At 38.5% G+C, this 115,343-nt stretch carries 107 protein-coding genes, 1 other RNA gene, 1 pseudogene and 2 riboswitches (1 of these 111 running past the window's edge); of the genes and pseudogenes, 16 read left to right on the top strand and 93 right to left on the bottom strand.

What is annotated here, in order from left to right; all coding sequences use genetic code 11:
* Window positions 1–1,904 carry the 5' portion of a DNA topoisomerase IV subunit B gene (parE, locus tag FC84_RS02730; RefSeq protein WP_057755026.1) on the bottom strand. It extends 118 nt beyond the left edge of the window, so the window shows 1,904 of its 2,022 coding nt (coding positions 1–1,904); the start codon lies at window positions 1,902–1,904; the stop codon falls past the left edge of the window.
* A gap of 170 nt (window positions 1,905–2,074) precedes the next feature.
* Here parE and plsY point away from each other — a divergent pair, with 170 nt between their 5' ends.
* Window positions 2,075–2,728: a glycerol-3-phosphate 1-O-acyltransferase PlsY gene (plsY, locus tag FC84_RS02725; RefSeq protein WP_057755019.1), complete on the top strand. Its 654-nt coding sequence runs from the start codon at window positions 2,075–2,077 to the stop codon at window positions 2,726–2,728.
* 85 nt (window positions 2,729–2,813) lie between these two features.
* On the opposite strand, the gene FC84_RS02720 is transcribed toward plsY, so the two are convergent.
* From FC84_RS02720 to FC84_RS08945, 11 genes and pseudogenes are all read right to left on the bottom strand, one after another.
* A complete protein-coding gene (locus tag FC84_RS02720) occupies window positions 2,814–3,695 on the bottom strand; it encodes an aldose 1-epimerase family protein (RefSeq protein WP_057755016.1) in 882 nt (293 codons plus the stop codon).
* A gap of 14 nt (window positions 3,696–3,709) precedes the next feature.
* Complete coding sequence (gene hslU, locus FC84_RS02715; protein WP_057755014.1) at window positions 3,710–5,119, bottom strand: ATP-dependent protease ATPase subunit HslU; 1,410 nt, start codon at window positions 5,117–5,119, stop codon at window positions 3,710–3,712.
* A 13-nt stretch (window positions 5,120–5,132) separates the two neighbouring features.
* Entirely contained in the window at window positions 5,133–5,657 is a 525-nt protein-coding gene (gene hslV / locus FC84_RS02710) for an ATP-dependent protease subunit HslV (protein ID WP_057755012.1), read from the bottom strand.
* A gap of 13 nt (window positions 5,658–5,670) precedes the next feature.
* On the bottom strand, window positions 5,671–6,597 hold the full coding sequence (xerC, locus tag FC84_RS02705; protein WP_057755010.1) for a tyrosine recombinase XerC: 927 nt from the start codon (window positions 6,595–6,597) through the stop codon (window positions 5,671–5,673).
* 63 nt (window positions 6,598–6,660) lie between these two features.
* The gene (gene trmFO, locus FC84_RS02700) at window positions 6,661–7,968 is read right to left on the bottom strand and encodes a methylenetetrahydrofolate--tRNA-(uracil(54)-C(5))-methyltransferase (FADH(2)-oxidizing) TrmFO (protein ID WP_192496390.1); all 1,308 of its coding nucleotides are present in this window, start codon (window positions 7,966–7,968) and stop codon (window positions 6,661–6,663) included.
* A gap of 193 nt (window positions 7,969–8,161) precedes the next feature.
* Window positions 8,162–10,240, bottom strand: a complete 2,079-nt coding sequence (gene topA / locus FC84_RS02695; RefSeq protein WP_057755004.1) for a type I DNA topoisomerase — start codon at window positions 10,238–10,240, stop codon at window positions 8,162–8,164.
* A 177-nt stretch (window positions 10,241–10,417) separates the two neighbouring features.
* Window positions 10,418–11,257: a DNA-processing protein DprA gene (gene dprA, locus FC84_RS02690; protein ID WP_057755002.1), complete on the bottom strand. Its 840-nt coding sequence runs from the start codon at window positions 11,255–11,257 to the stop codon at window positions 10,418–10,420.
* 52 nt (window positions 11,258–11,309) lie between these two features.
* The gene (locus FC84_RS02685; RefSeq protein ID WP_057754998.1) at window positions 11,310–12,068 is read right to left on the bottom strand and encodes a ribonuclease HII; all 759 of its coding nucleotides are present in this window, start codon (window positions 12,066–12,068) and stop codon (window positions 11,310–11,312) included.
* A gap of 3 nt (window positions 12,069–12,071) precedes the next feature.
* Complete coding sequence (gene ylqF / locus FC84_RS02680; protein ID WP_057754995.1) at window positions 12,072–12,929, bottom strand: ribosome biogenesis GTPase YlqF; 858 nt, start codon at window positions 12,927–12,929, stop codon at window positions 12,072–12,074.
* 257 nt (window positions 12,930–13,186) lie between these two features.
* Window positions 13,187–13,297, bottom strand: a pseudogene (locus tag FC84_RS09185) (glycosyltransferase); the annotation flags it as partial.
* Between the two features lie 549 nt (window positions 13,298–13,846).
* Window positions 13,847–14,020 (bottom strand): hypothetical protein, encoded by a 174-nt coding sequence (locus FC84_RS08945; RefSeq protein ID WP_157051847.1) that lies wholly within the window; start codon window positions 14,018–14,020, stop codon window positions 13,847–13,849.
* Window positions 14,021–14,267: 247 nt separating this feature from the next.
* On the opposite strand from FC84_RS08945, the gene FC84_RS02670 reads away from it, so the two are divergent.
* The 3 genes from FC84_RS02670 to FC84_RS02660 all read left to right on the top strand — a co-directional run bounded on the left by FC84_RS02670 (window position 14,268) and on the right by FC84_RS02660 (window position 15,769).
* Window positions 14,268–14,855: a hypothetical protein gene (locus FC84_RS02670; RefSeq protein WP_057754989.1), complete on the top strand. Its 588-nt coding sequence runs from the start codon at window positions 14,268–14,270 to the stop codon at window positions 14,853–14,855.
* 35 nt (window positions 14,856–14,890) lie between these two features.
* Window positions 14,891–15,181, top strand: coding sequence for a hypothetical protein (locus FC84_RS02665; RefSeq protein WP_057754986.1), 291 nt, complete (start codon window positions 14,891–14,893; stop codon window positions 15,179–15,181).
* Window positions 15,182–15,313: 132 nt separating this feature from the next.
* Window positions 15,314–15,769: a hypothetical protein gene (locus tag FC84_RS02660; protein ID WP_057754984.1), complete on the top strand. Its 456-nt coding sequence runs from the start codon at window positions 15,314–15,316 to the stop codon at window positions 15,767–15,769.
* A gap of 566 nt (window positions 15,770–16,335) precedes the next feature.
* On the opposite strand, the gene FC84_RS02650 is transcribed toward FC84_RS02660, so the two are convergent.
* From FC84_RS02650 to FC84_RS02620, 8 genes are all read right to left on the bottom strand, one after another.
* A complete protein-coding gene (locus FC84_RS02650; protein ID WP_057754978.1) occupies window positions 16,336–17,205 on the bottom strand; it encodes a GNAT family N-acetyltransferase in 870 nt (289 codons plus the stop codon).
* A 179-nt stretch (window positions 17,206–17,384) separates the two neighbouring features.
* A complete protein-coding gene (locus tag FC84_RS02645) occupies window positions 17,385–18,176 on the bottom strand; it encodes a hypothetical protein (RefSeq protein WP_057754975.1) in 792 nt (263 codons plus the stop codon).
* Entirely contained in the window at window positions 18,177–18,908 is a 732-nt protein-coding gene (locus tag FC84_RS02640) for an ATP-binding cassette domain-containing protein (protein WP_057754972.1), read from the bottom strand.
* Between the two features lie 406 nt (window positions 18,909–19,314).
* Window positions 19,315–19,626: an ATP-binding cassette domain-containing protein gene (locus FC84_RS09180; protein WP_420864700.1), complete on the bottom strand. Its 312-nt coding sequence runs from the start codon at window positions 19,624–19,626 to the stop codon at window positions 19,315–19,317.
* A gap of 5 nt (window positions 19,627–19,631) precedes the next feature.
* On the bottom strand, window positions 19,632–20,810 hold the full coding sequence (locus FC84_RS02635) for an ATP-binding cassette domain-containing protein (RefSeq protein WP_057754969.1): 1,179 nt from the start codon (window positions 20,808–20,810) through the stop codon (window positions 19,632–19,634).
* A gap of 224 nt (window positions 20,811–21,034) precedes the next feature.
* The gene (locus FC84_RS02630; RefSeq protein WP_057754966.1) at window positions 21,035–21,304 is read right to left on the bottom strand and encodes a hypothetical protein; all 270 of its coding nucleotides are present in this window, start codon (window positions 21,302–21,304) and stop codon (window positions 21,035–21,037) included.
* Between the two features lie 83 nt (window positions 21,305–21,387).
* Window positions 21,388–21,684, bottom strand: coding sequence for a bacteriocin immunity protein (locus FC84_RS02625; protein WP_057754964.1), 297 nt, complete (start codon window positions 21,682–21,684; stop codon window positions 21,388–21,390).
* Window positions 21,685–22,130: 446 nt separating this feature from the next.
* Complete coding sequence (locus FC84_RS02620; protein WP_057754961.1) at window positions 22,131–23,354, bottom strand: MFS transporter; 1,224 nt, start codon at window positions 23,352–23,354, stop codon at window positions 22,131–22,133.
* A gap of 224 nt (window positions 23,355–23,578) precedes the next feature.
* Between FC84_RS02620 and FC84_RS02615 the strand changes: the two genes are divergently transcribed.
* Complete coding sequence (locus FC84_RS02615) at window positions 23,579–24,277, top strand: SGNH/GDSL hydrolase family protein (protein WP_057754958.1); 699 nt, start codon at window positions 23,579–23,581, stop codon at window positions 24,275–24,277.
* 470 nt (window positions 24,278–24,747) lie between these two features.
* Here FC84_RS02615 and FC84_RS02610 read toward each other — a convergent pair whose 3' ends face one another.
* The 11 genes from FC84_RS02610 to FC84_RS02560 form a co-directional block, all read right to left on the bottom strand.
* Window positions 24,748–27,267 carry an ATP-binding cassette domain-containing protein gene (locus tag FC84_RS02610; RefSeq protein ID WP_057754955.1) on the bottom strand — a complete coding sequence of 840 codons (2,520 nt, stop codon included), beginning with the start codon at window positions 27,265–27,267 and terminating at the stop codon, window positions 24,748–24,750.
* 401 nt (window positions 27,268–27,668) lie between these two features.
* On the bottom strand, window positions 27,669–28,553 hold the full coding sequence (gene pepI, locus FC84_RS02605; RefSeq protein WP_057754952.1) for a proline iminopeptidase: 885 nt from the start codon (window positions 28,551–28,553) through the stop codon (window positions 27,669–27,671).
* A 168-nt stretch (window positions 28,554–28,721) separates the two neighbouring features.
* Window positions 28,722–29,441 (bottom strand): hypothetical protein, encoded by a 720-nt coding sequence (locus FC84_RS02600; RefSeq protein WP_057754948.1) that lies wholly within the window; start codon window positions 29,439–29,441, stop codon window positions 28,722–28,724.
* A gap of 21 nt (window positions 29,442–29,462) precedes the next feature.
* Window positions 29,463–31,001: a S41 family peptidase gene (locus FC84_RS09060; protein ID WP_057754945.1), complete on the bottom strand. Its 1,539-nt coding sequence runs from the start codon at window positions 30,999–31,001 to the stop codon at window positions 29,463–29,465.
* A gap of 12 nt (window positions 31,002–31,013) precedes the next feature.
* Entirely contained in the window at window positions 31,014–31,241 is a 228-nt protein-coding gene (locus FC84_RS02590) for a YozE family protein (RefSeq protein WP_057754942.1), read from the bottom strand.
* Window positions 31,242–31,252: 11 nt separating this feature from the next.
* On the bottom strand, window positions 31,253–31,864 hold the full coding sequence (locus FC84_RS02585; protein WP_057754939.1) for a YpmS family protein: 612 nt from the start codon (window positions 31,862–31,864) through the stop codon (window positions 31,253–31,255).
* Between the two features lie 12 nt (window positions 31,865–31,876).
* Window positions 31,877–32,650: an SGNH/GDSL hydrolase family protein gene (locus FC84_RS02580; protein WP_162257963.1), complete on the bottom strand. Its 774-nt coding sequence runs from the start codon at window positions 32,648–32,650 to the stop codon at window positions 31,877–31,879.
* 172 nt (window positions 32,651–32,822) lie between these two features.
* Window positions 32,823–33,671 carry a DegV family protein gene (locus FC84_RS02575; RefSeq protein WP_057754933.1) on the bottom strand — a complete coding sequence of 283 codons (849 nt, stop codon included), beginning with the start codon at window positions 33,669–33,671 and terminating at the stop codon, window positions 32,823–32,825.
* A 256-nt stretch (window positions 33,672–33,927) separates the two neighbouring features.
* A complete protein-coding gene (locus FC84_RS02570) occupies window positions 33,928–34,419 on the bottom strand; it encodes a dihydrofolate reductase (protein WP_057754930.1) in 492 nt (163 codons plus the stop codon).
* Between the two features lie 10 nt (window positions 34,420–34,429).
* Window positions 34,430–35,389: a thymidylate synthase gene (locus FC84_RS02565; protein WP_057754927.1), complete on the bottom strand. Its 960-nt coding sequence runs from the start codon at window positions 35,387–35,389 to the stop codon at window positions 34,430–34,432.
* Window positions 35,390–35,405: 16 nt separating this feature from the next.
* A complete protein-coding gene (locus FC84_RS02560) occupies window positions 35,406–36,614 on the bottom strand; it encodes a CCA tRNA nucleotidyltransferase (RefSeq protein WP_057754924.1) in 1,209 nt (402 codons plus the stop codon).
* 145 nt (window positions 36,615–36,759) lie between these two features.
* Here FC84_RS02560 and FC84_RS02555 point away from each other — a divergent pair, with 145 nt between their 5' ends.
* The gene (locus FC84_RS02555) at window positions 36,760–37,680 is read left to right on the top strand and encodes a YitT family protein (RefSeq protein ID WP_057754921.1); all 921 of its coding nucleotides are present in this window, start codon (window positions 36,760–36,762) and stop codon (window positions 37,678–37,680) included.
* A gap of 51 nt (window positions 37,681–37,731) precedes the next feature.
* Here the strand turns inward: FC84_RS02555 and FC84_RS02550 are convergent, their stop codons facing one another.
* From FC84_RS02550 to FC84_RS02515, 8 genes are all read right to left on the bottom strand, one after another.
* A complete protein-coding gene (locus FC84_RS02550) occupies window positions 37,732–39,003 on the bottom strand; it encodes a tetratricopeptide repeat protein (RefSeq protein WP_057754918.1) in 1,272 nt (423 codons plus the stop codon).
* Between the two features lie 603 nt (window positions 39,004–39,606).
* On the bottom strand, window positions 39,607–39,882 hold the full coding sequence (locus FC84_RS02545; protein WP_057754915.1) for an HU family DNA-binding protein: 276 nt from the start codon (window positions 39,880–39,882) through the stop codon (window positions 39,607–39,609).
* 320 nt (window positions 39,883–40,202) lie between these two features.
* Window positions 40,203–41,513, bottom strand: a complete 1,311-nt coding sequence (der, locus tag FC84_RS02540) for a ribosome biogenesis GTPase Der (protein WP_057754912.1) — start codon at window positions 41,511–41,513, stop codon at window positions 40,203–40,205.
* A 120-nt stretch (window positions 41,514–41,633) separates the two neighbouring features.
* Window positions 41,634–42,857: a 30S ribosomal protein S1 gene (gene rpsA / locus FC84_RS02535; RefSeq protein ID WP_057754909.1), complete on the bottom strand. Its 1,224-nt coding sequence runs from the start codon at window positions 42,855–42,857 to the stop codon at window positions 41,634–41,636.
* Between the two features lie 90 nt (window positions 42,858–42,947).
* The gene (cmk, locus tag FC84_RS02530; RefSeq protein WP_057754907.1) at window positions 42,948–43,607 is read right to left on the bottom strand and encodes a (d)CMP kinase; all 660 of its coding nucleotides are present in this window, start codon (window positions 43,605–43,607) and stop codon (window positions 42,948–42,950) included.
* A 26-nt stretch (window positions 43,608–43,633) separates the two neighbouring features.
* Window positions 43,634–44,341, bottom strand: coding sequence for a LysM peptidoglycan-binding domain-containing protein (locus FC84_RS02525; protein ID WP_057754904.1), 708 nt, complete (start codon window positions 44,339–44,341; stop codon window positions 43,634–43,636).
* Window positions 44,342–44,460: 119 nt separating this feature from the next.
* A complete protein-coding gene (locus FC84_RS02520; RefSeq protein ID WP_057754902.1) occupies window positions 44,461–45,936 on the bottom strand; it encodes a RecQ family ATP-dependent DNA helicase in 1,476 nt (491 codons plus the stop codon).
* Entirely contained in the window at window positions 45,929–46,897 is a 969-nt protein-coding gene (locus FC84_RS02515) for a YpbB family protein (RefSeq protein WP_057754898.1), read from the bottom strand. The genes FC84_RS02520 and FC84_RS02515 overlap by 8 nt, the downstream gene beginning before the upstream one ends.
* A 27-nt stretch (window positions 46,898–46,924) precedes the next feature.
* Here FC84_RS02515 and FC84_RS02510 point away from each other — a divergent pair, with 27 nt between their 5' ends.
* Complete coding sequence (locus FC84_RS02510; RefSeq protein ID WP_057754895.1) at window positions 46,925–47,161, top strand: ferredoxin; 237 nt, start codon at window positions 46,925–46,927, stop codon at window positions 47,159–47,161.
* A 172-nt stretch (window positions 47,162–47,333) separates the two neighbouring features.
* Here FC84_RS02510 and FC84_RS02505 read toward each other — a convergent pair whose 3' ends face one another.
* From FC84_RS02505 to dnaE, 11 genes are all read right to left on the bottom strand, one after another.
* Window positions 47,334–47,906 carry an ECF transporter S component gene (locus tag FC84_RS02505; RefSeq protein WP_057754891.1) on the bottom strand — a complete coding sequence of 191 codons (573 nt, stop codon included), beginning with the start codon at window positions 47,904–47,906 and terminating at the stop codon, window positions 47,334–47,336.
* 155 nt (window positions 47,907–48,061) lie between these two features.
* Window positions 48,062–48,181: riboswitch (FMN riboswitch) on the bottom strand.
* A gap of 74 nt (window positions 48,182–48,255) precedes the next feature.
* Complete coding sequence (locus tag FC84_RS02500) at window positions 48,256–49,011, bottom strand: pseudouridine synthase (protein WP_057754888.1); 756 nt, start codon at window positions 49,009–49,011, stop codon at window positions 48,256–48,258.
* Window positions 48,992–49,603: an SMC-Scp complex subunit ScpB gene (gene scpB, locus FC84_RS02495; protein WP_057756060.1), complete on the bottom strand. Its 612-nt coding sequence runs from the start codon at window positions 49,601–49,603 to the stop codon at window positions 48,992–48,994. The genes FC84_RS02500 and scpB overlap by 20 nt, the downstream gene beginning before the upstream one ends.
* On the bottom strand, window positions 49,603–50,352 hold the full coding sequence (locus tag FC84_RS02490; RefSeq protein ID WP_057754885.1) for a segregation and condensation protein A: 750 nt from the start codon (window positions 50,350–50,352) through the stop codon (window positions 49,603–49,605). The genes scpB and FC84_RS02490 overlap by 1 nt, the downstream gene beginning before the upstream one ends.
* Before the next feature lie 2 nt (window positions 50,353–50,354).
* Complete coding sequence (locus FC84_RS02485; protein ID WP_057754882.1) at window positions 50,355–50,732, bottom strand: hypothetical protein; 378 nt, start codon at window positions 50,730–50,732, stop codon at window positions 50,355–50,357.
* A gap of 27 nt (window positions 50,733–50,759) precedes the next feature.
* The gene (xerD, locus tag FC84_RS02480; protein WP_057754879.1) at window positions 50,760–51,647 is read right to left on the bottom strand and encodes a site-specific tyrosine recombinase XerD; all 888 of its coding nucleotides are present in this window, start codon (window positions 51,645–51,647) and stop codon (window positions 50,760–50,762) included.
* The gene (locus FC84_RS02475) at window positions 51,640–52,515 is read right to left on the bottom strand and encodes a S1-like domain-containing RNA-binding protein (RefSeq protein WP_083479500.1); all 876 of its coding nucleotides are present in this window, start codon (window positions 52,513–52,515) and stop codon (window positions 51,640–51,642) included. Before FC84_RS02475 ends, xerD begins: the two co-directional genes overlap by 8 nt.
* Window positions 52,516–52,522: 7 nt before the next feature.
* Window positions 52,523–52,987 carry a DUF441 domain-containing protein gene (locus tag FC84_RS02470; protein WP_057754876.1) on the bottom strand — a complete coding sequence of 155 codons (465 nt, stop codon included), beginning with the start codon at window positions 52,985–52,987 and terminating at the stop codon, window positions 52,523–52,525.
* A gap of 289 nt (window positions 52,988–53,276) precedes the next feature.
* Window positions 53,277–55,046: a pyruvate kinase gene (gene pyk, locus FC84_RS02465; RefSeq protein ID WP_057754873.1), complete on the bottom strand. Its 1,770-nt coding sequence runs from the start codon at window positions 55,044–55,046 to the stop codon at window positions 53,277–53,279.
* 88 nt (window positions 55,047–55,134) lie between these two features.
* Window positions 55,135–56,100: a 6-phosphofructokinase gene (gene pfkA / locus FC84_RS02460; RefSeq protein ID WP_057754870.1), complete on the bottom strand. Its 966-nt coding sequence runs from the start codon at window positions 56,098–56,100 to the stop codon at window positions 55,135–55,137.
* A 272-nt stretch (window positions 56,101–56,372) separates the two neighbouring features.
* Window positions 56,373–59,711, bottom strand: coding sequence for a DNA polymerase III subunit alpha (gene dnaE / locus FC84_RS02455; RefSeq protein ID WP_057754868.1), 3,339 nt, complete (start codon window positions 59,709–59,711; stop codon window positions 56,373–56,375).
* 183 nt (window positions 59,712–59,894) lie between these two features.
* Between dnaE and FC84_RS02450 the strand changes: the two genes are divergently transcribed.
* Complete coding sequence (locus tag FC84_RS02450) at window positions 59,895–60,095, top strand: DUF2929 family protein (RefSeq protein ID WP_057754865.1); 201 nt, start codon at window positions 59,895–59,897, stop codon at window positions 60,093–60,095.
* A 387-nt stretch (window positions 60,096–60,482) separates the two neighbouring features.
* Here the strand turns inward: FC84_RS02450 and nagE are convergent, their stop codons facing one another.
* The 9 genes from nagE to obgE form a co-directional block, all read right to left on the bottom strand.
* A complete protein-coding gene (nagE, locus tag FC84_RS02445; RefSeq protein WP_057754862.1) occupies window positions 60,483–62,471 on the bottom strand; it encodes an N-acetylglucosamine-specific PTS transporter subunit IIBC in 1,989 nt (662 codons plus the stop codon).
* Between the two features lie 301 nt (window positions 62,472–62,772).
* The gene (locus tag FC84_RS02440) at window positions 62,773–64,341 is read right to left on the bottom strand and encodes a bifunctional metallophosphatase/5'-nucleotidase (RefSeq protein WP_057754859.1); all 1,569 of its coding nucleotides are present in this window, start codon (window positions 64,339–64,341) and stop codon (window positions 62,773–62,775) included.
* A 2-nt stretch (window positions 64,342–64,343) separates the two neighbouring features.
* Entirely contained in the window at window positions 64,344–64,889 is a 546-nt protein-coding gene (locus FC84_RS02435) for a DUF1836 domain-containing protein (RefSeq protein ID WP_057754856.1), read from the bottom strand.
* A gap of 207 nt (window positions 64,890–65,096) precedes the next feature.
* Window positions 65,097–65,285, bottom strand: coding sequence for a 50S ribosomal protein L32 (gene rpmF / locus FC84_RS02430; RefSeq protein WP_057754852.1), 189 nt, complete (start codon window positions 65,283–65,285; stop codon window positions 65,097–65,099).
* Between the two features lie 180 nt (window positions 65,286–65,465).
* Complete coding sequence (locus FC84_RS02425) at window positions 65,466–65,852, bottom strand: LapA family protein (RefSeq protein ID WP_057754850.1); 387 nt, start codon at window positions 65,850–65,852, stop codon at window positions 65,466–65,468.
* Window positions 65,853–65,866: 14 nt separating this feature from the next.
* Entirely contained in the window at window positions 65,867–66,667 is an 801-nt protein-coding gene (locus FC84_RS02420; RefSeq protein WP_057754847.1) for an SDR family NAD(P)-dependent oxidoreductase, read from the bottom strand.
* An 8-nt stretch (window positions 66,668–66,675) separates the two neighbouring features.
* Entirely contained in the window at window positions 66,676–67,617 is a 942-nt protein-coding gene (gene rnz / locus FC84_RS02415) for a ribonuclease Z (RefSeq protein WP_057754844.1), read from the bottom strand.
* Window positions 67,618–67,647: 30 nt separating this feature from the next.
* A complete protein-coding gene (locus FC84_RS02410) occupies window positions 67,648–69,630 on the bottom strand; it encodes an acyltransferase family protein (RefSeq protein ID WP_057754841.1) in 1,983 nt (660 codons plus the stop codon).
* A 39-nt stretch (window positions 69,631–69,669) separates the two neighbouring features.
* A complete protein-coding gene (gene obgE / locus FC84_RS02405) occupies window positions 69,670–70,962 on the bottom strand; it encodes a GTPase ObgE (protein ID WP_057754838.1) in 1,293 nt (430 codons plus the stop codon).
* Window positions 70,963–71,284: 322 nt separating this feature from the next.
* Here obgE and FC84_RS02400 point away from each other — a divergent pair, with 322 nt between their 5' ends.
* The 4 genes from FC84_RS02400 (at window position 71,285) to FC84_RS02385 (ending at window position 75,614) form a co-directional block, all read left to right on the top strand.
* Window positions 71,285–72,043: a DeoR/GlpR family DNA-binding transcription regulator gene (locus tag FC84_RS02400; protein WP_057754835.1), complete on the top strand. Its 759-nt coding sequence runs from the start codon at window positions 71,285–71,287 to the stop codon at window positions 72,041–72,043.
* Window positions 72,040–72,954 (top strand): 1-phosphofructokinase, encoded by a 915-nt coding sequence (gene pfkB, locus FC84_RS02395; protein WP_057754832.1) that lies wholly within the window; start codon window positions 72,040–72,042, stop codon window positions 72,952–72,954. The genes FC84_RS02400 and pfkB overlap by 4 nt, the downstream gene beginning before the upstream one ends.
* A gap of 22 nt (window positions 72,955–72,976) precedes the next feature.
* Window positions 72,977–74,935, top strand: a complete 1,959-nt coding sequence (locus FC84_RS02390) for a PTS fructose transporter subunit IIABC (RefSeq protein WP_057754829.1) — start codon at window positions 72,977–72,979, stop codon at window positions 74,933–74,935.
* A 229-nt stretch (window positions 74,936–75,164) separates the two neighbouring features.
* Window positions 75,165–75,614 carry a DUF305 domain-containing protein gene (locus FC84_RS02385; RefSeq protein WP_057754826.1) on the top strand — a complete coding sequence of 150 codons (450 nt, stop codon included), beginning with the start codon at window positions 75,165–75,167 and terminating at the stop codon, window positions 75,612–75,614.
* Window positions 75,615–75,729: 115 nt separating this feature from the next.
* On the opposite strand, the gene FC84_RS02380 is transcribed toward FC84_RS02385, so the two are convergent.
* The 4 genes from FC84_RS02380 to FC84_RS02365 all read right to left on the bottom strand — a co-directional run bounded on the left by FC84_RS02380 (window position 75,730) and on the right by FC84_RS02365 (window position 80,639).
* Window positions 75,730–76,080 carry a hypothetical protein gene (locus tag FC84_RS02380; RefSeq protein ID WP_057754823.1) on the bottom strand — a complete coding sequence of 117 codons (351 nt, stop codon included), beginning with the start codon at window positions 76,078–76,080 and terminating at the stop codon, window positions 75,730–75,732.
* 228 nt (window positions 76,081–76,308) lie between these two features.
* Window positions 76,309–77,769, bottom strand: coding sequence for an ABC transporter permease subunit (locus tag FC84_RS02375; RefSeq protein WP_057754819.1), 1,461 nt, complete (start codon window positions 77,767–77,769; stop codon window positions 76,309–76,311).
* Between the two features lie 167 nt (window positions 77,770–77,936).
* A complete protein-coding gene (gene uvrC / locus FC84_RS02370) occupies window positions 77,937–79,721 on the bottom strand; it encodes an excinuclease ABC subunit UvrC (protein ID WP_057754816.1) in 1,785 nt (594 codons plus the stop codon).
* A 177-nt stretch (window positions 79,722–79,898) separates the two neighbouring features.
* Window positions 79,899–80,639, bottom strand: a complete 741-nt coding sequence (locus FC84_RS02365) for an amino acid ABC transporter ATP-binding protein (protein WP_057754813.1) — start codon at window positions 80,637–80,639, stop codon at window positions 79,899–79,901.
* Between the two features lie 181 nt (window positions 80,640–80,820).
* On the opposite strand from FC84_RS02365, the gene FC84_RS09020 reads away from it, so the two are divergent.
* A complete protein-coding gene (locus tag FC84_RS09020; protein WP_164477386.1) occupies window positions 80,821–80,964 on the top strand; it encodes an SPJ_0845 family protein in 144 nt (47 codons plus the stop codon).
* 54 nt (window positions 80,965–81,018) lie between these two features.
* Here FC84_RS09020 and yihA read toward each other — a convergent pair whose 3' ends face one another.
* The 5 genes from yihA to groES form a co-directional block, all read right to left on the bottom strand.
* Window positions 81,019–81,618, bottom strand: coding sequence for a ribosome biogenesis GTP-binding protein YihA/YsxC (yihA, locus tag FC84_RS02360; RefSeq protein WP_057754810.1), 600 nt, complete (start codon window positions 81,616–81,618; stop codon window positions 81,019–81,021).
* A 161-nt stretch (window positions 81,619–81,779) separates the two neighbouring features.
* A complete protein-coding gene (gene clpX, locus FC84_RS02355; RefSeq protein ID WP_057754807.1) occupies window positions 81,780–83,033 on the bottom strand; it encodes an ATP-dependent Clp protease ATP-binding subunit ClpX in 1,254 nt (417 codons plus the stop codon).
* Window positions 83,034–83,253: 220 nt separating this feature from the next.
* Window positions 83,254–84,537: a trigger factor gene (tig, locus tag FC84_RS02350; protein ID WP_057754804.1), complete on the bottom strand. Its 1,284-nt coding sequence runs from the start codon at window positions 84,535–84,537 to the stop codon at window positions 83,254–83,256.
* A 228-nt stretch (window positions 84,538–84,765) separates the two neighbouring features.
* On the bottom strand, window positions 84,766–86,391 hold the full coding sequence (gene groL / locus FC84_RS02345) for a chaperonin GroEL (protein ID WP_057754801.1): 1,626 nt from the start codon (window positions 86,389–86,391) through the stop codon (window positions 84,766–84,768).
* Window positions 86,392–86,473: 82 nt separating this feature from the next.
* Entirely contained in the window at window positions 86,474–86,758 is a 285-nt protein-coding gene (gene groES, locus FC84_RS02340) for a co-chaperone GroES (RefSeq protein WP_057754798.1), read from the bottom strand.
* 234 nt (window positions 86,759–86,992) lie between these two features.
* Here groES and FC84_RS02335 point away from each other — a divergent pair, with 234 nt between their 5' ends.
* On the top strand, window positions 86,993–87,652 hold the full coding sequence (locus FC84_RS02335) for a CPBP family intramembrane glutamic endopeptidase (RefSeq protein WP_057754795.1): 660 nt from the start codon (window positions 86,993–86,995) through the stop codon (window positions 87,650–87,652).
* A gap of 79 nt (window positions 87,653–87,731) precedes the next feature.
* Here the strand turns inward: FC84_RS02335 and FC84_RS02330 are convergent, their stop codons facing one another.
* A complete protein-coding gene (locus FC84_RS02330; RefSeq protein WP_057754792.1) occupies window positions 87,732–88,424 on the bottom strand; it encodes a redox-sensing transcriptional repressor Rex in 693 nt (230 codons plus the stop codon).
* Between the two features lie 248 nt (window positions 88,425–88,672).
* On the opposite strand from FC84_RS02330, the gene FC84_RS02325 reads away from it, so the two are divergent.
* The gene (locus FC84_RS02325) at window positions 88,673–90,574 is read left to right on the top strand and encodes an ABC-F family ATP-binding cassette domain-containing protein (RefSeq protein WP_057754789.1); all 1,902 of its coding nucleotides are present in this window, start codon (window positions 88,673–88,675) and stop codon (window positions 90,572–90,574) included.
* A gap of 74 nt (window positions 90,575–90,648) precedes the next feature.
* Here FC84_RS02325 and FC84_RS02320 read toward each other — a convergent pair whose 3' ends face one another.
* The 22 genes from FC84_RS02320 to tadA all read right to left on the bottom strand — a co-directional run bounded on the left by FC84_RS02320 (window position 90,649) and on the right by tadA (window position 110,845).
* Complete coding sequence (locus FC84_RS02320; protein WP_057754786.1) at window positions 90,649–90,966, bottom strand: PTS sugar transporter subunit IIB; 318 nt, start codon at window positions 90,964–90,966, stop codon at window positions 90,649–90,651.
* 202 nt (window positions 90,967–91,168) lie between these two features.
* Window positions 91,169–92,191, bottom strand: coding sequence for a tRNA (adenosine(37)-N6)-threonylcarbamoyltransferase complex transferase subunit TsaD (gene tsaD / locus FC84_RS02315; RefSeq protein WP_057756057.1), 1,023 nt, complete (start codon window positions 92,189–92,191; stop codon window positions 91,169–91,171).
* 34 nt (window positions 92,192–92,225) lie between these two features.
* Window positions 92,226–92,777 (bottom strand): ribosomal protein S18-alanine N-acetyltransferase, encoded by a 552-nt coding sequence (rimI, locus tag FC84_RS02310; protein WP_057754782.1) that lies wholly within the window; start codon window positions 92,775–92,777, stop codon window positions 92,226–92,228.
* Entirely contained in the window at window positions 92,761–93,495 is a 735-nt protein-coding gene (gene tsaB, locus FC84_RS02305) for a tRNA (adenosine(37)-N6)-threonylcarbamoyltransferase complex dimerization subunit type 1 TsaB (protein WP_057754781.1), read from the bottom strand. Before tsaB ends, rimI begins: the two co-directional genes overlap by 17 nt.
* A gap of 106 nt (window positions 93,496–93,601) precedes the next feature.
* Window positions 93,602–94,135 carry a folate family ECF transporter S component gene (locus FC84_RS02300; protein ID WP_057754778.1) on the bottom strand — a complete coding sequence of 178 codons (534 nt, stop codon included), beginning with the start codon at window positions 94,133–94,135 and terminating at the stop codon, window positions 93,602–93,604.
* A 40-nt stretch (window positions 94,136–94,175) separates the two neighbouring features.
* Window positions 94,176–94,270: riboswitch (THF riboswitch) on the bottom strand.
* A gap of 58 nt (window positions 94,271–94,328) precedes the next feature.
* Window positions 94,329–95,063: an acyl-[acyl-carrier-protein] thioesterase gene (locus tag FC84_RS02295; RefSeq protein ID WP_057754775.1), complete on the bottom strand. Its 735-nt coding sequence runs from the start codon at window positions 95,061–95,063 to the stop codon at window positions 94,329–94,331.
* Window positions 95,064–95,101: 38 nt separating this feature from the next.
* Window positions 95,102–95,974, bottom strand: a complete 873-nt coding sequence (gene rsmI, locus FC84_RS02290) for a 16S rRNA (cytidine(1402)-2'-O)-methyltransferase (RefSeq protein WP_057754773.1) — start codon at window positions 95,972–95,974, stop codon at window positions 95,102–95,104.
* Window positions 95,975–95,989: 15 nt separating this feature from the next.
* Window positions 95,990–96,340: a DNA replication initiation control protein YabA gene (locus FC84_RS02285; RefSeq protein ID WP_057754770.1), complete on the bottom strand. Its 351-nt coding sequence runs from the start codon at window positions 96,338–96,340 to the stop codon at window positions 95,990–95,992.
* A gap of 90 nt (window positions 96,341–96,430) precedes the next feature.
* On the bottom strand, window positions 96,431–97,408 hold the full coding sequence (holB, locus tag FC84_RS02280) for a DNA polymerase III subunit delta' (RefSeq protein ID WP_057754767.1): 978 nt from the start codon (window positions 97,406–97,408) through the stop codon (window positions 96,431–96,433).
* A gap of 14 nt (window positions 97,409–97,422) precedes the next feature.
* Window positions 97,423–97,752 (bottom strand): cyclic-di-AMP receptor, encoded by a 330-nt coding sequence (locus FC84_RS02275; RefSeq protein ID WP_057754763.1) that lies wholly within the window; start codon window positions 97,750–97,752, stop codon window positions 97,423–97,425.
* 18 nt (window positions 97,753–97,770) lie between these two features.
* Window positions 97,771–98,397, bottom strand: coding sequence for a dTMP kinase (gene tmk, locus FC84_RS02270; protein WP_057754761.1), 627 nt, complete (start codon window positions 98,395–98,397; stop codon window positions 97,771–97,773).
* An 85-nt stretch (window positions 98,398–98,482) separates the two neighbouring features.
* A complete protein-coding gene (gene recR / locus FC84_RS02265) occupies window positions 98,483–99,079 on the bottom strand; it encodes a recombination mediator RecR (protein WP_057754757.1) in 597 nt (198 codons plus the stop codon).
* 13 nt (window positions 99,080–99,092) lie between these two features.
* Window positions 99,093–99,401 (bottom strand): YbaB/EbfC family nucleoid-associated protein, encoded by a 309-nt coding sequence (locus FC84_RS02260; RefSeq protein ID WP_057754754.1) that lies wholly within the window; start codon window positions 99,399–99,401, stop codon window positions 99,093–99,095.
* A gap of 71 nt (window positions 99,402–99,472) precedes the next feature.
* Complete coding sequence (gene dnaX, locus FC84_RS02255) at window positions 99,473–101,188, bottom strand: DNA polymerase III subunit gamma/tau (RefSeq protein ID WP_057754750.1); 1,716 nt, start codon at window positions 101,186–101,188, stop codon at window positions 99,473–99,475.
* 221 nt (window positions 101,189–101,409) lie between these two features.
* On the bottom strand, window positions 101,410–102,351 hold the full coding sequence (locus FC84_RS02250) for a dihydroorotate dehydrogenase (RefSeq protein ID WP_057754747.1): 942 nt from the start codon (window positions 102,349–102,351) through the stop codon (window positions 101,410–101,412).
* A 14-nt stretch (window positions 102,352–102,365) separates the two neighbouring features.
* Window positions 102,366–105,542 (bottom strand): carbamoyl-phosphate synthase large subunit, encoded by a 3,177-nt coding sequence (gene carB / locus FC84_RS02245; protein WP_057754745.1) that lies wholly within the window; start codon window positions 105,540–105,542, stop codon window positions 102,366–102,368.
* Complete coding sequence (locus FC84_RS02240; protein ID WP_057754743.1) at window positions 105,535–106,632, bottom strand: carbamoyl phosphate synthase small subunit; 1,098 nt, start codon at window positions 106,630–106,632, stop codon at window positions 105,535–105,537. The genes carB and FC84_RS02240 overlap by 8 nt, the downstream gene beginning before the upstream one ends.
* Window positions 106,629–107,921, bottom strand: a complete 1,293-nt coding sequence (locus FC84_RS02235; RefSeq protein WP_057754739.1) for a dihydroorotase — start codon at window positions 107,919–107,921, stop codon at window positions 106,629–106,631. Before FC84_RS02235 ends, FC84_RS02240 begins: the two co-directional genes overlap by 4 nt.
* Before the next feature lie 3 nt (window positions 107,922–107,924).
* Window positions 107,925–108,866, bottom strand: a complete 942-nt coding sequence (locus tag FC84_RS02230) for an aspartate carbamoyltransferase catalytic subunit (RefSeq protein WP_057754736.1) — start codon at window positions 108,864–108,866, stop codon at window positions 107,925–107,927.
* A 150-nt stretch (window positions 108,867–109,016) separates the two neighbouring features.
* Entirely contained in the window at window positions 109,017–109,559 is a 543-nt protein-coding gene (pyrR, locus tag FC84_RS02225; RefSeq protein ID WP_057754733.1) for a bifunctional pyr operon transcriptional regulator/uracil phosphoribosyltransferase PyrR, read from the bottom strand.
* A gap of 642 nt (window positions 109,560–110,201) precedes the next feature.
* An RNA gene (gene ffs / locus FC84_RS08825) (signal recognition particle sRNA small type) lies at window positions 110,202–110,300 on the bottom strand.
* Window positions 110,301–110,338: 38 nt separating this feature from the next.
* Window positions 110,339–110,845: a tRNA adenosine(34) deaminase TadA gene (gene tadA / locus FC84_RS02220; RefSeq protein ID WP_263970758.1), complete on the bottom strand. Its 507-nt coding sequence runs from the start codon at window positions 110,843–110,845 to the stop codon at window positions 110,339–110,341.
* Window positions 110,846–110,902: 57 nt separating this feature from the next.
* Between tadA and FC84_RS02215 the strand changes: the two genes are divergently transcribed.
* Window positions 110,903–111,781: a helix-turn-helix domain-containing protein gene (locus tag FC84_RS02215; RefSeq protein WP_057754730.1), complete on the top strand. Its 879-nt coding sequence runs from the start codon at window positions 110,903–110,905 to the stop codon at window positions 111,779–111,781.
* Here the strand turns inward: FC84_RS02215 and FC84_RS02210 are convergent.
* Window positions 111,778–112,404 carry a class I SAM-dependent methyltransferase gene (locus FC84_RS02210; protein WP_057754727.1) on the bottom strand — a complete coding sequence of 209 codons (627 nt, stop codon included), beginning with the start codon at window positions 112,402–112,404 and terminating at the stop codon, window positions 111,778–111,780. The genes FC84_RS02215 and FC84_RS02210 overlap by 4 nt on opposite strands.
* Before the next feature lie 485 nt (window positions 112,405–112,889).
* Entirely contained in the window at window positions 112,890–114,986 is a 2,097-nt protein-coding gene (locus FC84_RS02200; RefSeq protein ID WP_057754720.1) for a DUF3329 domain-containing protein, read from the bottom strand.
* Window positions 114,987–115,343 lie beyond the last annotated feature (357 nt).

Here is a 115,343-nt window from a genome sequence, read left to right as displayed (position 1 = left end):
TTCACGTTTTGTTCAATCCAACGTCTTCTTGGGGCTACTTTGTCGCCCATTAAGGTTGTCACGCGCTTTTCAGCCAATGTAGCATCATCGACTTTAACTCGAATCAACGTCCGTGTCTCTGGGTTCATGGTGGTTTCCCACAACTGATCAGCGTTCATTTCACCTAAACCTTTAAACCGTTGTAAGCTATAACCTTTACCCATCTCTTTAACGCCTTCGGCTAATTGATTCTCGGTCCACGCATATTCAGTTTTACTCTTAGCACCATGGCCTTTTTGCAGCTTATACAATGGTGGTAAGGCAATATAGACTTTACCAGCATCAATTAACGGCCGCATGTAACGATAAAAGAAGGTCAACAGTAGAATTTGGATATGCGCACCATCATCATCGGCATCGGTCATAATGATGATTTTGTCATAATTACTGTCTTCAACCTTAAATTCAGGTCCAACCCCAGCACCAATTGTGTAAATCATCGTGTTAATTTCTTCATTTTTAATAATATCTTGCAGTTTTGCCTTCTGAGTATTCAATACTTTACCACGTAAAGGTAGAATGGCCTGGAAGCGGCGGTCACGTCCCTGCTTAGCTGAGCCGCCGGCAGAGTCACCTTCGACTAAGTAAAGTTCGTTTTTCTTTGGGTTACGTGATTGGGCGGGTGTTAATTTACCAGAAAGCAACCCATCATTCTTTTTGCGCTTCTTACCATTACGACTCTCATCACGAGCCTTACGCGCCGCATTACGAGCTTCACGGGCTTTAATGGCTTTATTAACGAGCATTTGTGCTAGGTCACCATTTTCTAGCAAGTAGAAGGACAACTGTTCGTAAATTAAGCCATCAACTGCTGACCGTGCTTGGGGTGTTCCCAAACGACCTTTCGTCTGGCCTTCAAATTGCAAAATTTCTTCGGGAATACGAACTGATAAGACGCAACTTAATCCTTCGCGAACATCGCTACCTTCCAAGTTCTTATCCTTCTCTTTTAATAGACCAACTTTACGAGCATAGTCATTAAAAGCCTTAGTTAACCCAGACTTCATCCCAACTTCATGAGTACCGCCATCACCTGTCCGCACGTTGTTGACGAAGGAAATGATATTTTCAGAGTAACCATCGTTGTATTGGCCAGCAAACTCAATTTCAATCTCATCACGAGTGCCTTCAATACTAATGACATCTGACAAGGTATCCTTATCTTCATTTAAGTAACGGACAAATGATTGTAAGCCATCATCAAATTTGAAAATATCTTGGCGTTCTTCTTCACCACGTTTATCGGTTAAGGTGATTTCTAAACCCTTGAGTAAGAAGGCTGACTCACGTAAACGTTCAGCCAACGTGTCGTAATTAAAATTAACCGTTGAAAAGATTTCTGGGTCAGGCATAAAGGTTAAGGTCGTACCGGATTTAATTTTAGCTCGGTCAACTTTCTTCAAGCTACCATCTGGATGGCCGCCATTAACAAATTTCTCGCGGTATAATTCATGATCGCGAGCAACTTCAATCGTTAACCAACTGGAAAGGGCATTAACAACTGAGGCCCCAACACCGTGTAACCCACCTGATGTCTTATAGTTATTCTCGGTGAATTTACCGCCGGCATGTAAAACCGTCAAAATAACTTCAATGGTTGGGCGACCAGAAGCATGCATGCCTGTTGGCATTCCTCGTCCTTGGTCACTAACTGTTAAGCTACCGTCAGCATTAATGACGACATCAATTTTTTTACCGAAACCGGCCAAGGCCTCATCAACCGCATTATCAACGATTTCGTAAACCAAATGATGCAGTCCACGCGCGTCCGTAGAACCAATATACATTCCCGGGCGCTTGCGTACTGCCTCTAATCCTTCTAATATTTGAATTGAACTATCATCATATTGTGCTTTTTTTGCCATGTTACCCTCCATTTGTCTTAATCAAGACGAATGTATGTTCTATTAGCAATAGCCTAATGGAACCATGACGATCTGTCAACTGGACTAACCTGATCGTTTATTTCCAAGAGGCTATTCATTAATCAAGAATTTTTAAATTTTTAATCAAACTACCACGGATCAAATCATTCATGGTACAATTAGTCGCATGTATCGGAGGAATCAATTTGAAATTTGCAGTCTTATTAATTTTAGCATATATTATTGGATCTTTTCCCTCAGGCGTGGTAATTGGCAAACTTTTTTATCATAAAGATATTCGCCAATACGGTAGTGGCAACATTGGCACCACTAATACTTACCGCGTTTTAGGCCGCGTTGCGGGAACTGTCGTCTTGTTTTGTGATATTTTAAAAGGCTCACTTGCTGCTGCCTTACCGATTTGGTTTCATTTCACTCCACCGCATTACTTGGTCCTAGTCTTTGGCTTGGCAGCTATTTTAGGTCACTCTTTTTCAATCTTCTTGAAATTTAAGGGTGGTAAAGCCGTGGCCACAAGCGCAGGGATCTTGTTAACTTATAACCCGCACTTTTTCATTATCGCAGTCGCTATTTTTGTCACGATTTTGTGCCTGTCCAGTATGGTTAGTGTTGCTAGTATGTTAGGTATGGTGTTAATCACGCTAACGTCGTTTTATTATCACGATTGGTTCTTAACGCTGGTGGCTTTTGCCTTAACAATCTTTATCTTTTACCGGCACCGGGAAAACATTAAACGAATTCGTACACATAATGAAAATTTAGTCCCATTTGGTTGGTATTACCACCACAAGAAAAAGGAATGATCAATGATCATTCCTTTTTTTGTTAGGCTGAAATTAAAAGTGATGCCACCACGCAAGACACCTTAAAAAGGGTGAAGGACAAGAATTACTTAAATGAGATTGAATATTTTGCTTTAAATTCACCGTTTGGATCAAGTTTGTTAATTCCCAGCTTTTCAGTTAATTCACCACTAGCATCAGTTGGATCTGCGATGCCCCACCATGGTTCGATACAGATGTAGTCACCCGTTGTCGGATAAGCAGACCAAATCCCCACATAAGGTGCGTCTTTAGTCTTTAAGCAAATACCATGATCGGTTTTATCAGATAGAATTTGAACTTCGTTAGCATCTGGTAATTGGAAAATCAACGCATCATCTTTGAAGACATCATGATTAATCTGCCAATCAACATCGGTTGGTGCTAACGTCCGTTTAGCATAATTAATTCTACCGTTTTCACCAAGCGGAATTTGAATTCGACTCTTACTTGGTTTAAAGCGTAAGAAATAGTCTTCAAACTTAGCGTCATCAGCTAAAGGCACCCGGAAACCAGGGTGACCACCAACGCTAAAGTACAAAGGTTCCGTTGTACTTGGGTTTGTCACATAATAGCTAACTTTAATTAACTGATTAATTAAAGAATATTTAACCCGAAATTCAAATTTAAAAGGATAAATTGCCCGAGTTGCCTCTGAATCTTTGAGTAAAAAGGTAATACTGTGGTCTGTTTGACGTTCAACTTCGAACTCGTTATCACGTGCAAACCCGTGTTGAGTCATGTGGTAAGTTTGACCTTGGTAGCGATATTCGTCATTCTTCAAACGGCCTACAATTGGAAATAGTACTGGCGCATGGCGACCCCAAACTTTCGGATCTGCTTGCCATAAAAACTCATAACGGTTATGTTGACCAACAACACTTTGTAATTCAGCACCCTTGGTATTCATAATCACACGGTAAAATTCATTATTTAATTCGATTTGCATTTTATCACCACTCACTAAAGGATATATTTAGTTAAATCTTGATCGGCAACAATGTTATCAATCCGATCAGCGACATACTTCTCAGTAATCATGATCTCACCCATTTGCATATCTGGGCCATCAAATAGAACCTCTTCAAGCACTTTTTCGAGAATTGTTGCTAGACGCCGAGCACCAATATTATCAGTTCGTTTATTGACGTCATCAGCAGTCTCAGCAATTTTGTCGATAGCTTCTTTAGTAAATGTTAGCTTAACGCCATCAGCTCCAACTAAAGCGATGTATTGTTTAATTAAAGCTGAACGTGGCTCAGTTAGAATTTCAACAAAATCGTCTTTTGTTAAATCATTCAACTCAACTCGAATTGGGAAACGACCTTGTAATTCAGGAATCAAATCACTTGGTTTAGTTTGAGCAAACGCCCCAGAACCGACAAACAAGACATGACTAGTATCTAAGGGACCGTATTTCGTGTTTACTTGTGAGCCTTCAACGATTGGTAAAATATCACGTTGAACCCCTTCGCGGGAAACATCGCCAGAGTTTTTACTCTTAGAAGATAATTTATCAATTTCATCAATGAAGATAATACCATCATCTTGAGCGCGTTGAATCGCACGTTGATAAAGATCGTCTTGGTTAACTAACTTTTCAGAATATTGCTTAATCAAAACTTCACGCGCTTCTTTAACAGGCAGTGTACGCGAAATTTTACGTTTCGGCGTAATTTGACCAAGCATGTCGCCCATGTCAACACCCATACTGCCCATCATATCACTCATTTGATTGGCCTTCTTGGGTTCATCAACTTTAACAGTTACTTCTCGATTTTCTAGTAACCCTTTTTCTAGCTTCTCAGCTAGATCCATGCGTTGATCGAGCACTTCAGAAGAAACGTTCTTGTTGTCGTTATCTTCTTCGGTCTCTTGGTCGGGTTGTTGGGTCATCAATTGATTCATCATTTGCATGATGTTATTAGGCTGAGCTTGTTTCTTCTCTTTTTTCTCACCAGGTGCTAATAAGCGAATTAACTTCTTATTAGCTTCCTTTTCAGCTTGGACACGAACTTTAGCATAGGCTTCTTTTTGTTCGATGCCAACGGCCGTTTCTGCTAAATCACGGACCATAGCTTCAACGTCACGACCAACATAACCAACTTCGGTAAATTTCGTTGCTTCTACTTTAACAAAAGGTGCATTAACGATTGCAGCTAAGCGGCGGGCAATTTCGGTTTTACCGACACCAGTAGGTCCAATCATTAATAAGTTCTTAGGGGTAATATCATGTTGCATTTGTTCGCTTAATTGATGACGACGATAACGATTGTACAAGGCAATCGCAACGGCACGTTTGGCATCATGTTGGCCGATAACATATTCATCTAAAGCTGCAACAATTTCTCTTGGTGTTCTTTCCAAAGGCATTTATCTGTCTCCTTTAAAATTGATCCGTCATAATATCATGATTGGTGAAAATGTCGATTGATCCCGCGATGTCAACAGCTTCACGAGCAATCTCTTGGGCGCTCATCTCTTCGGCGTGACGAGTCATGGCAATGGCTGCGGCCTGGGCAAAGTAACCACCAGAACCAATTGACACAACATTTTCATCAGGTTCAATCACTTCACCATTACCAGAAATCAATAGTAAGTTATGTCGGTCAAAAGCAATTAACATGGCTTCAAGCTTTTGTAGGGTCGGATCTTTGCGCCAATCTTGGGCAAGTTCCACAGCTGAACGTCGTAAGTCGCCACCGTATGCTTTTAGTTTCTTTTCTAACCAATCAGCAAGGGTGAAGGCATCTGCCACACCACCGGCAAAACCAATAATAACGTTGTTATCATAGATACGGCGAATTTTGTGAGCCGTTCCTTTGGAAATATATTTCTCACCCATTGTTACTTGACCATCGCCAGCGATGGCAATTTGATCGTGATGTTTAACTGCAACAATTGTTGTCATAATTTGACCTCACTTAATTTTTATTCTGTTTATTTTTTTCAGTTGCGCGCGGGAAAAATTGTTGATAGTCCGACTGCAAATGCTGCATAGTGACATGCGTATAAATTTGTGTTGAGGATAAGCTCGCATGACCTAATAACTCCTGAACCGTCCGCAAGTCTGCACCGTGATCCAACAAATGCGTGGCAAAAGTGTGCCGTAACATATGCGGATGAATATCACTGGTTAAACTGGATTTTTTAATGACTTGTTCTAACGCATAGGCGATGCCTCGCGGTGTGATTGGCTTACCAAAACGATTCAGGAACACAAAATCTGGGTCAGATTGCGCTTTCAATAATTTCTGACGTCCATCAGCAAGATAGGTTTCTAGGGCACGTTGTGCATGATGACCAAAGGGTACATAGCGATCTTTATTACCTTTCCCATGGACCAACACAATCCGCATCGAAAAATCTAATTGCGACAGCGTTAAGTTGGCAACTTCACTCACCCGCATACCCGTCGCATAAAAGAGTTCTAACAATGCGCGGTTACGTTGTGTCAGCGGCTCGTCACCTTGAACTGAATCAAAAAGCACTTGCATTTCCTGTTCATAAAAAAAGCGCGGTAAAGTTTTAGACTGGCCTTTAATTTGAACAGCCACAAATGGATTTTGTGATACTAGCTTACGATTTTCTAAATAGCGATAAAAGGACCTTAAGGCTGAAATTTTACGACTAATTGTGGTCCTTGATAACTTTTTGCGTGTTAAATCGGCTAAATAAGTCTCCACTTCAAATTGATGAACATCTTGATAGGAAGCAAGTCCGCCGTTATTTTCTAGAAAAGTCGTAAAATCGTGAATATCATCTAAATAGGCAATTTCTGTTAATTCAGAATATTGCCGTTCAACTACTAAATAGCGGGCAAAACTGTCCACCCACTCAATTTCTGCCATAAAAAAACCTCCAGCCAATATCTCTACTTTAACATATTGTCGGAAGGTTTCGAGTAAAAAGTATTAAGCGTTAACTTCAACAGCAGTTTGATCGATCAAATCAAGTGCTCGTTTAGCTAAAGCTTGGTAACGTTCTTTTTTATCACGGATTTTTTCAGGTAGCGGTGCTAGAATCCCGAAGTTGGCATTCATTGGTTGGAAATGCTTACCATTCGTGTGGGTGATGTAGTTTGCCATTGAACCGATGGCAGTTGCGGAATCTAGTGTTAACGTTGCTTGTCCTTGAGCCATTCGGGCAGCATTAATTCCTGCTAAAAGACCACTAGCAGCACTTTCAACATAGCCTTCGACACCAGTCATTTGTCCAGCAAAGAATAGGCCAGCTTTTTGCTTAGATTCATACGTTGGTTGCAAAACTTCAGGTGAATTCATGAAGGTATTGCGATGCATGACCCCATAACGAACAAATTCAGCCTTTTCTAAACCGGGAATCATGCGGAAAACGCGACGTTGTTCGCCCCATTTCAAATGTGTTTGGAATCCGACAATATTATACAAACTGCCCGCTGCATTATCCTGTCGTAATTGGACAACCGCATAAGGACGTTGATCAGTTTTAGGATCTTCTAGACCAACGGGCTTCATCGGTCCAAATAACATTGTCTTTTCGCCACGACGAGCCATTACTTCAATCGGCATACAGCCTTCAAAGACTTGATCATCTTCAAAACCATGCATTTCAGCTTGTTCTGCAGTAGCTAGTGCATCACGGAAAGCCATGAATTCATCACGGGTCATGGGACAATTTAAATAAGCTGCCTCACCCTTATCATAGCGAGATTTCAAATAAACTTTATCAAAATCAATTGATTCTTTTGTCAAAATAGGCGCTGCTGCGTCATAAAAATGCAACCCTTCAGCACCATTTAATTGTTGAATTTGCTCAGCCATCGCTGGTGATGTTAAAGGTCCAGTTGCAACCACCGTGATACCTTTTGGAAATTCACTCAATTCTTCAGCGATCACTTCAATATTAGGATGCTCCCGAAGTGTTGTGGTGATTTGACCAGAAAAGTCATCACGATCAACAGCTAAAGCACCACCGGCTGGTACGGCATTAGCATCTGCTGAGGTCATCACTAAAGAATTTAGCCGGCGCATTTCTTCTTTTAATAAGCCAACGGCATTCGTGATTTGATTAGCGCGCAATGAATTAGTACAAACTAATTCTGCAAACTGATCCGTATGATGCGCAGGTGTTGATTTTACCGGCCGCATTTCATACAAACGTACTTTAACGCCACGCTGGGCAATTTGCCAAGCCGCTTCGGAACCAGCTAAGCCGGCGCCAACAACATTAACAACAGGCATATCTGTCATTTAATAACCATCCTTTATTATTAGAGTGCAAAAAGCCATGGGTTAGTGACGTGGATTTAAATGAGAAAATCATTGCGCATTAATGCAAGGAGATTCGCGCTTAAATTCACTGTCACCAGTAGCTTGCAGCACGTTTCAATTAGCGTGTACCATGTGATGAATTGACTGAAACACAATCTAAGTCTTATTTCTGCACTTGTTCTTCATAGTCACCGTTTGGACAAATCACTTGGCGACCGCCTTTAACTTTCTTCTCAACTAGGTAATGACCGTCAACGGGACAATCACGACCGACTGGTTTATCCCAAGAGACGAAATCGCAATCTGGGAAGCGGGAGCAACCATAGAAGATCCGATTACGTTTTGATTTGCGTTCAATCACTTGGCCTTCGCCACATTTAGGACAAACAACGCCAATCTCTTTGACAATTGCTTTAGTATTCCGACAATCTGGGAAACGACTGCAAGCATAAAACTTACCAAATCGTCCCATTTTAATCACCATTGGTGCGCCACAGATATCACAGTCAAAACCGGCTGGCTCATCTTTAATTTGAATTTTTTCGATACCTTTTTCAGCCTTGTCTAACTCTTGAGCAAATGGCTTATAGTAACGATCGACCACATCGACCCAATTCTCTTTAGCTGCCTCAATACCATCTAATTCATCTTCCAACTTGGCTGTAAAATCAATATTAACAATATCAGGGAAGAATTCTTCGATAATTTTATCAACGATTTCACCCAGCTCGGTTGGTTCAAAACTCTTACCGTTTAATTTAACGTAGTAGCGCTTTTGAATGGTATCGATTGTTGGGGCGTAAGTTGATGGTCGGCCAACACCGTTTTCTTCCAATGCTTTAACCAAACTAGCTTCGGTATAGCGAGCTGGTGGCTGTGTGAAATGTTGTTGGGGGTCAGTTTTGACCAATTTAACATCATCGCCTACTTCCAACTTAGGCAAACGATTATCTTTAGATTCATCCGTTGCGGATTGATAAATCTTGGTAAAGCCAGCAAACTTCATCTGAGAACCATTAGCACGAAAAATAACGCCATTTTGTTCTAAATTAACGGTCACCGTATCAAAAACCGCTGGTGTCATTTGACTAGCAACGAAGCGGGACCAAATCAATTGATACAAACGGAATTGGTCGCGCGTGAGTACATCCTTTAAAGAATCAGGCGTGCGCATCACTGAACTAGGCCGAATGGCTTCATGGGCATCTTGTGCACCTTCAGGATTCTTTGTCTTACGTAACTTAGTGGCTGCGTATTCTTCACCCAGTGTTTCATGTAAATACGTGGCAGCTTCATGCTTAGCCACAGAAGAAATACGGGTAGAATCGGTACGCATATAGGTAATTAACCCAACCGTACCTTCTTTACCACCTAAGTTAATACCTTCATACAATTGCTGTGCAATCATCATTGTTTTACGTGTTTTATAGTTCAAACGGCGGTTGGCTTCTTGTTGTAATGAACTAGTCGTAAATGGTGCAGCTGGGAAACGTTTACGTTCTTTTTTCGTCACATTTTGAACTGCAAATGGCTTATCCTTATCAACTTTACTTAAAACTGCTTGAACAGCGTTATTATCAGCTAATGGCTGCTTCTTGCCGTCAAAACCGTAGAAATTAGCGGCAAACTTCTTGCCCCGTCCTTTTTGGAATTCAGCAGCTAAACTCCAATATTCTTCCGGAACAAAAGCGTTAATAGCTTTTTCGCGGTCAATCACCAGTTTCAAGGCAATTGATTGTACCCGACCGGCACTAAGCCCTTTTTTAACTTTAGCCCAGAGAATCGGACTAATTGAATAACCCACTAAGCGGTCTAAAATCCGACGTGCTTGTTGAGCATCAACTAAGTTCATATCAATGCTACGGGGTGTTTTAAAAGCGTTCTTAACAGCATCTTTCGTAATTTCATTGAAGACAACACGATTGTTGTCTTCGGGACTTAAATTAAGCAAATGGGAAACATGCCAAGCAATCGCCTCACCCTCACGATCGGGATCGGCTGCTAGATAAATATGATCAGCTTTTTTAGCCGCTGACTTCAGCCCTTTGATCACATCACCTTTACCACGAATCGAAATATAACGTGGTTCATAATCGTTTTCGATGTCAATACCCATTTGACTCTTAGGTAAATCTCGAACATGTCCTAAACTGGCAACGACTTTATAATTTCGACCGAGATACTTTTCAATTGTTTTGGCTTTTGCTGGGGATTCCACAATCACAAGATTCTTCGTGGCCATGCAAAAACTCCTTTCCTAAATCCGTTATCTACTATAATAACCGTCAAAATACGGCGGTGATCAAATCGGAAATAATCATAAGCTAGATTTTAGCTACTTGTCAACTATCAGAAATTTTTAATCCAACAAATTTGATCATTTTTTAGCAAATTAACGGTTTAAAAAAGGACACATCAACTAGTGATTGAGCGATAAATCATCCAGTAGATCACTAGCTTTTAAAACCGGCATGGCTCCTGCTTGAATTAATTGATTGGTGCCAACAGACAATGGTGAAAATAAGCCACCGGGGATAGCATAAACATTGCGATTTTCTTGTAATGCTAAATTTGCTGTAATTAACGAACCACTTCGTTGTTTGGCTTCTGTCACCAAAGTACCTTCAGTTAACCCCGCAATAATGCGATTACGCTGAGGAAAATGAAACTTCTGCGGTGGTGAATCGGGTAGATATTCTGATAACAATAGTCCTTCACGACTGATTTGTTCTTGTAAAGATTGATTAGCTGACGGATAAACGACATTAAGGCCATTACCAATCACCGCAATTGTTGAGCCCCTAACAGATAAAGTCTCCTGATGAACAAGTGTATCCACACCTGCAGCTAAGCCACTAACCGTTACCCAACCAGCTGCTACTAATTCTGGCAGCATGCGCCGTAAACAGTGCTGACTATAGGTCGTACACATACGCGCACCCACAATTGCTAATTTACGACGTGCTAATAATTCCCGCCGACCACGGTAAAAAAGCAACACTGGTGGTTGATAAATTTCAGCTAACTCGATTGGATAATCTGAATCAAAAATAGTTAAATAGTTCTCAGTTGTTTTAGTTGGTTCTAGCCAACTTGGATAAACAGTCAATTGTGTACGCAAAAATAAATTTAATGTCTCCCAATGACTAAAAATTTCTGTATCTGGCTTCATCTGCAACAACTTGACTAAATTTAGTTGCTCGCGATAATGCCAATTTTTATTCATTTTGGCTGCTAGTAAAATCTCATTTTTCTCCATAAAAAAATCACCTACGTTGATAAATACGTAGATGATTAATAGAATTTTTAAATTAACGATTATACTTGGCAACCGGACTAAAGGATTGACGATGAATCGGTGTACTCCCCAGTGCAACCAAACCAGCTAAATGTTTCTTCGTGCCATAACCGGCATTATCTTTAAAGTCATAACCTGGATAAACACGGTCATACATTGCCATTAAGTGATCCCGGACTTGCTTAGCGACAATACTAGCTGCAGCAATACTGGCCGATTTAGCATCACCCTTAATTAACTTACGTTGGGGTAAATCAACCGGTACATGCATTGCATCGACTAATAAATATTGCGGTTGATAATATAAGTGCTGCACCGCTTGGCCCATTGCCAATTCAGTCGCATGATAAATGTTCTCTCGATCAATCATCTGGGCATCGGCAATCCCAATACTAATATCAATTGCAGCACCACAAATCTTTAAATAAAGTTCTTCACGTTTTTTGGCAGAAAGTTGTTTAGAGTCATTGACGTCTAAAACCGCAAAGTCATGAGGCAAAATTACCGCGGCTGTGATTACCGGACCAGCTAAAGGCCCCCGCCCAACCTCATCAATGCCAGCAATTAACGGATATTGCGGCCATAATTCATGTTCCATAACCAAGCGTTGTTGCAGTGACTGCTGGCGCTTAACTAACTTCTCTTGTTGCCGCTGAAATTGTTGCAAAGCTGTTTGGACGCCTTTACGCGGATCGGCTGCTAATTGTGCTAACAATTCCGGACTGGGCTGCTCAGATAATTGGGCTTTAATTTCCTTAATTGAAGCTGTCAATAGCTAAGCCTCCGTCGCACTAACGGGCGCTTGTTCTAAGGTAATACGGCCTAAACTGCCCTTGCGCAAATCAAAAATAATTTTTTGAGCCATCCGTTCATATTCATCTTTAAAGCCAAATTTCTTAGTTAGTGCCAAGAGCAGATCTGGGTCAGATAATTCTAATTGCTTAGGACCCACACCAAGCTTTTCCGTCAATACTTGTGGATAGTAGTTGCGGAAATAATCTAAAGCAAACAAAGTGACATCATCTTCATGATAAAGCCCTTCTTTGATCGCACCAGTCAGTGCGAGTTTGACCCCGATTTCTTGATCGTCAAACTTAGGCCACAAAATTCCGGGTGTATCTAAAATTTCCAAGTTTTGCTTAGTCTTTAGCCAATTTTGATTCTTCGTGACGCCCGGACGATTGCCAGTAACGGCAACATTTTTACCAACTAAACGATTAAGAAAAGTTGATTTACCTGAATTAGGCACACCCATACACATTGCTCGAATTGTCATATTTTTAATCCCACGTTGAGCACGCAATGCTAATTTTTCCTTCAAAATTTCATTCGCCTTTTGTTGAACTAGATTTAACGGGTTTTGGTGTTGCGCATCAGTTACAATTGTCGGTTGCCCTTGTGCTTCATAATATTGTTGCCAAGCCTTAGTTTGCTTAGGATCTGCCAAATCAGTCTTATTCAGAACCAACAAATGTGGCTTTTGTTGGACAATTTCATTCATCATCGGATTACGTGAACTCTCAGGAATCCGCGCATCACAAATCTCGATGACCAAATCAACTAACTTTAATTGTTCTTGAATTTCCCGACGAGCCTTGGCCATATGCCCAGGGAACCATTGGATAGTTGCCATAAATTATAACCTCTTCTATATCAAGGGTTTGCAGCCCTAAATTTCGTATCGCGCTCTTTCAGATTGTCAAACAAATTTGAAAGTCATTATTACATATTATTGGTAAAAAATTTGCACAGCATTTTTTTACCATAATGTTGATATTGTACTGTTAGCAACTTACATTCTAACATTTTTGAGATTTGATTACCTTAATTCTTGTTAAACAGGAATTCCATCTATATGATCTTGGTTAGGATACATTCAAAATATTTATTTTAAAATCGACACCCGTAACTCTTGAATGTTTGGCCAGATTGCTTAATGTAACGATCAATAATCTGTTGCGTGTGATCAGTACTACCGTCATTAACAATAATTACCTCATAATCAAAATGTGTTCCTTAAAATGCTAACGATTTTAAACAACGATCAACATATTTTTCTTCATTGAACGCCGTGACAATAATCGATAACTTCATTTCTTCACTTTCTTTTCAAGTTAAATTATTCACCATTTCAGTTTTAGAATAGCGCTGTTTAATCTGGTTGTACCTAGCTAAATAATAGTCAAAATAATCACGGGATATAAAAAAGGCTTGTATTACAAGCCCAATAAAACTGTTAGCTATTAAAATTTATCGTTCATTGAGATAATCACTTAGAAAATCGTGCCCAAAATAGCAAAGGCCAATAAGAATAAAAGGCAGTGCTAGTAAGAGATCATCCGTTAGAATTTCACCATTATTGAATATGAACAATATTAAGACGCCAAACGTGGTAATGATAATTGATCGATATTTTTTTAGAAAAATTGCGGTTTTGCTCTGGCTATGCTTACTAACAAAATAAAGAATAATTGAAAATAAAATTAACAACGTCGTCATTATTAAATCCCCTTCTCAACAAGATTTTATCATTAACTCAATTAGACTTACCTAATGTCCTAACTTATGATGATTGTTTTTAACTGGCGCAATTTTTTGGCCTTTATTGTTTAAGATAACCGTGTGGACGTGACTATCTTGATAAGATTGATAACCCATAATTACAGCGAAGCTAGCAACGATGATGATTAATAAGATCAACACCAATTTTTTTCTTTTTTTCATTGTTATCCTCCAGAATAGGCAGGCATAAAAAATCATTATTAAAATCGTTCTATATTATGCATAGTATAACTATTTGTTGCTGATAGTCAATTTTAAATTGACATATTTTTATACATTACACCTAATAATTCCCTTTAAATAGGTAATTCAAGGTTACGAAACTATTTCTAAAAGAAGATTGACTATTATTCACATAAAGACTATATGAAGGCGTTATTAAAACATACAGAACGACGGGTGATGAATTATGATCAAAAATAAACAGCAAGCGAATCAAAAAACGACTCAACGTGGGCAAAACTTTACTAACGCCCTAAACCTTGAGACATTACCAAAAGCAATTGAAAATAACGCCTATATTCCTGCGTTGCTGATCTTAGAAAACGGAGCCATCAGTACACCACGCTATGGTGGTCAAGAAAATTATCTTACTTTTCAATTACTCTCCAATAAATTAGTCTTTGGCTCTAATAAATCGGACCAACACCTGAGCATTTCTTTATCAGAAAACTATCATGTTGATCCTTCCGTACTTAAAAGACCCACTTTTTATCTAGCTTTTCCTACGGTTGAAGTTTATGTTTTACTCAACATTCAAGATGAGGATAAATCATATCAAATTCTCTGGTCAGATTTCCCTAAGTTATTAAGTTTCATCGACTATCTAAAGAAAGCAGAAATTAATTATACGGTTCCTGATTTTTACCTACAAGTCTTTGAAGAAACTGATGTTAAGAAACTACAACGTCATATTGAAAGAGATAATCGCTTTACCTCAAAAATGTTGCCATCTCTACCACCGTCAACCCGATCTCATCCCTTAACAGAGGATTAATGAAGCAATAAAAAATATAATTGGAGGTTCTCCATATGAATGATTTTGCCTCACCACCATCAAAAATCACCTTGGAAGAACTTCGACAAGATGATGGTACCTACCCAGATTTAAAACGAACTTTTACATCAGTTGAAACTTGCTTAATATTTCTGGGAATTCCTTTTCTTACTTTATATGGCATAGGTGTCATCCTGATGCTAATCGCGTTAACTTGTCATTTTTTCAGCAGATCTTATCGCATTCGTAATCTAACAGATGGTCAAGTTTATCTGATCAGTCGTACTGAATTCAACCAGTATCGTGAATTAACTAAGACTAAATAAAACAGTGCAATAAATTATTGCACTGTTTTTTTAGTGCTTCACTTGGTAATTGCCCACTTATAAGTTGCGATTGGATTGATAATGGTTTACCTTTAAGTTGAATCGTTATTTCTATAATTAAGAGGCAATATTATGTCTAAAAAAGAGTCTGATTCAAACTATCAACAACCTTATCAACCTTCTACTTCCGAAATTAATGATATTAAGTATCAAATACTACTATATACGATCATTATTGGTTTTTTTCTGATATATTATGCGACTAAAAACAAGATGTCTACAAATTATTTCTCAAATCTCTTGATCATAATTGGGAGTGAGCCCCATCTTATTATTTTGTGTATCGTTGCCATTGATCTTGTTCTGTTTAGTAAATTGAGTCATTTAAGTAATAATTCTTCACTTATCATTAAAAATCACCTGATTAAGAAGTATCAAAAAAAGCATCCTCAAACAAAAACTCACAATGATCATAGAACGCCACCTATTAAAGATCCTAGATTTGATGATGATAATAACGCTAGCGAAAGTTATGATGAATATGCTGACCGTAATTACGATGAATATGACGATTGGGGAGAATATTAACTACACAAAAACCGCCCTTTACGGACGGTTTTTGTGTTTTATTTTTGATTACTAAATGTTTGAGAATATCTCGTTAAAATACCATTTACTATAGAACTATCAGCTTATTAATTATTCTGATAGTAGTAATGCTACTGTATTTAGGCTATTTATTGACTATCTCTGAATAATGAACGCAAAATATTTCTAGTTGTTAAAGCGCTCCAACCATATAAGCCTTCGTGATTATAATAAGCTGATTTTGCCTCATCATATGGAACAACTTTAGTTTCTGATCCCCAATACATAAAGGAGATTAATATTAAAAAATAAACGTGCCTTACATGACAGGACACTACTCTTAATTGTCACATTTTCTCTAAACATTGAGAATCACTTAGAAAAACTATTTAATTTTATAAAAATAACATCCTATGACTTGTTTTGTTTCTGGTACACCAGATAAATAAGCCATAGGATGTTTTAGTGTGAGTATAGTTTCAATGTTTTCTTCAATAATTTTTTCGAACACCTCAAACATAAAATTAGGATAGGCGCTTTTTAATGAAAAATCTATCTTCCAGCTTTTAATACTCCCGCTGTAAATACACAACTTCTGTCTCAATCTTAAAGCCGGCCTTAGTGTAGGCCTTAACCGCTGGTATATTTGTTTGATCAACACCTATAACAAAGTCTTTCTGTATTTGTTTACTCAATTCACGAACAATTAAATCAACTAAATAAGTAGCATAACCTTGATTACGATATTCACGTTTAATAAACAGATTATATAAATAGTATTCCGTGCTATTATCGACCGCACAATAACCTATATCTTCATCATTGAGCGTTTTTAAAACAAAACATACTGTCCCGTCGTCATGAAAGGCGGTTGTAATAGCGCGAGTAGCTTCTTCAATATTCATTTCAAATGCCAGCGCATTTAATTCACCAATATTTTCAATATCTGCTTGCTGCAAGCGTTGAAATTTAACCGCGGTTCTATTCGCCAAATCATATTGAGAATGCTGCCAACGCATTTGATATTCATGATCCGTCTCCGCAGTTAAACCAACGTGTTCTAGAAAAGTAGGATTGCTCTTAAGAAAATTCATTTCAGTAATATATTGAAACTTTTGGTACCCAAATTGATGGAGGATAGCTTCACTTTCAAGCATTAGGGTTGTACCATAGCCATTCCTTCGTGACTGAGGTAAAACATTGAGATAAAGTTCGACAATCTCATCCAATTCACCGTCTGCATATAGCATCGAAAATCCCGACAACACATGATTTGCATACAACAAAACAAATGCGGGCATCTCTGAAAGATAATTATATTGGTTACTTAGATATGGTGAACGATATGTCTGATCAGCATGATGAACCGTCTTTAATAGCTGTTGAACATCGTCAATTTGTTGTTGACTAAGCTTGGTTGTTTTTACAATTTCCACAGTCCATCACACCTTCACTTTAAACATTCTTGATGATTAGCCATTTAACCAACTAATTCTTCTTAAGAAAATAATTGCTACAACATCGTCAGAATCTATATGGTAAACAACTAATGAGAAACTTAGACTCTCACTTTCTATTTCTTGTTATTGTTATTTCGCGTTTAAAAACAACTATATTAAAATCGCTCAAAAGAGCCATACTTCCTTTCATGTTGCAGTGCGATATTAAAAATTAACAAACCGATACACAAAAGAATCACATTGATTACGATATAGACCAGTACGGTAATCCATTCAACATCACGTTGCAAATATAACGAACGAGCAATCTCAATTCCTAATCCAAATGGCAAGATAGCTTGAATCCAGGTTGTATAAGGAATGGCCACATTTGCAAATATTAAAATTATGCCCTGAAGTAGAGTCGCCCATTGCCCAATACTTTTAAAAATTAATGAGCCTGCGCCAAAAATTAACCCGATGCCAAACATTCCTAAATTTGAAACAGATGATAGTAGCATAACCAATAGTATTGCATTTAGAAGCGATAATACTGATTGACCAATAACAATAGCAGTAATCAAACTAATAATTAACAAATATCCAAAAGTAATTAGGTTAGTAACCCAACTTCTAACCATAATAAGAACCCAAAGCGGAAATCTCGATTGTATTTCAGTCTCTAAAATACCTGCTCGAGAATCACTCTCAATTGTTTGTGTAGAAATATCCATCGCCACTACGCCAACATTCCAGAACATATACCCTATTAATATAAGGATAGTGCCGTCATTAGTGTGATAACTTTGATTAATTACCGTAACATCGGCAAAGAATAAAACAGCAATATATGCAAGAGTGAATATTACAAAATCACTTAATGTCGAAGCTAAATACTTATATCGTGTCTTAGCCTCCATTTCAAGTTCTGTTTTCACCATACTTAATATCGAAGATAACTTTGTCATCTAGGCACCTCGATTGTATAAATGTTGATAAATTTGCCTCAATTCAAGTTCATCGAGTGATTTATTTAAAGTTTTTAAAATGTGTCCATCTGCTATAAAAATATATTGACTTACAACGTTGGCAAGCAAGCTAGGATCATGGGAAGAGACGATAACTTTTTTATTATTGCCGTTACTAATATTCTGAATAAATTGCATTAAATTAGCCTGGGAATCAATATCTAATCCATTTGAAGGTTCATCCAACAATAGTAATCTTGCGCCAATAGCAACCGCCACCATCAATTCAGATTTTTTCTTCTGCCCAGTTGACATCTGATCGAATTCCTTATCAATAAGATATTCTGCATCGAAATCTATCGCAGTGTCATATAGTAATTTCAGACATTTTGGCACGAATTTACCGCGCAACGCCGCGAAATATTTTAAATTATCTTTAGTAGATAGTTTATTTCTCAACCCTCGTTCACCAGTCGGTACATAATAAGAGTTTCTTTGGGCCCATGCGCTATAATCATAAGCATTCGAAATACTTTTATTTTCAATCAATAATTTACCAGCATTTGGTTCTGTGATGCCACCCAGCATCCGCATTAATGTTGATTTTCCTGCTCCATTTGGACCGATTAGTCCTGTAACACCAGGCTGATTTGAAGTGATTTCAAAATTGCAGTGATATAGGACTTGGTTCTTTCCATAATATTTGGTTATTTCTTGACCAATAATCTTCAATTTAATATTTCTCCTAACAAGACAAACTACTGTTAATTGCAATTAATTTATAAGATAAAAGTCAAGTAAATTGACTTAATATGTTTTTCTAAAAAAATTAAAGCTAATATTCAATGCAAGAGACAGAATCAATTATGAATTAATCAACATACAAATATCAATTATCATCACTTCATAATTATTAAGACAGATTCAAACTATATATCCAAATCATTTTTTTATCGTTAGCTTCGTTTAGATATCGCAATATCTAATAGATAAGAAAGTAAATTAACCTTAATTTAATATCAATACGCTTATAAATAAGCTCTAATACTATCAAACCACCTGCATATCACCATTGTTTAGTTGGTAATGTTGAACTCCATGTTGTTTAATATCTTTTTCGTTATATTGATGAGCAACCTCAATTACTGTACAAGGTAGCTGCCAAATAAGCTCTCGAATTTGTTTTGTCATCCAAGTTCGATGTAGCCTCATCAAGTAAAATAATCTTCTTATTGAACAAAAGAGCTCTAGCGATTTCTACACGTTGACGCTGCCCTCCTGACAGTAACGCCCCGCCTTCACCATATCTTTGATCTAATAAGTCAGGACCCAGTTCATTGATCAAACCAACTTTATCTAGAACAGATAGACAATCCTTATTACTAAATGATTTACCAAGTGAAAGATTGAATCGTAGGGTATCATCAAAAAGATAAGGATCTTGTTGAATATAGGCTATTGATTTGAATTACTAACTTCTTGCTGCCCAATAGTGATTTCCCCACTTGTCGGTTTTAGAAATCCTTGAATTAAATTTAATAGCTTCGTTTTGCCGCTACCTGATGCTCCTGTAAATAGAAACTTAGATCCAAAAGGAATTTTTAATGAAAGATCATTTAATATATTTTTACCATTTTTAAACTTGAAACCGACATTCGTTATCTCCAATTCAGGTTGATCATCAGGATTGACATCAATTTTATCTGAGAATTGAATGACTTGTTCATGTAAATCTTTGCGAATCCCCTCCGTCGTCTTCATCTGATTTAGATATTGAGCTGCGTTACGCAATGGACCAACAACACGATCACTAGCTAAAAAGATACCAATAATAACCGATGCTGAAACCTGATTATTAACAATGAAAAAAAGCCCTGCTCCTAATGGCAAAAGAAAACTCAGCATTGAAAGCATTACAGTGACAAACATCGCAGCTACTTGACGATTATTCATTTTTTCATAGGAAGTCTCTTCAGTAGTAAGATAGTTTGCTGTATCCTGATACATTGTTTTTTGAGCATGATAAGTACGAATCGAATTAATTCCTTTAAATAAATCAGTTACTTTGCTTAAAAAGCGACTACTATCACTTTGCCAAATTTCAGCTGCATCTGTTAGCTTTTTACTGAATAATTTTGGCGTCATCACTGGTAATAATGAAAATAAGATAAAAAGTAAGCCCACTGGTAAATTTAACGTCAGGACATAGATTGCCGAAACAATGCCTGTTAATAATGAACCAATTAATTCAAATATTAAAGTAAAATAATTGCTTTCAATTAATTTGAAATCATTAAAAATCTGGGACACCTTGTTATTAGCATCATCATTAAATTTATTATTATTTAATTGTGAATAAAGAAAATTGCGTTTTAAGTGTATGTTCATAATTTTAATCGCACGATTCTTGAAAAGTTCTTTCAAAACAATAGCTGAATATACCAAAAATAGCGATCCTAAGCTTAATCCAATATAAATCATGACATCGCTGTTTGTTGATTTACTGTTAAACCTAGTGATATTCGAAATCACAGCAGCTAGAACAACCCCATCGAAAGACGCGATAATCATTGCTAACATTATTAAAACAATCAATATCGGAGGTAACCATTTCAATACAGTTTTTAATCTCATGAACTTTCATCCTCTCATTGATCAAGTATCAATAGAATTATTAAAATAGCCAATATTTTATAATATATTTTTAATAATTTTATCATTTAATATAGTATTGTCAATATTTTTTAAAGAAGCCTACTGATAATTGATACTTAATCTAATAATATAAACTACCGCCAATATTTAAATATTAGCGGTAGTTTATATTATTAAAGTCTCTTCTAACTATTTCTTTTTAATTAGTCAAGCGACATGCCAAAAAATTGGCCAGTGACCAAAATATAATCACTAGGTTGTAATTTTGCTTTAGTCATCAATATTGTTTTAATATTGGCAACACTCGTTGTTGAGCGAAAACGTATCTCTTTACCAGTGCCAACTTCAGTTAGATGTGTGAATGCTGTATTATCTTCCAGAGTCTTAATTAAAGCTGCTAAATCTTTTTGGCGCTGCGAAAAAGTTAAAAGATATTCTGGTCCATATTGATTAAAAATACCGATTTTAACCATTATGTATCCTCCAAGTCTAATTTAGAATAAAGTCCATTTTTAAAAAATGAATTGTTTCTATTCCACGTACTAATGGTAAAGAATTAGAAACCGTATCTAATATTTGATATGGCTGTTAACTCCTTAAGTTTACTTGATTGAAAGCTGGATAAAGTAAGTCCATTTTTTACAATAATATTTGCAATATCTATATTCATTCGACTTAAGATGAAGGAAACAGGAGTCTGTTGCTTTTCCAGTTCATACTTATACTGCAATAATACATCTTGTAATGCATTATTATCTGAACTTTTATATAAATCATGCAGTAAGTCATCAATGATTGCTAACGCTTGATATGCTCTGTCTGTTCCACCTGAAAACCATTTTAATTTAGACATGATAATTACTCCCTGACACATAGAATCATCTAAAATTTATACAAACTGTTAATTATCGGTTGTTCCATACCGTTTTTCTACCTACGATAGTTTTTAGTTCATTTTTGTTTAACATTTTATAACTTAGCATAATAGTATTCCTTCTATTCAATTTCTCGTAAGCCGGTCTTACAAATGATTTTCGTTTATAATTCATTTGTCTCACGAGTAGGTTCCTCCTTTAAATAAACACATTATATCACTTTGAAAAAATAAAAATTTCACAATATTTAAAATCCGGTTGGCACTTTAGCAGTCCCTCATTTCGCATTCGTAACCAGACCACCGGTGAAGTCTACATGATGAAGCGGTCCGAATTTAAACACTATCGTCAACTAATGAAGACAAATAAAAAGTGAAGCAAAAATGCTTCACTTTTTATTTTGATAGGAATAAACGCTGAACAATTACTCGGCGAGACTAACTTTTTTCTGATGGTATTTAACAACGATCGCTAAGCTAATCCCGATAATCGTAATCGCGATGTTCAAAAGAATAATTAAACGTGGCGCATTGTTAGCTGACAGCTTGGTAATGTAAGCAGCCAATGATAAAACAACATAGTTGGCGACACTAGACGCAATCATCACTAGCGAAGTCGCCGTTCCCTTGTTTTGAGGAAAGAAAGCAATCGTTGTGGAAGTGGCTAATTGTAAAACACCGCCGGCAGCTGAATAACCAATGACAAAACTACCAATATATAACACCAGCGGCGTTTGGATAAAGTAACAGAGTATCAACATCACTACTGCAATACTAGGATACAGGATTAAAATCGTTGTTTCAGCAAGACCCTCATGAATTAAGCGCGCCGTTACTAAAACAGCCAATACAGCACCCGCAGCATAGAATGATTGCAAAATACTTGGGTCCTTGACACCATAACTCGCCCCTAACTCTTGGTTACAATTTAACCACAACATAAAGGTTGTGGAACTTGTAAAACCAATCATAATTGCAGCAAGAGACGCAGGTGTAAACCGCATTCTCTTTTTTTCACGATTTGTACCCCCATTTGTGCTATGCTGCTGAACTGCTTGGTTAGGAAATGGCAAGAAAACTAATAACAATGCTGCAACGAGCATAGCCGTCCCACAAACGATAAAAATCGTATGATATGACATTTGGGCCAGTGCTACCCAACCAATGAGAAATGGCAATAAGAATTGTGCTGTTGCCATAGCAAATTTAGTAAATAAATTGGCGATTGAAGCTGATTGGGGAAACATCTCCATTAAACTTGGTGACACACAGGTATCCAGAAATGAATTAGCCACGCCATTTAGAACACCAATAGCATAAGCCAACCAATAATTCCGACTAAAAGCAATGCCAAAGAAGAAAACAGCATAGAGCCCCACGCCAATCAAGCCACTGATTCGACGGCCTAATTTATCTGAAACCAGTCCAGCAACCGGATAAGCAATGATGCGACCTAATCCAAAAGCCGCAACTACGGAAACAACCATACTAATATTAACGCCACCTGATGGTAAGGTTGTCGCACCCCAAGCTTCGGCAAACTGAATTTTATATTGACTCAATATCGATGACGCGATGCCCAACATCGCGTACGAAAAATACAAAATAAGCGCTGTGGGCAAATATTTATTGGAACTTTTCATCTTCATGACTCCTAATTAAAAAAGGATTCTTCAATTTTTATCGGCCTAAACAATACCTAATCTCACAGGCCTTAGATATCATATCATATAACCATCGCTGAAAAAGCGAAGCTACAAACTTTCACGTCAAATCCAATCAACAATTTTTAATTACAGGCTTATTGTGTTTGATTTGTAAGCGCATTATACTGATATAGTATTTATTCTGATTAAAGAAGGTACACTTAATAATGGATCAATTACAACACAAGGTGCTTTACGGATTTGGTGATTCCCTGATTGCCGGTCACGAATTACATATTGGCTTATTAGATGATTTTGCCCAGCGGCATCAATTAGAATTTCATAATTTTGCTGCGAATGGTGCAACCATTATTCCCACTCAGCCTGCTGATCACACTTGGGCAAGTGAAAATCAGGTGCCCGATCTAGCAACCCAAATTAAAGCAGCACCAGCTATTCAACCAGACTTAATTATTTTCGACGGTACGACGAATGACGCCATTTCCTACGTGGATCAATTACGCCCACTAGGACAAATTGCAGCTGATTTTCTTCCGATTAGTTTTGATACCAATACTTATTGTGGCTGCTTTGAATTAGTCCTGCAGCTATTACGTTCCCGCTATCCGTTAACGCCAATCTACTTCGTAGGCGTCCACCATATGCCAGCGATTCCACTAGAACGCCAAGATAAAATTCAAGCGACAGCAGCAAAGATTTGTGGTAAATGGGGTATACCCGTCATTGACCTTTATCACGCCGGTCAGATCAATACTTTTATTGCTGAACAGGCGCGACAATATTCATATAATAATGGTCAACAACCTCATGCCGGTGGTGATGGCACCCATTTAAACGCTGAAGGATATCAACGTTTCTATACCCCGATGTTAGAAGCAAAGATTACCCCTGAATTTAATGATTGAGTGTTTATTTCAAAATGGGCTTTGTATTATCACTTTTTCTGTCAGAGCTGATCTATTCAAAAGAGAATAAATAAAGTTAATGCTAAATCATCGTGGAATACAAAATACACACTTAATGTAACTAGCCAACTAATCATTAGAACGACCATTTTTCAATTTGCTATTCTAGCTATACGATAAATATATAAATATGGTGCAATTTTCATAATTTTTAACAAAATCAACTGATATTGCGTCATATTTTTATATTTTTCGTATCCAAATTTCGCTATTTTTATTTTGAAAGGATATATTATCCGAACATCTTAAAATAAATTACTATGAATTTCGGTATACCATTAGAAAATATCGTCATATAAAATTTAAGGCAAAAAAGTAGCTCATGTATTGATACATAAGCTACTTTGGATAATTTATCTTTAATCATTGTATGCATCATTGCTTAACTGATGACTATATTACCTACCAGATCACATCAAGCCGAATTTCTTAAAATGTGCAGCTAAATAATCGAGCGTTAAACTATTAGGATCTTTAACCAGTTGCTTAGGGGTACCACTGGCCATCAATTGCCCGCCAGCTTCACCACCACGCGGACCAAGGTCAATTAAATAGTCAGCGTTGGTCATCAAATCAAGATCATGGGTAATGATGATAATTGTAGCCCCTTTTTCTTTCAACTTATTCATCACATCAAGTAACGTTTGCACATCGCGAGGATGTAACCCGACTGATGGCTCATCAAAAACAAACAACGTCTTCGTTTGTAATTTACTTAAATGATTGACTAACTTCAAACGTTGGGCTTCCCCACCTGATAAACCGGGTGTACTCTCACCTAAATGTAAATAGTTCAGGCCAATCTCATCAAGTAACTGTAACTGCTTTTCAATTTTAGGCACATCTTTGAAGACTTCTAAAGCATCTTTAACTGACAAGTTCAAGAGATCAACAATACTGTAACCCTGCCACCGAATTTCTTGAATCTCATCTTTATAACGAGTCCCGTGACAATACGGACAAGTTTCTTCCATGTCGGGCAAATATTGAATATCCAGTGAAATTGTCCCCACACCACCACAGTGCTCACAAGCTCCTTGTTTATTATTGTATGAGAAATAAGCAATGCCATATTTCTTAGCCTTAGATTCCGGTAAATCCGCAAAAATTCGCCGAATATTATCCATAATCGTCGTATACGTTGCTAAACTAGAACGTAAATTTTTGCCAATTGGCTTGGCGTTCACACTAACAACCTCAGTTAATTTAGTTTCCAAATGTTTGACTTGCTTAGGCAAGGCTTGCTTTGCTTTTTTAGCTTGGATGGCTGGGACTAAGCTATCCAGAATCAAACTGGTCTTGCCCGCACCTGAAAAACCCGTGACAGTTGTAATTTGATTACCTGGTATTGTGACACTAATATCATGCAGATTAAAGTAGTGATTAACTTCTAATTGCGTCGTTAAACAATCAGTATTTTTAGCAGGTTTAACTTTATCATGCATAATATTTGCTTGTCCGGACATGTACGGACCAATTAATGACTGTGGATTGTGCTGTAAAGCTTGTGGTGTCCCTTCAGCAATAATTCGTCCACCCGCATCGCCTGATCCCGGACCAACTTCAATCACCCAATCGGCGGCTTCAATAATGTCAACTTCGTGATCGACCACAACCAATGAATTCCCTTGAGCAATTAATTCCCTAAAGATATTAATTAACCCCTTAATGTTATCCGGATGTAGACCAATTGAGGGCTCATCTAAAACATATAACACACCTGTTGTTTCAGTCCTTAAGGTCTTGGCCAGTTGAATCCGTTGTAATTCACCAGTTGACAAAGTATTGCCATTACGAGCCAAGGTTAAGTAATCCAGGCCTAGCTCTAATAATGGTCGCAAAGTCTCAGTTAGATTTTGAAACAATACTTGTACCATCGCTTGCATTTCTGTTGGCAATTGTTTCTTAGTCGTCGCTTCCCAGTCCGCCAGCTTACCTAATGCTAAATTGGAAACTTCGGCGATGTTTAAATCACCAACTAATTGGGTTAACAAATCTGGATTTAAACGTGTACCGTGACAAGTTGGACAAACCGATAAGTGAAAGAAATGATTAATCTTAGCGATTGCTCGTTCACTTTTTGAAGTTTTTAATGAGTCATAGACAGCTTCATAAGCATTCTCATATAAGGTTTTATCGGTATGAAAAACACGTCCCGTTGAGGTTCTAAAATCAACTGGATACTGCTTTTTCTCGCCATGAAGCACAATTTCTTTTTCTTCAGTAGTTAAATTTTTATAAGGAACATTAATTCGCACACCTAATGTTTCGGCAACCATTGGCATGAAGTTACGACCTGGTAAATGCCAAGAAGCAACTGCGCCCTCTGCCAAACTAAGATTTTCATCACCAATTAATTTACTTGGATCCAGTTCGCGAACTTGGCCAGTCCCATGACACTGAGGACAAGCACCACCAGCATTAAAGGCGAAGTCTTCTGCTGATTTCGCCATAAATTCCACGCCACATGTAGGACAAGTAATTAGCCCCATCTGTTCACCAGATAAATCCATGGCTTGGGCAATTTTTAAGCTAGGTTTAATGCGATGGCCATTGGGACAAAGCGCCGAGCCTAAACGGGAAAAAATTAGTCGGATCACATTAAATAATTCACTCATCGAGCCGACCGTCGAACGTTCTGAAGGCACATTAGGTCGTTGCCGCAATGCAATTGCTGAAGGAATATGTCTAACCTCTTGTACTTGTGAACGTTTATTCTGCGTAATTCGACGTCGCGTATAAGTAGATAAGGCGTCTAAATAACGCCGCGACCCTTCAGCATATAGAATCCCCATCGCCAGCGAACTCTTGCCAGAACCAGATGGGCCAGAAATTGCGACAAACTGATTCAAGGGAATATTCACATTAATGTTTTTTAAGTTATGAACATTGCCACCGCGAACTTCAATTTGTGTAACTTTATTTACCATTATTGAACCTCTTTTTCTATAATGCTTTTGCCGTACTGTCCGATAAATTCATAGCATAATATCGAATATACGCAATTATTTGATTAATCTTGACCAGAATAATTGCGATATCGGCATGTGACAGACTACCACTTTAAATTATACACCTGATTATTTCTTAGCAGATTTTACGAGTCTGTTGACGATATATTGATCAGGAATTTGTGGTCGAATTACTAAGGCCCACAATTGAGTTGCACAAGAGCGACCTGTTTCATTATTAATTAACATTTATTGAACACTTACCGACAATAGCTTACTTGACACTGTAGCTTCACGCGACAGTCAATAAATACAGGTTTCGCCTGTCGGTACTAAAAAAATCTGCTAACAAAAATTGTTAGCAGATTTCATATCACTAATTAATCATTTTCATTTAACCAATTATCCAATAGCGAAATAAATTCGTCGTGTTGGTCAAGTAACGCTAAGTGGCGGCTATTACCAAATAAGTGCCATTTAGCTCCTGGAATGTGGTCAACAACAGACTTGGCAATTAATGGTGTACACAAATCATCCGTCCCACTAGTAACCATTGCTGGAATTTGAATTTTATAAAGTTGATCTGTCACTTCAAAGTCACTAATTGAACCATTCTCGGTGAATTCATTCGGACCCTCGGCAATAAAACTAGCCCGTTGTCCGTTAGTTGGACGTTGCATTGGTTCAGGCAACTTCGATTTATCTGTTTCCCAAGCATAAGCATCCATATAACGTTCATTAGCTGCTAAATACTTCGCACCAGTAAAATCATTATTAGCTTCAGCATCAGCAATAGCCTGTTGATCTTCAGGACTTAAGTATTTAATTAAACGATGTTGTTCTTGTGTCCATAATTTAATTGAGGCTGGCGAGCTATTAATCATGACACTCTTAACGCCTTGAGGATTGTAGCTTGTCAAGTAAAACATTGCTAACATGCCGCCCCATGATTGACCAGAAAGATGAATTTGATCAAGCTGTAAATATTTGCGTAACGCAATTAGCTCTTCAGCCCAAGTTTCTTTAACATAAACTGATTCATCTTCTGGTAATGATGATTTACCACAACCAACTTGATCGTACATAATTAATTGCCGCCCACTTTTTTCAGCATAATCATCTAGTAATTCATAATAATTATGTGACGAGCCGGGCCCCCCATGTAATAACACCAGTGGTGCTTTTTTCGGATTAGCGTCTCCAACAATCCGATAGTAAGTTTGATATTCACGAAATGGCATATAGCCTTCAACAACTTTTGTCATAAAATCCTCCTGTACGTCATTGGTTACCTACTATCATACGCCTGTCTTCCATGATCGACCAGGTTAAATTAGAAAAAAATGGCAAAACAATAAATTTTGCCATCTTATTAATCGCTGATAATTGCGAAAAAGGTCATTAACAATCACAATGACTGTTAACGACCTTTTTTATTTTAGTTCAATTTCGGATAAAATTTGACGATTCTGACGAGCAACTGAATAGTGATTCTCGGCTCGTGGTGCATAGTGTTTGAGCTTAATGACTTGAACATCCGCTGCTACTTGAAATTCTGGATAGAACTGACATAACTTAGCAAAATCATCTTGTGTATTTTTACCAAACAATAATAGGTACTTAGGTTTTAAGGCATGATATTCCGCCATAAACAACTCAATACTGCGTTGAAAAATTTCTGCTAAATCAATCCCAACGACTTGAGCGCGTTCTTCATCTCTAAGTTGCAAGCGAGACTGGGGCAATGTACTGCGAAAGAGACGATGAACTAAGTTAGAATCTGTTAAGTGCAAATCTTTAAACAAATCACTCATATAAGCACCTTCGGCAAAAGTTCCCTTGAGTGTGGCCGGAATATATTTATCATTAGACTTCTTAATTGTCTCATGAAAATTCGACCAAGGAATTGTACTATCATTACCACGATTTGACATGTTATAGCCCATCATCATCACATCGGAATTAATTATTTGGGCTGCTTCATTAAGATTTGCCAATCTTTTGGCAAACGGGGCAATACCCACATCATGATAATCAATCTCTTCACGTTCAATTGCTGCTGGTGTTACGTTATATAATGCAAAACTAGCAAAGTTTTTCGCGTCACTAGGTAAAGCTCGTAGTGCCGCTAAATTTTTCTCGAAACTTGCCATGGCTAACTCCTTAATTCATATTTATTCAGCGGTAACGGCTTTAATCCCAGCAATCATGGTATTATCGTGGTTAATCAAGTAAGTGGCAACTTCAGTATAAAGTGCCGTTCGTGTCGTATCTTCAAACACACCATCTTGTTTTGCCAATTTAGCCTTAGCTTGTAATTGTTTAACAGCGGCCACTGTTTGATCATCATAAATACTCGTCACTTTAACGGAATAACCAAGATTTTTGAGATTAGTTTGCAATAACTCAACTTGATTGCCGACGCTGCCTAACTTCAATGTCTTACCGCTGGAAATCAAACCCAGTTTAGCTAATTCTGGATAATCTGCCTTGATGTCTGGTGTAATGCCTTTTTTATTGATCCAACTACCATTTGGGGTTAACCATTTGGCTGTGGTAAATTTCATTTCACTATCATTATTTAGTGGAATCACCGTTTGGACAGTGCCTTTACCGTATGTTTGTGTGCCAACAATTTTAACATGGGCTGATTGTTGCAAAGCCGCACTGAAAATCTCAGCAGCACTAGCACTACCACTATCGGCTAACACAACAACTGGTTCAGTGACTTTAAAACCATCATCATAAGATTTGCCAGCTTTATAAACCTCGGCCTTACCCGTTCGAGCCTTAACCTGCATGATAATCTGACCGTTCTTTAAAAACATACTTGAAATTGCTAAGGCACTATTCATTAAACCACCAGGATTACCACGAACGTCAATAACAAAGCGAGTGGCACCTTCTTGACGTAACTGTTTAATTGTCTTCTTCATGCCACTAGCCGTATTTTCAGCAAAAGTGGAAATTTGAATTTGTCCAATTGTTTTATCGCTGGGCGCAAGTTGGCCAGTCACTGAAGCCTGATCAACTTTACCACGCTTCACTTTAATGGTGAAAGTCGCAGCACCACGTTTGATTTCTAATGTTACTTTAGTGCCTTTAGTACCGCGTATCTTGCTAACCGCTTGATCAACGCTTAAATTAGCCGTAGACTTGCCATTAATCTTCATAATCAAATCATTGGCCTTTAAACCGGCTTTTTCGGCTGGTGAGCCTTTAATTGGTGACACGATTTTAATGGCCTGCTCTGACTTCTGCACCTCTGCCCCGATTCCTTCAAATGAACCAGAAGTTGAATCATTTAAGCTGCTGGTTTGGTCAACATCTAAATACTGTGAGAAGGGATCGTCCAATGAATTTAACATTCCTTCAACGGCACCATTAACCAATTGTTTCTGACTAACTTTTTGATAATAATTAGTTTTAACCGTTTGGTAAACGCCCAGCACTTCATTAAGTTCGTTGTTCAATCGTAAAGTCGGTTGGATTTGATGCATTACGATTAACACCCCGGCAATCATCCCAACGGCCAAAGCCACCAAGATACTAAACCAATAAGTAAAGCGCGTAAAACGTTTAACGCGTGGTCGACGCCGTTTCTTTGACGAATGACTTGTCGTTGGTTCTACTCCTTCAGTAGTTGTTGCCTTTAAATCTTGACCAGATTCAACTTGATCCTCAGATTGAGGTGTATTTTGCTTATCTGCCAATTTAATCCTCCGCTATGCTTCACTATCTAAATACATTTGATATGCTTGATCAAAAATCGTCATGCTTGATAAATAACCGCCATTTAATTCTAAATAACGTGAAATCACATCATAATCTCGTTCCTGTTTAGGAAAACTATGATCATAAAAGGCGTTATTGGCAAATTCGGCAACTTCTTCATGACTATTAGGATTACGCAAAGTCATTAAAAATTGATAAAACGAACGTCTTAGTTCCATGTTGTCACCCCTTAATCTGGTATAAAAGCACTAAAATCAATTTTATCATCATCTAAATCAATATGATCGGCTCTAAAGCTCATGCCATTATCAGTTTTATACTGGCTAAGATGAATGGTAATGGTTTCTTTTTTACTACTTAATGTCACCCACTTCGGTAAGTTATAGTCATTGCCGACAAAGTTTAAGACGGTACTAACTGGAACTGGCAAAGCACCAATTGCTAGTTTTTTGGCTTTAAGTTGAACATCGCCGTTTTCTAAAACAAACGGATCAAAGTTTAAAGTGAACGGAATATTTGCCCCTAAAAATTTAAACTGGCCGGTTAAAACTGCTTGATCAGTTAGCTTCAACTGATATTTTTGGTCATTGTTTTTGAGATAATCTTTTAAATAGAAGTCAACAATACGATTGACTTGGCTTTTGGTCATTTCAACGCTAAAAACCGGTTCATCACCACGAGCAACAGTTTTACTTGTCGTTGTTGGTGTGGGTTCGATGAAAAGCTTAGTGCCTAAGAAGACCCCTGTCCCTAAAACTAATCCTAATAAAATTAGAAATAGCCACTTCCAAAGATTAATTGATGTTGTTTTTTTAGTCGGACGCTTTGGTGTATCGGTCATAATTGGTCCTCCTTAGTTTTGATAAAGCCAGTTTGCTTTAATGGCTTTAATTTTAGTTACGAATTGATTAGCAATGGCTTGATAGCCCCGATTATTAGGATGAAAATGATCCTTGGTATACAAATAAGGATTTAAAGTGGTCTGCTTTTTCTTATTATTAGCCAGAATCGATTCCTTAGGTTTAGTCATCACGGAATCAATATTAACATAATAAATCTGGCTGAATTGCTTAATCGTTTGTTGAGTCGTGGCATTCCATAAGGTCATACCGGTTTGCAAGTCAGTTAACGTAGGAAAGTAAACGTAAAACGGATTATAAATACTAGCAATCACAATTGGCGCATCTGGATTATATTGCCGAATTGTTTTGATCAAGGCTGTCAAATGCTGTTGGTAAGTTTTACTGGCTTTTTTAATTTTAGCCACACTAACATTGTTAATATTATTGCGCAACTCGTGCATTAAATCATTGGCACCAACGGTCATGGTGATGACGTCCGCAGCTTTTAATCCCTTTTGAATCTTTTCTTGTTGGATTACGCGCGTACGAATTTGTGTTGAAGTGTCACCACTAACCCCAAAGTTATGAGTCGTGACTTGCGTCTGATACTGCAAAGCTAACTCTTTTTTGACTAATGGGACGTAGCCACCACTATTAGTGGCATCGCCTACTCCATGAGTTAATGAATCACCAATTGCTGTTAGTGTTACTTTTTTTTTGATAACTTTTTTAGTTGCTGTTGTTTTTGGTTCCGTTGTATTTTGAAAATGTGGTCTTTTAACCAATCCATTTAACACTAGAAACACAACGAGCGCGCTAACCAAAACGATTAAAACAGTTTGTGTAACTTTTATTATTTTTTTCAACGTTCTTCCCAACTCTTATGAATTCGCTAGTTATTAAAAGAATCTGGGACGAAAATCCCAGATCCGGATTAAATTTATTTGTTAATGTTGCTTAAGCTGTATAGAATATCACGGCTAAAGCACCAGCACCTGTATGGGTGGCCACAACTGGTGAAGTTGGCGCCACTAAAATTGAAATTTCAGGGAAAATGGCATTTAATTGTTCTTTAATCTTATTAGCTAACCCTAAATCATCAGCATGAGAAATCCCAATCCCTAGAATTGGTGCAGTTGTTTCTTTCATTTGATTAACTAAATCGTTATAAAAATTATTGATTGTCTTAATTCCGCGGCCCTTATGAATTGGTACGATAGCATTATCTTCAAACTTCAAAACAACTTTAATGTTTAATAAGTTTGATAATAAACCAGAAACTTTACTTAAACGACCACCTTTAACCAAATTATTCAAACTTGAAACAGACAAGAATAACTTAGTGTGTTCCTTAATCTTTTCCATAGCGGCAATAATTTCATCACGCTCTTTGCCAGCTTGCGCTAACTTAGCAGCTTCAATAACTTGAAAAGCCATTGCTCGGTCAATATATTCACTGTCAATAACGGTTACAGCAGCTTTAGAAATTTGAGCTGCTTGACGTGCCGCATTTACCGTGCCACTTAAACCATGGGACATATGCACTGAAAGAATTTCGCTACCATCAGCGGATAGTTCGTCATAAAGATCCAAAAAAGTCCCAATTGATGGCTGACTAGTCTGCGGTAAGTTTTTAGCTTCGGCCATTTTGGCCATAAATTCAGGTCGGGTAATGTTAACGCCATCAGTATAAATCATTTTATCAATGACAATGGTTAAAGGAACCACATGAATTTCATATTTTTTTGCTTCTTCATCTGTTAATTGGATGGATGAATCAGTAACAATCTTAATTTTATTAGTCATGGATAGCTTCCTCCGAAAATCGATCAAAATATCATTCAGAATATTATTCTAATTGCAGATAATCGTAATACAGAACGTACGAATTGTCTATTAATAGCCTATACTAAAACTTCTGCTTAACAGCGTTTGCTAAATTGCCATCAACAATAAATATTATAACATGGTATTGAATTAACTCACCAATAAATATTTATCTTTACATCTAATTATCAAAACTAGATGATAACAAAAATTAATTTGTTGTTCTTGTTTTAGCTTAACCCCGGTGATACTCATTAAAACTAAATTCTGGCGTTGTTGCAGTTACCGGGTGAACTTGTTGTTTCACTAAATTAAACTTCGACCAAGGCAATGTCGGCATGTAAACATCGCCTTGATAACTAGCTTTAATCGTAGTTTGATACAGGACATCAACTGAATCAACAAAGGTCTCAAATAACGAAACGCCACCGATTACTAAATAGTTTTGCTCTGGCGCAGCAGCAATTGCCGAACGAATCGCAGTTATCTGATTAAAGACGCGAACACTGTCAGGGAATTGGTCAGCAGCTTGCGTCGTTAAGACCCAATTTTGCCGCCGTGGTAGTGGACCGTTAGGAAATGAGTCATAAGTTTTTCGGCCCATAATGATGGTCTGTCCCACTGTTAATGCTTGAAAATGTTTTAAATCGGCCGGTAAATGCCAAGGTAGTTGGCCATGATCACCAATTAAATGCTGTTGATCTTCTGCCCAAATGAATGCTAACAAAGTATCACTCCTAAACTGCGACTGGCGCAGAAATTGCTGGTGCTGGGTCATAGCCAATTAACTTAATATCTTTCATTGTATAATCCGCTAAATCTGGCTTAATTTCATCAGTTAACCAAAGCGTTGGTGCGGCTTTAGGTGTCCGCTGTAATTGTTGGTTAACTTGGTCAATATGATTGTGATAAATATGAGCATCACCAAACGTATGAATGAATTCACCAACTTGTAACCCAGTTTGATGTGCTACTAAATGAGTCAGTAGTGCATAGCTGGCAATATTAAAAGGCACGCCCAAAAAGATATCTGCACTTCGTTGGTACAACTGCAAAGATAACTTACCATCATTTACATAAAATTGGAACAGCGTATGACATGGTGGTAAAGCCATTTGTGGAACATCCTCAGGATTCCAGGCACTAACAATTAACCGGCGTGAATCTGGATTAGTTTTAATCTGTTGAATGACATCGACCAGTTGATCAATTGTTTCATGACGACTTGTTTCCCAAGCGCGCCATTGCCGACCATAAATTGGACCTAATTCACCATACTTAGCAGCAAAATCTGTATCAGCTAAAATCTGGTCACAGAAAAGTTGATGCTGTTCTTGATAAACTTTAGCAAATTCTGCATCAGCTAACGCTTGATGAGCAAAATTAGTCATATCTGGACCTTGATAATCAGCACTTTTGACATAATTTTCAAAAGCCCATTCATCCCAAATATGATTCTTGTGTTGTAAAAGGTAACGAATATTCGTGTCACCCTTTAAAAACCACAATAACTCACTTTTAATTAAGCCAAACGGCACTTTTTTGGTAGTTAATATGGGGAACCCGGCTTGTAAATCAAAATGAATTTGATAACCAAAAATACTGTTCGTTCCGGTATTAGTCCGATCATGTTTGCGGTGGCCCTGAGTTAAAACAGTGCTAGCAAATTGTAAATACTTCTCTTCATTAGGATTCACGATGAGTCCCTCTTTCTCAATCAGTTTGTTGTTTAATCCACTCAATTAATGCTTCATTATGATTAACGACTTCACCCATGACGACTGCGTGTTCAACTTGGTTTAACCATTGCCCAATTTCTGGGCCAGGTTTAAGACCTAACTTTTGAATTAACGTTTGTCCATCAATGGCTAGTTCGTGACGATTTTTGATAGGAAGATTCTGGTAATGAATGGCCAATTGAGTAAAGTCAGCATCCAATTGTAAAATAGGCCAAATGGTGGCTAACCGCTCAATAATGGTAGCATCCACTTGGTAAAGTTGGCTAGCACCAGGCTGTGGGTTTGTTTGTAACAACCGACTAAAAGCTAACGTATGCTGACTATCAGCAATCACTTCATTAGCTGATTTCCAGCTGTGTAAGAGCTGCTGTTGTTGTGCTAGAGTTAGACTAAACCCCTCACCTAAAAGCGTCCAGATTGCTGCCTCGTCCATTAAGGGCTGTTGTGTGGCAACAAATTTAGGATAATTACCAGTTAAGTAATCTTTAAAGAAGGGTGTGTTTTTAATCAAGCCGGTGGCAACAAATAACTTCCAACCAATTAACCAGTTTGCACTCAACATCATCTTTTCAAATTCAGTATGAATACGTTCAACGGCAATCTTTTGCAAAAGCTCAGCGTTGTGTAGTAAGCTGACATAAGTATCTGTGGTAATATCAAAGCCGAGCTGACTAGCAAAACGAACGGCACGCATCATTCTTAAAGCATCTTCATGGAACCGTTCATCTGCATTACCAACAGCGCGAATCGTTTGTGCTGCTAAATCAGCTAACCCATCAAATTCATCAATCACTAGGCCGTCAGCACGAACAGCTAAGGCGTTAATGGTAAAATCACGTCGTTGTAAATCTTGTTTAAGTGAGCGCACGAAAGTAACGTGATCTGGTCGGCGGAAATCTTGATAACCCGATTCAGTTCTAAAAGTTGTCACTTCATAGCCAATACCATGTTGCATGACGGTGACTGTTCCATGTTTAATGCCGGTATCAATAGTTTTAGGAAAAATTTCTTTAATTTCTGCAGGAAAGGCGCTAGTTGCAATATCTACATCTGCAATAGCTTTTCCTAACAGCGTATCGCGCACAGAACCGCCGACAAAATAAGCTTCGTATCCGTGAGCCTCAATTTGTTGTAAAATAGGTAGTGCCTGTTGAAATTCATTGGGAAACGCTGTTAAATACATGTCAACACCTGTCCTTGATTAACTCATTTAATCATTATAGTTTCTATTGTAAAACTGCACAGAAATGAGTGCAATTTTTGAATCATAATCTTCAATAATTAATAAGATTTGCCTAATTATAAAAAATCAAAGTGGAGGTATGAATATGACAAATATCGATTGGAAAACTGTGGATTGGAAAACCACGCTTCGTGAATTTATCATGATTATACTCGGCGCCTTAATCTATGGCTTCGGTTTAGTTGCGATTAACATCAAAAACAACTTAGCCGAAGGTGGTATGACTGGTGTTACTTTGATTTTGCGGGCATGGTGGCATTTAGACCCGGCCTACTCAACAATCTTTTTAAACATTCCACTTATTATTCTAGGCTACCATTTTTTAGGTCGTAAAGGAATGATCTATACTATTTTTGGTACATTGGCTTTATCCGGTTCACTGTGGATGTGGCAGCGAGTTCCTTTCATGCTTAACATTAACTTACACCATGATTTATTCATTGCTGGTGTTTTGGCGGGGATTTTTGGTGGTTTTGGTTCAGGTTTAATCTATCGCTATGGTGGTACAACCGGTGGTAGCGACGTGATTGCTCGTATCCTTGAATTAGAGCGTGGTATCCCCATGGGCCGAACTTTACTGGCCATTGATGTGATTGTACTGTTAACTTCGCTTACTTACTTAGATATTGAACATATGATGTATACGTTGCTTTCATCTTTTGTTTTTTCAAGGATTGTTGATGCCACTCAAGACGGTAGTTACTCTGCTAAGGGATTATTAATTATCAGCGAAAAGCATGAAGAAATTGCCCATGCGCTCATGAATGAATTGGAACGTGGCGCCACTTTCTTAAGCGCTGAGGGTGGCTACCAACATGACCGCCGACCAATTGTCTATTGTGTCGTGGCACCTAGCGAAGTTGTTCAAGCTAAAAAAATTATTATGAATTTAGATTCGAGTGCCTTTATCTCAATAATTGATGTGCATGAAGCTGTTGGTGAAGGCTTTACTTATATGCGCAAACCAACGCATAATTTACTTTCACTACGTACCACTAAAAAATAAAGAAAGAAGCAGACAATTTGTCTGCTTCTTTTTATTTACATATTTTTAATTCTAAAAATCGTTATCTTCTAATTCTAAAAGCAGCGCTTGAAAATCATCATCATCAGGAACTAATTTTAAATATTGTTGCACGGCCATTTTTAATTCATCTTTAGCTGCTTGAGACTGTAAGAACAACGCGAACTGTTTCATAAATTGTGGATTGTCTTTTAAATTAGGATAAGCAATAAAATAATTTTCGCGTGCTTGATCAACCTCATCCAACTGATCATAAGCCTGTGCTAATTCCCAATTAACTTGTGGGTCAGCTTCATCTTCTTGTTCAGCAACAGCCGCTAGTAACTCGACACTATCTTGAGCGCGACCAGCCCGCAAATAATGCTCACCTAACATTAGCCGTAATGACTGCGCTTCTGGATCAATCGTAAGCCCCTTCTTGAGTAAGTCTTCCACTTGATGCTTAGCGCCAACTTTAGCCGCTGCTTGGGCACCCAGACGATACAACTCAAGATTAAACTCATCATAACCCAGCCCCACTTGAGCTGTTTGCAAGGCTTGATCGTAGCGACCTAATGTTGATTGACTTTGCACCAAAGGACGATAAAGCGAACTATAATCAGCATTTTGTTGTTGCAAGCGTGTTAAAATCTTGATTGCTTTTTCATCATCATTTACCTGCTGATACAAGACGCCTAGTTCAAATAGTTGATCATCGGTCGCTAAATTTTCTGTTAGTTTTTCATCAATGGCAATGGCTTCTTCATACTGACCCAATCCCGATAAACACTGAGCTAAACGTTGCTGAATTGAAACCTGCGCAAAGTAATCAACACCGGCTTCAGTCAAGCTTTGGTAGTATGGCAGTGCTTCTTGGTAGCGACCTAAACTTAAATATAGCTCACCTAACGCAAAATCCACAACCGGTTCGTCTGGCAACAAGGCCTTAGCAGTCAATAACTTTTGTTCACTAACCTCTGGCAAATTCAAAGATTGATAAAGATCAGCCGCTGTTAGTAAACTTTGCGGATAAACTTCTGAACTTTGCGAAATATGGTCAAGTTGCAGCAAGGCCTCATCCGTTTGATCATCACTAATGGCCAATTCCGCCAAAATTAAACGAACATCATCTGCGTCAGGATATTTCTGCAATAACTTTTCTGCAATCCGGCGGGCCTGATTATTAAACCCAATTGCTTGTAACTCCTCGGCTAAACTAAATAAAGTATCGTCATCATCATGGCGCAATGCTGATGCGAATTTCTTCTTAGCTTCATCTAAATCTTGATCCTCTAACGCCTGCAGCATTTCTTCCGAATAAGTCATAGAGTACCTCGCTACTTTCTAATGTTTTTAATTAACGTTCAATAAAACTTAACCTATTAATTATAGCGAATAATTAATAACGGCGCTATTGTCACAACTTTTTAGTTTATTCTAGCAGACCTCTTCTTATTAGTTTAATAATTTAATTCTACCATGCTACGGCTCCGAAAAATTGCCAGGTGGAACGTAGTGGACACTATTTGAAGCCAATTGCTAATTGTCTTCAAACTAGGTCTTACTGTAATTGCTAAAGCAATAACAGTAATTTCACCACTGACCGGCATTTTCCTACGCTGCTTAAATTTAATTTGGCATCAATAAAATCTAGCTGCATCAACTTGCTAGTTCCGCCGAGTTTATTTAGTGATGGAGTGAGATGCTGGTCAGCCGCGGAATTATTGTTAATGGTTGACCATTTACAATAAAGTTTGTATTTAAGACAAATTGGTTTTAATTTGGCTTAAATCAAAGCTCGCAGCGTTACACCAGCAATTTCACAGAGGCATCAAGAACGTCACTTTGAATATTTAGCTAAAAATTCAGAACAACAAAAAAAGACCGACACAATTGTCGGCCTTAGTACTTCAATGTAATGTTAAATTCTTATTTAACAGCATCCTTCAAAGCCTTACCTGGCTTGAATGCAGGTACAGTGCTTGCAGGGATTTCGATTTCAGCACCAGTTTGAGGGTTGCGGCCTTTACGAGCTGCACGTTGACGAACTTCGAAGTTACCAAAGCCGATCAATTGAACCTTCTCACCCTTAGCAAGTGTTGATTGGATTGAACTAAATACAGCGTCAACTGCAGCAGTTGCGTCTTTCTTAGTTAAACCAGTCTTTGATGCTACGTTATCGATTAATTCTGCTTTATTTGCCATGAATTTCACCTCCTGGGGTCAAGCTTCACGAGCCTGAACATTTCACTTTTGCTGGCGCAAAAATGATGAAACAATGATGCTTCTCTATCACTATTCCATTACTAAAGTTACCATAGAAACCCCTATTCTACAAGGTTTTTTTGTAAAAACAACGGATATTTATCAAGGCTTTAATCGATGAAATGCATTTTTGAGAAAAACATTTCAGAATTGATAAAATTAACCCATTATTTCAAAAAAATCCAATTAAATCGCGGTTTAATCAGGTTGCTCTCAAGCAATATATCTCCAATATTCAATCAGCCTCTATGCCACAAAATTTACTTGCGTTGACGTGGAATTAAGTGAATTGGTGTCCCAGAAAAATCAAAACTATCCCGTAATTGATTAATTAGGAAACGTTGGTATGAAAAATGAAATAACTCTGGATCATTAACAAAGGCCACAAAAGTCGGTGGCTTAATCGCAACTTGTGTTAAGTAATAAACACGCAAACGTTTGCCTTTAACCGTTGGCGTTGGCGTAATGGCCACGGCCCGTAATAACACATCATTCAATACTGATGATTGAACCCGACGCTGTTGGTTAACTGAAACTGTCTTAATCATGTCTGGTAAAACATTTAAACGTTGCTTAGTCAATGCAGAAACAAAGACAATTGGTGCGTAATCTAAATATTGCAATTCCGAACGCAATTTGTCGGTAAATTTCTGCATGGAATAAGTATCTTTTTTGACCAAATCCCATTTGTTAACGACAATAATGATTGCCCGACCAGCTTCGTGAGCATAGCCAGCAACTTTCTTATCTTGTTCACGTAAGCCTTCTTCACCATCAATGACGAATAAAACAACATCAGAACGATCAATTGCACTTTGGGCCCGCATAACTGCGTATTTTTCAGTAGATTCCCAAACTTTACCACGTTTACGGATGCCGGCAGTATCAATCATGGTAAACTTCTGACCATCATCATCAGTAAATTGCGTATCGATTGCATCACGAGTTGTACCTTCAATATCAGAAACAATTACCCGATGTTCACCCAAAATCGCATTAACTAATGAGGATTTACCAACGTTAGGACGACCAATCAAACTAAACTTGATTGTATCGTCTTCTTCATTGTCCTTTTCTAATGGGAACTTAGTGACAACAGCATCTAATAAATCACCAATTCCAGTTCCTTGTGCACCAGACACTGGAATTGGATCGCCAAAGCCCAACGAATAGAAGTCATAAATATCTTGACGTTGTTCAGGATTATCAGTTTTATTAACGGCTAACACAACATCTTTTTTGGCACGATAAAGAATTTGGGCAACGCGCTCATCAATATCGGTGACACCTTCACGAGCGCTTACCATGAAGATAATCACATCAGCTTCTTCAATAGCAATTTCAGCTTGCATACGAATTTGATCAACAAATGGCTGATCTGTAAAATCAATCCCACCAGTATCAATCATACTAAATTCATGATTTAGCCAAGAACCGTGGGCATAAATACGGTCGCGTGTGACGCCAGGTGTATCTTCAACGATTGAGATACGTTGGCGGGCAATACGATTAAAAACAGTCGATTTACCTACATTAGGTCGACCGACAATAGCGACGACTGGTAATGCCATATTAACTCACCTCACTACTTAATTTTGTTTTCTCATAAAAAAGGAGTCGGACCAGATAAAGGTCCCAACTCCTTTTATCATATCATTAATTTAAACGAAGTTCTGCTTGCAATCAAGTGATTACTTGTCAGAATCGTCTTCGATATCTTTAGCAGCATCGCCTAATAATTCGCCAAAGCTAAAACCAGTATCAGTTTCAGGTAAGACATAGTTATCTTCACTATCATCTTGTGCTTGGTTATCACGATCATTTTCGCTAGCTGGCTTTTCAGTCAAAGCTTTGATTGATAATGATAAACGACGATTTTCTGGATCAACGCTTAAAACTTTAACCTTAACATCTTGGCCTTCTTTAAGCACATCATTAGGTGTAGCAATATGTTGATGTGAGATTTGCGAAATATGAACCAAGCCTTCAATACCAGGGGCAACTTCGACAAAAGCACCAAATGTTGTTAAACGTTTAACTTTACCGTCAATAGCTGCACCAACAGGGGCAACTTCAGTAACAGAATCCCAAGGTCCTGGTTGTAAAGCTTTCATTGATAAGGAAATACGGTTACGATCAGCATCCACACTTAAAACCTTAACTTTAACTTCTTCACCAACTTTTAAGACATCACTTGGCTTGTCAACACGTTGATGTGAAATTTCAGAGATATGAACTAAACCATCAACACCACCAAGGTCAACAAAAGCACCAAAGTTAGTTAAACGAGCAACTTTACCTTCGATTTCATCACCAGGTAAAATCTTAGCAAATAATTCTTCACGTTTAGCTTCTTTTTCTTTTTGAACTAATGCCTTACGAGATAAGATCAAACGATTTTCGCTTGGTTCAATTTCGATGATTTTAACATCAAAAGTTTGACCAACATATTCTTTCAAATCATCAACGAAATGATCTGAAACCATTGAGGCTGGGATGAAGCCACGAACACCAGCATCAACAACCAAACCGCCTTTAACGACTTCTTTAACCGTTACAGGGATTGCTTCGCCAGCTTTAAACTTAGCTTCGATATCACTCCATACTTTGCGTGCTTCTAGGCGACGCTTAGAAAGTAAGTAGCTACCGTTTTCTTTATCATGACCAATGCTGGCAATGACAACTAAATCGATGACATCACCGACTTTAGCTTGATCTTCAATATTAGCACTGCGATCACTGGTAAGTTCTTTCAATGGCACAACACCTTCAACACCAGTACCTTGAATGCCAACAACTAATTGACCATCATCAATGGCTAATACTTCACCTTTAACGACGTCACCAATTTTGACTTCATGTACACTGTCGAGTGCTTTTTCCATTTCGCTTTGACTGTAATCTTGCTCTGACATAATTAATCCTCCCACGCTATAACATCATATTAATTTTAGTTGATATTGCTCCAACAAGCTAGTAAAAAGTGTTGAAACTCGCAAAAATAGTTATCTTGCGTTATTTGCTAGTTCGACAATCTTATCAACGACTTGCTGAATACTAAGATTTGTTGAATCAATTTCGCTGGCATCCGTTGCTTTAGTTAGCGGTGAAATCTCGCGATGAGAATCTTTATAATCGCGAATTTCAATCTCTTCTTGTAACTTAGCTAGCGGTGTCATAATCCCTTTTTGAATATTCTCATCATAACGACGACGTGCACGTTCACTTGCCGAAGCGATTAAGAAGACTTTAACTTCTGCATTCGGTAAAACAGTTGTACCAATATCACGACCGTCCATGACAATATCATGGTCGCCAGCAATCTTACGTTGTTGACGTACTAACTCTTCACGAATTTTAGGTAATGCTGAAACTTGTGAAACGTTATTAGTAATTTCTGGTGTCCGAATAGCTAGGGTCACGTCTTCATCATTAAGAAAGACCAGTTGACCTTTTTCAGAAGGTTTAAAACTAATTTCAGATTGACTTAACTTAGCTAAAATTTGCTCCTCGTCACCATAGTCAATCCCATTTTCTTTTGCTAAAACTGTTGCGGCACGATACATTGCCCCAGTATCACAATATATAAAACCTAATTTTTGTGCGACTTTTTTGGCAACCGTACTTTTACCTGCTGATGATGGTCCATCAATTGCAATTTGCAATGAACAAATGCCTCCTGCTTAAATAATTATTTAACTCGAATTGTTTGGCCTGGTGCAATTGAAGAACCAGGTTGTAAGCCGTTTAAGGCAAGTAATTCGTCCAATGTTAAGCCGTGGTTAACGGCGATTCGATACAAGTTGTCCCCGGCATTAATTGTGTATGTGCTGGCCGTAGATGTGCTTGGTGTGCTGCTTGAAGATGATGAGCTTGAAGCATACACAGAGCTACTTGAAGCACTTGAACTACTTGGTGCAACATAAACTGAACTACTGCTTGAGCTAGAACTACTTGAAATGCTTGAGCTGCTTGAAACACTAGATGAGCTACTTGAAGATGATGATTCTGAAACTTCTGAACTTGAGCTAGAAGATTTAGAAGATGACGATTTCTTAGAACTTGATTTTTTAGATGACTTCTTAGAACTTGACTTCTTCTTTTCAGAACTTGAGCTAGATTTCTTGGATGATTTCTTGGAGCTAACCACAATCTGCGTACCATTGTCATTATTTCCATTTTGTGCAGAAACCCAAGCCCAAACGGTTGTCCCAATTACAGCTAATAAAATAACAACTAAGATAGAAACGAAAACTTTATTACCCCGATCCCGCTTTTTACTAGCGACACGTGATAAGTTGCCGTCTTCATCCCGATCATTATCAAAACTATTTTCCCAAGGACGTTCAGGATTAGTTTCGTTCTGATCGTTTTTTTCGTTATCATGATCTTTATTCATAACTGACCCTCCATTTGTTTATGTTTAATTTTATCATAGTCAGAACGGAAATAATTTAAAAACTGCTAAAGAATAGCGACTTTTTACCGATTTTTCAAAGTCTAACGAACCATTCACTATTATGACTCATCTGTCTCTGTCAAATCAACAAATAATTGTGGCCAAATCTGTCCGGCGGATAAAAGCTGGGTTGTTGGAGATTCAGTTGTTAAAGTTGGTAATGTTAATTTGCTCAAGAGTTCAGATAAGGTCAGTGCTTGCGAAGTGCTACAACAATGTTCATCATGTTGGATGGTTTGCGATTGATGATCGAAGTAATCGCAAACTTGTTGCCGTAAACAAGTGGTTGAATTCAAAAAACGCCAAAACTGCTGCACTTGATTAGCCCGAACTCGTTGTGTTTTCGTCAAGGTTGCAATCACTTCATCTTCAGTAAAATCAGCCCGTTGATAAGCTTGCAGTACGTCAAGCTGACTTGGCGAATCCTGCAATGTCGCATCCAAAATTTGGTGATAAAAATGTGAAACGGTTTGCGGCTGAATCTGATTAGCCTGCTGACGCGTTAATAAGCGCTGAAAATCATTTTGATGAACGAAGATCAAGGTTAACGCTTGTTGCCCATCGCGGCCGGCACGACCAATTTCTTGTAAATAATTTTCAAAATTGGCTGGCATTTCGTAATGAATTAATAACCGGACATTATCTTTATTAATCCCCATGCCAAAAGCACTCGTTGCTACAACCACATCTAATTGATCGCGCATAAATAACTGCTGCACTTGTTGACGAGCCAGATTATCCATACCAGCATGATAAAATGCCACTGGCCGCTTAGTTGCCCCAGCAATTTTTAAAGCCAGCTCCTCAGCTTGCTTGCGCGTAGCCACATAAATTAAAGTTGGCCAACGTGGTACTAATAATTGCTGCAATATTTGCCACTTATCATCATCCCGTTGAACAAATTCAGTCCGTAAATATAAATTCGGACGGTCAACAGAATCTCGATAAATATAAACGGCTTGATGAGAAAATAATTGGTGCTTAATATCAGTGCAAACTTGATCAGTTGCTGTCGCCGTTAAAGCGAGTGTCACTTGTGGTTTTATTTGTTGACTAACTGTTCCCAAGCGTAAATAATCTGGTCGAAAATCTGGACCCCAGCCTGAAATACAATGAGCTTCGTCCACCACAAATAAACCAATATTTACTTCTTCTAGTCGACGAATAATCTGCGGTTGGCAAAGTGTTTCTGGTGCTACGAATAAAAATTTATAGTCAGCTAAATGTGCTAAAATATAGCGTCGATCTTGGGCATTTAACCGACTATTTAAGACGGTCGCCTTGCCTAAATGAGCAGCCTGAATCCGTTCTAATTGATCTGACATTAAAGAAATCAATGGACTGACAATAATAAATAAGCCCTCTATATGCGGTGCCAAAAATTGGTAAATTAATGATTTACCGCTCCCTGTTGGTAAGACACCTAATGCATTTTGTCCATCCAGAATTGCTTGCAATAACTCTGCTTGACCAGGTCGAAATTCAGTGAACTTAAAGCGTGTTTTTAACTCTGCCTGTAATGTTTGCTTAGTCATTTTTTCGCCTCTGTGCTTGAATTTCTGATAATCGTTGCGCAAAATAACTTTCCGGATTAACCGCAATGAGTTGTTGCAGTGGCAAAGATTCAAAGTTAAAATCCGGTACTAAAATAGCAGCCTCCAATAAATGCTCCAGCAATGTCCCCTCTTTTTGATAACTATTCTGGACAATAGTTGACCACGGTTGATCAGCTTGCCAAAGCGCATAAGTATGTTCAGCCCCGCGTGACAATGGCGAAGGCGCTGCAGGAAAAACTTGGCGCAGCGGCGATTGTTGAGGTAAAAAAGTAATATCATGCATAAATTGACTTAGTGCCGCAATGCGCTTTAAGCTTAATTCATCTGCTGTTAAATTTAGGTCTAATCCCAATTGAAAGTCCGAAGTACCAGCATAAGCGTTACTTCGCAATGAATTAGCCAATAAGTCTGCTAGGTCTTTGGGCAGTCCTGTCACTGTGGCAATTAAATCTTTAACAAATTGGTGTTGCTGCCGACGACCGCTACGATAAAACCACTGTCGAATCTCGGCTTGCACTAAAGGTTGCGTTGCCAGTGGCGCATAGTGTCGTTGTTGGTGTTGATAATTACTAATGACTTGAACGCTTAGTAGTAGTCGCTCCCATTGTAGTTGCCAATCACCATCACGCCAATAATCATAAGTCTGCGGCCAGATTTGACGCTGAAGTAGCTGAACTTGTGCCAATTGCCCCAGCGCAGTTAAACGAATGGTTTTGGTCTCTGACTGAACTTTTAAATATTGTTGGCTCATTAATTGCTGCAAAGCTGCTTGATAATCAGCTTGCAGTAGTTTAGGATAAAAATGAAAATAAGGCAATAAATCATAAGTTAACCCTGCCAATAAATTGGAAACCGTGCGCTTACCGGTTAAAATATAATAAATGGCTTGATAACGACGCGGTTTTCTAGAAAATAAGGGCAACAGCAAATCTGCCTGCAAAATAACACCACCAAAAGAAGGATCAAAATGTATACTAAAGTACTTTCAGAACAATGTATTGCTTGTGGCCTGTGCCAATTAAAAGCACCAGATATTTTTGAATATGATGAAGATGGCATCGCCTATGTCAAACTTGACAACAACCTAGGAACTAAAGACATTCCCCTGCCTTTATTAGCGCAATTCAAAGATGCTTATACAGCTTGCCCAACAGGCGCGATTGTTCGTTCAGAGGTCCCTTTTCCTAAGGATAACAAAAAATAATCGGAAAGCCAATTAGGCGCTTAATGATCAGTGCTAATAAGTTGAAGAATTGTCGTTAAGCAATAATGACTAATGCGCTCAATATTTGTTAAACCTCATTCAAATTAAAACTGACCTAAATCCTTGTACGGATTTAGGTCAGTTTTTGATTAGTTTATATTTTTAATTTAAATCATTTACGAGTTGCTCGTTGTTGCAACAACCATGGTCCAATTTTAGCATAAATTAATGTAAATAGCGCCGTGATTAATGCGCCTTTGATCAAGTTAAAGGGAATAATGGCCATTAATACATATTTCAAATAATCCATACCTAATTTAATGCCCGTGACGTTAACATATAAAGGCGTCAGGATAAAATAATTCATCACAGCCATAACCAAAGTTAAAGCCAAGGTACTGCAAACAATCATGCCTAATCTTTGCCACAATCTGGTTTGACGTTTCATGAAGAACGCCATAACCAAAATCAAAGTAATACTAGCACTCACTGAGCCAAGTTCACCAAGCAAAGATGGTGCTGCAAAACCGGTCATAATCAAATGTAAAAATGCTCGAATTAAAGCTGCCCCAATGGCTCCACTAATGCCAAATAAATACAAACCACACAGGACAATTAAGTCACTGAAATCCAATTTTAAAAAAGGAAATCCGGGTAAGATTGGTATTTCAACCAACATCACCAAATAACTTAAAACACCAAAGATACTAGTACCAACCAAAGTCCGTAATTTATGATCACGCACGTAAACCGTCTCCTTTAACGGTTGTCTCCGGTTCAGCCTTATCTTAATTACTTACTTAAATCATGACTTGGTTAGTCTCACCATTCAAGTAAATAAATTTGGTCACAAAAAAACTGCTAGTCAGGGACTAACAGTCAAATTGTCTACACAAATAAGACTGTCTTCTTTCATCTAGACTATACTATCGGTATTGGAATTACACCAATTCAACTACATCGCTGTAGGTCGCGGACTTTACCGCCGGTCGGGAATTACACCCTGCCCTGAAGACAAACCAAATATTTAATTACATTTTAACTATAGCAAAGCAATACTTAATTGGCAACTGAAGTTATTCGCGCTTTCATTATTAACGTGACTTATTCTGACCACGAGCTAATTCTAGCAAATGTTCAACTTCACTATTGCTTAAGCGGCGTGCTTCACCAGGTTGCAAACCACTCAAATCAATAAAAGCAACTTGTTCACGTTTTAATTTCATCACCGAGTGACCCACATCACGGAGCATTAACTTAACTTGATGATTCATACCTTCATGAATTGTTAAACCCACCAACGCTGTATTTTTAGCTTGATTCCGATTTTCAATCCATACCTTAGCTGGTGCGGTTTTACGACCGTGAATTGAGACCCCTTCACGCAATTTTTTTAATGCCTGTGCATTTGGAATACCTTCCACTTTGGCGTAATAAGTTTTATCAATTCGGAATTTAGGATGCATCAATAAGTTGGCTAATTCACCATCATTAGTAACTAATAATAAACCTGACGTATCATAATCTAACCGTCCAATTGGGTACAAACGCAGATCCTTATCAGCAAAATAATCAGTCACGACTTTACGATGTTTATCATCGCTAACTGCCGAAATAACACCACGTGGCTTATAAAAAGCATAAGTAACGGTCTTTTGATGTTTATCAATGGGAACCCCATCAACTTCAATTTTTACTTTTGGATCAACTTTAGTACCTAATTCGCGAACAATCTCACCGTTAACGGTCACTCGACCGGTTTTAATTAATTCTTCTGCTTTACGACGTGAAGTTACGCCAGCATTGGCAATAACTTTTTGCAGGCGTTGCTCAGTCTGTGTCGGTTTCATCTATTAGCTCCTCTTCCTCTGTTGTTTCTGGTTGTCTATCTTTAAAAAATAAATCTAAATTGCCACTTGCATCATATTGACCGGCATTAAATTCTGTCAATTCTGGTAATTCATCTAATGAATCTAACCCAAAATAATTGAGAAAATAATCAGTCGTTCCATAAAGAATGGGCCGTCCGGCTACCTCTTTACGACCAGTTTCTTGAATCATTTGTCGGGCAACTAAGGTTTGCAAAGCTCCTGAGCTATGAACACCACGAATTTGGTCAATTTCAATGCGCGTAACTGGTTGTTTGTAGGCAACAATCGCCATGGTTTCTAGGGCAGCTTGGCTTAAACTTGTTGGTTGGTGTTCACTGAAATACTGATGAAGAATCGGGGCAAATTTAGGTTTAGTCGCAAGTTGATAAGTATCATGATGATGAATTAATGTTAAACCGCCATCATGACTTTCATAAAACTCTGTTAATTCAGCTAACAACTGACGCAAGGCACTAACGTGAATGCCTAAAATGGCCGCTAAATTTTTAAGTGAAATACCTTCATCACCTAATGTATACAAGATACTTTCAATTTCACCTTGATACTGAATCAAGCGACGACCTCCCCACTGACAAGAATTTCATCATCTTTAGTTGCCTGAAAACAAGTAATCACTTTGTTCTTCATTAACTCTAGACAGGCAAGAAACAAAATAATCACCTGTTCACGACTAACCGGTGTTTGTAACAACGCTGTAAATTTAAGTTGCTGAGGGCCCGCTGCCAAAACTTGTTGCTTAACCCAATCTTGTGCTTCTTCAATTGAAAAAACATCTCGATCAATAGTTTGATTAACAAAGGCCTGATCTTGAGCTTGTTGATTCAAAAGGTGGGCCAATGCCGCTGCCATTTCAGTTGTGGTAACTAAATCTTTAGGCAAAGGTTGTACTGGTTGTTTAGGCAAAGCACTCATTTCTTTTGTGAAATAACGGGCCCGCTGTTGTGCCTTTTGACCTAAATAATGACTAACTTCTTGATAAGTCTGATAAGCCAACAATTGGTCAACTAAGGCTTGGCGTGGATCTTCAGGCTCAACACTACCTTGATCAAGTTGTTCAACTTTTGACTGGGGCAATAATAAACGGCTTTTAATGGCCATTAAAGTGGACGCCATTACTAAATATTCACCGGCCACATCTAATGCTAATTGTTCCATTTCATTGAGGTAGGTTAAATATTGATCAGTAATTTGTGCAATTGGGATATCATAAATATCAATTTCTTGTGTTTTAATCAAATGAAGCAATAAGTCTAATGGACCAGCAAATTTAGTTAACTGAAGCTGTAACTCTGCTGCCATATTTAATCCTCATCACGCTGTTCTTGACTGTGATGCTGTTCCCAACTCGTCAATAAATCACTCATACTCATCGGCGCCATAATACGTTTGTCAGTATACGTGTCAGCTAATGCATCCAAAACTGCAAACTGACTCTCTTGATTACGATAATCCGGCGTAAAGGCTAAATGACGCAATAAAACAAAATTATCATCCAGTTCCACACCACAAATACCGACAAAGTCACCTTGATGATTCTTCCAAAGGTAAAGTTGTAAGTTATCTTCTACGTTATAGGATTGAAGTTCTGCAGACAGGCGATCAAAATCTTTCAAATCTGGCGTATATGATAATAGCCCCAGAGCAATTTTTTGATAATCCTGTTTATACTTCACTAACATGTAATGCCTCCATTGCGTTTGACCCGTTTAATCGCGGGGATGCGACTTTTGATAAACATCTAATAATCGCTGTTGGGTAATGTGCGTGTAAATTTGTGTTGTTGAAATATCACTATGACCTAATAACTCTTGAACAATTCGTAAATCGGCACCATTTTCTAATAAATGGGTGGCAAAAGAATGCCGCAAAGTATGAGGTGTCACATCTTTATCAATGCCCACTTGACTAATGTATTTCTTAATCATTTTCCAAATTGCCTGACGTGACAAGCCATGACCATGAAAGTTTAAAAACAATGTGCTTTCATAATGTTGTGAGCGAATTAATTGCGGCCGACTGTCTGTCAAATAGCGCTGCAAATAATCAATCGCGACATCCCCAATTGGCAATAATCGTTCTTTGTTACCTTTACCAATCGTTTGAATTAATTTCATTTCCAGATGTAAATCCGACAATTGCAGATGAACTAATTCACTCACCCGCAACCCCGTTGCATACATAACCTCTAAAATAGCCCGATCGCGTAAGCCTAAGGGTTTATTGACATTGGGTGCGGCTAATAATTGTTCAACTTCAGTCATGGTTAAAGCCACTGGTAAATGTTGACCTCGTTTAGGTGACGGAATGGTCTCCATCGGATTATGCTGAATAACCCCATGAGCTAACAGCCAACGGTAAAAATGACGCAGACTTGAAACAGCACGCATGCGACTAGCCTCGGCTTTTTTTTCAATCACTAATTGATTCAAATATAAACTAATCATATCCGAATCTTCTGTAAACTGATCGAGCTTCTGAGCTTGTAGCCAATTAATATAATGAACCAAATCGCGTCGATAACTGGCAATGCTATTTTCTGCTAAGCCTTGTTCAATTGTTAAAGATCGTAAATAATCGTTTAACGCATTATTCACGGTATTCCAAGCCTTTGTCTGTTAATTTTGTCCCATTAACATCAGTGGTAATTAAACGATGCTTTAATAAATTACCTAAAGCCCGTTTGAATGCACCCTTGCTAATACCAAAATAACTCTTAATTTCAGCAGGATCACTCTTATCATGATAAATAAATGAATGTTGCGGACTTTGTTGTAAAACAGCCATTAACATTTTGGCATCATCTTCGATCTCGACAAATGCAAGGGGACGCAAACTTACTGACAAGCGGCCATCTTGCATGCGACCAATAACACGACCGCTAACCTTTTGACCTAAATGCGGTTCATCTTCGCGTTCACTTTCATGAACAAAGCCTAGCCGATAATCGTCTAACAATAAGAAGGAGCCAACTCGTTTAGTTAGATAAACAGTACCCTTAACTGTTTCATTACGTTCAAAACTAGCTGAAAAATGACCGATAGCTTTAAATAAATCATCATTAGCCAGTTGTGCCCATAAGCGATTCTTATGGTCAACTTTTAAACCAACCATTAGGCGATCGTCTTTTTGAGGCCATAATTCGTGCTGTAATGGTAAGTCATCCAGTGACAAAACAATATCTTTGTCAGGCAAGCCAATATCGATAAAGACGCCTAAATCACGCCGAACATCAACAACTGTCCCAAACGAAAAGCGGTCAAAACCAACCGCTGGTATTTCTGTGGTAATTACCCATTGGTTTTTCATATTTTCGTAAACAAAACCAGTTATTTCATCTTTTAAACGCCAATCTTCTTTTTTACTGTGAACATGTAATGTTTGTCCATCAACCTGTGCAAAAAATTCATGATCATCATTTTGATCACTTATCGCTGCTGTTATTATCGTACCTGAATTTATCATTTTTACCTCACAATCGGTTAATTACCGAATTTACTAACATTAATAAAATATAAGTCATACCTGATGCAATGACGGGGCCGGCAGCAATCCCTCTAAAGACGACGACGCCCACAATCGTACCAAATACTAAAGCCACTGTAATTTCTGGACTTTGTGCCAATAAACCAACACCCCGGGCTGACAGCACTGCAACCAGTATGCCACAAAACACGGCAATGTATCCTGCAGGTGTTTTGAAAGCATTTAATAAATCATGAAAACCGATTCTACCCGTTGCAATTGGCACTAAAATAGCGATAGAAATGATGGTTACACCCCAATTGATACCTTGTGCGTCAATCAGATTAAATAATCGATCTGACTGAGGTAACAATTTAATCACTAACACCACTACCGCCGCAATAATTAATGAATGATTTTGACTCAGTAAGGCAACTGCCAAAACTAAGCCAAGAAAAAGCCAACTCTCCAAAAAGGTTCACCTGCTTCCAGTAAATGAACTATACGCTCATTGTACCAAAAATCAAGGTTTCTGTATATGTCGCCAACAGACCACCTTGCTAATTTGTGAAAGAATTTGATATTCATGTGTACTCCGCATACTTTATCTTACCAACAATTAATATTTTTCGTAACATTTTAATTGTTGCCTATTAATAAATTCTTTTACTTATGATGACTTTTAAGGTCACAAAAAAAGAACCTGTCGTTTTAAAAATGACAGGTTCTTTTTATTACAATTAACTGTAATTAATTAAAGATTAAAGTGAGTTAGAAACACCACGGTAGATAATACCACGACGTGAGTCAACAGTGATCAATTCACCATCTTTAACAAGTGAAGTTGCGTCAGCAGCGCCAACAACAACAGGAATACCCATTGCAATACCAACAACTGCAGCGTGTGAAGTTAAACCGCCTGTTTCAACAACGATTGCACTTGCTTTTTCGATTGCAGGTAAGTAGTCTTTGTCAGTTGTCTTAACAACAAGAACACTACCTTCAGTAGCTTTGTCTACTGCTTCTTTAGCACTGTTTGCAACAATAGCTTTGCCAACAACAGTTTCATCGCCAACACCTTGGCCTTGAGCTAACTTAGAACCAATTAATTGGACCTTCATCAAGTTAGTTGTACCAGCTTCACCAACAGGAACGCCGGCAACGATCAAAATCAAATCGCCTTCTTTAGCGAAACCAAGATCTTGGGCTTTTTGAGCAGCAATTTCGAACATTTCATCAGTTGATTCAGGCTTGTCAGCCAATACTGGTGTAACGCCCCAAGTAACAGTTAAGCTACGTTGTACCTTTTCGTCAAATGTAACAGCTAAGATGTTTGCATTTGGACGATATTTAGAAATCATACGAGCTGAATAGCCTGATGAAGTAGCAACAACAATTGCACTAACGTGTAATTCTTCAGCAGTACGTACAACAGATTCGCCAATTGATTCAGTGGCATTTGAACCCTTGTATTCTTCGAAACGTTGTAATGCTAAAGTGTTGCGTTTCTTCATTTCTTCTTCAGTACGTTCGTCAATACGAGCCATAGTTGCAACAGATTCTACTGGGTAGTCACCGTTAGCACTTTCACCAGAAAGCATTGTAGCATCAGTACCATCCATTACTGAGTTAGCAACGTCGGTAACTTCGGCACGTGTAGGACGTGGGTTTTCTTGCATTGAATCAAGCATTTGTGTTGCAGTAATAACTGGTTTGCCTAAAGCATTGCATTTTTGAATCAAAGCTTTTTGAACAAATGGTACGTTTTCGAATGGAATTTCAACACCCATGTCACCACGAGCAATCATCAAACCATCAGAAACTTTAAGAATGTCATCGATGTTATCGATACCTTCTTGTGATTCAATCTTAGGGAAGATCTTAACGTTTGTTGAGTTCTTTTCTTCAAGAATTTCGCGAATATCAAGAACATCTTGAGCTTTACGAACGAAACTTGCAGAAATAAAGTTGATATCGTTGTCGCAACCGAAACGAATATCATCAGCGTCTTTTTCAGTAATACCTGGGAGACGGATTTCAACGCCAGGAGCGTTAACACCCTTCTTAGAACCAATCTTACCTTCGTTTTGAACTTCGGTAACTAATTCTTTGTTAGCTTCGTCTTTAGCAGTGATCTTAAGGTCAACTAAACCATCATCGATCAAGACATGTCCACCAACATGTGTATCGTCATAAAGACCAGGATAAGTAACTGCGATCTTTTCTGGGTTACCAATAACAGTAGGATCCATTGAAATACGGATAACGTCACCAGTCTTAGCGATAAACTTACCGCCTTCTTGGTCAGTTGTACGGATTTCAGCACCCTTAGTATCAAGAACGATACCAACTAATTTACCAGTAATCTTTTCAGCTTCGCGAACCATGTTCATCCGGCTTAAATGTTCTTCATGGTCACCATGAGAGAAGTTAAAGCGGAATACGTTAGCACCAGCTTCGATTAACTTAACGATAGTATCTGTAGAATTACTTGCAGGTCCAAGTGTAGAAACAATCTTGGTCTTTTTCATGTAAAAAAACGCTCCTCACATATTTTTTTAAAGACAATTCAATGTTATTTTACCATATTAAAATTACAACAACTAGTTTTTCTGATGATTAATCTTTTTGATTAAACTTATTGTTCATATCATAAAGACTTAAATCAGCATGATGTTTTTCGTCGAATAAATCTTCCATCGCATGTTCAGTAATTTGGTTGTTTTCGATACCGACAGCCAAACCGCCCTTACCAGCTAATAACAATTCAACGGCATAATTGCCCATCTTGCTAGCTAGAACACGATCACGGGCAGTTGGTGAACCACCACGTTGAACGTGACCAATTGTTGTTGCGCGTGAATCAAAGTCGCCATGTTTGTCCAATTCAGCTTTGAATTCTTGAGCACTCATAACACCTTCAGCAATGACGATAACGGCATTGTCATGACCAGCTTCACGATAAGTTTCAAGTTGTTTAGCAATAGCATCAATATCGTAATCTTCTTCAGGAACGACAATTGCTTCTGCACCAGCTGCAACACCAGCCCATAAGGCTAAGTCACCAGCGCCACGGCCCATTACTTCAACAACAAAGACACGTTGATGACTTGTCGCTGTATCGCGAATCTTATCAATAGCATCAACAGCAGTCGTTAAAGCTGTGTCAAAACCAATGGTAAAGTCTGTATAAGGCACATCATTATCAATTGTACCTGGCAAACCAACAGCATTATAGCCATGTTCAGTCAAACGTAAAGCGCCGTGGTAAGAACCGTCACCACCAACAACTACTAAAGCTTCAATACCAAACTTTTTGAGTTGTTCAATTCCCTTTAATTGTCCCTCTACCTGAGCAAATTCAGGATAGCGAGCAGAATATAAGAATGTGCCACCACGTGAAATCTTGTCAGACAAAACTTCGCGAGTTAATGGGAAAATATCGCCTGCAACTAAGCCGGCAAAACCATAATTAATCCCGTAAACTTCGAGACCTTCATCAAATGCACGTAACGCAACGGCACGAACAGCAGCGTTCATACCTGGAGCATCGCCGCCACTTGTCAAAATACCGATCTTTTTCATTTCTTCACCTCAGATTAATCATATCTCATTGTCAAGCACTAATCATAGCTATACGCTAACCAATACTTAAAAAAACTAATCCAATCTTGTTTTCTTCATTTACATTGAGCTATACCAATTCAACCGAATGTTATTTATACCAATGTAACGAGGAATCTAGTTAGTAACGGTTATGCATTAGGCCTAACCTGACCATAACAATACTACCACCTTTACAGAAAATTGTCTGCTAATATTAGCATTAAAAACCAATTTTCAGAAAAAAAACTAAATTACTGCTTAGCCACCACATTTTCAGAACCTAACAACTCAGCCAATTGTGCAATTAAATCGCCACTTACTTGAACTTGATAACGTTGTGATAATTTAATGGTACGCTGTCCCGTAACAAAATGAACAATCACCGGTGAAAAACCATGATGAGCTAATAAAATTGTTTTCATTTGATCGCGAACTTCCAGTTGATCTTTTTCAGTTGAAATTTGCAAATAAAGCGTGGCTACCTTTTGGTCCGGTTGCGTTTCTTCAATCGCATCAGCAATAAATGGGCGTTTTTGATCGCGATTAGTGCGTTGATCAAGTTTACCCTTAACTAAAATCACCTTACCCGCTGCTAAAATTGGTGCAGCATGATGAAAAGCACGCGGAAAAACAGTAATTTCAATATCATCAGTTAAATCTTCCGCACTAACAAAGGCCATTTGCTCACCTCGCTTAGTTCGAATCACCTTAACATGATGAATATAAACTAATAAAGTAGCCGGTTGATTAGTCAAGCGTTGAATTGTTGTAACCCGTTCACGACTAAAGGTCTGTTGATACCCCGAAAGTGGGTGACCAGAAACATAAACTCCGAGTAATTCTTTTTCTAATTCTAGCCGTTCTTGTTGGCTATAATCAGCAACTTGCTCAACTTTTGGTGCCAAAACATCAAATAACGGCACACTATCACCAGATAATTGTAAACTTTCGATTAGATTCTCAACATTAGTTACGACTTGTTTGCGATTCTGGTCAAAACTATCAAAGCAGCCAACCTTGGCCAACGTCATAATCGGTTCTAACTTCAAGAATCTAGATGTTTGCCGTTTCAAAAAATCATTTAAATCTTGATAACGACCATTAGCCTGACGCTCATCCAGTAAGGCATGAATAAAATCACGACGAATCCCCTTAATAACTTCAAAACCAAAGCGAACGATCCCATCATGCAATGTAAAAGACGTTTGACTTAAATTAATATCCGGACCGGCAACTTCAATTTTGCGGTTACGCAGTTCTTGTAAATACGCTGCCGTCTTACGTTCATTATTTAGATTGGCATTAAGTAGCGATAAGAAAAATTCTGCCGGAAAATGGACTTTCAAGTAGGCTAACCAAAAAGCAACCATACTATAAGCAACGGCATGAGACTTATTAAAGCCATAGTTAGCAAAGCGTTCGATATAATCATAAACCGTCATCGCAACATCAGTTGAGTAACCTTGCTTTTGTGCACCGGCAATAAAACTTTCCCGGGCATTATCTAAATCTGCCTTCTTCTTTTTACTGACAGCACGGCGAAGAATATCGGCTTGACCCATTGTAAAGCCGCCCATTTCAACGGCAACTTGCATCACTTGTTCCTGATAAACCAATACACCATAAGTATCGCCTAACGTATTAGCCAATTCTGGCACTGGATAAGCTACTTTTTCCTGACCATTTTTACGGGCGATAAATGTGGGAATGTTTTCCATCGGACCTGGGCGATATAAGGCGTTAGTCGCAACAATATCGTCAAAGCTCGTTGGTTTTAACTTGATTAAAACATTGCGAATACCACTGGATTCAAACTGGAAAACACCATCGGTATCACCTTTTTGAAATAGCTGCAATGTTTTTTGATCTGCCAGATCAATCTTACGCGGATCAAAATCTTGTTGTTCAGGATAATGTTCACGAATGGCTTGAACGGTTTTATCGAGAATGGTTAAATTACGTAACCCTAAGAAGTCCATCTTTAACAAGCCTAACGCTTCAACGTCACCCTTAGGCAACTGCGTTAATTTAATCCCGTCACTACCATTTTGAACGGGTACTGTGTCAGTTAAAGCTCGTTCGCCTAAAACAATCCCCGCCGCATGGGTAGAATAATGCCGGGGTAGTCCCTCGATTGCCAAAGCCGTTTTAAAAAGTAGTTTGTTTAATTCGCTAGCTGCTACTAAATTCTTAAGACCTTCAGACTGTTGATAAGCAACTCGTAACGTGATATTTAGTTGATTAGGGATTGCTCGTGACCATTCACTCATTTCACTTTGCATCAAGTTAAAAGTACGTCCCACATCACGCAAGGCTTGTTTGGCTGCCATTGTACCAAACGTGATAATCTGCGCCATATGGGTGTCACCATAACGATCATGCATATATTCAATCAGTTCATCACGACGATCATCAGGAATATCCAAGTCAATATCCGGCATGCTGACACGATCCGGATTTAAAAAACGTTCAAACAGTAAATGATATTTTAAGGGATCAACTTCTGTAATGCCTAAAGTATAAGCAACTAACGAGCCGGCTGCTGAGCCACGACCAGGACCCGTCATAATTTTCTGTCGGTGGGCATAGCGGATCACATCCCAAACAATTAGGAAATAATCGGCGAAACCCATTGAATTAATAATCTTTAATTCGCGATTCAACCTTTGCTGATATGCTGGCAATACTTGATCTGACAAGCGTCGTTTAAGCCCAGTTTGTGCTAAACCTCGTAAATATTGTTCGGCGTTAACATCTTCAGGTACAGCAAAATGAGGCAATTGAGCACGTTTAAATTCCAGTTCCACCTGGCAACGGTCAGCAATAGTAGCCGTCATTGTCGCTGCATCTTTTAAGCCAGCACGTTCAAAGCGGGCTTGCACTTGGTCTGGTGTATCAAGATAAAAAGTCCCCTGCTGTTGCGCACGAACAACTGGCGCTTCAATTTGCTCGCCAGCATCAATAGCTGCTAACACTTCGTTAGCAAAAGCATCGCTGGCTTTTAAATAGCGCACATCATCTAAGGCAACTAATGGGTAATTCAACTCCTGTGCCAATGCTTCAATCTGTTGTTGACTGGTCCGTGATGATTGCCGCGTTGAAATCCCCACATAGAAACGCTCAACCGCGTCTGGCAGATACTGTACTAATTGTTCCTGCCAAGCATGTTGCGCTGTTGCTTCAGCGACTAATAAGGCCTTAGTCTCACCTGTTTGTGGTGGCATAATCACGATAAGATGCTTTAAATATGGTGCTATATCTGACCAACTTAATTGTTCCTGCGTCATTTTTAACGAAGAAATTCTAAACAAGTCATGATAACCTTGATTATCTTGTGCGAGTAAAATAACTTCATACTGATGATCTGTCGTCATGAGGCCAGATAATTGCAGCGTTAAGCCAATGATTGGCTTAATCTGTGCAGCTTTAGCAGCACGAAAGAAATGAACAACACCATACATTGTATTCAAATCAGTCAAAGCCAATGCATGATAGCCCATTTCTTGCGCCTGCTTCACTAAATCATCAATCTTATTCGAACTTTGTAATAAACTAAAGCAACTGCGCACCTGCAAATTAACAAACGTCATGAGTATGCCTCCCTATATCATTATTATAGCAGAAGCCTGTCCGCCACGGTCGCAAAATACCTGTGAACCTTAATTTGAGCGGTCAATCATTTAACTAAACTCTCCTAAAAATATTAGTAAGTTTGTTGGCCGTTTGCTTGTTTTTATGCTAAAATCATTGTGCAAGTGAAAGAAGGTTTAACCATGAAACGTGTCGTTGTTGTCGTTTGGGCGATCATTCTGGGAATTATTGCCGGATTCATTGGCGCAAAGTTGGATCAAAATGCCGTTAATATTGGCTTAAGTGTCGTTGTCTTTGCCATCTTTGGTTTAATTCTTAATTTCGTTCCCGAAATTATGAAGGGTACTGAACCAGCGAGTGATGATGAATCAAAAAACAATTAAAATAAGTGTCTAGATGTTAAAAAACATCTGGCACTTATTTTTTTGCGTTTTTACAATCAACTTCTGACCAAAATAAACTAAGTTTAGTACAAAGAATATCCATATTGTTGTGCCAATAAAAAACCATGGTCAACCGCGGAATTATTGGTAGCTGTGCCACTTACAATAAAGCTTGTATTTGAGACAATTGGTTTTAATTTGACTCAAATCAAACTCGCAGCGTTCCACCACGTATTTTCCGGAGGTACGAAGAAGGAAGATTTTAATCTAAACACTATTTTTCGTTCCAACTCAATCACTAAATAAGCACAAAAAAACACCCATCTGCATAAGCAAATGAGTGTCTTTAATGTTGAAGATTAGTTAATTAACCAATCTAGTTCAGCTTTATTTAATTGTTGCTTTTAAAACTTCATCATCGGCAGCAACTTGACGACCGCCCTTTTCAGCTTTCAAGTAAGAAACAGCTGCCATATTCGTAATCACAACTAACATGGTTGACACCTTACCAGCAGCCTTAATGGCAGCTAAATCAACGTCAGCTAAATCAGCGCCGTGTTCAACGACTTGACCTTCAGTAACATGAACTGTAAATGGTTTACCTTCAAGTTCAACAGTATCTAAGCCCATATGAACTAGAACTTCCAAGCCATTGCTTGTCTTAATACCTAAAGCATGTTTAGTTGGGAAGATAGTTGTAATTTCACCGCTAACTGGTGCCACGATGTGACCGTTAACTGGTTCAACTGCGAAGCCATCACCAATCATTTTTTGGGCGAAAGTTGGATCACTAACTTCTTCAATATCAAGTAGTTCACCATCAACAACACTATAGAATTCATCCGTAGCACCTGAATTAACATTAGCTACAGTTTCTTCTGGTGCTTCGGTTGCGCTAGCACCTTTAACATCAGTAATTGGTGCTTTAGCTGTGTAAAGTTTTGCCAGTGCATCTGCTGTAAATTGAACTTCAGTACCAATAATAATTTGTAAATTAGTTGCATCTAAAACGTTAATACCCATTGCACCAGCAGATTTAATAGCATTTCGGTTAATTGTACCAGTATCTTTTAATTGTAACCGTAATCGCGTCGTACAATTATCAATATTCGTAATATTATCACTACCACCAATTGCTGCATAAATCTTCTTAGCTTGGATCATATATTTGTCATCAGAAGCATCTGTGGCAACTTCGATATCATCGTCAGGGCCATTATCAGTATCTTCTTCACGACCTGGTGTCATTAAGTTGAACTTCTTAATGGCAAAGTCAAAGCCAAAATAATAAATAACTGCCATTACTAAGCCTTGAACAATTAACATATATGGTTGGTTGGCGATTGGATTCTTAAAACTTAAGATAAAGTCAACCAACCCAGCACTAAAGGCAAAGCCGGCTGTCCAATGCATCATGGCTGCAAAAGCCAAGGACAAGCCAGTGAAAATAGCGTGTAAAACATAAAGTGGCCAAGCAACAAACATGAATGAGAATTCGAGCGGTTCAGTAACGCCGGTGAAAAAGGCAGCAAAGGCGCCAGCCATCATCAATGAAGCTGTGACCTTTTTCTTTTCAGGACGAGCGTTACGATAAATCGCATAAGCACCAGCAGGTAACCCAAACATCATAACTGGGAAGAAACCAGCTTGATACATACCAGTAATACCTTTAGTACCTTGAGAAGCCAAGAATTTACCAATATCGTTAATACCAGCAACATCAAACCAGAAAACAGAGTTCAAAGCTTGGTGTAAACCAGTTGGAATTAACAAACGGTTGAAGAAACCGTAGATACCAGCACCAACAGCGCCCATACCAACGAAAGTCTTACCAAAAGCAACTAAGGCTTCATAAACTGGCGGCCAAACAAACATTAAAATGATTGTTACACCTAACATAACAATTGAAGCCATGATTGGCACTAAGCGTTTACCACTAAAGAATGATAATGCCATTGGTAATTTTGTTTCATGGAAACGATTATATAATGCTGCTGCGATTAAACCAGCAATAATACCAATAAACACATTTCCAGCGATATGACTAAATGCAGGATCAACTGCAGTTTCTTTGATCCCCTTCAAAGTTGCGACAGATGCAGGTGATAAAATTGAAACAGGAACAAAGTAAGCGACAACGCCAGCTAAAGCAGCAGAGCCGTCTTTGTCCTTAGACATGCCCAACGCAAGACCAACAGCAAATAATAATGCTAGTTGGCCCAAGATGGCATTACCGCCTGCTTGTAAGAAGGCAGAAACAGCGCCTGGATTAGCCGAAGCCCACCAGTTACCAATACCAACCAACAATGAGGCCGCAGGTAAAACGGCGACGGGAAGTTGCAATGAACGTCCCATTCGTTGAAGATATGACTTCATTGTAAAAACACCCCTATAAAATTATTTAATTGCTCAACTACTATAACGCTACTAAGATCATTTATCAATAGTATCAAGGGATCTAGAGATTGGTCTAGACTAAAATTGTGATTAAGAATACTCTTTTTTTATTCAAAAAATTTTTTGGTCCAGGAAAAAGGTATATACCAATATTGACGCTAACAAAACTTGTTCTAACAGTAAATTGTATTTTCTACCTTTAATTTTGATAATAAAACACCACCTCGATTTAATTCGAAGTGGTGTTTATTGATCAATATCACGAAAAAAGTCACTAACTTTAATCAACAATTGAATTACTGGATGAGTTAATGACTTGGAAATTCTGTTCTGTCTCCGCTTTAACCACTGGATGTTCTCTTAAATAATCAGCGATAATTTCGGTCATGTCTTCAGTAACTTCACGTACGATTTTATCTGCAGTAAACATTTGATAATTACCACCACCAACAGCGCGATATTGGTTAACGACAACCTCTAATTGATCACTTGCTTGAATTGGCTGCCCAGCATAAGTTAATTCAGTAATGCGCTGGCCTTGAGGTTGTGCAACATCAATGATGTAATGAATACCCGCATACATATCGTAATTATAGTGTTGTGGTTTAGGTCGTTCGAACTTAGGATTAACACCAATTTTACCTTCAGCAGTTAAAGCAAAATAATTAGCAGATTGCTCTAACGCAGCACGTAAATCAGCCCCACTTAAATGCACAACGGCTAAAGTATTGGGATAAATATAGTTGGTTAAAACCGATCTAAAAGTAATCGTTGAGCCGAATCCTTGCCCATCATTATTAAATAACGCTGTACCTGAAATTTTAGTATTAGTCGCGGCGCGTTGAACATCTTGAACAAATTGAATATATGGATGTGGTTTTAGCCGAACAGCAAAAGGATCCGTAATCGTTAAGTCGCCCTCAGTCGTTCCTAAAGGTTGATCTAACCAATCTTCAACATTTTCATTATCTGCCAATAAAGCTGGTGTTAAATCTTCAGTAGAAGCAGCTGTTGCCGTGCTCAACAATTCAGCATCGGCTGCTAGTACACTTTTATCATCAGCCAACGTTAAGGTAATCTTACCAACATATGCTGCTTTAGAGCCAGGTTGAGTCGTGGGAATACCTTGATGAACCGTCGCAATTTCCCGATGTTGGTGCCCAGTTACTAACGCATCAATACCTGGAACTTCGGTCAATAATTGATAGCCCTCATTTTCACCAGTTAAAGCTTCCGTTGGCTTGCCGCTTTCAATATCGCGTTCAAAACCACCATGATAAGCCACAACGACAATATCCGCTTGTTCTCGCAATTCAGGAACATACTTTTTGGCAGCGGCTAACGCTGATGTAAAGTGTAAACCAGCTAAATGTTCAGGTGATTCCCAATGAGGGATATATTGTGTTGTTAAGCCTAAGACCGCAACTTTCAAACCCTCAAGCTCAAAAATTTCATATGGATCGCCAAAAGCGGGTGTGCCATCATCGTTTAAAATATTGGCACACAAAAAATGTCGGGTACTTGATTTAATTGCGTTGGTTAAATAATCTTTGCCATAGTTAAATTCATGATTACCGACAATACCAACTTGATAAGGCAAACTATTATAAACTGAAGTCATACCTGTATACTGTTGTGCAACTTTAGCTTGATAGTAGGCAAATGCTGAGCCTTGTAAAAAGTCCCCGTTCTCAATCACCAAAACCGGACCAGTTGCTGCAGCTTTTTCTCGATTAATCACAGTTGCGGCTTTAGTTAACCCAAAATTGGCATCTAATTGACGATCACGATAATCCGTTGGCAATAGATAACCATGTGTATCACTCGTTGACAAAATTGTTAATTTCAAAATTAGCCCTCTTTTGTTCCTTGCTGTGTTTCCAACTTCTCTAGTAATTTTAAGACAATAATCCGTTGCACAACGGTACTGCAAGCTAGTTTAACTAAGTTACTGGCTTCAACCACAATATTATCTTTAGTAGGTTGACTAATCACGACTTCTTGTTGGAAATCACCAATTACATCATGAATTGTCTTAAGGAAGATCGTCACGAAATAATCATAACCTTGCCCTTTAGCTTTAGACTGAGTAATTAAAATAAACGCAGCTTTAATATCTGAAATTGCAAAAACACTCTTTAAAATAGCAATAACCACTAAACTAGCAATTTGCTCTTGACCATACTTTTTCTTAATCGGTGGTGCTAACAGACCGGATTTAACGTAATTATTAATCATTGCTGGTGTCACTGCATCAAATTCTAGTGGTTCCAGCATTTGGTTAATATAACTAACCACTTGATCCATATAAAGATCAAACTTAGGTAGTTCACTCCAACGGGGAATTGATAAAAGTTGAATCTGTTTTAAGTAGTCTGTAAATTGTTTGTTTTCCATTTAAGCCACCTCACTATTAACATTTTAACACATAATTACTAATACTAGATAAAGTTACTTCAATTCATTATCATCAACTGAATAACTTATGAGCTGGCTGACTGATCTTGGTTTCAATTAAATCACGATTTATCAATTTTTGAGCACAAAAAAAGCCGAACAAAAATGTTCAGCTCTCATTTGCGCAAATGAGATTAAGATACCGAATTATTTAGCTTCTTGTTCTTCCTTTTTAAGAACTTGAGCGCCCTTGTAAAAGCCTTTTGGTGAAACATGATGGCTTAAACGGTATTCGCCATTAGCAGCATCGAATTGTAAATTAGGTGTTTGCAATTTGATATGTCCGCGACGTTGGCGTTTCTTTTGCTTTGAAGTACGACGTGCAGGTACAGCCATGTTAAAAACTCCTTTTCAGAAAACTATTATTTCAGTTAAAGTAACTTAAAAGCTAAAAAGCTTTTTTGTTCACCTAACTATAATACTATCAATACTATGGTAACGCAAGGGAAATCTTTGCTATTCCTTAGACTGACTATGATCTATCATCCAATAAAAAGTCGCAAATGTCAAAAGAATTTATGCAGTTGGTTGATCATTTTGTAATTGTGCCAATTGCTCTTGTAATTCACTGATTGTTTTGGATTGTGATTCAATTTGAGTTTGCGCATCAGCTTGTGCTTTAGTTACTGCTGCTGCAATTTGTTCTTGTTGATTTTCCTTAAGCGTTGCTAATTCTTTTTGTGTTTGCTTAGCCTGACGTTTCAAGCTCATGGTTGTGCCAGTTGAAAGTAACACAGCAATTAAAGCACCTAAAACTAAGCAAATTAATAAAATTAAAATCAAAGGCAATTCAACTTTGGCAAACCCAAAATTAATCGCAATGGTTTCCACATTCATAATCGCAAAAATAACGACAATTAACGCTAAAATTAACCCCAATACAAAACCCGTTTGCCTTCTCATGACATCTCGCTCCTTTATTTTTGATTACCTATTGTGCCAGCAAGAAAGTCGCCCAACTTTGGTGCCAGTGGATATAATCTAGCTGCTGCTTCCATAAACCAAGGTGCATTAATTTCGCGAACTGGCTTACCAAAACTAGCTACAATCTTATACGCTAATTTTTCTGGATCTAATGATAGCCAAGCAATTTTTTGCAGATATTGAGCACCAGAATCAGCCGTTTTAAAGAATTCAGTATCAACTGGTCCCGGATTAACAGTAGTCACCTTAACCCCTAGCGGCTTTAATTCCAGACGCAAAGAATTAGAAAAGGCAATTACTGCTGCTTTAGTTGCGGCATAAACGGCAGATTTAGGTGTCTGAATTTTACCAGCCATCGAACCAATGTTGACAATATGCCCCTTGGTTTCAAATAACATTGGTGCCAACATTCGTGTTAATAACATCGTACCCAAAACATTCACCCGAAACATTTTGGTAATGCGCTCAAGTGGAATCTCCGCAAAAGTTTCAAAATCACCAAAACCAGCTGCATTAACCAGCACATCAAACCGATTAGTCTCTGAATTAATCCGAGCAACAACGCGTTTGATATCTGCTAACTGACTGACATCTGCCTGAATAGCCGTAGCTTGAGCTAAGGACAAATTAGCACATTCTGTTCGAACCTCTTCTAACAAAGCTAACCGTCGAGCCACCAAAAAGACTCGTGCGCCGCGACTGGCAGATTCCAAAGCAATATCACGACCAATTCCTGATGACGCGCCCGTAATCACAACCACTTTGCCTCTTAAAGTTCGATAATCATTTACCATGATTTTCCTCACTCCTTAATTGCGTTTGGTAATGGAATCTCAATAATATCAAAATCATTAACGACCTTGCTGTTAGGGAATATTTCCCGTGCTTCAGTTTGCAGTTGGTGTGCAGCACGGCCAAGATAACGTGCAGAGATGTGTGTCATTAACAATTGTTTACAATTAGCCAACCGTGCAATTTGCGCTGCTTGCGTTGAAGTTGAGTGATAGTATTGCCGTGCTAACTTACTTTCATGTTGGCCAAAGGTACTCTCATGTACTAGGACATCGGCATCTTGTGCTAACTGTAACGTGTGATCTGTCTTGCGAGTATCACCCATAATAGCAACAATTCGACCAGGACGACTTGGCGCAACATAATCAGGACCATGTAAAACGCGACCATCAGCTAATGTGACATCAGCGCCTGCTTTTAATTTACCATAGATTGGGCCAGAAGGAACCTGTTCTGCTAATAATTTATCAACTAATAATTCTCCTGAGAAATCTGCCTCTTGAATACGATACCCAAAACTATCGATTCTATGATCAAGTTTCATTTCTGTAACTGTCATATTGTGATCACTAAAAATGACCCCAGGTTCTGTGATTTCATGATAATTAATGCGATAACTTAAGCGAGTGCCAGTCACTGCCAATGAAGTTTGAACATACTTTTTAATGCCAACTGGTCCGTAAAGATCAAGCGCAGTATCTCCACCTTGGTTAGAGCGACTTGTTAAAAAACCAGGTAAACCAAAAATATGATCACCATGTAAATGAGTGATAAATATTTTGGTAATTTTGCGTGGTTTAATCGTTGTTCGCAAAATTTGTTGTTGGGTACCTTCACCGCAATCAAATAACCAAATCTCATTACGCTCTGCTAATAACTTCAAAGCGATACTAGTGACATTGCGATTACGTGCAGGCACACCTGCTCCTGTTCCAAGAAATTCAATCTCCATTAACTACGCTCACCTTCATTGTCATAACTTTTATTTTTGATCTTTTAAAAGATCCTTTAAAACTGCTTTTGCCACAAACGCTGTGTAATATGGCGAACCCTTAGGATTAGGATGGACATGATCATTAGCAAACCAAGAAGGATGTTTCTTAGCATAGCTGTACCAATCAATCACCTTGAGGTTTTTATATTTCTTCTCAGCTGCCGCTAATTTCTCATTCACTTCATTTTGCCATGAACGCGTTGGTACATAAGCATTAATCCAATAAATCTTTCGTTTAGGTCCTAGTTTGTTCATCATCCTGCTCAGATCATTAGTTGTAAAATCACCGTTAGTTCCTAAACCAAGCAATACAACATCAGTCAATGCTCCCTTATCGGCAATTTGATCAACAATCGGTAAAGCTTGGTACAATTGGCGACTAACATCAGCGTCCAAATACATATTAGGGAAAATCCGTTTATAGCCTTCCGCACTACCCAACATCACTGAATCGCCCACACCAGTGATTGAGAGATTCTTAGCTAATTTCAACTCAGCGTTGGTTAAGCCTAACTTACGCAAGTCAGCATCGCTAGAATCCTGACCAATTTGTGCATCTCTAATTAAATTAGAGCGACTAATCGACAAACTGTAAGATTTATCAGATTTTGCTTTCTCACTTTGTGATTTAGAAGCTTTCATCTTGGCAATTAATGCCTTATTTTGTTTGGCAGTTTTCTTCTTGTTGGCCTTAATGGTTGTGGCCACACCAGACTTATTGGCATTATCGTTAGTAACGCCAAAAGCCGTCAAAACACCAACAGAACCTGTTATAAAAATCAAAGCTAGCACACCAACCATAGCACGATACTGCATTAAGGCCCGTGAGTTCTTAGGCAAGAAAAGCCATCTAAACATATCTTTAATGTCTTGCCAAGTTAATTTACCGAGATTAGTTTCAACAACCCGATAAGACAATTCACTAATCAATAAGATCAAGATAACTTCAATAACTGGATACAAGATCTGATGATCCGCAATATCCGTAAAACGAGTTTCAAAGAAAATCATTACTGGGAATTGATACAAATAAATTCCGTAACTACGAGAACCTAACCACTTAAAAACAGGATTAGTTAAAATACGATTCCAATTTGACCCAGGATGAGCAACGGCTGCTGTTAACAATACTGTAAACAGCGTAAACAAAACCATGCCGCCACGATATAAAAAGGCCGATTGAGCACTGGATACTAATAAGAGGATCAGCATCCCTAATAAACCAATTGCACCCATACCATCAAGGAAATAACGTACCTGTTGATTAACCTTTTGTTTAAGGCGATTACTAGGCCAAATAATGGCTAAAGCACAGCCTAATAAAATCGAAAACATTCGCGTATCCGTGCCGTAATAAATACGGCTGGGATCAGCATTAGGTGCATATAAAACCGCCATTAAAATAGCAGAAAAAGCCGTTAAGCTCAAGGTCACACCTAATAACGTGCCACGTTTACGTTTAAGCTTAAGCAATAAAATAATTAATAACGGCCATAATAAGTAGAATTGGCCCTCAATCGACAAAGTCCATAAATGCGTAAATGGTGATTCATTATTAGCAAAACGTTCAAAATAAGACTGACCGTTAGCAATTTGCCACCAGTTATAAACATAGAGTAAGTTTGTTGCCACAATTTGTTGTAAATGATACAACAAGTTGCGTTGGAATAAGACAATGTAGGCGGATGTGGCCAACAACATAGTTAATAGTGTTGGATACAGGCGCTTAACTCGCCTTAACCAAAAATTCTTATAATCGAATGTACCAAGTTTAGTTTCATCTATTAATAAATGATCTGTAATTAAATAACCGGAAATGACCATGAAAATAGGGACACCTAAAAAACCGCCTTTAAAGATGCCAGGATTCAAATGATACAAGATGACTGCAATAACGCCGATTGCGCGTAGGCCATCAAATCCAGTAATATAACGCTTTTTAATTTTCTTAGGTTTAACTGGTTGTTGCATGAATTTGCACCCTAATTCTATCCATTAATTAATTGTGGTTTATTCAACAAAGTCAAAGCTAAAGTCAGCAATGACAATTGTATCGCCATTTTCGGCACCAGCATCGCGTAATGCTTCTTCAATGCCCCAGTTTTGCAAGGCTCGTGCAAAACGCATAATACCATCTTGATGGTCTAAATTAGTCATCTTGACAAATTTTTCAATTCTTTCACCAGTAACTGTGAAGACATGCTCATCTGTTTCAGTAATTTCAAAGTCACGTTTTGAATCATCATACTGATAAGTTACATCATCAGTTTCAACTGGCGTAGTTAAAACAGCCTTAGGTGTGCGTTCTAACACGTCACCAGCAGTTTGTAATAATACCTGAACACCATCATGCGTGATGCTAGAAATTGGTAAGACGGTTACTTCATGGTCAACTTTGGCTGCTAATTGCTCTTTAAATTCAGCTAAACGCTCTGCTGAGCCTTCAATATCCATCTTAGTTGGCACAATAATTTCCGGACGGTTCAACAAGCCTTCATCATATTGTTCCAATTCATGACGAATTTGTTGATAATCTTCCCAAGGATCACGGCCGTTTTCGGGATCCATATCAACTAAGTGCAAGATAACGCGTGTTCGTTCAATATGACGTAAGAACTGAATCCCTAAGCCGACACCTTGAGCAGCACCCGTAATTAAACCGGGTAAATCTGCCATGACATAGTCCCGACCATCGTTTAATTGCACCATTCCTAAGTTTGGTACCAGCGTCGTAAAATGATAAGCAGCAATTTTAGGCTTGGCAGAAGTTGCGACTGATAATAAGGTTGATTTCCCAACTGAAGGGAAGCCAACTAACCCAACATCAGCCAAAATCTTTAATTCCAATTGTAAAGTTAATTCTTGACCAGGTTCACCATTTTCGGCAATCTCTGGAGCAGTATTACGTGAAGTCTTGAAATGAATATTACCACGGCCACCACGACCACCTTTGGCAACAACTAGCTCTTGGCCATCTTCAACTAAGTCACCTAAAAAAGCGCCCGTTTCAAAGTTAGTCACACTAGTACCAGTTGGTACTTTAATATAGGTATTTTCAGCACCACGGCCGTACATGCCTTTGATTTGGCCATTTTGACCAGAATCTGCTTTAAAATGACGCCGGTAGCGGAAATCTAATAACGTTCGGACACCTTCATCTGCAACTAAAATGACATCGCCACCGCGACCGCCATCACCACCAGATGGGCCGCCCATTGGTACAAACTTTTCATGACGAAAAGCAACTGAACCATCGCCGCCCTTACCGGCTTTCACTTCAATTCTAATTTGATCGACAAACATTGTTGTCCTCCTGAGTTTCTTCTTTTGAAAAGTATTAATGAAATTTCTGAAAATTAAGTTATCACGTTTGAAAAGACTAAAAGTAAAAAGTTCATTCACTATAATAACAAATTTTGACGCAAAAATCTTAGATTAACCTATAAACAAACAAATAAGTTTTTAATAAGCTATTTATCTAAATTTATTTTTTTACTATCGGATTATTAATTTTCGGGATGAAAAAGCTTAAAATAATTATTAATTGACTGCTTTTGATTGGTTATGGAAGATTTTGCTTGTTTTTATTATTGGTAGCGTTTATAATCATTTCGAGGTGATGTAAATGCTTACCGCACAGCGCTATCAAATTATTTTACAAGCCTTAAATGAGGCAGGTATTTGTAAGTTAAATGAACTGGTGCATTTAACTGATGCTTCAGAGTCGACTATTCGTCGTGACTTAGATGAATTAGAAACACAGGGTCTGTTAGAGCGTATCCATGGTGGTGCCCAACTTATCACCCATTTAACTGTTGATCAAGCTCAAAATGACCGTGAGCAACTGCATCGCAGTGAAAAAGAAAAGATTGCCAAGTATGCTGTTGATAATTTTGTCGCAGATGGTCAAGTGATCTACTTGGATGCTGGGACAACAGTTCAAGAAGTAATCCCCTACTTAGCGCGTTTTCATGATTTAAATCTCATCACCAATAGTGTTACCACCGCTTTAAAACTCTCTGAGCAAAACCTACACGTCTTCTTGCCAGGCGGACATTTAAAAAGCACCACTAAAGCTTTAGTTGGTTCTGCTACGATGTCAGCATTAGCAAATTTTCATTTTGATCTGGCGTTCATTGGCAGCAACGGTATCGCTGGCTCAGGTGACCTAATGACCCCAGATATTGATGAGGCCGACATTAAGCAAGCCGTTATTGCTAGTAGTACGAAAAAGGTTGTTTTAAGCGATGTTTCCAAATTTCAACAAGTTGCCTTTGCAACCTTCGGTAATCTTAATCAGGTTGATCTATTAGTTACCGGGACATTAGTACCAAAATTAAAAACACATTTCAAACAAAAAAATATAAAGGAGCTGGATTCATGATTTATACAGTGACTGTTAATCCGGCAATTGACTATGTCGTGCAAACAGATCATTTGCAATTAGGCTTAGTGAATCGCCTGCAACATACCAACTTCATTGCTGGTGGAAAAGGCATTAACGTTTCTAAAATTCTCAACCAACTTGATTGTCAAAATACTGCTTGGGGGTTCTTGGGCGGTTTTACCGGTCAGTTCTTAACAACAACCTTAAAAAACGAGCAGATTAATTCTGACTTTACAAGTATTGCTGACAACACACGGATCAACGTTAAACTAAAAAGCGATCAAGAAACAGAAATGAATGCTGCTGGCCCTCATGTGACCGAACAAGAATTAACAGCGTTTAAACGTCAGTTTGAACAAGTTAAAGCTGGTGATACAGTTGTTTTTTCTGGGAGCTTACTCCCCCAATTAACTAATGATTTTTACTTAGAATTAATTGATCTAGTCGTTGCTCAAGGTGCAGAATTTGCCATTGATACTACTGGCCAAGCTCTACTAGATACCTTAGCTAAAAAACCATTAGTGATTAAACCAAACCATCATGAGTTAGCAGACTTGTTCAAGACAACTTTGCATAATGATGAAGAATTACTAAGTTATGCTGCTAAGTTACAACAACTTGGTGCCAAGCATGTCTTGATTTCCATGGCAGGCGCCGGTGCTTATTATCTTTCCCCAGAGCACATCTATCATTCAGCCGCACCAAAGGGCCACGTGGTTAATTCTGTTGGTGCTGGTGATTCAATGCTTGCTGGTTTCATTGGTGAGTTTAGCAAACATCAAGATCCAGAAACGGCTTTTAAATATGGTTTAGCCTGCGGTAGCGCCACAGCTTTTACTGAAGATATCGCAACAATTGATCAAATTAACGCCCTATTACCACAAATCAAAATTGATTTAGTTAAATAATGTTTTGGATGGAGGTTTACCAATGAAAATTCAAGATTTATTGCTCAAAGATGCCATGATTATGGACCTACAAGCAACCACAAAAGAAGCAGCCATTGATGAAATGATTGCGCGTTACCATCAAGTTGGGGTTGTTGATGACGTTAACAATTATCGTGACGCAATATTAAAACGTGAAGCTGAATCAACAACTGGTATTGGCGATGGCATTGCCATGCCTCATGCTAAAGTAAGTTCAGTTAAAAAAGCAGCCGTATTATTTGCTAAAAGTGACCAAGGTGTTGATTACAATGCCCTTGATGGCCAACCGGTCCATTTGTTCTTTATGATTGCTGCTCCTGAGGGCGCAAATAATGAACATCTACAAGCCTTGTCTGCTTTATCTTCATTATTAATTAATCCTGATCTAGTTGCCGCTCTCAAGAAAGCAAAGACCCCTGATGAAGTTCAACAACTTTTCAGTGATGCCCAAGCTAAAAAAGATGTTGAAGAACAAGCTCGTGAAGCTAAAGAAGCTGCTGAAGCTGCACCAAAAGCTAAAGAACAAGCAACCAATAATGATCGCCCCTATATCGTAGCTGTTACTGCTTGTCCAACTGGCATTGCGCACACTTATATGGCCGAAGCTGCTTTAATCGATGAAGCTAAAAAGATGGACGTTGACATCAAGGTTGAAACAAACGGTTCTGAAGGCGTTAAACATCTGTTAACTGCTGATGAAATCAAACGTGCTGCTGGCGTCATTGTTGCTGCCGATAAGAAAGTTGAAATGGCTCGTTTCAATGGTAAGCCATTATTGAATCGTCCAGTAATTGATGGCATTAAAAAACCTCATGAATTAATTGAGACTGTCATCGAAGGTAAAGCCCCAACTTATACCACTGACGAAACTGCCACTAACAAAGATGACGGCAATACTAAATCAGCTGGTAGCCAGCTCTATGGTCAATTAATGAATGGTATTTCTAACATGTTGCCATTCGTTGTTGCCGGTGGTATTGTCATGGCACTTTCCTTCTTGATTGAACGTTTCGTTGGCGATCAATCAATGTGGTATACTTTCCCTAATCAAATTGGTAATGCTGCTTTCAGTTTCTTAATTCCTGTTTTATCCGCTTATATTGCTGAAGCAATTGGTGATCGTCCTGCCTTAATGCCAGGTTTTGTTGGTGGGTATATGGCCAGTCAAGCAACCATGAGTGTTTTGCCTTCTAAGAGTCCTGCCGGTTTCTTGGGTGGTTTAGTTGCTGGTTTCCTTGCTGGTTATATCGTCATTTTAATGAAAAAAGTCTTCAAGAATTTGCCAAAGACATTTGATGGATTGAAACCAATCTTTATCTATCCTATTCTGGGCTTGTTAATTGTTGGCGCTTTGATGTACTTTATCATCGATCCCGTCTTCGGTATGATTAACCACGCAATCACAGCGTTCTTGAATAACATGGGGACTAGCAATGCGGTAGTTCTTGGTGCTTTACTAGCTGGAATGATGGCAATCGATATGGGTGGTCCTTTCAACAAAGCAGCTTATGTCTTTGCTATTGGTGCTTTTGAAACAACCCAAAACGGTGCCTTAATGGCAGCTGTCATGGTCGGTGGTATGGTACCACCACTAGCAATCGCCATTGCTACAACGTTCTGGCCTAAAAAATGGACCACTCAAGAACGTAATTCTGGTTTAAGTAACTACTTATTAGGTATTTCGTTCATCACTGAAGGTGCAATTCCATTTGCTGCTGCTGATCCATTGCATATTATTACATCTAGTGTGATTGGTGCAGCTATTGGTGGTGGCTTGACGCAATTAATGCACGTCAATGTTCCTGCACCTCACGGTGGTTTGTTCGTGATCTTCTTAGCTAACAATCCATTTGGTTATTTAATCTCAGTCGTTGTTGGTGCAGTCATTGCCGGTGTTATCCTCGGCCTATGGAAAAAACCACTAGCAACAACAGAAGATACTACAATTACAAATAATTAATTGAATTAACAATAAAAAATCATGTTATATCAGGTCATCTTATCTGAGTAACATGATTTTTTTATGCATCGATTTAAAAATCGATCGTATCTAGTCGTTTAACCCAACGTCATTAAATCATCAATAAAATCCACCTTTAAAAGCTAGATAAAATTGCGAAGCACCTTTCGTGACCTTCTTTGCTCTAGCCTGATAAGCTAAAAGTAAATGAATTTAGGAGGACTTGGTTGTGGGAAAATATGGTAAATTTTTATTGATGATTGCCGTCAGCACATTGATCATGTATGGTCTGATGTTCTTGAATATCTTTTCATTTGCACACGTGCATATCAGTCTAACTCGAATTTATATGGCCTTAATGATGGGCGCAGCTATGGCAATCATCATGTTACTTTTTATGTGGCAGATGTATTCAAATAAACGAAAAAATGGTTTAATTTTAGTTATTTCCGCATTTATTTTTGTCGGTTCTTTATGGATGGTCCGGACCCAGACCAGTGTTTCGGATGTTGCTTGGCTGAAGGCGATGATTCCCCATCACAGTATTGCCATTCTGACCAGTTCTCAAGCCGACCTGGAAGACCCAGAAGTACAAAAATTAGCAGATCAAATCATCGCGACTCAGAAAAAAGAAATTAAGCAAATGGAAAAAATAATTGATCGGCTTCAAAAAGATTGATCCAAGTAAAAAAACGGTAAGCAGTTGGTGCGTTCCACCAGCGCTTACCGTTTTTACTTGGAATCATTAACTTATTAACCTCATCCACTAAAAAGGATCTCATCGTGATTATTTTTTAATTTTCTTCTTCGGTTAAATGACCAGCATCAAGTTCGGACGTTTCTTCATCAGTATCAACCTGATCAGTTTCACCATAGCGCTGAGCATCGTGAATGCCCTGATCGCCATGAGCAACTGTCGAATCTTCATTTTCTGTCAGTCGAGCCGTATCAAGTTCTGATGTTTCTTCGTCAGTATTAACCTGTTCATCGTCCCCGTAGCGTTTAGCATCATGAATGCCTTTAGCTTCTTGATGACTTTCACTTTGATAATCACCAGTGTAGTTCTCGTTTTTCTCTAGCGTTTGTTCATGTTTTCGTTCTGCCAGAGTCTTGTCGTTTTCATCGTGATGTTGTTCATGCGTCATCTAAATTCCTCCTTCAAGGTACATCCTATTATTTGGTTACATCTTAATCATAGCAAGACGGTTAAGAACAGAGCAACGATTATGCTTTTTTGTCTTTATAGCCCCTTTCACTAAAAAAAGACCCCCATCTTAATTAAGATGAAGGCCTAACTATTCTTGAGATATCTGATCAGACTAGCAAGGTTATTCGCTTTTAATCAAGTACGTCATTTTCAGGCTTACCAGTTTTTAGTTTTTCTCAAATACGCGCAAAACTAAAGACAGAATTAAAGTTAGCGCAAAATAAATTAGAGACGCAATCACTAATGGTAAGAATGGCTTGAAACTTGACCCTTGAACGACACTCGTTTGGAACATTAATTCACCAACACCTATCACACTGACAATTGCTGATTCTTTCAAAAGTGAGATAAATTCATTACCTAAAGCGGGTAAAATCGTTTTAACTGCTTGTGGTAAGACGACTAACCGCATTGTTTGCTTACTTGATAAGCCTAATGAACGTGCAGCCTCGCTTTGGCCTTTAGCAACCGATTGAATCCCTGACCGAATAACTTCAGAAACATAAGCACCAGAGTTTAAGGATAAGGCTAAGGCAGCAGAGGCAAAGGCTGAAACATTTAAGTGAATGACTTGTGTACCAAAATAAATCATGAACACTTGAACTAATAACGGTGTTCCCCGGAAATACTGAATGTAAACAACGGCAATACCTTTAATTAGCTTATTTTTAGCCCGTTTCATCAATGCTAGCAAGGTACCCAATAAACTACCAAAGAAGACACCTAAAATCGTTAGTACGATGGTAATACCCGTGCCTTTGAGGAAATAACTACCATAGGCTTGCCAGAAATTCTGTTTAGAAAACATCAAAGTATTAGCAGTCTTTTGCCATTTAGCAAACTGACCATTTTTTTGAACTGTCTTGATTGTTTTGTTCACGTTAGCTAAGTAAGCTGGTGCACCCTTAGCAACAGCTACCGCACAACCATAATCAGCGTTGGTAAATTTGACGTTAGCCAAGGTTAAGGCTTTGTTGGTTTGAACATAAGCGTTGGCCACTGGTGCTTCTACAACAACCGCATTTAACTTCTTTTGTTGTAGATTTAAAATTAAATCTGTGACCTTTTCTAGTGAAACGACCTTAGCCCCGCTTAATTCATCTTTAGCCGTTTGTTCTTGAGTAGTTTGCTTTTGGACACCGACTTTTTGACCTTTAAATGCCATAACACTGCGATATTTATTTTCTTCACCTTTACGAACGATGACTTTTTGCGCCACGGTTAAATATGGTTGTGAAAAAGCAACTTCCTTTTCACGTTCAGGTGTAGGTGTCATCGCAGAGACAATCATATCGACTTTACCAGTCTTTAAGCTCCCTAATAACGAATCAAACCCCAGTTCCTTAATCCGTAATTCAACACCGATATCTTTAGCAACTTGACGCGCTAAATCAATATCAAAACCGACAACTTTATCTTCACCATTAATAGTTTTATGAAATTCATAAGGTGGATAATCGGCAGAAACGCCTAAAACCATATAACCGCGTTTTTTAATAGCTGTTAATTTAGCATCTGTTTTTGGAGCAGCCGCTGTTTCTTGCTGTGGAGCAATCGCGATACTGCTGACAAGTAGTGTTAGACACAGCAGCACCCAAATGAGTAAATGATGTTTTTTTGTTTTCATTTTGATAACTTCCCCTAAAAATATAATAGCAGTAGTATACAACATATTTAATATTTATGCACGTATTTTCTTTAAAAAGTTATTTTTATTCATTAATTACTTTGCTAAATATAAAAAGCCGTGAAAACAAAATGAAAATTCGCTCTGTTTTCACGGCTTAATTTAATTTATTGAATTGATAATTTAATTGTTTGCGCAATTGTTTTGGAAATACCTAATGCCTCGATATCTTCTAAGGACGCCTCTTTAATTTTTTTCAAGGAACCAAATTGTTTTAACAACTTAGTTCTAGTTTTAGGTCCAACCCCTTGAATTGTTTCCAGACGTGAGGATAAGCTATTCTTATTATGAGTCTGACGATGAAAAGTAATCGCAAAGCGATGAACTTCATCTTGAATTCGCTGTAAGAGATAGAAGCCTTGTGACTTCGGATCTAGCTCAACAGGTGTTCCTTCTTCACCATAGATCAATTGCGCGGTTTTATGCTTGTCGTTTTTTACCATACCGGCAACTGGAACTTGCAAGTTTAATTCGTTCTCTAAAACATCTTTGGCAGCATTCATTTCAATAATGCCACCATCCATTAGAATTAAATCCGGCATAGGTTTATTCTCTTTAAGCAAGCGGGTAAAGCGACGGCGAATCACTTCGCGAGTATTGGCAGCTTCATCAGCGCCCTCTTGATGCTCAACAGCACCTTTGAGTTTGTACTTACGATAATTGGTTTTATCCGGCCGACCGTCAAAGAAACTAACCATTGCTGACACCGGATCAGCACCTTGAATGTGTGAATGGTCAAACGCCACTAAAACATGACCATTAGGCAGGCCCAAAGCATTTAAGATTTCATTTTGGGCGCCAATTGTTTGCCGTTCGTCTAATTCTAGTAGTCGGAATTTTTCATCTAAAACTAATTTGGCATTTTTATTCGCTAGTTCTAATAATTCACGTTTTTGTCCGCGGCTCGGTGTCCGCACTGGCACATTTAAAATTGCAGCCAAATCATCTTTTTCAATCGTTTTGGGCACCAGAATTTCTTTAGGTAGCACATTATTCTTACGATTATAAAATTGTAAGATGAAAGTTGCTAACTCTTCTTCAGGCGTGCTGACAATTGGTATCATTCGCTTTTCACGTTTCATTAGACGCGCTTGTCGAATAAAGAAGATCTGAATAGACAGCCAACCTTTATCAACATAGTAACCAATAATATCACGCGGCGTATTATCAGTTGAAATGATCTTTTGTTTTTCAACGGTTGCTTCAATATAATGCAACTGATCGCGTAATTCTGCCGCTCGTTCAAATTTTAATTCTTGGGCAGCCGTATCCATTTCACTGGTCAACTGACGCTTAATGGCTCCCACATGGCCATTTAAAAAACGTTTGATTTTTTCAATTTGACGTTGATACTCAGCTTCAGGCACTTCTTTAAAACAAGCACCTAAACACTGTCCCATATGATAATACAAACAAGGACGACCTAGATGACCTGAACAACGACGCAATGGATAAACCTTCTGAATAAAATGCATCGTTTCTTCGGCAGCATATACATTAGTATAGGGGCCAAAGTAATAAGCGCCATCCTTTTTGATTTGACCTGTGATTTGAATCATCGGATCACGTTCATTGGTAATTTTAATATAAGGATAGCCAGTACCTTGTTTTAAACGAATATTGTAATAAGGTTGATGTTTTTGAATTAAAGTAATTTCTAAGAGGAATGCTTCTTTATTCGTACTGGTAATAATCGTTTCAAAGTCAACAATTTCAGAAACTAATCGCTCCGTTTTACCTGTATGACTACTCTTAAAATAAGATCGGACTCGATTTTTTAAGTTTTTTGCCTTACCAACATAGATAATCTGCGCATTGATGTTTTTCATCAAATAACAACCAGGTAAATCTGGCAGCAAGGCCAATTTATGTTCAATATGTTCAGATGTCAAAATTAGCCTCCTATTTTAAATATGGGTGGTGAATTTAATCCATCATGATAGCAAACTATTAAGTAACTGTCCTTACTCATTGTCACACCACCGTCTATCTCAAATCACACAAAAAGCTACAATACACTCATAGTATTGTAGCTTAGAAATGGTTAAAGATAAACTATTCTGACCTGATTAGCTCGCTAATATTTTAGATAAGAAGTCTTTAGTACGAGCCTCTTGAGGATGATCAAAAACTTGTTCTGGCGTTCCTTTTTCGATTAATTGACCTTGGTCCATGAACCAAACTTGATCGGCAACGTTTTTAGCAAAGCCCATTTCATGCGTGACAATAACCATGGTCATCCCTGTTTGCGCCAAGTCCTTAATAACATTTAAAACTTCGCCAACCATTTCTGGATCAAGTGCAGAAGTTGGTTCATCAAATAGCATCACATCTGGATTCATGGCTAGCGCACGGGCAATAGCCACCCGTTGTTGCTGACCACCAGATAAACTCGTTGGTTGTGCATCGGCCTTATCTGCCAGACCAACTTGTGCCAACAAGGCTCTACTTTTTTGAGTTGCTTCAGTTTCAGAAATTCCCTGAACGTACATTGGTGCCAAGTTGAGATTTTGTAAAACGGAATAGTTAGCAAACAAATTGAACGATTGGAAAACCATCCCCATTTTCTCGCGGATTTTATCCAATTGTTCTTCTGAAAGTTGATTAACCACTTGGCCTTCGAAACTAACTGTACCACTTGTTGAGGTTTCTAAAGAGTTTAAACAGCGTAAATATGTACTCTTACCACTCCCTGAAGGACCAATAACCACGATCACTTCACCTTTTTCAATCTTTGAATCGATTCCTTTTAAAATCTGATTGTTGCCAAAACTTTTCGTGAGTTGTTGTGTTTCTAAAATTGTCGTCATTTTATCACCTACATTATTAATGAAAGAATTGTAGCATATAATTTATAAATATACAAATATATTATTATTTAGCTGTGTTTTTGTATATTTATACTTATTACTGTAAATCTGGCAAGCAACATTTTGGCAATTAAAATAATTTATGTTAAAATACACTCAAATAGATCGGCAGGTGAAACAAATGGCGCTTACTATTAAACGTGATGATAAATTAACCAGTCTTTTTGATAAGTTTGCAACCTTGCCCGAAGATAAGAAAAAATCCGAGGTTCTTGATTCAGTTGATCAAGCCGCAAATAAAAAAGAAAATAAATCAGAAAAATAATTAAAAAAATATCCTGTCATTAATGAATTACAATTAATGACAGGATATTTTTATTTAATCTTCAATTTTGGTTTGACTGGTTTCAGAGATCCATTGCCAAATCTCAGCTCTTCCCTCACCCGTCATCGCACTAAATGGAATTAACGGTGCATCACTTGGCATTTGTAACACCTTGCGAATCCGTTGTAAGTTGCCGGCCCGATGATTATGTGTAACCTTATCAATTTTGGTGGCCACAACTAAAATCGGTAAATCATAATAATCAACATAATGATACATTGATTCATCATCATCACTAGGATCATGGCGCGAATCAACTAAGATAACCGCACCCATTAACTCTTGTCGATTGGTTAGATAATGCTCAATAATTTGCCCGAATTGCTCACGTTGTTTCTTAGAAACCTTCGCATACCCATAACCCGGCACATCAACCAAATTTAATTTATGATTAACTTGATAAAAGTTCAAGGTTTGCGTCTTACCTGGAGAACTTGACGTTCGCGCCAAACTCTTGCGTTGCAAAAGTTTATTAATTAAAGAAGATTTACCTACATTTGACCGGCCTGATAAAACAATCTCTGGCAAGCCATCTTTAGGATATTGCTTCTCATCAACAGCACTGATTAACATTTGTGCATCTGTAATCTTCATGATTCACCTCATTAATTAAAATAGTGCTTAAGAAAAAGTTGGGACAATTATCATTTAGTCCCAACTTTTATTTTGTAGTTTAAAAGTATATTTCTTCGTGTCCACAGCGTTCCAACAGCACATTGCATTGGTACGAAGAAGCACACCAATCAACAATCATCCTACGAAGCTTTTTCGCTATTATCAAAAACCAATTCTGGCTTTTGACGGCCGTCGACGACTGGTTTAGTAATAATTACTTTTTCAACATTTTCCTTTTCAGGTAATTCAAACATCGTATCTTCCATGACGCTTTCCATAATTGAACGTAAACCACGAGCACCGGTGTCACGCTCAATTGCTTCATGAGCAATTGCGTGTAAGGCACCTTCTGTGAATTCAAGTTCAACCCCGTCAAGTGAAATGAGCTTCTGATATTGTTTAACTAGCGCATTCTTAGGCTTCGTCAAAATTTGTACTAAATCAGATTCTGTTAACTTATTCAATGCTGAAATAATAGGAATCCGACCAATGAATTCGGGAATAATACCGAACTTCATCAAATCTTCAGGAATAATTTGTTGCATAACGTGTTCAGCATCAAATTCTTCTTGACGATTTTCGGCAGAACCAAATCCAATAACTTGTTCACCTAAACGATTACGCACAATGTTTTCAATACCGTCAAAAGCACCACCAACGATAAAGAGAATATTGGTTGTATCGATTTGAATAAATTCTTGTTGTGGATGCTTACGCCCACCCTGAGGTGGCACGTTAGCAATTGTACCTTCAAGAATTTTTAACAGTGCTTGTTGAACCCCTTCGCCAGATACATCACGTGTAATTGACACATTCTCGCTCTTCTTAGCGATTTTATCAATTTCATCGATATAAACAATCCCGCGTTGAGCCCGTTCAACATCATAGTCAGCGTTCTGCAATAGCTTCAAGAGAATATTCTCAACGTCTTCGCCAACATAGCCTGCTTCGGTTAATGTGGTCGCATCGGCAATTGCGAAAGGCACGTTTAAAATCCGGGCTAAACTTTGTGCTAAGAACGTTTTACCTGAACCAGTTGGTCCAATTAACGCAATATTACTCTTTTGTAATTCAGTATCGCCTTCTTCAGCGATTGCCATGTGATTAACACGTTTGTAATGATTATAAACGGCAACAGAGAGTGCCTTTTTAGCCGCACCTTGGCCAATCACATACTCATTTAAGAAATCAAGAATTTCACGAGGTTTTGGTACCTTGACATTTTGTTCAACAGCGTCAGCACGCAATTCATCATCCAAAATATCTTGGCATAAAGCAATACATTCATTACAGATATAAACACCGGGGCCAGCAATGATCTTTTGTACTTGGTCCTGTGTTTTGCCACAGAATGAACATTTAACTGTACCAGTGGTCTGCATATTATCAAACATTTTTTGTCCACCTTTGCTGAACATAATTTATGAGTAAGATAGCATAGCTTATCCGTGCTGTAAAGTAATTAACTTGGTAACGCTAACTTTCATTAGTGTTGCCAGCACAATGTTCGCTACTTTTATCTTAACAACAACGACTTAAAATGAACAGAAAAAGGATTGGTATCAATTGCTTGCTACCAACCCTCTTGCTTTTCACTAAGTCAATTAAAAATAACTATTCTTGAACAGCTGAATCAGTAATGATATCAATGGCTTTCTTAATACCAATATCATGTTTCAACATGTCATCAGTTAAAGCTTGGCGTACAGCATCTTTTTCCATGTTGTAGTCAGCTGCCAATGTATCAATTTCATGATCGATTTCTTCTTGTGAAGGTTCGATATCTTCAGCCTTGACAATGGCATTAAGTACCAAGTCAGTGCGAACGCGTTGATCAGCATCATTTTCGAATTGCTTGTGCAAATCTTCTTCAGTTGTACCTGTTAATTGATAGTACATCTTAGGATCGATGCCTTGGCGTTGCATATTGCCTAAATATTGATCCATTTGGTTATGAACTTCAGATTCGATCATAGCTTGTGGTAATTCTTTGATTTCAGCGTTAGCGACAGCTTTGTCGATAGCTGCATTTTGAACGGCTGCTTCAGCTTCTTCTTTCTTGCTCTTTTCAAGTTGTTCTTTAGTCTTAGCTTTTAATTCGATTAAAGTTTCAACTTCTTCGTCGATGTCTTTAGCAAAGTCATCGTCAAGTTCAGGTAATTCTTTAGTCTTAACTTCATGCATTGTTGTTGCAAAAGTAGCTTCCTTACCAGCAAGTTCCTTAGCTTGGTAATCTTCTGGGAAAGTAACAACAACATCAAATTCGTCGCCAGCTTTGTGACCAATTAATTGATCTTCAAAGCCAGGGATGAATGTGTTAGAGCCAATTCCGATTGAGTGGTTTTCAGCAGCGCCACCATCAAATGCCTCGCCGTCAACTGTACCTTTGTAATCGATTGTGACAGTGTCACCTTTTTCGCTAACGCCGTCTTCTTTAAGAACTAATTCAGCTTGTTGTTCGCGACGTTTTTCTAATTCAGCGTCAACATCTGCATCAGTTACTTCAGTATTTTGCTTAGGAACAGTCAAACCTTTATATTCGCCTAAAACGACTTCTGGTTTAACGGTAACTTTAGCTTTAAGTACCCAAGGTTCGTTAGGATCCATCTTTTCGACACTGATTTCAGGTTGATCAACGGGTTCGATACCGGCTTCGTCAATAGCTGCTTCATAAACATCTGGTAATACAATGTTCAAAGCATCTTCATATAATGAAGCTTCACCGTACATCTTGTTAAATACTTGGCGAGAAACCTTACCTTTACGGAAGCCAGGTACGCTTAAGTTCTTCTTAACGCGAGCAAAAGCTGCATCTAAACCTTCGTTAATTTTGTTAATTGAAATTTCAAATGTAAGTTCACCATCGTTGGTGCCCTTCTTTTCCCATTTGGCAGACATAAATATACCTCCGATATCTTGTATCGTTCTCTTTTTACATACCAATTTATCTTATCGTATTTACACTAAAATGTAAATAAAACTCGTCTAAAAAAGAACGTTGATCCTGTTTAATTCGTTAGTTTAACTTGCTTTTTTGGCCACAGCATTTCACCATGTTGTGATAAAAAAAGAATGAGACAATGCAACTATTGTCTCACTCTTTTGAAACTTTATGTGTTTTAATGACTACATCATACCGCCCATACCAGCACCTGGCATTTGTGGAGCTTCAGGTTTTTCTGGTTCTGGTTTGTCAGCAACAACAGCTTCAGTTGTCAATAACAAAGCAGCGACACTAGCAGCATTTTGTAATGCTGAACGAGTTACCTTAGTTGGGTCGATGATACCAGCTTCAACCATGTTTTCCCACTTATCAGTAGCAGCGTTGTAGCCAATTTCAACTTTTTCTTCTTTCAAACGGTTAACAATAACTGAACCTTCAAGACCAGCATTTTCAGCAATTTGACGAACTGGTTCTTCTAAGGCACGTAAAACAATATTGATACCTGTTTGAACATCGCCTTCTTCGCTTAACTTAGCAACAGCAGGGATAACGTCAACCAAGGCAGTACCACCACCGGCAACGTAGCCTTCTTCAACAGCTGCACGAGTTGCATTCAAAGCATCTTCAATACGATATTTACGTTCTTTTAATTCAGTTTCAGTAGCAGCGCCGACATTAATAACCGCAACACCACCAGCTAATTTAGCTAAACGTTCTTGAAGTTTTTCACGATCAAAATCAGAAGTTGTTTCAGCAATTTGTTTCTTGATTAAATCAACACGTTCGCTGATAGCATCTTTAGCACCAGCACCTTCAACAATTGTTGTGTTGTCTTTAGTAACTGTAACTTTACCAGCTTGACCTAATTGTTCAAGCTTAGTATCTTTCAATTCAAGACCTAAGTCACCAGTAATCACTGTGGCACCAGTTAAAATAGCAATATCTTCCAATTGAGCCTTACGACGATCGCCAAAGCCAGGAGCTTTAACAGCAACAACGTTGAAAGTACCACGGATCTTGTTCAAAACAAGTGTTGGTAAAGCTTCGCCGTCAACATCATCAGCAATGATTAACAATGACTTACCTTGTTGAACGATTTCTTGTAACATTGGCAAAATTTCTTGAATGTTAGAAATCTTCTTATCAGTTACTAAGATATATGGATTATCAAGGTCAGCTTCCATCTTATCGTTGTCAGTTACCATGTATTGTGACAAATAGCCACGATCAAATTGCATACCTTCAACAACGCTTAAGTCAGTTTCGATCCCTTTAGATTCTTCAATTGTGATGACACCATCATGACCAACTTTTTCCATAGCGTCAGCAATTAACTTACCAACTTCTTCACTAGCAGAAGATACAGAAGCAACTTGGGCAATTTGAGCTTTGTCGTCAACTTTATGAGAGATCTTGTGTAATTCATCAACAGCAGCGTTAGTAGCTAATTCGATACCACGACGAATGCCGACAGGGTTAGCACCGGCAGTGACGTTCTTCATGCCTTCGCGAATAATTGATTGTGCCAAAACAGTGGCAGTAGTTGTACCATCACCGGCAATATCATTTGTTTTTGAAGCAACTTCGGCAACTAATTTAGCACCCATGTTTTCAAAGTGATCTTCTAATTCAATATCCTTAGCGATAGTCACACCATCGTTAGTGATTTCTGGTGAACCATATGATTTTTCAAGGACAACGTTGCGGCCTTTAGGTCCTAATGTTGTTTTAACTGTATTTGCTAATTGATCAACGCCACGAAGCATTGCTGCACGTGCGTCTTCAGAAAACTTAACTTCTTTTGCCATCTTAAAACCCACCTTATATCAATGTAATAATGATTTATCGTTCAATTCTTTAATGAGATGATGAAACTGGTTTGTTAACTAATTAGTCAACAACTGCCATTAAATCTTTGTCGTGAAGGACTAAATAAGTTTCACCCTCGTATTTAACTTCAGAACCAGCATACTTATCAAACATTACTGTTTGACCTTCTTTAACTGAAACAGGAATTACTTTACCATCATCAGTTGTCCGACCGGTACCAATTGCAACAACAGTACCTGTTTGAGGCTTTTCCTTTGCATTGCTGGCTAAGACAATACCGCCAACGGTTTCTTCTTCCTGCTTATCAACAGTTACGATAATACGATCTCCTAAAGGTTTTAACATAGAAAATCCCTCCGTTAACATTTAATTTTATTAATTAATTTAGCACTCTTAATGTCCAAGTGCTAACCACAAGAAATATCATAACATTATTGGAAATGAATGCAAGTATTTACCCTTTAGATTTCAATAATTTTATTGGCACCTGCTATAATCGTGAATTCACTAATTGGCAGTGCTTTTTAAATGGGTTAAAAATTGATATGATAAGGATATGTTTTTTAGAAAGGAACGCTCATGAAAAATAAAAAAGCTCTCTCAAAAATCATCTCTATTTTAATTATCTACCTCATCATTATGATTCTACCCTCAGTAGCCATCTTAGTATTTAACCTTAAGGGAACAACAGCTATTAATTGGCAAGTGATCATCACCTTGATCGGTGTTATTTTTATGTTGTGGTATGATCGTCAGTCTGATCGCAAAGCAGAATTAACGCTAGATCAAAAAATATCTCTAGCTGACACCAGTCTTTACGGTATTGGCGGTATGTTACTAATGTATGCAGCCGAGATTACAGCTTCATTAGCCATTATTATTTTATTTGGCCAACCAACTGCTTCACAAAACACACAAATGATTCTGACGATTGTTCATAAAGCCCCATTATTCATCGTTTACGGCGTTGTCTTAGCACCGATTATGGAAGAGTTAGTTTTCCGCAAAGCAATCTATGGTGTTGGTCGTCAAATCATTAATCCAACTGGTGCCATGCTAACTTCAGCGTTGTTATTCGGATTGGCTCATAACGATAACCAATATTTAATTGTTTATTGCTCATTGGGCTTAGTTCTTTGTTGGTTATACAAACGAACTGGCTCAATTAAAGTTAATATGATTGCTCACGGTTTATTCAATGGGATTACCATGGCATTAGCTTTACTAACTTTCAAATAAGCTAATATGCGATTTTATGACAAATCGCACAGTATTTGGGCACAAAAAAAGAATGGCTGTTAAACCATTCTTCACAATTCTAATCATTTAGATCAGTTGTTGTTAAATTTTCTTTAGCTAATGGATTGATTAAACTGCCATCTTCCTTGAAGTTATCTAAGAAATAAATCAAGGTTTGTAATTCGTTGGCAAGATCAACATTGTGAACCCGAATTTCTTCTGGAACATTAACTCGGATTGGTGTAAAGTTCAAAATACCACGAATGCCAATTTTAACTAATTCATCCGTAATTTCTTGGGCATGTTCCATTGGAACAGACAAAATGACGATATCAATCTGTTGTTGTTCCAATTGATCTTTCAATTCAGCCATCTTATAAATAGGCACACCACTTTGAATCGTCCCTGTAATTTCAGGGTTAATATCAAAAGCTGCACTAATTCGAATATTATTCGTTTGGCGGAAATTATAGTTCAATAAAGCATGACCTAAATTACCAACACCAATTAACGCAACATTGGTTAGACGATCTTGGTTCAATAGGCGTTTAAAGAAGGCTAATAATGACTCAACGTCATAACCATAGCCACGCTTACCTAATGCGCCAAAATAAGAAAAGTCACGACGAATTGTCGCACTATCTACTTTTACTGCCTCAGATAAATCTGCAGAAGAGAATTTAGTTTTTTCGCTATCATGCAAAAATTGCAGATAACGATAGTATAATGGTAACCGGCGAGCGGTTGCTTTGGGAATCTTTACTTCAGCCATTGCTGAAACACCTCAGACTTTCAAACAATTTATTTGGTACGATAGTTCTGTCAATTATCATTATGAATTATTCCACAATTTCGGTAAATAAACAACAATATTTATGTTATGTATCATAGTTATTTCGTGAATTTTTTTCAAGCAAAGTCACTTGTTGCCCAAATGACGCAATTATACAACTTGAAAATCACATTTTTAAAAATAATTAAGTTTTCATTAATTTAGATTAAATCGCTCTGGAGGTTATTATGATTATTCTACAAGCACAGCAAGTTGCCCGATTCTTTGGTGCTGAAGTGCTCTTTGATAAAGTAAATCTTGAGGTTCAAGATCATGCACGAATTGGTTTAGTCGGCGTAAACGGCGCTGGCAAATCAACCCTATTACGGATTATTGCCGAGATTGATCCACCTGACCAAGGTCAAATCGTCATGAATAAGGGCATTACCTTAGGCTATTTGGCCCAGAATAGCGGCCTTGACTCAAGTAAGACCGTCTACGCAGAAATGTTAACGGTCTTCACTGACTTGCAAAAAATGGCGCAGCAACTTAAAGATATTGAATTACAACTCATTGATCATCCGACCGATGCTAGCTTACTTGCTAATTATGATACTTTACAAACAACTTTTAAGGCCCAAAATGGCTACAGTTATGAAACAGAAATTAAAACAGTTTTGAATGGTTTTCAATTTCCTGAAGAAACTTATCAGATGTCAGTGGCGTCATTATCTGGTGGCGAACGTTCTCGTTTGGCCTTAGCCAAAATTTTATTGCAAAAACCTGATATTTTAATTTTGGATGAGCCCACTAACCACCTTGATATTGAAACGTTAAACTGGTTAGAAAATTACCTACAAGGCTATCCTGGCGCACTACTAACAGTTTCTCATGACCAATACTTCTTAGATCACGTTACTAAAGAGATCTACGCCCTCTCTCGTCATCAATTAAAACATTATCGGGGCAATTACACGAATTATCTCGAGCAGGCTGCAGCTGAACTTAAACATGCTGAAAAAGAATACGAAATGCAGCAAACTGAGATTAAGAAATTACAAACTTTTGTCGACAAAAATTTAAGCCGTGCTTCCACCACAAAGCGTGCTCAAGCGCGTCAAAAACAATTGGACAAAATGGTTCGCTTGGAAAAGCCGAAAAATGCTGAACAGTCAGCTCATTTCCGTTTTGAGATTACCGAAGAGACAGGTAAGGAAGTTTTAATGGTCAAAGATTTGGCCGTTGGTTATGATGAAGTGATGTCGCGACCGATTACCTTTGATGTTCGTAAACAGCAACGCGTGGCTATTATTGGTGCTAATGGGATTGGTAAGTCAACTTTGATTAAGACATTGCTTGGTGAAATTCCCGCTTTAGCTGGTACGTTTAAATTTGGTGCTAACGTTGCTATTGGTTACTACGATCAGAACCAAGATCAACTTGATCCTAAAAAGACCGTTTTAGATACCATTTGGGACGAACACCCACTGTTACCAGAACAACAAATTCGTAACGTATTGGGTAGTTTCCTGTTTCGTGGTGATGATGTACAAAAAGTCGTTCACCAGCTTTCCGGTGGTGAAAAAGCACGATTACTTTTAACTAAACTGGCTATGGAAAAACGAAATGTTTTAATCATGGACGAACCTACTAACCACTTAGATATTCAAAGTAAAGAAGTTTTGGAAGAAGCTTTAGCTAACTTTGCAGGGACGTTAATTTTTGTTTCCCATGACCGTTACTTTATTAATAGTTTAGCTGAAATGGTGGTTGATATTGATGCTAATGGCAGTCACCTCTATGCTGGTAATTACGATTTCTATTTAGAAAAACGCGCTGAAACATCAACAACTGAATCGCCAAAACAGACAGAACCCATTAGTGATAACCAAGCGGCCTTTATCGCGGATAAAAATAAGCAAAAAGAAATTCGTAAAGTTAAACGTGCCGTTGAAAGTGCTGAGAAACAATTGAATGAGTTAGGTGCTGAAAACGATCGTATTCAATTAGCTATGACCCAACCTGAAGTGCTTAATGATTTCCAAAAATTAGCAGATTTACAAGCTGAATTAGAAAAAAATGAACAACAACAAGAAGAAGTAGAAGCGCTTTGGTTGCAAGCATCAGAAGAACTAGAAAGCTTAACCTAATTAGTGCGTGACTATTTAAAATAATAAAAAAACTGTCTGAGAAAATTTCTCAGACAGTTTTTTATTAAGTTTAATTAGGCCATTAACTTTTCAGCTTGACCTAAAACAGATTCGCCATCCATCATGCCATAAGCGCGCATGTCGATAACTTCAACAGGAATATTCTTGTCAGCAAGTTTTTGTTGGAATTGGCTCAACATGAAACGAACTTGTGGTCCAAGCAATAAAACATCAACATCATTTTGTGATAAGGCGTTATCAGCATCGCCAGCAGCAGTTGCAAAGATCTTTGCATCGATTCCTTTTGCTTCTGCAGCTTTTTGCATTTTTGTAACTAATAAACTAGTAGACATACCAGCACTACATACTAACATAATTGTTTTTTCAGCCATTGTAAAAACGCTCCTTTAATGTTTACATGAAAGTATTAATCGCTTTCAATATATGAAAAGCATAGCTCAATTTGGTGGCGCTGTCAATCTTTTATCATCAAAAATGAGAACGTTCCCTCAATTAATTGAACGCGCTTTTTTAAGCCAAAAAAATAGGACCTTTACCAACGAATTTCACTCGCGTTGACAAACGTCCTATTCATTAAACTAAGTCTAAACTAGGGACCGCATTTAAAGACAAATCAGCAAATGGTGCCTTCGTTGCTAATTGAACTGAAGCTGCAGCTCCAATCATTGCGGCATTATCCCCACATAAGCGTAATGGCGGAATAATAAGTTCAATTGCTGGCTGTTCTATTGCTAAGGTTGCAGTTAACTTCTCCCGCAGTCCTTGATTAGCGGCAACACCACCAGCAACCACCAATTGCTTAACAGGGTGTTCCGCAAGAGCGCGCATGGTTTTACCAACCAACACATCACTAACACTAGCTTGAAAGCTAGCGGCTAAATCTTTGCGGTCTAATGTTTCACCTAATTGATCAGCATGATGTACGGTATTGATGAAGGCACTCTTTAACCCACTAAAACTAAAGTCTAAATTATCTTCATCTAACATTGCTCGAGGAAAATTAAAGGTATCCTGCCCTTGATGAGCTAAAGCATCAACTTCTTTGCCAGCAGGATAAGTAATCCCTAAGACACGGCCAATCTTGTCATAGGCTTCACCAGCAGCATCATCACGCGTCTCCCCTAATAATTGATACTCATTAGGTTCATTAACTAAAACTAACTCAGTATGGCCGCCAGAGACGACTAAGGCCATAAAAGGATAGCTTAGCGGCGTTATTAATTGTGCCGCATAAATATGTCCTGCCAAGTGATTAACGGGAATCAGCGGCAAATGGTGAGCAAATGAGATAGCTTTAGCCGCACAGATCCCAATTAACAATGAGCCGACTAAGCCTGGACCATAAGTGACAGCAACAGCTGTTAAATCTTCATAATCGACTTCAGCTTCTGCCATTGCTAATTTCGTACAGTTTAAAACTTGTTCAACATGGTGACGGCTAGCTACTTCAGGAACAACCCCGCCAAAGCGTTGGTGACTTTTAATTTGCGTTGCAATAATGTTGCTTAAAATCCGATGACCATTTTCAATAACTGCAACACTGGTTTCATCACAACTACTCTCAAATGCTAAAATAAGTTCACGTTGTTTATTTATCAATTTATTCACTCTACTTTTTTGAACACACCAATTAATCGACCAAAAGTAATGCCATTGAGACAGCATCCTCATGATCAGCGGTATAGTAATTTTTTTTAATCTTGCGGTCAACAAATCCCAGTTGATGATATAAATGTTGCGCTTGCACGTTAGAAACTTTGGCTTCAAGTGTCACAATCGAACAATTGGCTTGACGAGCTTGGTTAATCATAAACAGCATCAGTTGTTTGCCTAAGCCATTATTTTGCCAGCGTTGTCGAATCGCAACGTTGGTAACATGCAATTCTAGATCATTGTACCAAGCACCAATGAAGCCAATTAATTCATCAGCTGGTGTAAATAAGCCAACATATAAGTGACGGTCGCGTTTATTGACCTCATTTAAAAAGACCAGGCGATTCCAAGGAGCTTGACCTTGATAAACGTCTCGTTGAATTGCCATGAGTTGATCCAAATCTGCTGATCTTAAACGCCGCAATTGATAAGTAACACCTTGGTGATCAAGATCGGCGGCATTGAACTGGTCAATACTGACCCTTTCTTTAACTGTTGGTTGAAAGAAACTTTTAAACTTGTTCAACATAATGATCAGATTCCTCGTGAGGATGTTGCGCTAACCAATTAACTTCCGCTTCAGTTTTTCGTAAATAAGTTGGAACAAAATGATCCAAATCTGCCACTGGTTCTTGATTGATAATCAGCTGACTAAATTCGCCAGCCAGCGGTAAGGTTTCACTACCGCTTGCAAAATGACAAGTCTTCTCACTTAATTGTTCTGTGAAAAAAGTTTGTTGTTCTACTGTGATTTGACCACCAAAGAAAATTTGTTTAGTGGCGTTTTGCTTAATTTGATCAACAATTTCAGTTCGATCTAAATAAGCGTCACTGGCGATTTGGTGTAATTGACCAGCTTGCCATTGATAACAGCCAGCAAAAAAATGATTCCGTCTAGCATCAATCAAAGGAATAATCAATGCTCCTTCGTTTTGACGCCAAGGTAAAGTTAAAGCAGCCAAACTAGAAACAGCATAAACTGGCTTGTTCAATGTCCAAGCTAACGTTTTAGCCGTTGTGACAGCAATTCGAACCCCGGTATAAGATCCCGGACCTGCTGCAACAATCAATTGATCGATAGCTTCAATTGTCACTTGCGCCAATTTTAAGGCTTCAGCAATAGCTGGCATCAGTGTCACACTATGATTTTTTTGACGTGAAGTTTGAATTGTGGCCAAAGGTTGACCATCATTAATGACTGCAACACTCAAGGGAATCGCAGATGTGTCTAGTGCGAGGGTTAACAACAACAACGCCTCTTTCTATTAGATAATAAAAACATTCTACCACAAAATAAAAAATCGCGTACCTTTGAAAAACGTACACGATTAATTGCTAGAATTATTAAGTAACTTAAGTTAAACGCTCTGTTAAATGTAGTCGTTCGCTAACTTGAAGAATATAGTAAATACCTAAATAATAAATAGGAATCATAATCAGCTCTTTAGGCAACCGCGTCATGAACAATGGCCAAAATGGTGTTTTATACATCCAATAAAGTAACCACGTATTTAAAACTAGGTTGATCCCTAAATTAACGATTAATGAAATCGCTAAAACCCGCCATTTCTTAATCGTTGGCATGGTCCGATGATCTAATAACCAACCATACAACACACCGCTAAGAATCGCCACGATTGTAAAGGCTGGGTTAAATGGACCATTAGGAAATAGCGAGGCACTTAAAATATCGCTAATCCCACCAGCAATTCCTGCATATAAGGGACCATACCAGTAACCAATTAAGGCACTGATTAAAAACGTTGCACTAAGTTGTAAATAACTCGTACCAAAAGAAAAACGTCCCACCACTAAGCGAACAGCAATGAGAATTGCCAGAAAAACCAACCGCGTTAATGACGACTGGCGTTTTGTAATACTATTCATTTCGACCACTCCTTTTTTTGGAGCGCCACGATATTGCTATTGCGGCGAATGCGGCAACTAAATCGCGGGAAATCCCTTTGTCTGACGTTCACATTCCGTTCCATCAGCACTTAACGCTTAGTCGCCTACTCCGAATATTAATGATGATATTACTTTTGACATCAGACCACAAGTAATCTGTCTTATTAATGAATTATTGCCAAGTAATGGTTGCTTCAGCAGCTAATTGTTCACCATTACGTATTTGATGATGACTAGTTAACTCATTTAGTTGCGCCCGACTAACGATTTCATCGCCGTAAGTTACTTCATTGTCATATTTAATCGACATTGATTTAACCGTATGCGACTTCAAAAACGCTAATGGCAAACTGTCCAGCATCCAATCAAAATAATGAGCATTATTAACATGATGATTCGTATCAATATCGAAGTAACGAACTCGGAAGACTTTATTTAAATTATCAGCTTTTGTCCAGTCCACCTTAGGGATTCTTGGGAAACGCACAACTTCAGGTTTGAATTCCGAAGCAATTTTAGCTGTTAATACTTCAGGCAAATGAACCATTTTACGCGTGGCAAAACTGATTACTACCCAGACACTACGCACAAAAGCAAGTTCGTTATCTTGATCGTCATACAACCAAAAATCACGATAACAGAAAAACTTGTTGTACTGTGTGGCGCGAGTGACGACGCGAACTTGTTCGTGAAGTTGTGGTAAACGGGTAATTTCAATCTGATATTGGGTGGTAACCCAACCCATTCCTAAACTCAACATAAATTTGGGACCAACGTCTAACGACGTTAATTGTTGTTCTGAACAAAGCACCAAATGGTTCATTAATGCTGATAAATGCAAAGTTCCGGCGGCATCACATTCGTAAAAGGGCACGGTGAATGTTTCTGAATAATCTTGAACCGACATGTTTGATACTCCTTTATTAATTTAAAAATTAAATCAAATCATTTTGATAATTGATGATAAATTGCATAGATATCTTGACGTGATCGTTGTAACTCTTGCGCCACTATTTTAATCGCGGCATTAGGCTTTTTGCCTTGTTCAATTAAAGCCGTCACTTTATCAATAATGGCTTGATCACTTAATTCGGCCAGTTCCGTTGGCTCAGCAACATGGCCACTGATAACAATCACGTATTCACCACGAGGATCATGTTCACTATACCAAGCGATTAATTCCCCAATTGTTCCCCGCTCAAATGATTCGTGAAGTTTAGTTAATTCTCGTCCTAAACAAATTGGCCGATCGTTACCAAAAACAGATGCTAAATCAGCTAGTGTTCGCTGTAAATGATGTGGTGATTCATAGAGAATCACTGTTTCTGGTCGTTGTGCCAATTGCTGCAAGGCAACTTGTAATTCTTTATTTTTCCGTGGCAAAAAACCATAAAAATAAAATGGTTGTGGTTCAATTCCTGAAGCAATAAGTGCCGTTAATCCAGCATTAGCACCTGGTAATGGGACAACCGCAATGTCTGCCGCTATTGCTGCTTTAACTAACTCCTTACCAGGATCAGAAATTGATGGCATCCCCGCATCAGATACTTGGGCAATGGAGACCCCAGCTGTTAACTTAGCCAACAGTTCAGGAATCCGTTGTTGTGTGTTGTGCTCATGAAAACTTATTTGTGGTGTTTCAATTTTAAAATAAGCCAATAACTTACCCGTATTACGGGTATCTTCAGCAGCAATTAAATCCACTTCTTGTAAAGTTTTAATTGACCGCATTGTCATATCATCAAGATTACCAATCGGCGTTGGCACCAAAAAAAGAGTGCCTTGATCAGCAGCTGCAAAACTCTTTTGAATTTGCAACGAACAGGCCCCCTTTTATACTCGTGAACTCGTGCGATCACCGTTGCCATAAATAATACTCGTGCAAAAGGCACAAGGTTCATTATTTTCACGGCGCGCACCATACATTTCATTACAGATGTGAAAACCAGAATCGTATAACTTTTCTAGATTACGGCGCGATGGCAACATTTCTGGCTTATCAATTTGCTTATTTTGACCAGAAAGTTGATCCAAGCGACCTCTTAAATGTTTATTTTCAATCATTAGCTCTGCGTTTTGTTCTAGTACGCGATTTAATTCTTGCCGAAAAGCATTTAAATCGCGCGCTAGGCTGTCTGCTTCCGTCGCTAAGCGTTGAAAATCTGTAAACGGATCTTGATTCATGCGCAATTTACCTCTTTAAAATGAATCTAAAAATCGACAAATTATTTTTAGTTTGTAACACAAATCATCGCTTGAACACTCGCCAGTCTATTAGGCTAAAACAACTAATAGACGTAACGTCGTATATTCAAGCACATTTTGAAAGCTGACATTAGCCTCTTGCATACTTCGCAGTCCTAAAACAATCTCTAATAAAGCAGTCACCTGTTGGGTAGAGAATTGATTAGCAAACTGCTGTAAATTTTCTTGTTGGTTAGTCCAATTCAAAGGTCGATTAAGTGCAAATTTTACAGTAAATAAATCACTAAGCGCCGCCAACAATAGGTCTGGTAGCAACTGTTGTAGTTTCTGTTCTTTAAAAGTCGACAAAATTTGCGTCTGGACCAATGTAAAAGCCGAATCTTTACGCGCTAAAATTTGCGTTAACCAGCGCCAAAACGTTTGTTGGAGCTGCACTGCATCAACTTGTTCTAACCAGCCTTGAATATCTTCAAGTGAAAATTGGGTGGTACTTAAGACGTGACTGAAAGTTGAATCGACACCCAATTGCTGAATCGCCTGTTCGCGAGTAGCCAAGGTTGGTGATTGTAGCGTAACAATTTGTAGGCGTGATTGAATTGTCGGTAAAATTCTGGCCAACCGCGTAGTCGTTAAGATAATCACGACTTGACTCGCTGGTTCTTCTAAGAATTTCAACAAAGAATTAGCTGCCGCCGGCGTCATTTTATCAGCATCTTGAATCACAAAGACACGTTGACGGCCTTCAAGACCGCTCTTAGAGAGTTCTTGTTTTAAACCGCGAATTTCATCAACCCCGATTGTTCGTGTTGCTCGTTGAATCACTAAGTAATCAGGATTATTGCCTTCTTCAATTCGGCGGCATTCAGCACACTCACCACAAGGCTGGCCATCTTTGACATTTGTACAAAATAGACGTTGGGCTATCCATTGAGCCAACGTCATTTTTCCCGAGTTTGTAGCACCAACGAATAAGTAGGCATGACTTAATTCATTAGCTGCAATTACTGTGGCAAAATGTTGTTCTAAGGTTTCTAAGCTTGCTTTCAAATTTTCAGCCGGCCTTAGAAATGATGGAACTCATCAACGGGCATGACAAAAACAGTGGCGCCGCCAACTTGAACTTCAATCGGATAAGGCATGGTACTATCACCCATTGGATCAAGGTTAGCTGGTGGTGTAATAAACTGTTGCCGAGCATGGGACGTTTGTTTAATGATCGACATCACTTCCTCAACGCGATCATCTTCAATACCAATAATGAAAGTCGTATTTCCTGACTTTAAAAAACCACCAGTCGTTGATAATTTCGTTGCTCTAATATTGGCATCAATAAATTCGTTACTTAAAATATTAGCATCTTTATCTTGAACGATTGCGAGAATTAATTTCATAATTAGTACCTCCTGCCTTTATTTTACCAGTTGTTGAATTTTTGCGAAACACTTAGCCACGACGTCATCAATTGGTTGAGTCGCATCAACCAACGCAATACGATCTTCGTTTTCTTCGACTAACTTCAAATAAGCCTCACGTACTCTTTGATGAAAAGCTAATTCTTGGCCCTCTAAACGATCAAACCCTGCTCCCAGTTTTTTAACGCGTTGTAAGCCGATTTCAACAGGTACATCAAGATACAACGTTAACTGTGGTAACTGACCTTGAATAGCAAAGTCGTTTAATTGCTTAACCTTTTCCATCCCTAATTGACGACCATTACCTTGATAAGCAATTGAGCTGTCTACATAACGATCACAGAGCACAATCTGATCAGCTGCTAAAGCAGGTTGAATCACTTCGATTAAATGTTGGCGTCGTGAGGCTGCATAAAGCAAAGCTTCCGTCCAATCATCCATTTCTGTATGTTTAGGATCAAGAATTAATTGGCGAATCTCTTCGGCAATTTCACTACCGCCAGGTTCACGCGTTACCAGTACTTCTTTGTTGGTAATCGTGGCGATTTTTTTAAGTAAAGCCTCAATGACGGTGGTCTTACCAGCGCCATCAGGCCCTTCAAATGAAATAAAAATACCAGACATTCTTTATCCCCCAGCGTACCAACAAGGCCATCAATTCCTGACTAAATCGCATTCTCAGATTTATCAGTTAGACCTTGGACACATATTACATTTCTTGACGACCTTCAACCGCGCGTTGTAAGGTCATTTCATCTGCATATTCAATATCAGAACCAACAGAGAGACCATGTGCTAAGCGAGTCACTTTAATACCTGCTGGTTTAATTAAACGCGCTAAATACATTGCCGTTGACTCACCTTCTGGTGAAGCATTTGTGGCAATGATTACCTCGTTAACCTCTGATTTTTGCAGACGTTTAATTAGTGGTGCAATGTTTAAATCCTCTGGCCCTTTACCGTCCATTGGTGATAACACACCATGTAAAACGTGATAAAGGCCCTGATAGTCGTTCATTTTTTCTAACGCCATAATATCTTTAGGCTGTTCAACAACCAAAATTTTAGATTGGTCACGATTAGCATCACGACAAATCTCACACGGATCTTCATCTGTAATATTACCGCAAATCGAGCAATAGTGAAGATCGCGCTTAGCAGCTAATAAGCTCTCCGCAAATTCTTTAACGTCTTCTTCATCCATATCAATCGTAAAGAATGCTAAGCGGGTCGCTGTTTTACTACCAATTCCTGGTAATTTCATGTAACTTTCGATTAATTTAGCAATTGCTTCTGGATATTGCATGGAAATCACACTTTTACATTAAGCCACGAGTATATTTACCCATGGTTTTTTCAGTGGTTGTGTCAATATCTTTCAATACTTGATTAACAGCCTGAATCATTAAATCTTGTAACATTTCTGGATCTTCTGGATCGATCACTTTTGGATCAATAGTTAAATCAGTGATGTGGCGATCACCCGTCATTGTTACTTGAACAAGATCATCACTTGAAGTTGCTGTGAATTCACGTGCTTCTAATTCAGCTTGTTCCTTTTGCATTTCTTTTTGCATTTTTTGCATCTTACGCATCATACCGGCCATATTACCTGGATTTGCTCTCATTATTATCGTTCCTTTCAATTTTCACTTATTCATCATTTGATTTAAATTAGGTTAAATCAGCTTCATTAACATTAATTGGCTTCTACCTTAACGATTTTATCACCAAAAAGTTTCGTTGCCTCAGCAACAATAGTAGGTTGCGCTAGTTCAGCTGGCGGTGTTGCCTGTGTCGTCGGCTTTTCGGTCTTTCCTTGTCGTAAAGTAGCAATATATTCTTTGCGGATCTTAGGCCATTGATCTTTTTGCACTAAGATAATATCGGCCTCATTTTGCATTAAGGCGTTCAATTCCTGCTTTAAAGCATCTTGTAAGTCTTGATCCGTCGTTGCCGTTCTTAACGTAAACTCATAAGTAAAAGCCACGACAATCGCATCAGCACTAGCCGCAACTGGTTGCGAAACTTTCATCATCGCCCTTTTAGCCGGAGTTAGTTTAGACAGTAAATCTGGCCAAACATCACGAACAGCGGTCAAACTTTCCTTAGTTGCATTTTCTAACACATGATAAACTTGTTGGCGATTAATTTTCACATCAGTTTTATGAACTGGCGTACTAGCTTTTGGCATTGTTGTTCGTGGCGAAACCGCAACACCATGATTTTCAAGTTTACTCAATTGTTGTTTTAATTCCGCAACTTGAGTCTGCAGTTTTTCAACTTCGGCCTGATTAGCTGCCGCCCCTTCTGAAACCGGAGCAGCGGTTTTAGCTACGTTAGCCAATTTAACCGTCATCACTTCTAAAAACAGTTCACTATGCGCACTATTTTTAAGTTGCAATTGAATCTCATTAGTTAAATCAATCATCTGATATAATTGCGCACTTTGAATCTGAGCTGCCGCTGTAATGAGATCTGCATCTAATTGACGGTAAGACATTTGCGTTAATAATTGGGCATCATTCTTTTGCAACAATAAGTCACGCAATAATTCAATAATTCCCTCAATCAAGCGATTAGCAGAACACCCATCGGCAAACAAGGTGTTAATTGTCTGCAAGGCTTCGGTCACATTCTGATTAAAGATTGCACTTAAATAATGAGCTAATGACTGATCATCAGCATCGCCAGTAACTTCTAGTGCATTTTCTAAGCTAACATGATCATTACCAAATGATAACACTTGATCCAAAATACTTAACGCATCCCTCATACCACCATCAGCAGCTCGACTAATAACCGCAATTGCTTGATCGTCGTAGCTAATATTCTTTTCAGTTAAAATATGAATTAGCTGCTCAGCAATATCATCAGCTGAAATACGCCTAAAATTAAACCGTTGCGTCCGAGAAATAATGGTTGCGGGAACTTTTTGAATTTCTGTTGTTGCTAAAATGAAGACCACATGAGCTGGTGGTTCCTCCAAAGTCTTTAACAAGGCGTTGAAAGCACCAGTTGACAGCATATGAACTTCATCAATAATATAAACTTTATATTTTGCTTGAGTTGGTGGGTATTTCACTTTATCACGAATATCGCGAATTTCATCGACACCATTATTGGAAGCCGCATCAATCTCAATAATATCTGTTAATCGATTCTCGTTAATGGCGACACAGTTTTCACAATGGTTGCAGGGTTCACCGTCTTGACTATCCAAACAATTAATCGCCTTAGCAAAAATTTTGGCACAAGAAGTTTTACCTGTGCCGCGGGGGCCGGCAAATAAATAGGCATGACTAATCTGATCAGTCGTGATCGAATTTTTTAATGTTTGAGTGACAATTTTTTGCCCAACGACCTGTTGGAAATTCTGCGGCCGCCAAACACGATACAATGCTTGATATGCCATAAAACTCCTTCTTTTCAACGCAGAAAATAACTTAATTTAAGAAAATTCGTATCACTTAACTTTAACAAAAATGAACCATAATTGCTATCAACCAAACTATAAAAATCAGAATCCACTACGATTATTTTGAATCTGTCATCTTAAAATATGCGCTAGCAATTACTAATCATACCATTAAAAAAACAACTCAAATTTTCTATAAAATCTGAGTTGTTTTTTTATTATGCTTTTTCAGCAGGAGCAACATCGGCCAAGGTTTGATTAATTAATGCTTGTAGGCTATCAATGCCATATTTTTCCATGACCGCTGGTAAGTCAGCGATAATATCCGTACAAGCCGTTGGCTGGCCATAGGTTGCTGCACCAATTTGAACAGCATTAGCACCAGCAATCAACATCTCTAAAACATCTTCAGCACTAAAATTGCCACCAACACCAATAATTGGTAAGCGCGATTGTTGCCGCACCTGCCGAATCATTCGAACGGCAATCGGATGAAGTGCAGCACCTGACAAACCACCAGTCCCATTAGCCAATAATGGTTGCCGGGTTGCTAAATCGAAACTTAATCCCGTCAACGTATTGATCATGGTGAAGCCATCAGCCCCACCACGTTCAGCCGCGGCAGCAATGACCGTAATATCGGTGACGTTAGGTGTTAATTTCATCATAATTGGTTTATCCACCGCTGCTTTAATTCGGCGAGTTAGCTGTTCAACTACAACCGGATCTGTCCCAAAAGCTAGCCCACCATGCGCAACGTTGGGACAAGAAATATTAATTTCTAATAATGCGACATTGGCGGCACTGGCCATTTTTTGTGCAACTGTGACATATTCATCTTCAGTTGCACCAGCAACACTGCCAACAATCGGTAAAGTAGGATAATGAGTAGCCAACCAAGGTAACTTTTCTTCAAGGACGACTTCAATTCCGGGGTTCTTGAGACCAACTGCGTTCAACCAACCACCTGTTGTATGCGCCGTTGTTGGCCAAGCATTACCAACTTTTGTCTCAGCAGTTGTTGACTTGATGACTAAGGCTCCCAGTGCCTCTAAATCTAATTGTTGAGCCAGCTCTTGCCCATAAGCTGCTGTCCCACTGGCTGGCATCACTGGATTGTTCAATGTGATGCCAGGTAATTTCACTGATAGGTCTGTCATTACCTTTACCTCTTTTAAGTTAAATTTTGTGTGACAAAAGATTGTGCTTCAAGAACCTGTAAAATTGCAGCCACCGTATCTAAAGCTGTCAGTAGTGGCAACCCGTGCATAATGGCAGCATTACGAATAACTGTACCGTCTGCCAGGCTTTGATGCTCATCAGAGATTGTGTTCACCACTAATTGAATTTGATTATTGGCAATTTGCTCTAAAATACCATCTGCTTGTTCAATCCGTCCAACTTCACTGACAGCTAAATCATGACTAGCAAAATATTGGGCGGTGCCACTCGTTGCTAAAATTCGGTAGCCCAATTCACGAAAACGGCGACCTAAGTCTAACGCTTCGGCCTTATCACCATCTTTAACGGTCATTAAAACCGTGCCATGTTCTGGTACATGCATCTTAGCAGCTTCAAAGGCTTTATACAGTGCTTTGGCCATTTGTCGATCGCTACCCATTACTTCACCAGTTGATTTCATTTCTGGTCCTAATAGACTATCAACATCAGCCAATTTAGAGAAGGAGAAAACTGGTGCCTTAACATGAACCAACTCACCCGGTTGGACAAGTCCGTTTTGGTAACCCTGATCGGCCAAAGAAATCCCGAGAATGGCCCGAGTTGCCACTTGCGCCATCGGAATATCTGTAACTTTACTTAAAAATGGCACTGTGCGGCTGGCTCGCGGATTGACTTCAATCACATAAACTTGGTCATCATGAATGACAAACTGAATATTCATCATCCCCACACAATTCAAATCTTTCGCTAATTGCTCAGTGTAGGTCACAATCTGTTCCTGAATAGCAGCTGATAAAGACCGGGGTGGATAAACCGCCATCGAATCGCCAGAATGAACACCGGCACGTTCAATATGTTCCATAATGCCAGGAATTAAGACATTTTGACCATCACAAATTGCATCAACTTCACATTCTTTACCAACTAAATATTGATCAACTAAGACTGGATGATCATGTGACACTTGCACTGCATTATGCATGTAATAATCTAAGTCTTTGGCTTGTTTAACAATCTCCATTGCCCGACCACCTAAAACATAACTTGGTCGCACTAAAACTGGATAACCAATTTTTTCGGCAATAGCTAAAGCTCCAGCAGCGTCAGTCGCAGTTCCGCCATCTGGTTGCGGAATTTGTGCCTTTTTAATAACCTGATCGAATTCATCACGATCTTCCGCACGATTAATATCATTAACGCTTGTGCCTAAGATTTTAATGCCTCGGGCTGCTAACGGTTCCGCTAAATTAATAGCTGTTTGTCCCCCAAATTGAACAATCACACCTTCAGGCTTTTCAAGGTCAATGACATTTAAGACATCTTCTAAAGTCAAAGGCTCAAAATATAATTTGTCCGAAATAGAAAAGTCAGTTGAAACTGTTTCAGGATTACTATTCATAATAATCGCTTCATAACCGGCCTTTTGAATGGCCTTAACTGAATGAACCGTTGCGTAATCAAACTCAACCCCTTGCCCAATTCGAATCGGACCAGAACCAATTACTAGGATTGATGGTTTAGTTGAAACCCGACTTTCGTTTTCTTGTTCATAAGTGCCATAAAAATACGGTGTTGTAGAAGCAAACTCTGCAGCACAAGTATCAACCATTTTATAAACTGGCAAAATTTGCTGCTCTTGCCGTAATTGGCGCACTTGATCGGCCGACATATGCCAAAGTTCAGCAATTGTTGCATCAGCAAAACCATTTTGCTTGGCTGCTAATAATGTTGCTAAATTTTGAGGATTATTCTTTAAAGATTGTTCTAGTTCAATTAGGTGTAACAATTTGTCGAGGAAGAAGAGATCAATTTTGGTTAACTCACTTAGTCCTTCAATGCTATAACCTCGGCGAATTGCTTCCGCAATATAAAACAAACGATCATCTTGTGCTTGGATTAAACCATTACTTAATTGTTCTTCAGTTAAATCGTGTAAGTCAGGTTTATCTAAGCCAATTAGTCCAATCTCTAGTGAACGAACGGCTTTTAAGGTGGCTTCTTCGATATTACGACCAATGGCCATTACTTCACCAGTTGCCTTCATCTGTGTGCCTAGCTTGCGATCAGCGTGACTGAACTTATCGAATGGCCACCGTGGAATTTTGCAAACCACATAATCCAAGGCTGGTTCAAATTCGGCATAAGTTGTTTCTGTAACTGGATTTTTAATTTCATCTAAAGTTAAGCCTACTGCAATTTTAGCCGCCATTTTGGCAATTGGATAACCGGTTGCTTTAGAAGCTAGCGCACTTGAACGACTAACACGAGGATTCACTTCAATAATATAGTATTGATAGCTATGTGGATCTAGTGCTAGTTGAACGTTGCAACCACCTTCGATTTTCAACGCTCGAATAATTTTTAACGAAGTATCGCGCAACATTTGCACTTCTCGGTCAGTTAAAGTTTGCACCGGCGCATAAACAATCGAATCACCAGTATGAATTCCCACTGGATCGAAGTTTTCCATGTTACAAACCACCATCGCATTATCAGCAGCATCACGCATAACTTCGAACTCGATTTCTTTATAACCGGCAATGCTTTGCTCAATTAAGACTTGTGTGACCGGTGATAAACTCAAGCCATTCTCAGCGATCGCCATTAATTCTGCTTCGTTATTGGCAATGCCACCGCCAGTGCCACCCATTGTAAAAGCCGGCCGGACAATCACTGGATAACCGGTTTGTTTAGCAAATGCTAAAGCTTCTTCAACTGTTCGTGCAATCGCGGATTCGGGAACTGGTTCCCCTAGTTCATTCATCAAGGCTCTAAACTGCTCTCGATCTTCTGCTTGATCAATGGCCGTTAACTTAGTTCCTAGTAACTCAATTTGTAACTCTTCAAGAATTCCTGATTCATTTAATTCCATTGCCATATTAAGACCTTGTTGACCACCTAATGTCGGTAAAATCGCATCAGGTAATTCTTTACGTAAAATCTGCGTAACAAATTGTAACGTAATCGGTTCAATATAAACTTTATCGGCAATTTCTTGATCCGTCATAATTGTGGCCGGATTTGAGTTAACCAAGACAACTTGATAACCTAATTCTTTTAAGGCCAAGCAAGCTTGAGTACCAGAGTAATCAAACTCAGCGGCCTGACCAATAATAATTGGCCCCGAGCCAATCACCATAATTTTTTTAATATCTGTTCGTTTAGGCATGATGACGATTCCTTTCTTGAGCCGTTAGTTTATGGGTATCAATTAAATCCATGAATTCATCGAATAAATGTGCAGCATCATGTGGACCAGGTGCAGCATCTGGATGATATTGGACTGAGAAAGCCGGATACTGGCGATGTCGTAACCCTTCAACTGTTTGATCATTAATTTCTTCATGGGTCACCATTAATTCAGTTGCCGCTAAAGATTGACGTTCAACTGCGTAGCCGTGATTTTGTGAAGTAAAATCAATCCGACCAGTAGCAATTTCACGAACAGGATGATTAAACCCGCGATGACCAAACTTCATTTTGAAAGTATCGGCACCATTAGCTAAAGCAAATAACTGATGCCCTAAACAAATACCAAAAACAGGCACACTTCGCTCTACCTCACGAATCATGGCTAAAGCGCTGGGAACAGCTTTAGGATCACCAGGTCCATTAGAGAGTAAAACGCCATCAGGATAAAGTGCGAGCACGTCCGCCGCTGTTGCTGTTGCCGGCAAAACCGTCACATTACATTGCCGTTGATTTAGTTCGCGTAAAATAGAATGCTTCAGGCCAAAATCAACCACCACAATCTTACGTCCCATTGCTGGGCTTGGATATGGCGTTTGCGTGGTACTCGTTGCTACCTGATTTGTTGGCAAAATCGTGGCTTGTAGTTGGGCAACTGTTTCTTCAGTTACTTCATTGACTAATGTGGCTTTCAATGCCCCTTTTTCACGAATGTGACGCGTAACTGCTCGTGTATCAATACCACTAATCCCAGGAATTTGATGTTGCTTTAAGTAATCATCCAGCGATAAATCGGCGCGCCAATTACTGGACCGACGCGCTAATTCATGAACCACGATCCCCCGACAAGTGGGCGTAATTGATTCGCTGTCATCACGATTCATGCCATAATTACCAATCAATGGGTACGTGAACATTAAAATCTCGCCGTTATAAGATTGATCAGTAATCGATTCTTGATAACCTGACATTCCCGTACTAAAAACCAACTCACCAGTCGCCACAACATCAGCACCAAAAGCCTCGCCTACATATTGTTGACCATCTTCTAACACTAAATATCGTTTCATGCTCTCTGCTCCTGTTCATAAACAATTTTGCCATCAACGAATGTCTTGATCGTTCTTCCCAATACTTGATCGCCAATAAATGGGGAATTCTGTCCTTTAGATTGCATTTCTGCAGCTTTAATTTCATATGGTTGTGTAACGTTTAAGACAACTAAATCAGCTGGCAATCCTACGGCAATGCGACCGGCATTCTGCAGGTTAAAAACTTGTGCTGGTTTCACACTAAGCCAGTTAATGAGTTGGTTTAACGTACAAATTCCCGACTTTACTAAGTGGGTATAACATTCAGCAAAGGCCGTTTCTAAGCCTGTGATTCCAAAGGCAGCTGTTAACATTGAGCCAGTTTTTTCTGCAATTGTGTGGGGCGCATGATCAGTGGCAATCATGTCAATCGTGCCATCCAATAACCCTGCTAACAATGCTTGGCGATCTTCTGGTCGGCGTAAAGGTGGATTCATTTTTAACATGGGATTATCGGTGGTAATCATGGTTTCATCTAAGAACAGATGATGCGGACTTGCTTCTGCCGTCACATGAACACCGGCAGCTTTGGCCTGTCGAATTAGATCGACACTTGTTGCTGTGGAAACATGGCAGACATGATAATGAACACCCGTCGCCCCTGCCAAAACCAAGTCACGTGCCAACTGCGCCGTTTCACTAATTTCTGGGATACCTGGCAACCCTAATTTATCTGCAGTTGCTCCAGCATTCATGACCCCGTCACCTTTAAGACCGGCATCTTCAACATGTGCGCAAATCGGCAAATCAACTTCGTGTGCTGCCTGCATGGCTGCGACCATTTCCGTTGCCGTTTGAATACCTGAACCGTCATTACTAAAACCAAAAGCCCCTACTTCTTTAAGCGCTTGAAAATCAACCAGAGGGCCATCTTCACGGTTCACCGTAATCGTGGCATATTGTTTAATATGGACGACGCCATCCTCACGATTCAAGGTCAACATTTTTTGAAATTGGTTAGCATTATCAGGAACCGGGATTAAGTTAGGCATCGCCGCCACTGTTGTAAAACCGCCATGGGCTGCGGCTAAGCTACCGGTTTTAATCGTTTCTTTAGCAGTAAATCCTGGTTGGCGAAAATGAACATGAACATCAATTAAACCCGGAGCAACAATATTACCGGCAACGTCGATAATTTGATCGGTCGTTGCCAGTTCTTGATCAAGCTCTGATCCGATTGCTTTAATTCGACCATCTTCGATTAAAATATCAGTGGCCTCTTGACCTGTTGGCAAAATGACCCTGCCATTAATTAATAAAGTTTTCATCAGTTACACTCCTAACTCAATCGGTTCAATTAGATTTTTAGCACTCAAGATATCAGCAATAATTGCCATACGCATATACATACCATTACTCATTTGTTGGAAAATTCTAGAGTGAGGACTTTCCACTAAGTCGCTGTCAATTTCAACACCGCGATTAACTGGACCTGGATGCATAATAATCGTCTGTGGTTGCAGTCGCTCAACCCGTTCTGCCGTCAATCCGAAGCGCTCATGATATTCACTGGCATTAAAACCTTCTTCCATTTCAGTACTTAACCGTTCGTGTTGAACCCGTAACAACATCACGACATCTGCTTGATCAACAATTTCATCAACAGTTACATGAGGTCCAAATTGACTGAATTCAACTGGGAACCAAGAATCAGGACCGGCAAAAGCAACTCGTGCACCTAACTTCGTTAACAATTCGGCATTAGAGCGTGCCACCCGAGAATGTGCAATATCACCAATAATGCCAACTTTTAAGCCGGAAAAATGGCCAAATGCTTGATTGATAGTCATCATATCTAATAAAGATTGCGATGGATGTTCGCCGGAACCATCCCCTGCGTTAATTAAACTCAAGGTCAGCTGCTCGGCCAAAATTGGTTCGTAATAAGCATTTTTCGAGTGACGGATGACGGCCAAATCAACGCCAATTGCTTGAATCGTTTTAAGGGTATCAAGTAAGCTCTCTCCTTTAGTCATGGAACTGTCGCTAGCTTGAAACCCAATCACGCCAATTCCTAAACGTTGTTCAGCCATTTCAAAACTCGTATGCGTTCGGGTACTATTCTCAAAAAATAAATTCATGGCATAAACAGGTCGACGTAACTTAATTTGCAGACCATTTTGAAAAGCCGTGGCCAACTTAATCTGATGTAACACAGCCTCTGTGTCTAATTGTTGGGCACTGACTAAATCATGACGATTATTTTTAAGCATTTGTTCAATCCCTCCTAGACGTAAAAAACGCCTAACCACTTTGTTTGCAATTAATTTGCATCCAAAGAGGCTAGGCGTAGGCATACACGAACAACGACCTAATCTGTTCCTCTCTGGAAACAATTAATTAGTTCTCTCAATTAAATTATTTTATTTGGTTAATTTTTCAATGGTGACACTGTCGTGGCCGTCGACTTCACTAACTTCAACATGAACTTGTTCATCTAAAGAAGTGGGAATATTCTTACCGATAAAATCAGGACGAATTGGTAATTCGCGGTGACCCCGATCCACTAAAACGGCTAATGAGATCTTAGCTGGTCGACCTAAATCCATCAGTTCATCTAAGGCAGCACGAACTGTCCGGCCGGTAAATAATACATCATCAATTAAGATAATATGTTTGCCAGTAATATCTACCGGAATATCAGCAGCTTTAACATCAGGATCAGCAGTGACGCTCGCAGCATGATAGTCGTCGCGATATAAAGTAATATCTAAACTACCAACTGGTACTTCAATATTTTCAAGTTGAGCCAGACGAGTAGCTAAACGTTGGGCAATATAAATGCCACGAGTTTTAATCCCTACAAAAACAAGATTATCGACACCTTTATTCTTTTCGATAATTTCATACGTAATTCTAGTTAATACTCGGCGCATTGTCATTGCATCAATAATTTCGCGTGCCATCTTCCCACTCACTTTCTAATTAATTTAAGGCATAAAAAAAGCTCTGTCTTTTCCTATGAAAAGCTACAGAACGGCCTAAAAATCTTCATCCATCCTTATTAGCCTCACGGGACTAAGTTAAAGGTATCTCTTAACTTGTCATTAAGTCTAGATGAATCCTGTTATCATGTCAAGGGTAAATGTAAATTTTGCTTAGATGATTAGTATAAGTATCAGTTCACCCAGAATATGAGCTTGTGCCTCTTCGTGCCTCCGGGAAATGCGCTAGTGGAACGCTGCGAGCGTTGGTTTGAGCCGATTAAAAATCAAATCGTCTCAAACACAAGCTTTATTGTAAGTGACAAGTCACTAACAACAATTCCGCGGCTGACCGCGATTTTCCTCCGGCACTGACAAAAGAGTTGTGGTCTGATTTAGCTGCAGTTTTACACTTCTAAAATTGAAAGTCATCCAACCACTCGTCAATTTAGCGCTGGAGTAAAATTGCCATCAGTGGTGAAATTACTGTTAGCAATTTATTGCTTACAGTAAGACCTTTCTTGAAGACAATCTCTGATTGGCTTCAAGTAGCGTCCACCACGTTCCATGAGCGACTTTTCAGAAGCGCGAAGAACAACCAAATAGCAGTCTTAATTGCCAAATTTGAGCAAAAAAAATAAGGCACATGATCCAACAACCTTAGTGCTGCTTCCTTCCGGATCTGACACAATTCGAGAGCGGATCATTGCCCTAGCCTTTCGGCATCTATTATTGTACAAAACTTTTTAAAAAAAAGCCAGCTATTTCTGTGCTTTTTTCCGGGCCTTTTGTTGCGCCCGAATTTTTCTAAAGAAGTCGCGCAGCATTTGTTTGGATTCACCTTCATTGAGATGAGCGTAAACCCGCGGTTGGTGATTAAAACGAGTATCCGCTAAAAGATTAACTAAACTCCCTGCTGCACCTGCTTTAGGATCCATAGCGCCATAATAAACTTCGGCCATACGGCTATTAATAATTGCCCCAGCACACATTGGACACGGTTCCAACGTCACAAATAAACGTGCACGTTCTAAACGCCAACTACCTACTACTTGACAAGCTTTTTTAATCGCCATTAACTCAGCATGATCAGTTGCGTCTTGACTCGTTTCTCGTAAGTTATGAGCTGTCGCAATAATTCGCCCATCTAGTTCAATTACAGCGCCGATGGGAACTTCACCAATGTTCTCGGCCAGTTGAGCTTGTTGCAAGGCTTGTTGCATGTATTCTTTTTTTTGCGCTGATGTTAAGGGTGCAAGTGCTTCCAAATTTTGACTGACCTTTCTTCTTAAAAATGTTAAACTTGATTTAAAGATGGTGAAACTATGAAAAACAATGAATTACTAACACGCATTCGCAATGCATTTCCGAATGCCAAATCGTTAAATGGTCCTAGTACAGACACAGCTGAAGAAAAAGTTCTCTCTTTTGCTGGTGCTTGGTTAGCTTTTAGAAAAAATGATTTAACAGCTGAACAACTCACAATTTTGCAAACATTAAGTGATCAAAACTTTGACGATCAACGTTCAACTAATCCGTGGTATCGTTTTTTGACTCATCAGACTAATGATGTTCCCAACAGTGCTGAACAAATTAAACAAGTGCGATTGATTCAAATTCATTTAACTTTCCACGATACAACCAACACGACTGAACTAACAACAGCGCTGAAAAGCCTCTTTAATTGTATCATCGCCAGTTTTTATTTAAATTCAAGGACTTTAATCATTGTACAAACCAAAGACCAGCAAGTGCTCTCTAATGACGAATTAGAAAGTATTCTCCAAACTGTTGAAAGCGACTTTTTTGTTAAAGTTCAACTGTTTTTAGGTAATTTTTGGCCAATTGATCAACAGTTGCCTTTAATTTTTAATGAGGAACAGGCTGTTTTTGCTAAATCAACTGTGCCAGTTAGTACCCTTTCTTCACTAGCCTTGGATTATTATGCCCGGCCCCAATTACGACGTTCATCACTAGCCCAGCAGCTAACAACTATCATTCGCCAAGAGGCCGATATTCAAGATGTCATTATTGCCTTATATCATAATGCTGGTAATCTCAGCTCTGCAGCCAAACAATTATTTATTCATCGAAATACTTTACAGTATCGTTTGGAACGGTTTCGTGATTTAACCAGTTTTAATTTGAAAAACATGGATGATCTAGTCTTGTGTTACCTGCTAATTACATCATTTAACGATTAAAAAACGGATTTTGCTTGTAAAATATAGTAACCTTTATCGCGTTTAATTACTTCAACATTAGGGTACACCGTTGCTAAATTCTTTTTAGCCGAAGGTGCGCCCTGCTTTTTTTGTAAAACGGCGAAGAAACTACCTTCTTCTGTTAAGAACTTTTGACTCGTTAATAAAATATCGTCGACCACTTTTTTCCCGGCGCGAATTGGTGGGTTCGTGATAATAAAATCGAATTTTTGCGTCTCGGCTAAAGCTGAATAAGCATCACTTTTAAGAATTGTGACTTGATCAGCGACTTGATTCTTAACCGCATTGTCCCGAGCTAAGTCTAAAGCTCGCTCATTAACATCAACCATGGTCACTGTTGCATCAGGAAATAATTTTGCTAATGATAAGCCAATCGGCCCATAACCACAACCCACATCTAGAATCGAGATTGCTTGACTCGCATGTGCTTTAATAATTGGTAAAACTGCCTTCAACAAAACCAAAGTGCCATAATCAACGCGTTGCCGTGAAAAAACACCACTATCTGTTGTTAAGGTTAAATTCGCCGTTGCTAAATTTAATTGTACGTCCTGTAATTCATGTTCAAGTGCTTCATTATCTTCAAAATATTGATGTGCCATTTGTTTACTCCCAGATTATCTCATCAGATTGCGTCACTATTTAACGGTCATTAACCACTTAGTCTATTGAATTATTTTACCGCAGCCCTATTAAAGTTGCTATGACTAATTAGCCTAAACCGCTTTAAATCCTTTTGATTGAAAATTGAATCTTTTTAAGTTGGAAAAAGACAAATCCCATAAATTTTGAGATTTGTCTTTTAATTATGATAGTAGTTACGCTTTACCCAAAATGATTATTTAAAAAAGTGGGCTGAAAAGCTTGTCTATTTAGTGCATTATTTTCTAATTTTGCCCTCAATTAATTCTCGCGTTTAATCATATCAGCATATTTAACTTTAAGTTTTGCCAGTTGTAAGCCTAAGGTCCAGCCAATAACGGTTAACCCCGTAATTAATAACGCTGGCAGCCAGTCAAATTGCCAAAAAGTAAGAAATGTTAACGACTTTTTATTATGAATGATTTTGTGATCATAACCACTGTCTTTAAAGTTTTTGATTCTTATCCTCTCGATCAAGCCACACATCATAAACTACAAAGAGTAGTAATCCTAGTAAAATAATATAAAGTGTTAGGAATCTACCCCGATCATGCCAGAACGGTATCTTAGTCATTGTAATTGTTTTATCCCATGAGCTGTTTGCACGAATAGGTAGAATCATTGTTTTTGAATGATTGTGCTGATAACCCGGAGGTAACTGAATTGTAAGAACTTCCCCTGTTAACCCCGCAATATTTGCAGTTGTCACACTTTCTCCATTTTCATTATTGAAAAATAATGTCATTTGATGCTGCTCTGGAGTCACCTTAATATTAATTGTTTGTGCAAATGATCGATCAAAGATATAGGTTCGAGGGTTATTAGCCAGTGTTCGATAACCTTCTGTTGAGGCATGCGAAATATCATATGAATCATTATATGGTGAGGTAATCTGCTCTGTTGCGACAACTTGGTTTGTCTTGACATTAACATAGCGAATTAACGCATTACGGAGCCACGGCTTATTTGCTGGTAGATTATCATTATTAGGTTTGAAATCTTGACCGTAAAGTTTATTTTTTGCCGTTAGATCAACAAAATTTTCTGTCTTTAACACTACTTTTGGCGCAATAGGAATAAATTTTCGTTGGAATTTGCCTAAATATTTATCATAAGTATTGATGACCCAATTTACCAAAGCAAAATTCTTTTCAGGGACTTTATGCAAAGATGCTGAATTGTCTAAATAAACACGCGTTAAACCGTAATATTTTGCAAACCACGTATTAGCCCATTCTTTTTGGGGATGATCACTTGCCACTAGATAAGGAGTACCATCATAAGCATTATAAGGATTGGTGGTAATCGGCATGCCAGGTACTCGGGCTGTTGTTTGCTCCTTGTTTTTTGCATCGCGAGCAATAGCCTGCGCGCTGTAAAAGTATTGATAGGAATTTTGAATATCCTTTAAATTATAGGTATAACTAGGAATGACAACAAATCCAACTCCTAACACTGCAATAATTAAAGGAAACATTGTCTTGAAGCTTTGTAAGCGCAGCTCTTGCCATGCTTCAATCAACATTAACAGAGCTATTATAAATAAAATATTACTGGCGAACCAAAGCCTTGCAGGAGTTATTGGTGAAGCCATAATGGCACCACAACCTAATAATCCAGCACCAGAGAAAAATAAACCCATCACACTTAAAGACTCGACTGTGTTATCCATTTGCTGTCGGCGTAAAAAAAGAAGCAAGATTAGCACAAAAATAGCTAACAGTAAAAAGCCTGAATAATGAATCGTTCCAAAAACAACAGCGCTCAAATGCTGAATAAATCCAGTAGCTTGCCCATAATTCTGTGTTTCAGCAGATCCTGATGAAAGTGATAATTGGGTAATAAAACCAACCAGTGCCCCAAGCACACCAGCTGCTTGGGTTAATACACCTGCACCATGTGACTTTCTGTAATTATAAACCGTGAATAGCAAAGCAACTAAAACAGCCGTTGCACCACCAACTTCATTGGTTAGTCCTGCAAAAAGTCCTAGTACAAATAAACCAAAACCAATCCAATCGTTTTTACTTCCCATATCAAATCTGAACGGCAAGAAAAAACAAATAATTACTACCGTTGGCCAAAGATAGTTCGCAGCACCACTTACCCAAAGCACTGTCGTTCCAATTCCCGGCAGAAAAAACCACATTAACAAAAATGTTAGCAGTAAATGAATTGGTTTGAGAAATGCTTTTCGCCCACTAACCAAAATGTTTAACAATAACCCCACTAATACAAAAATAAGTGAATTAAGAATATTAAACAGTGTCTTGGGTATTTGCATAGCCAAAATTTCAAAAATGATTGAAGTCATCCGCGCATTCCAAATCGACATATGCGTGTAAACCGCTGAAACAAAGTCCCATAGATTATGATACTCATTCAAATAACGACTTGGCCAAGCCCCAGTATAGACAAAATGATACAGAAAGTCATCACCTGTATAACCTGTAAATTGATTTAAATTCAAAATAAACAGGTAAATAATACCCATAACCAAACCGCTGAATCCTAACAGCAATACATTGTATTTCTTTTTCATTGTTTCGATAACCTGACAAAACTGTTTATAAAGTCTAATTAATGATTGACTAATAAATAACACAGTTTACCCTAACCAATGTATTTTTATTTCTTTTAATCATTTTAACAATGACCCCCCTGGTAGATAAATTAACACTATACCATTATACTGTTTTACTTGATAAATTGTGATTAAAAATATCTAAAGTAATACAGATTCAATATTGTGTTAATTAAATCAATACGAGTAACAATCTATTTAAAAGTTAACAAATGCCAATATTCCAAAAAAGTAAAAGCGAGTCTCAAATCAACGAACTTAGGAACTGAAGTTATAATTTGATACAGATATATAAAAGCACTTTCGAAAAAAGTA

This window comes from Lapidilactobacillus dextrinicus DSM 20335, from assembly GCF_001436095.1.
Classification (GTDB): domain Bacteria; phylum Bacillota; class Bacilli; order Lactobacillales; family Lactobacillaceae; genus Lapidilactobacillus; species Lapidilactobacillus dextrinicus.
Note: the sequence above shows the minus strand (reverse complement) of the source record. Positions and strands in the feature narration are given on the sequence as shown.

Coding starts and splice junctions, on each gene's coding strand:
- FC84_RS02295 (WP_057754775.1), bottom strand. CDS start 95,063: ATGTCGGTTCAAGATTATTCAGAAACATTCACCGTGCCCTTTTACGAA.
- FC84_RS02510 (WP_057754895.1), top strand. CDS start 46,925: ATGTATACTAAAGTACTTTCAGAACAATGTATTGCTTGTGGCCTGTGC.
- dnaX (WP_057754750.1), bottom strand. CDS start 101,188: ATGGCATATCAAGCATTGTATCGTGTTTGGCGGCCGCAGAATTTCCAA.
- FC84_RS02520 (WP_057754902.1), bottom strand. CDS start 45,936: ATGACTAAGCAAACATTACAGGCAGAGTTAAAAACACGCTTTAAGTTC.
- pfkA (WP_057754870.1), bottom strand. CDS start 56,100: ATGAAAAAGATCGGTATTTTGACAAGTGGCGGCGATGCTCCAGGTATG.
- ylqF (WP_057754995.1), bottom strand. CDS start 12,929: ATGGCAACTATCCAATGGTTCCCTGGGCATATGGCCAAGGCTCGTCGG.
- FC84_RS02585 (WP_057754939.1), bottom strand. CDS start 31,864: ATGACCGATACACCAAAGCGTCCGACTAAAAAAACAACATCAATTAAT.
- FC84_RS02630 (WP_057754966.1), bottom strand. CDS start 21,304: ATGGTTAAAATCGGTATTTTTAATCAATATGGACCAGAATATCTTTTA.
- FC84_RS02555 (WP_057754921.1), top strand. CDS start 36,760: ATGACAAATATCGATTGGAAAACTGTGGATTGGAAAACCACGCTTCGT.
- FC84_RS02500 (WP_057754888.1), bottom strand. CDS start 49,011: ATGAAACCGACACAGACTGAGCAACGCCTGCAAAAAGTTATTGCCAAT.
- carB (WP_057754745.1), bottom strand. CDS start 105,542: ATGCCTAAACGAACAGATATTAAAAAAATTATGGTGATTGGCTCGGGG.
- FC84_RS02720 (WP_057755016.1), bottom strand. CDS start 3,695: ATGCAAATCGAATTAAATAATGAATTTTACCGTGTGATTATGAATACC.
- FC84_RS02230 (WP_057754736.1), bottom strand. CDS start 108,866: ATGCTTAAAAATAATCGTCATGATTTAGTCAGTGCCCAACAATTAGAC.
- FC84_RS02410 (WP_057754841.1), bottom strand. CDS start 69,630: ATGCAACAACCAGTTAAACCTAAGAAAATTAAAAAGCGTTATATTACT.
- FC84_RS02425 (WP_057754850.1), bottom strand. CDS start 65,852: ATGAGAAGGCAAACGGGTTTTGTATTGGGGTTAATTTTAGCGTTAATT.
- rimI (WP_057754782.1), bottom strand. CDS start 92,777: ATGTTGAACAAGTTTAAAAGTTTCTTTCAACCAACAGTTAAAGAAAGG.
- FC84_RS02260 (WP_057754754.1), bottom strand. CDS start 99,401: ATGAGAGCAAATCCAGGTAATATGGCCGGTATGATGCGTAAGATGCAA.
- FC84_RS02450 (WP_057754865.1), top strand. CDS start 59,895: ATGAAACGTGTCGTTGTTGTCGTTTGGGCGATCATTCTGGGAATTATT.
- FC84_RS02300 (WP_057754778.1), bottom strand. CDS start 94,135: ATGAATAGTATTACAAAACGCCAGTCGTCATTAACGCGGTTGGTTTTT.
- FC84_RS02325 (WP_057754789.1), top strand. CDS start 88,673: ATGATTATTCTACAAGCACAGCAAGTTGCCCGATTCTTTGGTGCTGAA.
- FC84_RS02620 (WP_057754961.1), bottom strand. CDS start 23,354: ATGAAGATGAAAAGTTCCAATAAATATTTGCCCACAGCGCTTATTTTG.
- FC84_RS02475 (WP_083479500.1), bottom strand. CDS start 52,515: ATGATAAATTCAGGTACGATAATAACAGCAGCGATAAGTGATCAAAAT.
- FC84_RS08945 (WP_157051847.1), bottom strand. CDS start 14,020: ATGAAAAAAAGAAAAAAATTGGTGTTGATCTTATTAATCATCATCGTT.
- FC84_RS02390 (WP_057754829.1), top strand. CDS start 72,977: ATGAAAATTCAAGATTTATTGCTCAAAGATGCCATGATTATGGACCTA.
- trmFO (WP_192496390.1), bottom strand. CDS start 7,968: ATGCCTGTTGTTAATGTTGTTGGCGCCGGCTTAGCTGGTTCCGAAGCG.
- FC84_RS02660 (WP_057754984.1), top strand. CDS start 15,314: ATGTCTAAAAAAGAGTCTGATTCAAACTATCAACAACCTTATCAACCT.
- nagE (WP_057754862.1), bottom strand. CDS start 62,471: ATGAAGTCATATCTTCAACGAATGGGACGTTCATTGCAACTTCCCGTC.
- tmk (WP_057754761.1), bottom strand. CDS start 98,397: ATGTCTGGTATTTTTATTTCATTTGAAGGGCCTGATGGCGCTGGTAAG.
- FC84_RS02635 (WP_057754969.1), bottom strand. CDS start 20,810: ATGAGATTAAAAACTGTATTGAAATGGTTACCTCCGATATTGATTGTT.
- FC84_RS02200 (WP_057754720.1), bottom strand. CDS start 114,986: ATGAAAAAGAAATACAATGTATTGCTGTTAGGATTCAGCGGTTTGGTT.
- FC84_RS02600 (WP_057754948.1), bottom strand. CDS start 29,441: ATGGCAAGTTTCGAGAAAAATTTAGCGGCACTACGAGCTTTACCTAGT.
- FC84_RS02560 (WP_057754924.1), bottom strand. CDS start 36,614: ATGTATTTAACAGCGTTTCCCAATGAATTTCAACAGGCACTACCTATT.
- rpmF (WP_057754852.1), bottom strand. CDS start 65,285: ATGGCTGTACCTGCACGTCGTACTTCAAAGCAAAAGAAACGCCAACGT.
- pfkB (WP_057754832.1), top strand. CDS start 72,040: ATGATTTATACAGTGACTGTTAATCCGGCAATTGACTATGTCGTGCAA.
- dprA (WP_057755002.1), bottom strand. CDS start 11,257: ATGGAGAAAAATGAGATTTTACTAGCAGCCAAAATGAATAAAAATTGG.
- FC84_RS02320 (WP_057754786.1), bottom strand. CDS start 90,966: ATGGCTGAAAAAACAATTATGTTAGTATGTAGTGCTGGTATGTCTACT.
- FC84_RS02240 (WP_057754743.1), bottom strand. CDS start 106,632: ATGAAACGATATTTAGTGTTAGAAGATGGTCAACAATATGTAGGCGAG.
- recR (WP_057754757.1), bottom strand. CDS start 99,079: ATGCAATATCCAGAAGCAATTGCTAAATTAATCGAAAGTTACATGAAA.
- FC84_RS02435 (WP_057754856.1), bottom strand. CDS start 64,889: ATGGAAAACAAACAATTTACAGACTACTTAAAACAGATTCAACTTTTA.
- FC84_RS02275 (WP_057754763.1), bottom strand. CDS start 97,752: ATGAAATTAATTCTCGCAATCGTTCAAGATAAAGATGCTAATATTTTA.
- FC84_RS02210 (WP_057754727.1), bottom strand. CDS start 112,404: ATGGCACATCAATATTTTGAAGATAATGAAGCACTTGAACATGAATTA.
- pyrR (WP_057754733.1), bottom strand. CDS start 109,559: ATGGCACGCGAAATTATTGATGCAATGACAATGCGCCGAGTATTAACT.
- rnz (WP_057754844.1), bottom strand. CDS start 67,617: ATGGAGATTGAATTTCTTGGAACAGGAGCAGGTGTGCCTGCACGTAAT.
- FC84_RS02335 (WP_057754795.1), top strand. CDS start 86,993: ATGAAAAATAAAAAAGCTCTCTCAAAAATCATCTCTATTTTAATTATC.
- hslV (WP_057755012.1), bottom strand. CDS start 5,657: ATGACAACAATTGTTGCAGTTAAACATCACGATCAAATTGCCATCGCT.
- FC84_RS02615 (WP_057754958.1), top strand. CDS start 23,579: ATGGATCAATTACAACACAAGGTGCTTTACGGATTTGGTGATTCCCTG.
- FC84_RS02420 (WP_057754847.1), bottom strand. CDS start 66,667: ATGGTAAATGATTATCGAACTTTAAGAGGCAAAGTGGTTGTGATTACG.
- FC84_RS02235 (WP_057754739.1), bottom strand. CDS start 107,921: ATGAAAACTTTATTAATTAATGGCAGGGTCATTTTGCCAACAGGTCAA.
- FC84_RS02645 (WP_057754975.1), bottom strand. CDS start 18,176: ATGACAAAGTTATCTTCGATATTAAGTATGGTGAAAACAGAACTTGAA.
- FC84_RS02670 (WP_057754989.1), top strand. CDS start 14,268: ATGATCAAAAATAAACAGCAAGCGAATCAAAAAACGACTCAACGTGGG.
- FC84_RS02525 (WP_057754904.1), bottom strand. CDS start 44,341: ATGAATAAAGATCATGATAACGAAAAAAACGATCAGAACGAAACTAAT.
- plsY (WP_057755019.1), top strand. CDS start 2,075: ATGGTACAATTAGTCGCATGTATCGGAGGAATCAATTTGAAATTTGCA.
- FC84_RS02610 (WP_057754955.1), bottom strand. CDS start 27,267: ATGGTAAATAAAGTTACACAAATTGAAGTTCGCGGTGGCAATGTTCAT.
- pepI (WP_057754952.1), bottom strand. CDS start 28,553: ATGACAAAAGTTGTTGAAGGCTATATGCCATTTCGTGAATATCAAACT.
- dnaE (WP_057754868.1), bottom strand. CDS start 59,711: ATGACGTTTGTTAATTTGCAGGTGCGCAGTTGCTTTAGTTTATTACAA.
- clpX (WP_057754807.1), bottom strand. CDS start 83,033: ATGTTTGATAATATGCAGACCACTGGTACAGTTAAATGTTCATTCTGT.
- pyk (WP_057754873.1), bottom strand. CDS start 55,046: ATGAAAAAGACCAAGATTGTTTCTACACTTGGACCTGCAAGTAATTCT.
- obgE (WP_057754838.1), bottom strand. CDS start 70,962: ATGTTTGTCGATCAAATTAGAATTGAAGTGAAAGCCGGTAAGGGCGGC.
- yihA (WP_057754810.1), bottom strand. CDS start 81,618: ATGAAGATTACAGATGCACAAATGTTAATCAGTGCTGTTGATGAGAAG.
- der (WP_057754912.1), bottom strand. CDS start 41,513: ATGGCATTACCAGTCGTCGCTATTGTCGGTCGACCTAATGTAGGTAAA.
- FC84_RS02365 (WP_057754813.1), bottom strand. CDS start 80,639: ATGACGACAATTTTAGAAACACAACAACTCACGAAAAGTTTTGGCAAC.
- FC84_RS02665 (WP_057754986.1), top strand. CDS start 14,891: ATGAATGATTTTGCCTCACCACCATCAAAAATCACCTTGGAAGAACTT.
- FC84_RS02590 (WP_057754942.1), bottom strand. CDS start 31,241: ATGGAACTAAGACGTTCGTTTTATCAATTTTTAATGACTTTGCGTAAT.
- FC84_RS02380 (WP_057754823.1), bottom strand. CDS start 76,080: ATGACGCATGAACAACATCACGATGAAAACGACAAGACTCTGGCAGAA.
- rpsA (WP_057754909.1), bottom strand. CDS start 42,857: ATGTCAGAGCAAGATTACAGTCAAAGCGAAATGGAAAAAGCACTCGAC.
- FC84_RS02545 (WP_057754915.1), bottom strand. CDS start 39,882: ATGGCAAATAAAGCAGAATTAATCGATAACGTAGCATCAAAGACTGGT.
- FC84_RS02550 (WP_057754918.1), bottom strand. CDS start 39,003: ATGACTTATTCGGAAGAAATGCTGCAGGCGTTAGAGGATCAAGATTTA.
- FC84_RS02285 (WP_057754770.1), bottom strand. CDS start 96,340: ATGAATCAAGATCCGTTTACAGATTTTCAACGCTTAGCGACGGAAGCA.
- FC84_RS02485 (WP_057754882.1), bottom strand. CDS start 50,732: ATGTTAGTGAAGTATAAACAGGATTATCAAAAAATTGCTCTGGGGCTA.
- FC84_RS02400 (WP_057754835.1), top strand. CDS start 71,285: ATGCTTACCGCACAGCGCTATCAAATTATTTTACAAGCCTTAAATGAG.
- FC84_RS02575 (WP_057754933.1), bottom strand. CDS start 33,671: ATGACTAATAAAATTAAGATTGTTACTGATTCATCCATCCAATTAACA.
- tig (WP_057754804.1), bottom strand. CDS start 84,537: ATGTCTGCCAAATGGGAAAAGAAGGGCACCAACGATGGTGAACTTACA.
- FC84_RS02625 (WP_057754964.1), bottom strand. CDS start 21,684: ATGTCTAAATTAAAATGGTTTTCAGGTGGAACAGACAGAGCATATCAA.
- FC84_RS02330 (WP_057754792.1), bottom strand. CDS start 88,424: ATGGCTGAAGTAAAGATTCCCAAAGCAACCGCTCGCCGGTTACCATTA.
- FC84_RS02215 (WP_057754730.1), top strand. CDS start 110,903: ATGAAAAACAATGAATTACTAACACGCATTCGCAATGCATTTCCGAAT.
- topA (WP_057755004.1), bottom strand. CDS start 10,240: ATGGCCACGAAGAATCTTGTGATTGTGGAATCCCCAGCAAAAGCCAAA.
- hslU (WP_057755014.1), bottom strand. CDS start 5,119: ATGCCTTTGGAAAGAACACCAAGAGAAATTGTTGCAGCTTTAGATGAA.
- FC84_RS02375 (WP_057754819.1), bottom strand. CDS start 77,769: ATGAAAACAAAAAAACATCATTTACTCATTTGGGTGCTGCTGTGTCTA.
- FC84_RS02250 (WP_057754747.1), bottom strand. CDS start 102,351: ATGACAGACCTATCAGTGAAATTACCTGGCATCACATTGAACAATCCA.
- groL (WP_057754801.1), bottom strand. CDS start 86,391: ATGGCAAAAGAAGTTAAGTTTTCTGAAGACGCACGTGCAGCAATGCTT.
- groES (WP_057754798.1), bottom strand. CDS start 86,758: ATGTTAAAACCTTTAGGAGATCGTATTATCGTAACTGTTGATAAGCAG.
- xerC (WP_057755010.1), bottom strand. CDS start 6,597: ATGGCAGAAATTGAGTGGGTGGACAGTTTTGCCCGCTATTTAGTAGTT.
- FC84_RS02490 (WP_057754885.1), bottom strand. CDS start 50,352: ATGGCAGCAGAGTTACAGCTTCAGTTAACTAAATTTGCTGGTCCATTA.
- FC84_RS09020 (WP_164477386.1), top strand. CDS start 80,821: ATGGCGCTTACTATTAAACGTGATGATAAATTAACCAGTCTTTTTGAT.